Origin of the sequence: Flavobacterium polysaccharolyticum (genome assembly GCF_038739875.1) — a bacterium.
Classification (GTDB): domain Bacteria; phylum Bacteroidota; class Bacteroidia; order Flavobacteriales; family Flavobacteriaceae; genus Flavobacterium; species Flavobacterium polysaccharolyticum.
Genome location: NZ_JBCGDP010000015.1, coordinates 1 through 115,343, shown reverse-complemented (window position 1 = coordinate 115,343; position 115,343 = coordinate 1). Strand labels below are relative to the sequence as shown.

110 protein-coding genes, 1 tRNA gene and 1 pseudogene (1 of these 112 running past the window's edge) are annotated in these 115,343 nt (G+C 34.6%); 70 read left to right on the top strand and 42 right to left on the bottom strand.

Features of this window, described 5'->3' with window-relative positions:
- The 8 genes from WFZ86_RS14860 to WFZ86_RS14825 form a co-directional block, all read left to right on the top strand.
- Nucleotides 1-123 carry the 3' portion of a HesB/IscA family protein gene (locus tag WFZ86_RS14860; RefSeq protein WP_342692653.1) on the top strand. The gene continues 207 nt to the left of window position 1, outside the view, so only the last 123 of its 330 coding nucleotides appear in the window; its start codon lies beyond the left edge, outside the window; its stop codon occupies nt 121-123.
- Between the two features lie 10 nt (nt 124-133).
- Nucleotides 134-1,582, top strand: a complete 1,449-nt coding sequence (gene sufB / locus WFZ86_RS14855; RefSeq protein ID WP_342692652.1) for a Fe-S cluster assembly protein SufB — start codon at nt 134-136, stop codon at nt 1,580-1,582.
- 7 nt (nt 1,583-1,589) lie between these two features.
- Nucleotides 1,590-2,078, top strand: coding sequence for a flavodoxin family protein (locus WFZ86_RS14850; RefSeq protein ID WP_342692651.1), 489 nt, complete (start codon nt 1,590-1,592; stop codon nt 2,076-2,078).
- 36 nt (nt 2,079-2,114) lie between these two features.
- A complete protein-coding gene (sufC, locus tag WFZ86_RS14845) occupies nt 2,115-2,867 on the top strand; it encodes a Fe-S cluster assembly ATPase SufC (RefSeq protein WP_298300196.1) in 753 nt (250 codons plus the stop codon).
- A 77-nt stretch (nt 2,868-2,944) separates the two neighbouring features.
- The gene (sufD, locus tag WFZ86_RS14840; protein ID WP_342692650.1) at nt 2,945-4,258 is read left to right on the top strand and encodes a Fe-S cluster assembly protein SufD; all 1,314 of its coding nucleotides are present in this window, start codon (nt 2,945-2,947) and stop codon (nt 4,256-4,258) included.
- A 120-nt stretch (nt 4,259-4,378) separates the two neighbouring features.
- Nucleotides 4,379-4,978: a Uma2 family endonuclease gene (locus WFZ86_RS14835; RefSeq protein ID WP_342692649.1), complete on the top strand. Its 600-nt coding sequence runs from the start codon at nt 4,379-4,381 to the stop codon at nt 4,976-4,978.
- Between the two features lie 244 nt (nt 4,979-5,222).
- Nucleotides 5,223-5,978: a DUF5995 family protein gene (locus WFZ86_RS14830; RefSeq protein ID WP_342692648.1), complete on the top strand. Its 756-nt coding sequence runs from the start codon at nt 5,223-5,225 to the stop codon at nt 5,976-5,978.
- A gap of 237 nt (nt 5,979-6,215) precedes the next feature.
- Nucleotides 6,216-6,791, top strand: coding sequence for a chalcone isomerase family protein (locus tag WFZ86_RS14825; protein WP_342692647.1), 576 nt, complete (start codon nt 6,216-6,218; stop codon nt 6,789-6,791).
- A gap of 65 nt (nt 6,792-6,856) precedes the next feature.
- Here the strand turns inward: WFZ86_RS14825 and WFZ86_RS14820 are convergent, their stop codons facing one another.
- The gene (locus WFZ86_RS14820) at nt 6,857-8,203 is read right to left on the bottom strand and encodes a serine hydrolase domain-containing protein (protein WP_342692646.1); all 1,347 of its coding nucleotides are present in this window, start codon (nt 8,201-8,203) and stop codon (nt 6,857-6,859) included.
- Between the two features lie 198 nt (nt 8,204-8,401).
- Between WFZ86_RS14820 and WFZ86_RS14815 the strand changes: the two genes are divergently transcribed.
- The 6 genes from WFZ86_RS14815 (at nt 8,402) to WFZ86_RS14790 (ending at nt 12,784) form a co-directional block, all read left to right on the top strand.
- Entirely contained in the window at nt 8,402-9,616 is a 1,215-nt protein-coding gene (locus WFZ86_RS14815; protein WP_342692645.1) for an aminotransferase class V-fold PLP-dependent enzyme, read from the top strand.
- Between the two features lie 13 nt (nt 9,617-9,629).
- Nucleotides 9,630-10,055, top strand: coding sequence for a hypothetical protein (locus WFZ86_RS14810; RefSeq protein WP_342692644.1), 426 nt, complete (start codon nt 9,630-9,632; stop codon nt 10,053-10,055).
- A 2-nt stretch (nt 10,056-10,057) separates the two neighbouring features.
- The gene (locus tag WFZ86_RS14805; protein ID WP_342692643.1) at nt 10,058-10,477 is read left to right on the top strand and encodes a SufE family protein; all 420 of its coding nucleotides are present in this window, start codon (nt 10,058-10,060) and stop codon (nt 10,475-10,477) included.
- Between the two features lie 143 nt (nt 10,478-10,620).
- Nucleotides 10,621-10,944, top strand: coding sequence for an SUF system Fe-S cluster assembly protein (locus WFZ86_RS14800; protein WP_159688849.1), 324 nt, complete (start codon nt 10,621-10,623; stop codon nt 10,942-10,944).
- 150 nt (nt 10,945-11,094) lie between these two features.
- Nucleotides 11,095-11,604, top strand: coding sequence for a DUF2480 family protein (locus WFZ86_RS14795; RefSeq protein WP_342692642.1), 510 nt, complete (start codon nt 11,095-11,097; stop codon nt 11,602-11,604).
- A gap of 250 nt (nt 11,605-11,854) precedes the next feature.
- Complete coding sequence (locus WFZ86_RS14790; RefSeq protein ID WP_342692641.1) at nt 11,855-12,784, top strand: DUF3078 domain-containing protein; 930 nt, start codon at nt 11,855-11,857, stop codon at nt 12,782-12,784.
- A gap of 201 nt (nt 12,785-12,985) precedes the next feature.
- Here WFZ86_RS14790 and hflX read toward each other — a convergent pair whose 3' ends face one another.
- From hflX to WFZ86_RS14755, 7 genes are all read right to left on the bottom strand, one after another.
- Complete coding sequence (hflX, locus tag WFZ86_RS14785; protein ID WP_342692640.1) at nt 12,986-14,218, bottom strand: GTPase HflX; 1,233 nt, start codon at nt 14,216-14,218, stop codon at nt 12,986-12,988.
- 25 nt (nt 14,219-14,243) lie between these two features.
- On the bottom strand, nt 14,244-15,152 hold the full coding sequence (locus tag WFZ86_RS14780) for a hypothetical protein (protein WP_342692639.1): 909 nt from the start codon (nt 15,150-15,152) through the stop codon (nt 14,244-14,246).
- 359 nt (nt 15,153-15,511) lie between these two features.
- Nucleotides 15,512-16,867 (bottom strand): DUF5689 domain-containing protein, encoded by a 1,356-nt coding sequence (locus WFZ86_RS14775; protein ID WP_342692638.1) that lies wholly within the window; start codon nt 16,865-16,867, stop codon nt 15,512-15,514.
- 24 nt (nt 16,868-16,891) lie between these two features.
- Nucleotides 16,892-19,729 (bottom strand): TonB-dependent receptor, encoded by a 2,838-nt coding sequence (locus WFZ86_RS14770; protein WP_342692637.1) that lies wholly within the window; start codon nt 19,727-19,729, stop codon nt 16,892-16,894.
- Nucleotides 19,730-20,148: 419 nt separating this feature from the next.
- Nucleotides 20,149-21,360 (bottom strand): MFS transporter, encoded by a 1,212-nt coding sequence (locus WFZ86_RS14765; protein ID WP_342692636.1) that lies wholly within the window; start codon nt 21,358-21,360, stop codon nt 20,149-20,151.
- Between the two features lie 95 nt (nt 21,361-21,455).
- Nucleotides 21,456-22,496, bottom strand: a complete 1,041-nt coding sequence (locus WFZ86_RS14760; protein WP_342692635.1) for a Gfo/Idh/MocA family oxidoreductase — start codon at nt 22,494-22,496, stop codon at nt 21,456-21,458.
- A gap of 25 nt (nt 22,497-22,521) precedes the next feature.
- On the bottom strand, nt 22,522-23,592 hold the full coding sequence (locus WFZ86_RS14755) for an NADH:flavin oxidoreductase/NADH oxidase (protein WP_342692634.1): 1,071 nt from the start codon (nt 23,590-23,592) through the stop codon (nt 22,522-22,524).
- A 198-nt stretch (nt 23,593-23,790) separates the two neighbouring features.
- Between WFZ86_RS14755 and rseP the strand changes: the two genes are divergently transcribed.
- The 6 genes from rseP to WFZ86_RS14725 all read left to right on the top strand — a co-directional run bounded on the left by rseP (nt 23,791) and on the right by WFZ86_RS14725 (nt 28,861).
- Nucleotides 23,791-25,134, top strand: a complete 1,344-nt coding sequence (rseP, locus tag WFZ86_RS14750; protein ID WP_342692633.1) for an RIP metalloprotease RseP — start codon at nt 23,791-23,793, stop codon at nt 25,132-25,134.
- 133 nt (nt 25,135-25,267) lie between these two features.
- Nucleotides 25,268-25,341 (top strand) — tRNA-Asn (locus WFZ86_RS14745).
- Between the two features lie 534 nt (nt 25,342-25,875).
- Nucleotides 25,876-27,129: a DUF6161 domain-containing protein gene (locus WFZ86_RS14740; RefSeq protein WP_342692632.1), complete on the top strand. Its 1,254-nt coding sequence runs from the start codon at nt 25,876-25,878 to the stop codon at nt 27,127-27,129.
- 105 nt (nt 27,130-27,234) lie between these two features.
- Nucleotides 27,235-27,516, top strand: a complete 282-nt coding sequence (locus WFZ86_RS14735; RefSeq protein ID WP_342692631.1) for a hypothetical protein — start codon at nt 27,235-27,237, stop codon at nt 27,514-27,516.
- Nucleotides 27,517-27,607: 91 nt separating this feature from the next.
- On the top strand, nt 27,608-27,778 hold the full coding sequence (locus WFZ86_RS14730; RefSeq protein WP_342692630.1) for a hypothetical protein: 171 nt from the start codon (nt 27,608-27,610) through the stop codon (nt 27,776-27,778).
- A gap of 87 nt (nt 27,779-27,865) precedes the next feature.
- Nucleotides 27,866-28,861, top strand: coding sequence for a virulence RhuM family protein (locus tag WFZ86_RS14725; protein ID WP_342692629.1), 996 nt, complete (start codon nt 27,866-27,868; stop codon nt 28,859-28,861).
- A 325-nt stretch (nt 28,862-29,186) separates the two neighbouring features.
- On the opposite strand, the pseudogene WFZ86_RS14720 reads toward WFZ86_RS14725, so the two are convergent.
- A pseudogene (locus WFZ86_RS14720) lies at nt 29,187-29,851 on the bottom strand (helix-hairpin-helix domain-containing protein); the annotation flags it as partial.
- A gap of 138 nt (nt 29,852-29,989) precedes the next feature.
- Here WFZ86_RS14720 and WFZ86_RS14715 point away from each other — a divergent pair.
- The 3 genes from WFZ86_RS14715 to WFZ86_RS14705 all read left to right on the top strand — a co-directional run bounded on the left by WFZ86_RS14715 (nt 29,990) and on the right by WFZ86_RS14705 (nt 32,285).
- On the top strand, nt 29,990-30,256 hold the full coding sequence (locus WFZ86_RS14715; protein ID WP_078210777.1) for a DUF2089 family protein: 267 nt from the start codon (nt 29,990-29,992) through the stop codon (nt 30,254-30,256).
- A gap of 332 nt (nt 30,257-30,588) precedes the next feature.
- Nucleotides 30,589-30,834, top strand: a complete 246-nt coding sequence (locus tag WFZ86_RS14710; protein WP_342692628.1) for a hypothetical protein — start codon at nt 30,589-30,591, stop codon at nt 30,832-30,834.
- Between the two features lie 104 nt (nt 30,835-30,938).
- Complete coding sequence (locus tag WFZ86_RS14705; protein ID WP_342692627.1) at nt 30,939-32,285, top strand: alpha/beta hydrolase family protein; 1,347 nt, start codon at nt 30,939-30,941, stop codon at nt 32,283-32,285.
- A 70-nt stretch (nt 32,286-32,355) separates the two neighbouring features.
- Here the strand turns inward: WFZ86_RS14705 and WFZ86_RS14700 are convergent, their stop codons facing one another.
- On the bottom strand, nt 32,356-34,479 hold the full coding sequence (locus WFZ86_RS14700; protein WP_342692626.1) for a Tex family protein: 2,124 nt from the start codon (nt 34,477-34,479) through the stop codon (nt 32,356-32,358).
- Between the two features lie 35 nt (nt 34,480-34,514).
- Nucleotides 34,515-35,333 (bottom strand): BRO family protein, encoded by an 819-nt coding sequence (locus WFZ86_RS14695; protein ID WP_342692625.1) that lies wholly within the window; start codon nt 35,331-35,333, stop codon nt 34,515-34,517.
- A gap of 88 nt (nt 35,334-35,421) precedes the next feature.
- Here WFZ86_RS14695 and WFZ86_RS14690 point away from each other — a divergent pair, with 88 nt between their 5' ends.
- Entirely contained in the window at nt 35,422-35,700 is a 279-nt protein-coding gene (locus WFZ86_RS14690) for a DUF1294 domain-containing protein (RefSeq protein ID WP_342692624.1), read from the top strand.
- A 117-nt stretch (nt 35,701-35,817) separates the two neighbouring features.
- On the opposite strand, the gene trpS is transcribed toward WFZ86_RS14690, so the two are convergent.
- Nucleotides 35,818-36,798, bottom strand: a complete 981-nt coding sequence (gene trpS / locus WFZ86_RS14685; protein ID WP_342692623.1) for a tryptophan--tRNA ligase — start codon at nt 36,796-36,798, stop codon at nt 35,818-35,820.
- Between the two features lie 261 nt (nt 36,799-37,059).
- Between trpS and WFZ86_RS14680 the strand changes: the two genes are divergently transcribed.
- Nucleotides 37,060-39,714, top strand: coding sequence for an MGH1-like glycoside hydrolase domain-containing protein (locus WFZ86_RS14680; protein ID WP_342692622.1), 2,655 nt, complete (start codon nt 37,060-37,062; stop codon nt 39,712-39,714).
- Nucleotides 39,715-39,855: 141 nt separating this feature from the next.
- Here WFZ86_RS14680 and WFZ86_RS14675 read toward each other — a convergent pair whose 3' ends face one another.
- The 10 genes from WFZ86_RS14675 to WFZ86_RS14630 form a co-directional block, all read right to left on the bottom strand.
- Nucleotides 39,856-40,698: a site-2 protease family protein gene (locus tag WFZ86_RS14675; RefSeq protein ID WP_342692621.1), complete on the bottom strand. Its 843-nt coding sequence runs from the start codon at nt 40,696-40,698 to the stop codon at nt 39,856-39,858.
- A gap of 97 nt (nt 40,699-40,795) precedes the next feature.
- Nucleotides 40,796-41,191: a Dabb family protein gene (locus WFZ86_RS14670; protein ID WP_342692620.1), complete on the bottom strand. Its 396-nt coding sequence runs from the start codon at nt 41,189-41,191 to the stop codon at nt 40,796-40,798.
- Between the two features lie 75 nt (nt 41,192-41,266).
- Complete coding sequence (locus WFZ86_RS14665; RefSeq protein ID WP_342692619.1) at nt 41,267-42,289, bottom strand: hypothetical protein; 1,023 nt, start codon at nt 42,287-42,289, stop codon at nt 41,267-41,269.
- Nucleotides 42,267-43,895, bottom strand: coding sequence for an FAD-dependent oxidoreductase (locus WFZ86_RS14660; RefSeq protein WP_342692618.1), 1,629 nt, complete (start codon nt 43,893-43,895; stop codon nt 42,267-42,269). The genes WFZ86_RS14665 and WFZ86_RS14660 overlap by 23 nt, the downstream gene beginning before the upstream one ends.
- Nucleotides 43,870-45,390, bottom strand: a complete 1,521-nt coding sequence (locus WFZ86_RS14655) for a polyamine aminopropyltransferase (protein WP_342692617.1) — start codon at nt 45,388-45,390, stop codon at nt 43,870-43,872. The genes WFZ86_RS14660 and WFZ86_RS14655 overlap by 26 nt, the downstream gene beginning before the upstream one ends.
- Complete coding sequence (locus tag WFZ86_RS14650) at nt 45,383-45,598, bottom strand: DUF350 domain-containing protein (RefSeq protein ID WP_342692616.1); 216 nt, start codon at nt 45,596-45,598, stop codon at nt 45,383-45,385. The genes WFZ86_RS14655 and WFZ86_RS14650 overlap by 8 nt, the downstream gene beginning before the upstream one ends.
- 14 nt (nt 45,599-45,612) lie before the next feature.
- Nucleotides 45,613-45,792, bottom strand: a complete 180-nt coding sequence (locus WFZ86_RS14645) for a hypothetical protein (RefSeq protein WP_342692615.1) — start codon at nt 45,790-45,792, stop codon at nt 45,613-45,615.
- 16 nt (nt 45,793-45,808) lie between these two features.
- Nucleotides 45,809-47,005, bottom strand: coding sequence for a DUF4178 domain-containing protein (locus tag WFZ86_RS14640; protein WP_342692614.1), 1,197 nt, complete (start codon nt 47,003-47,005; stop codon nt 45,809-45,811).
- Nucleotides 47,006-47,008: 3 nt separating this feature from the next.
- Nucleotides 47,009-47,371: an S-adenosylmethionine decarboxylase family protein gene (locus tag WFZ86_RS14635; RefSeq protein ID WP_342692613.1), complete on the bottom strand. Its 363-nt coding sequence runs from the start codon at nt 47,369-47,371 to the stop codon at nt 47,009-47,011.
- Nucleotides 47,372-47,531: 160 nt separating this feature from the next.
- Nucleotides 47,532-48,926 carry a glycosyl hydrolase family 8 gene (locus WFZ86_RS14630; RefSeq protein WP_342692612.1) on the bottom strand — a complete coding sequence of 465 codons (1,395 nt, stop codon included), beginning with the start codon at nt 48,924-48,926 and terminating at the stop codon, nt 47,532-47,534.
- A gap of 234 nt (nt 48,927-49,160) precedes the next feature.
- On the opposite strand from WFZ86_RS14630, the gene WFZ86_RS14625 reads away from it, so the two are divergent.
- A complete protein-coding gene (locus WFZ86_RS14625) occupies nt 49,161-49,439 on the top strand; it encodes a hypothetical protein (RefSeq protein ID WP_342692611.1) in 279 nt (92 codons plus the stop codon).
- Nucleotides 49,440-49,533: 94 nt separating this feature from the next.
- On the opposite strand, the gene tatA is transcribed toward WFZ86_RS14625, so the two are convergent.
- A complete protein-coding gene (gene tatA, locus WFZ86_RS14620; protein WP_159688925.1) occupies nt 49,534-49,713 on the bottom strand; it encodes a twin-arginine translocase TatA/TatE family subunit in 180 nt (59 codons plus the stop codon).
- A 259-nt stretch (nt 49,714-49,972) separates the two neighbouring features.
- On the opposite strand from tatA, the gene WFZ86_RS14615 reads away from it, so the two are divergent.
- The 5 genes from WFZ86_RS14615 (at nt 49,973) to WFZ86_RS14595 (ending at nt 55,989) form a co-directional block, all read left to right on the top strand.
- Nucleotides 49,973-50,434 (top strand): peptidase, encoded by a 462-nt coding sequence (locus WFZ86_RS14615; protein ID WP_342692610.1) that lies wholly within the window; start codon nt 49,973-49,975, stop codon nt 50,432-50,434.
- A gap of 37 nt (nt 50,435-50,471) precedes the next feature.
- The gene (locus WFZ86_RS14610; RefSeq protein WP_342692609.1) at nt 50,472-51,971 is read left to right on the top strand and encodes a GH3 auxin-responsive promoter family protein; all 1,500 of its coding nucleotides are present in this window, start codon (nt 50,472-50,474) and stop codon (nt 51,969-51,971) included.
- Nucleotides 51,972-52,084: 113 nt separating this feature from the next.
- A complete protein-coding gene (locus WFZ86_RS14605) occupies nt 52,085-53,764 on the top strand; it encodes a DUF6909 family protein (RefSeq protein WP_342692608.1) in 1,680 nt (559 codons plus the stop codon).
- A gap of 8 nt (nt 53,765-53,772) precedes the next feature.
- Nucleotides 53,773-54,750: a hypothetical protein gene (locus WFZ86_RS14600; protein WP_342692607.1), complete on the top strand. Its 978-nt coding sequence runs from the start codon at nt 53,773-53,775 to the stop codon at nt 54,748-54,750.
- Between the two features lie 48 nt (nt 54,751-54,798).
- The gene (locus WFZ86_RS14595) at nt 54,799-55,989 is read left to right on the top strand and encodes a hypothetical protein (RefSeq protein WP_342692606.1); all 1,191 of its coding nucleotides are present in this window, start codon (nt 54,799-54,801) and stop codon (nt 55,987-55,989) included.
- Here WFZ86_RS14595 and WFZ86_RS20420 read toward each other — a convergent pair.
- The 4 genes from WFZ86_RS20420 to WFZ86_RS14580 form a co-directional block, all read right to left on the bottom strand.
- Complete coding sequence (locus tag WFZ86_RS20420; RefSeq protein WP_425402880.1) at nt 55,933-57,042, bottom strand: O-antigen ligase family protein; 1,110 nt, start codon at nt 57,040-57,042, stop codon at nt 55,933-55,935. The genes WFZ86_RS14595 and WFZ86_RS20420 overlap by 57 nt on opposite strands.
- A 98-nt stretch (nt 57,043-57,140) precedes the next feature.
- Nucleotides 57,141-58,043, bottom strand: a complete 903-nt coding sequence (locus WFZ86_RS14590) for a hypothetical protein (protein ID WP_342692605.1) — start codon at nt 58,041-58,043, stop codon at nt 57,141-57,143.
- The gene (locus tag WFZ86_RS14585) at nt 58,036-59,274 is read right to left on the bottom strand and encodes an oligosaccharide flippase family protein (protein ID WP_342692604.1); all 1,239 of its coding nucleotides are present in this window, start codon (nt 59,272-59,274) and stop codon (nt 58,036-58,038) included. The genes WFZ86_RS14590 and WFZ86_RS14585 overlap by 8 nt, the downstream gene beginning before the upstream one ends.
- A gap of 47 nt (nt 59,275-59,321) precedes the next feature.
- Nucleotides 59,322-59,570: a hypothetical protein gene (locus WFZ86_RS14580; RefSeq protein WP_342692603.1), complete on the bottom strand. Its 249-nt coding sequence runs from the start codon at nt 59,568-59,570 to the stop codon at nt 59,322-59,324.
- A 128-nt stretch (nt 59,571-59,698) separates the two neighbouring features.
- Between WFZ86_RS14580 and WFZ86_RS14575 the strand changes: the two genes are divergently transcribed.
- The 5 genes from WFZ86_RS14575 to WFZ86_RS14555 all read left to right on the top strand — a co-directional run bounded on the left by WFZ86_RS14575 (nt 59,699) and on the right by WFZ86_RS14555 (nt 65,183).
- Nucleotides 59,699-60,784: a glycosyltransferase family 4 protein gene (locus WFZ86_RS14575; protein ID WP_342692602.1), complete on the top strand. Its 1,086-nt coding sequence runs from the start codon at nt 59,699-59,701 to the stop codon at nt 60,782-60,784.
- 69 nt (nt 60,785-60,853) lie between these two features.
- Nucleotides 60,854-61,987: a glycosyltransferase gene (locus tag WFZ86_RS14570; RefSeq protein ID WP_342692601.1), complete on the top strand. Its 1,134-nt coding sequence runs from the start codon at nt 60,854-60,856 to the stop codon at nt 61,985-61,987.
- A 60-nt stretch (nt 61,988-62,047) separates the two neighbouring features.
- Complete coding sequence (locus WFZ86_RS14565) at nt 62,048-63,031, top strand: UDP-glucuronic acid decarboxylase family protein (protein WP_315170680.1); 984 nt, start codon at nt 62,048-62,050, stop codon at nt 63,029-63,031.
- Between the two features lie 24 nt (nt 63,032-63,055).
- Nucleotides 63,056-64,405 (top strand): exopolysaccharide biosynthesis polyprenyl glycosylphosphotransferase, encoded by a 1,350-nt coding sequence (locus WFZ86_RS14560; RefSeq protein ID WP_342692600.1) that lies wholly within the window; start codon nt 63,056-63,058, stop codon nt 64,403-64,405.
- 1 nt (nt 64,406) lies between these two features.
- The gene (locus WFZ86_RS14555) at nt 64,407-65,183 is read left to right on the top strand and encodes a glycosyltransferase family 2 protein (RefSeq protein WP_342692599.1); all 777 of its coding nucleotides are present in this window, start codon (nt 64,407-64,409) and stop codon (nt 65,181-65,183) included.
- 562 nt (nt 65,184-65,745) lie between these two features.
- Here WFZ86_RS14555 and WFZ86_RS14550 read toward each other — a convergent pair.
- The gene (locus WFZ86_RS14550; protein ID WP_342692598.1) at nt 65,746-67,059 is read right to left on the bottom strand and encodes a phenylacetate--CoA ligase family protein; all 1,314 of its coding nucleotides are present in this window, start codon (nt 67,057-67,059) and stop codon (nt 65,746-65,748) included.
- 153 nt (nt 67,060-67,212) lie between these two features.
- Here WFZ86_RS14550 and purD point away from each other — a divergent pair, with 153 nt between their 5' ends.
- Nucleotides 67,213-68,487: a phosphoribosylamine--glycine ligase gene (purD, locus tag WFZ86_RS14545; RefSeq protein ID WP_342692597.1), complete on the top strand. Its 1,275-nt coding sequence runs from the start codon at nt 67,213-67,215 to the stop codon at nt 68,485-68,487.
- An 81-nt stretch (nt 68,488-68,568) separates the two neighbouring features.
- Here purD and WFZ86_RS14540 read toward each other — a convergent pair whose 3' ends face one another.
- Nucleotides 68,569-68,799 carry a DUF6341 family protein gene (locus tag WFZ86_RS14540; protein ID WP_064715919.1) on the bottom strand — a complete coding sequence of 77 codons (231 nt, stop codon included), beginning with the start codon at nt 68,797-68,799 and terminating at the stop codon, nt 68,569-68,571.
- 148 nt (nt 68,800-68,947) lie between these two features.
- Between WFZ86_RS14540 and WFZ86_RS14535 the strand changes: the two genes are divergently transcribed.
- Nucleotides 68,948-69,877 carry a DUF6427 family protein gene (locus WFZ86_RS14535; protein WP_342692596.1) on the top strand — a complete coding sequence of 310 codons (930 nt, stop codon included), beginning with the start codon at nt 68,948-68,950 and terminating at the stop codon, nt 69,875-69,877.
- On the opposite strand, the gene upp is transcribed toward WFZ86_RS14535, so the two are convergent.
- Nucleotides 69,872-70,525: a uracil phosphoribosyltransferase gene (gene upp, locus WFZ86_RS14530; RefSeq protein WP_342692595.1), complete on the bottom strand. Its 654-nt coding sequence runs from the start codon at nt 70,523-70,525 to the stop codon at nt 69,872-69,874. The two genes, WFZ86_RS14535 and upp, sit on opposite strands and share 6 nt — an antisense overlap.
- Before the next feature lie 89 nt (nt 70,526-70,614).
- On the opposite strand from upp, the gene WFZ86_RS14525 reads away from it, so the two are divergent.
- The 4 genes from WFZ86_RS14525 to WFZ86_RS14510 all read left to right on the top strand — a co-directional run bounded on the left by WFZ86_RS14525 (nt 70,615) and on the right by WFZ86_RS14510 (nt 76,206).
- On the top strand, nt 70,615-71,220 hold the full coding sequence (locus WFZ86_RS14525) for a DUF4254 domain-containing protein (RefSeq protein WP_159688985.1): 606 nt from the start codon (nt 70,615-70,617) through the stop codon (nt 71,218-71,220).
- A gap of 132 nt (nt 71,221-71,352) precedes the next feature.
- Nucleotides 71,353-72,342 (top strand): glycosyltransferase family 9 protein, encoded by a 990-nt coding sequence (locus WFZ86_RS14520; protein ID WP_342692657.1) that lies wholly within the window; start codon nt 71,353-71,355, stop codon nt 72,340-72,342.
- A 235-nt stretch (nt 72,343-72,577) separates the two neighbouring features.
- Nucleotides 72,578-75,361, top strand: a complete 2,784-nt coding sequence (locus WFZ86_RS14515) for an outer membrane beta-barrel protein (protein ID WP_342692594.1) — start codon at nt 72,578-72,580, stop codon at nt 75,359-75,361.
- 83 nt (nt 75,362-75,444) lie between these two features.
- Nucleotides 75,445-76,206 carry a GLPGLI family protein gene (locus WFZ86_RS14510; protein ID WP_342692593.1) on the top strand — a complete coding sequence of 254 codons (762 nt, stop codon included), beginning with the start codon at nt 75,445-75,447 and terminating at the stop codon, nt 76,204-76,206.
- A gap of 55 nt (nt 76,207-76,261) precedes the next feature.
- Here the strand turns inward: WFZ86_RS14510 and WFZ86_RS14505 are convergent, their stop codons facing one another.
- The 3 genes from WFZ86_RS14505 to WFZ86_RS14495 form a co-directional block, all read right to left on the bottom strand.
- Complete coding sequence (locus WFZ86_RS14505) at nt 76,262-76,570, bottom strand: hypothetical protein (protein WP_315141226.1); 309 nt, start codon at nt 76,568-76,570, stop codon at nt 76,262-76,264.
- A gap of 67 nt (nt 76,571-76,637) precedes the next feature.
- A complete protein-coding gene (locus WFZ86_RS14500) occupies nt 76,638-76,985 on the bottom strand; it encodes a type II toxin-antitoxin system PemK/MazF family toxin (protein WP_342692592.1) in 348 nt (115 codons plus the stop codon).
- Between the two features lie 78 nt (nt 76,986-77,063).
- On the bottom strand, nt 77,064-77,204 hold the full coding sequence (locus tag WFZ86_RS14495) for a hypothetical protein (protein ID WP_342692591.1): 141 nt from the start codon (nt 77,202-77,204) through the stop codon (nt 77,064-77,066).
- 401 nt (nt 77,205-77,605) lie between these two features.
- Between WFZ86_RS14495 and WFZ86_RS14490 the strand changes: the two genes are divergently transcribed.
- Nucleotides 77,606-78,583 carry a hypothetical protein gene (locus WFZ86_RS14490; protein ID WP_342692590.1) on the top strand — a complete coding sequence of 326 codons (978 nt, stop codon included), beginning with the start codon at nt 77,606-77,608 and terminating at the stop codon, nt 78,581-78,583.
- 288 nt (nt 78,584-78,871) lie between these two features.
- Here WFZ86_RS14490 and WFZ86_RS14485 read toward each other — a convergent pair whose 3' ends face one another.
- Complete coding sequence (locus WFZ86_RS14485; protein WP_342692589.1) at nt 78,872-79,924, bottom strand: 2Fe-2S iron-sulfur cluster-binding protein; 1,053 nt, start codon at nt 79,922-79,924, stop codon at nt 78,872-78,874.
- A gap of 141 nt (nt 79,925-80,065) precedes the next feature.
- Here WFZ86_RS14485 and WFZ86_RS14480 point away from each other — a divergent pair, with 141 nt between their 5' ends.
- From WFZ86_RS14480 to atpG, 14 genes are all read left to right on the top strand, one after another.
- Complete coding sequence (locus WFZ86_RS14480; RefSeq protein WP_024980561.1) at nt 80,066-80,401, top strand: PadR family transcriptional regulator; 336 nt, start codon at nt 80,066-80,068, stop codon at nt 80,399-80,401.
- Between the two features lie 13 nt (nt 80,402-80,414).
- Nucleotides 80,415-81,122 (top strand): hypothetical protein, encoded by a 708-nt coding sequence (locus WFZ86_RS14475; protein WP_342692588.1) that lies wholly within the window; start codon nt 80,415-80,417, stop codon nt 81,120-81,122.
- A gap of 215 nt (nt 81,123-81,337) precedes the next feature.
- Nucleotides 81,338-82,795 carry a DUF5687 family protein gene (locus WFZ86_RS14470; protein ID WP_342692587.1) on the top strand — a complete coding sequence of 486 codons (1,458 nt, stop codon included), beginning with the start codon at nt 81,338-81,340 and terminating at the stop codon, nt 82,793-82,795.
- A 94-nt stretch (nt 82,796-82,889) separates the two neighbouring features.
- Complete coding sequence (locus tag WFZ86_RS14465; RefSeq protein ID WP_342692586.1) at nt 82,890-83,585, top strand: ABC transporter ATP-binding protein; 696 nt, start codon at nt 82,890-82,892, stop codon at nt 83,583-83,585.
- Nucleotides 83,586-83,653: 68 nt separating this feature from the next.
- Nucleotides 83,654-86,287 (top strand): type IX secretion system periplasmic lipoprotein PorW/SprE, encoded by a 2,634-nt coding sequence (gene porW / locus WFZ86_RS14460; protein ID WP_483788278.1) that lies wholly within the window; start codon nt 83,654-83,656, stop codon nt 86,285-86,287.
- A 3-nt stretch (nt 86,288-86,290) separates the two neighbouring features.
- Nucleotides 86,291-86,680, top strand: a complete 390-nt coding sequence (locus WFZ86_RS14455; RefSeq protein ID WP_342692584.1) for a bactofilin family protein — start codon at nt 86,291-86,293, stop codon at nt 86,678-86,680.
- Nucleotides 86,661-86,885 (top strand): AtpZ/AtpI family protein, encoded by a 225-nt coding sequence (locus tag WFZ86_RS14450; RefSeq protein ID WP_342692583.1) that lies wholly within the window; start codon nt 86,661-86,663, stop codon nt 86,883-86,885. The genes WFZ86_RS14455 and WFZ86_RS14450 overlap by 20 nt, the downstream gene beginning before the upstream one ends.
- 38 nt (nt 86,886-86,923) lie before the next feature.
- Entirely contained in the window at nt 86,924-87,283 is a 360-nt protein-coding gene (locus WFZ86_RS14445) for a hypothetical protein (protein ID WP_342692582.1), read from the top strand.
- A gap of 118 nt (nt 87,284-87,401) precedes the next feature.
- Nucleotides 87,402-88,559 carry a F0F1 ATP synthase subunit A gene (gene atpB, locus WFZ86_RS14440; RefSeq protein ID WP_342692581.1) on the top strand — a complete coding sequence of 386 codons (1,158 nt, stop codon included), beginning with the start codon at nt 87,402-87,404 and terminating at the stop codon, nt 88,557-88,559.
- Nucleotides 88,560-88,655: 96 nt separating this feature from the next.
- Nucleotides 88,656-88,844 (top strand): ATP synthase F0 subunit C, encoded by a 189-nt coding sequence (gene atpE, locus WFZ86_RS14435; protein WP_024980572.1) that lies wholly within the window; start codon nt 88,656-88,658, stop codon nt 88,842-88,844.
- Nucleotides 88,845-88,931: 87 nt separating this feature from the next.
- Nucleotides 88,932-89,432, top strand: coding sequence for a F0F1 ATP synthase subunit B (locus WFZ86_RS14430; RefSeq protein ID WP_159689028.1), 501 nt, complete (start codon nt 88,932-88,934; stop codon nt 89,430-89,432).
- Nucleotides 89,433-89,434: 2 nt separating this feature from the next.
- The gene (gene atpH / locus WFZ86_RS14425) at nt 89,435-89,968 is read left to right on the top strand and encodes an ATP synthase F1 subunit delta (RefSeq protein WP_342692580.1); all 534 of its coding nucleotides are present in this window, start codon (nt 89,435-89,437) and stop codon (nt 89,966-89,968) included.
- 38 nt (nt 89,969-90,006) lie between these two features.
- The gene (gene atpA / locus WFZ86_RS14420) at nt 90,007-91,584 is read left to right on the top strand and encodes a F0F1 ATP synthase subunit alpha (protein WP_159689034.1); all 1,578 of its coding nucleotides are present in this window, start codon (nt 90,007-90,009) and stop codon (nt 91,582-91,584) included.
- A 74-nt stretch (nt 91,585-91,658) separates the two neighbouring features.
- Nucleotides 91,659-92,519 (top strand): ATP synthase F1 subunit gamma, encoded by an 861-nt coding sequence (gene atpG / locus WFZ86_RS14415; RefSeq protein ID WP_342692579.1) that lies wholly within the window; start codon nt 91,659-91,661, stop codon nt 92,517-92,519.
- A 51-nt stretch (nt 92,520-92,570) separates the two neighbouring features.
- Here the strand turns inward: atpG and WFZ86_RS14410 are convergent, their stop codons facing one another.
- Nucleotides 92,571-92,765: a hypothetical protein gene (locus WFZ86_RS14410; RefSeq protein ID WP_342692578.1), complete on the bottom strand. Its 195-nt coding sequence runs from the start codon at nt 92,763-92,765 to the stop codon at nt 92,571-92,573.
- 310 nt (nt 92,766-93,075) lie between these two features.
- Here WFZ86_RS14410 and WFZ86_RS14405 point away from each other — a divergent pair, with 310 nt between their 5' ends.
- The 8 genes from WFZ86_RS14405 (at nt 93,076) to WFZ86_RS14370 (ending at nt 101,841) form a co-directional block, all read left to right on the top strand.
- On the top strand, nt 93,076-93,519 hold the full coding sequence (locus WFZ86_RS14405; RefSeq protein ID WP_342692577.1) for a GNAT family N-acetyltransferase: 444 nt from the start codon (nt 93,076-93,078) through the stop codon (nt 93,517-93,519).
- 276 nt (nt 93,520-93,795) lie between these two features.
- Complete coding sequence (locus WFZ86_RS14400) at nt 93,796-95,259, top strand: lipopolysaccharide biosynthesis protein (protein WP_342692576.1); 1,464 nt, start codon at nt 93,796-93,798, stop codon at nt 95,257-95,259.
- A gap of 116 nt (nt 95,260-95,375) precedes the next feature.
- On the top strand, nt 95,376-95,810 hold the full coding sequence (dut, locus tag WFZ86_RS14395) for a dUTP diphosphatase (protein ID WP_342692575.1): 435 nt from the start codon (nt 95,376-95,378) through the stop codon (nt 95,808-95,810).
- A 135-nt stretch (nt 95,811-95,945) separates the two neighbouring features.
- Nucleotides 95,946-96,962, top strand: coding sequence for a sugar nucleotidyltransferase (locus tag WFZ86_RS14390; protein ID WP_342692574.1), 1,017 nt, complete (start codon nt 95,946-95,948; stop codon nt 96,960-96,962).
- A gap of 14 nt (nt 96,963-96,976) precedes the next feature.
- Complete coding sequence (locus WFZ86_RS14385; RefSeq protein WP_342692573.1) at nt 96,977-98,326, top strand: tetratricopeptide repeat protein; 1,350 nt, start codon at nt 96,977-96,979, stop codon at nt 98,324-98,326.
- A complete protein-coding gene (gene lolB1 / locus WFZ86_RS14380) occupies nt 98,326-99,099 on the top strand; it encodes a lipoprotein insertase outer membrane protein LolB1 (RefSeq protein WP_342692572.1) in 774 nt (257 codons plus the stop codon). Before WFZ86_RS14385 ends, lolB1 begins: the two co-directional genes overlap by 1 nt.
- Nucleotides 99,100-99,122: 23 nt before the next feature.
- Nucleotides 99,123-100,346 (top strand): murein hydrolase activator EnvC family protein, encoded by a 1,224-nt coding sequence (locus WFZ86_RS14375; RefSeq protein WP_342692571.1) that lies wholly within the window; start codon nt 99,123-99,125, stop codon nt 100,344-100,346.
- 106 nt (nt 100,347-100,452) lie between these two features.
- Entirely contained in the window at nt 100,453-101,841 is a 1,389-nt protein-coding gene (locus WFZ86_RS14370) for a murein hydrolase activator EnvC family protein (RefSeq protein WP_342692570.1), read from the top strand.
- 10 nt (nt 101,842-101,851) lie between these two features.
- Here WFZ86_RS14370 and WFZ86_RS14365 read toward each other — a convergent pair whose 3' ends face one another.
- The 3 genes from WFZ86_RS14365 to WFZ86_RS14355 are packed head-to-tail and all read right to left on the bottom strand — an operon-like array spanning nt 101,852 to nt 105,228.
- Nucleotides 101,852-102,799, bottom strand: a complete 948-nt coding sequence (locus tag WFZ86_RS14365) for a transglutaminase family protein (protein ID WP_342692569.1) — start codon at nt 102,797-102,799, stop codon at nt 101,852-101,854.
- Nucleotides 102,800-102,804: 5 nt separating this feature from the next.
- Entirely contained in the window at nt 102,805-103,758 is a 954-nt protein-coding gene (locus tag WFZ86_RS14360) for an alpha-E domain-containing protein (protein ID WP_315170745.1), read from the bottom strand.
- 33 nt (nt 103,759-103,791) lie between these two features.
- Nucleotides 103,792-105,228 (bottom strand): circularly permuted type 2 ATP-grasp protein, encoded by a 1,437-nt coding sequence (locus tag WFZ86_RS14355; RefSeq protein ID WP_342692568.1) that lies wholly within the window; start codon nt 105,226-105,228, stop codon nt 103,792-103,794.
- Nucleotides 105,229-105,528: 300 nt separating this feature from the next.
- Here WFZ86_RS14355 and WFZ86_RS14350 point away from each other — a divergent pair, with 300 nt between their 5' ends.
- Nucleotides 105,529-106,278 carry a lysophospholipid acyltransferase family protein gene (locus WFZ86_RS14350; protein ID WP_342692567.1) on the top strand — a complete coding sequence of 250 codons (750 nt, stop codon included), beginning with the start codon at nt 105,529-105,531 and terminating at the stop codon, nt 106,276-106,278.
- A gap of 193 nt (nt 106,279-106,471) precedes the next feature.
- Here WFZ86_RS14350 and recA read toward each other — a convergent pair whose 3' ends face one another.
- The 4 genes from recA to WFZ86_RS14330 all read right to left on the bottom strand — a co-directional run bounded on the left by recA (nt 106,472) and on the right by WFZ86_RS14330 (nt 109,729).
- Nucleotides 106,472-107,479, bottom strand: coding sequence for a recombinase RecA (gene recA / locus WFZ86_RS14345; protein WP_342692656.1), 1,008 nt, complete (start codon nt 107,477-107,479; stop codon nt 106,472-106,474).
- A 177-nt stretch (nt 107,480-107,656) separates the two neighbouring features.
- Nucleotides 107,657-108,166: an acyl-CoA thioesterase gene (locus WFZ86_RS14340; RefSeq protein ID WP_342692566.1), complete on the bottom strand. Its 510-nt coding sequence runs from the start codon at nt 108,164-108,166 to the stop codon at nt 107,657-107,659.
- 25 nt (nt 108,167-108,191) lie between these two features.
- Nucleotides 108,192-108,575 (bottom strand): DoxX family membrane protein, encoded by a 384-nt coding sequence (locus WFZ86_RS14335; protein ID WP_342692565.1) that lies wholly within the window; start codon nt 108,573-108,575, stop codon nt 108,192-108,194.
- Nucleotides 108,576-108,580: 5 nt separating this feature from the next.
- Nucleotides 108,581-109,729 carry a DNA polymerase III subunit gene (locus WFZ86_RS14330; protein ID WP_342692564.1) on the bottom strand — a complete coding sequence of 383 codons (1,149 nt, stop codon included), beginning with the start codon at nt 109,727-109,729 and terminating at the stop codon, nt 108,581-108,583.
- Between the two features lie 350 nt (nt 109,730-110,079).
- On the opposite strand from WFZ86_RS14330, the gene WFZ86_RS14325 reads away from it, so the two are divergent.
- The 4 genes from WFZ86_RS14325 to WFZ86_RS14310 form a co-directional block, all read left to right on the top strand.
- Complete coding sequence (locus WFZ86_RS14325; protein ID WP_342692563.1) at nt 110,080-110,520, top strand: hypothetical protein; 441 nt, start codon at nt 110,080-110,082, stop codon at nt 110,518-110,520.
- A gap of 101 nt (nt 110,521-110,621) precedes the next feature.
- On the top strand, nt 110,622-111,914 hold the full coding sequence (locus WFZ86_RS14320; RefSeq protein WP_342692562.1) for a hypothetical protein: 1,293 nt from the start codon (nt 110,622-110,624) through the stop codon (nt 111,912-111,914).
- A gap of 93 nt (nt 111,915-112,007) precedes the next feature.
- On the top strand, nt 112,008-113,498 hold the full coding sequence (locus tag WFZ86_RS14315; protein ID WP_342692561.1) for a T9SS type B sorting domain-containing protein: 1,491 nt from the start codon (nt 112,008-112,010) through the stop codon (nt 113,496-113,498).
- Between the two features lies 1 nt (nt 113,499).
- Nucleotides 113,500-115,343, top strand: a 1,844-nt coding sequence (locus WFZ86_RS14310) for a PorP/SprF family type IX secretion system membrane protein (protein ID WP_342692560.1), incomplete at its 3' end; no start/stop codon positions are given.

Sequence of the window (115,343 nt, the reverse complement as noted above, 5' to 3'; positions counted from 1 at the left end):
TCATTCCTTTATTTAGCTGGAACAACCTTAGAGTTTTCAGGAGGATTAAACGGAAAAGGTTTTGTTTTTAATAATCCAAACGCACAAAGAACTTGTGGATGTGGAGAATCTTTTTCTCTATAAATAAAAAAATATGAGCAAATATACCGAGGACGATTTAAAAATCGAACTAGAAAATAAAGAATACGAATACGGATTTTACACCAATTTGGATTCTGAAACGTTTCCTATTGGATTAAATGAAGAAATTGTTAGAGCCATTTCTAAAAAGAAAGAAGAGCCTGAATGGATGACTGACTGGCGCATAGAAGCGTTTCGTGCTTGGCAAGAAATGATAGAACCTGAGTGGGCCAATGTGCATTATGAAAAACCAGATTTTCAAGCCATTTCTTATTATTCAGCACCAAAAGCAGTAGATCCAAACAAGACATTAGATGACGTTGATCCTGAGCTTTTAGAAATGTATAAAAAGCTAGGCATTTCTGTAGATGAACAGAAAATGATGAACAATGTGGCTATGGATATTGTAGTAGATTCAGTATCAGTAGCTACAACCTTTAAGAAAACGTTGGGCGAAAAAGGAATTATCTTTTGTTCCATTTCAGAAGCGATCAAAGAACACCCAGAACTAGTAAGACAATATTTAGGATCGGTGGTTCCACAAAAAGATAATTTTTATGCCGCTTTAAACTCGGCTGTTTTTTCTGATGGTTCTTTTTGTTATATTCCAAAAGGGGTAAAATGCCCTATGGAATTATCTACTTATTTCCGAATCAATCAAGCGGGAACGGGACAATTTGAACGTACATTAGTTATTGCGGATGAAGGAAGTTATGTCTCTTATCTTGAAGGATGTACGGCTCCAAGTCGTGATGAGAATCAATTGCACGCGGCAGTTGTAGAATTAATTGCTATGGATAGTGCAGAAATAAAATATTCTACCGTTCAAAACTGGTTCCCTGGAAATAAAGAAGGAAAAGGTGGGGTGTATAATTTTGTAACAAAAAGAGGATTGTGTGAAGCCAATGCCAAAATATCTTGGACACAAGTAGAAACCGGATCAGCTGTAACTTGGAAATATCCATCTTGTGTATTAAAAGGGGATAATTCAGTAGGAGAGTTTTACTCTATTGCAGTAACGAATAATTTTCAACAAGCCGATACAGGAACCAAGATGATACATTTGGGAAAAAACACCAAATCGACTATTATTTCCAAAGGAATTTCGGCAGGAAAATCACAAAACAGTTATAGAGGTTTAGTACAAATTAGCCCAAGAGCCGAAAATGCTCGTAATTTTTCGCAATGCGACTCGTTGTTGATGGGTAATAATTGTGGTGCTCATACTTTTCCTTATATCGAAAGTAAAAATCCATCGGCCAAAATAGAACACGAAGCTACTACTAGTAAAATTGGAGAAGATCAAGTGTTTTATTGTAACCAACGTGGTATTCCAACCGAAAAAGCTATTGCGCTAATAGTGAACGGTTTTAGCAAAGACGTGTTGAATAAATTACCAATGGAGTTTGCTGTGGAAGCCCAAAAATTATTAGAAATTTCGTTAGAAGGAAGTGTCGGATAATATCAAAATGGAGAATAAGAAAGTTATCATTGTAGGCTCTTCCAGAAGTAATGGAAATACATCAAAAATAAGTGATAAAATTTCTCTTCAAATAAATGCTGACGTTATTGATTTAAGAGACTATTCTATTACTTATTATGATTATCAAAGTCAAAATGTTACAGATGATTTTTTGCCTTTAATACGATCTATATTAGAAAAATATGATACTTTAATTTTTGCTACTCCGGTATATTGGTACAATATGAGTGGAATAATGAAAGTGTTTTTTGATCGATTTTCTGATGTAATTAGAATAGAAAAAGAAACTGGAAGAAAATTGCGAGGTAAAAAGATGTTTGTAATTTCAAATTCTGATGAAGATAAATTAGACTATGATTTTTATTTGCCCTTTCGATTATCGGCAGATTATTTAGGCATGACATATCTAGGAGAAAAACATTTTTCCTATCAAACAGTAAAAGATCAAGAACATATAAATATTATTTTGTCATAAAGAGAATTCAAAATTCTTCTAAAACTAAAAAAGCAAATGTTAAGTATAAAAAACCTTCACGCCTCAATAGGCGACAAAGAAATATTAAAAGGAATCAACCTTGAAGTAAAAGCTGGCGAAGTGCATGCGATTATGGGACCTAATGGTGCTGGAAAAAGTACACTTTCGGCTATTATTGCTGGAAATGAAAACTACGAAGTAACCCAAGGTGAAATTATCTTAGACAATGAAGATATTGCAGAACTAGGTCCAGAAGAAAGAGCGCATAAAGGGGTGTTTCTTTCTTTTCAGTACCCAGTTGAGATCCCAGGAGTTTCTGTAACCAATTTTATGCGTACGGCGATCAACGAAACTCGTAAAGCCAATGGTAAAGAAGAAATGCCAGCCAACGAAATGTTGAAAGTTATTCGCGAAAAATCAGAATTGTTAGAAATCGACCGTAAATTTTTATCCCGTTCTTTAAACGAAGGTTTTTCCGGTGGTGAGAAAAAACGCAACGAAATTTTTCAAATGGCGATGTTAGAGCCAAAATTGGCCATTCTAGATGAAACAGATTCTGGTTTGGATATTGATGCGCTTAGAATTGTAGCCAATGGCGTAAACAAGCTAAAAAGCGACAAAAACGCTATTGTCGTGATTACGCATTACCAACGTTTATTGGATTATATTGTTCCTGACTTTGTACACGTTTTATATAATGGAAAAATTGTAAAATCTGGCACCAAAGAATTGGCCTATGAGCTAGAAGAAAAAGGATACGACTGGATCAAACAAGAACAAGAAGCGTAAATATGTTTGTAGTTTATCGTTTATTGTTGCCTTAAAAAACAATAAACCTAAAACCATAAACCATAAACAGTAAAACTATGTTAAGAGAAAAATTAGTATCGTCCTTTATGGCTTTTGAAGAAAAGATTGATGTCCAAACGGATCTTCATGATATTCGTACTGCTGCAATAAAGAACTTTGAAAATAAAGGCTTTCCAACCAAAAAAGAAGAGGCGTGGAAGTATACATCCTTAAATGCTATTCTAAAAAATGATTTCAGCGTTTTTCCAAATACCGAAAATACGATTGAATATAGAGATGTAAAAAAATATTTCTTGCACGAAATAGATAGCTATAAAGTGGTTTTTATTGATGGTGTTTTTAGTTCAAATTTATCATCGACTACCCATGAAGGAATTGATGTTTGTTTGATGTCATCAGCGTTAAATAAGCCAAAGTATAAAATGGTTATTGATACCTATTTTAATCAAATTGCAAGTAAAGAAGAGTCATTGACTTCTTTAAATACGGCATTTGCTAATGAAGGTGCATATATCAATATTCCAAAAAGTAAAGTAGCAGATAAGCCTATCGAAATCATGTATTTTTCTACGGGTTCTGAAAAAGCTTTGTTGGTTCAGCCACGTAATTTGGTGATTGTAGGCGAGAATTCGCATGTGCAAATCATTGAAAGACATCAATGTTTGAATGATAATGCGGTATTGACCAATTCAGTTACTGAAATTTTTGCAGCAAAACGCGCTATTGTTGATTACTATAAAATTCAAAATGATGCTGCCGAAGCGAATTTAATTGATAATACCTACGTTTCTCAAAAACAAGAAAGTCATGTTTCTGTACAAACCTTTTCATTTGGAGGTAATTTGACTAGAAACAATTTGAACTTTTATCATTTTGGCGAACGTCTTACCAGTACGCTAAACGGAATTACTATAATAGGAGAGAAGCAACACGTTGATCACTATACTTTGGTCAACCATGCAACTCCAAATTGTGAAAGTTTTCAAGATTACAAAGGAATATTTTCAGATAGAGCCACAGGTGTTTTTAATGGGAAAGTTTTCGTAGAAAAAGAAGCTCAGAAAACCAATGCTTTCCAAAAGAGTAACAATATTTTGTTGAGTGATAAAGCCACCATCAATGCTAAACCACAGTTAGAAATTTTTGCTGATGATGTAAAATGTTCTCACGGTTGTACAGTTGGTCAATTAGACGAAACGGCTTTGTTTTATATGCAACAACGAGGAATTCCAAAGAAAGAAGCCAAAGCATTATTGATGTACGCTTTCTCAAATGCAGTAATCGAAAACATCAAAATTCCTGAACTTAAAAAACGAATTACCGCTATTATAGCTGATAAATTAGGCGTAAAACTAGGGTTTGATTTGTAGTTTTAAAAAAGTTTCTAATAAAATAAATAAAGGGCATGAAGTCTAATAAAGACTTTGTGCCCTTTGTGTATTTATCCACTATCAAAAATTAGTATCTTTGAGTGATTAATGGGCATTCTTATGGAAACAATTATTACAGATATCAACAGTTTAGATCTTTCCAAATCGTACACGTATGCGGATTATCTTACGTGGAATTTTAAGGAAAGATTAGAAATTTTGAAAGGAAAAATTTTCAAAATGAGTCCTGCTCCAAGTAGAAAGCATCAGGAAGTTTCATTTCAGTTATCTTTACTATTTGGAAATTTCTTTAAGGCAACACCTTGTAATGTGTATTACGCCCCTTTTGATGTACGTCTGAAAAACTTTAAACGAAGCACTTCTGATCAAGAAATTACAACGGTAGTTCAACCTGATATTTGTTTGATTTGCGATAAGGAAAAATTAGACGATAGAGGATGTCTTGGCGCGCCAGATTTGATTATAGAAATTCTTTCGCCTGGCAATTCCAAAAAAGAAATGGATATTAAGTTCGATTTATACGAAGAGAATGCCGTAAAGGAATATTGGATTGTGGAACCTTATCAAAAATCAATTTTAATTTATACCTTACAAAAAGATAAATATATTGGTCTTAAACCCATAGCCGAAGAAGGATTGGTGCATAGTCCACTGTTTCCAGAACTGAGTTTTAATGTGGCTGATATTTTTATTGATTGATTTAGTTACGGAATCTAAAAAACGAATTACAGCTATTATAACTAATAAATTGGGCTTAAAACTAAAACTAAATCATTCAGTTATTCTTTTAAAGAATCGCCTTTATATGTTTCGAAAAGACAAAGTTTAATTAAACTTTGTCTTTTTTTTCATTCTTGAACATAGGTTTTCATTTAAAAATTATTTTTTTGTAATATTATGAACTTAAACCATTCATAATAAATATTTTATAAAAAAGTAATCGATGATACCACAAGCAACTACAATAGACGAAGTGATACAATTGCTTCAAGAAATTATTCAACAATCCATAACACAAAAATCTACCAAAGGGTATTTTGCGGTACTTTATCTCAAAGTCACACAAAAAGTAAAAGAAGGAATTCAAAACGGAACTTTCGAAAACGGGCCGAGAATGGAAAAGCTTGATGTAATTTTTGCCAATCGCTATATCAAAGCATATTATGAATTCCAAGCAAAGGAATCTGCATCTAAATCTTGGGAAGTGGCTTTTGTTGAAGCAGATAATTATTGGATTATTGTATTGCAGCATTTATTACTCGGAATGAACGCACACATTAACCTTGATTTAGGAATTGCAGCAGCCCAAGTAAGCCCAAAAGACGAAATCCATAGTTTGCAAAATGATTTCAATACGATTAATACAATTTTATCATCTTTGGTGGCTGATGTTGAGAGAGATTTGACCGAAGTTTGGCCAATTTTAAAGTGGATTCTAGAAAAAACAAAATCCATTGACACTTTTCTTATCGATTTTAGTATGCAAAAAGCCCGTGAAGGCGCATGGAAATATGCTCTTGAATTAGCTCCTCTTGATGGAAAAAAGGCAGAGGAATCTATTACAATTAGAGATGAAAAAGTAGCTCAAAAAGCAAAATTGATAACCAATTTGGGTGGAATTCCTGTTTTTTTATTCAAAATCATGCGTTTGTTTGAAGTGGGTACAGTAGATCAAAAAATTAAAGATTTACAAAACTAATGGCAATAATTTTACGGTGGAAAGTAATTTTTATTAAAAATTTAATATTTTTAGCATAAGAATATTATTTTTATTCTTAATTTAAACCGTAATTTTTATCAATTACCTAAACTTAGTTTTAGACAGTAGTTTTATAGTATGTCAAAGTATAATTTCGTCATTGCAACTACTTTTTTGCAGATGCCAAAAACAAAACACGGAGTATTCCAAAATGTTTAACCAATAAATTTTACATCTATGAGAAAAATTATTTTATCCGTATTGTTTGTTGTTTTTCAATTTAGTTCACTTTTTGCTCAAAACACTTTCGTAGCCAATGGTGTAGTTATCCCTAGAACACTTGAATTTAAAGGGAAAGTGATGGAATTAAGTGGTTTTGGTGTTCGATCGAAAATGTGGGTAGATGTCTATGTTCAGGCACTTTATCAATCTTTTTACAGCGATAAACCTTTTGAAGTGATGCAAAGCAATACCGAAATGGCGATTCGTATACAAATTACTTCCGCTATGGTTTCATCAGGAAAGTTGACACGAAATTTTAACAGTGGATTTGAACGCTCTGCGGGAGACAATCTAGAAGCTTTACGTCCAAGAATAGAAAAATTTAAAAGCTATTTGTCTGATAAAATTGTAGAACATGATGTCTATAACTTGATTTATAATCCAGCAGACGCCTCAGTTTATGTGTATAAAAATGATGAATTAAAAGGAACCGTTCAAGGAATTGATTTCAAAATTGCATTGTTTGGAATTTGGCTATCCAACAATCCTGTAGACGAACAATTGAAAAAGGACTTACTCGGAATAAAATAACTTAAAAAATCACAAACCCGACAATTATAGAAAGTTGTCGGGTTTGTTGTTGAATAGGGTAGGTGTTACTTCTTAAAACTTCCAATCACTCCTTTTAGCAATTCATTTACATCATATTTTGCTTCGTCGCTTAATCCCATTCTAACAATAACCAAATCCAAAGACGGAATGATAAATACTTTTTGTCCTTGGTAGCCATTGCAAGAGTACATATCGCGTGGAGCGGTTGGGAAATGACCACCTGCATTTAGCCAAAAGTGCGCTCCATAACCTTCGTTTGAATTGTTTGTAGGGGTGCTTACATAATGCTCCCAACTGGCATCAAAGACTTGGTCGCCATTCCAATTGCCTTTATGCAAATACAATAATCCAAACTTGGCCCAATCTCTTGCTGTAGCCCATCCATAAGACGATCCAACATAATTTCCAACCATATCAGTTTCGATTAGCATAGAATGCATTCCAATTCTATCGATCAATTGAGTGTACCAAAAATCTAAATACTCTTGATGGGTTTTGAATTGCTTACGCAAGATATAAGACAATAAATTACTAGTTCCCGAGGAGTAATTCCAATGAGTATTGGGAGCAAAGGTGGCTGGTTTTTCGAGCTGTACGCGTCCCATATCTTCGGCTATGAACAACATTTTGGTAGCATCGCATATTTTATCATAGGCTTCTTCCCATTCCAATCCAGAATTCATATGCAACAAATCGTTGGTCGTGATTTTTTTTCGTTCATCCTTTTGCCATTCGGGAATTGGAGCGGGTTTGTTGATGTCGTATTTTCCTTGTTTTTGAAGTATCCCAAAAAACGTTGCAGTGATACTTTTAGTCATAGACCATCCCAAAATTTTACTGTTTTTGGTAAATCCAGTATCGTATTTTTCGGCAATAATATGGTCTTTATAAATTACTAAAACCGCTCTTGATCTTTTTTTCTTTTGTCCTTTTGGATCGAAGGCATTGTTTACTGCGGCAGTTAATTTTGAATAATTAATATTCTCAAAAACAGTGTCTTTGAGTTCCGCATTTCCATAGGGAAAGGGTAAATTGTTTTTTGTAAAGTTGCGTTTTGGTACCAAATAGGGTTTTGAAACATCGAAATCATCATTGATTAAGGTTGCACCTAAACCCTCTCGATAAATCGCTTTTCTGGTTTTTAATCCGTAAACAGATGAAGTGGCGGTTTTGGTGCTGTCATCGATTTCATTTTTGGCAAGGTCAATCAGGTCAATATCATTATCTCCTTTTTCGATCATCTCTTGTGAGCGATGGTCAATAAAATGTCCCGAAGCCATACTTTTTGACGAAAAGCCAGAGATTAAATCGAGTTTAGGATAGGTGGTATATCCAATATAGCCTAGAATAAGTAAAAGAAGGATTCCGATACTTTTTATTATATTTTTCATAAAATGTTATTTTTAAGCAATGTAGCAAAAAGTTGGAAACCTTGTGTTTGGTTTTATTTTTTTCTTTCCTTGCTCAAACTAAGAATGGATTTTCAATAAATGATGCCTATTTGGGTATCAAGTTTTATTAACAACTGTTTGCTGAAAATTAGCTACAGTTTCACTACTTTTGTATTTAGAAAAATTCTAAATTAAGTCATGTTAGACCTTCAAAAAATAAGAGCCGATTTTCCGATATTATCTCAAAAAGTCAACGGAAAACCTTTGGTTTATTTCGATAACGGAGCGACTTCGCAAAAGCCACAAGTAGTGATTGATGCGATTGCCAAATATTATCAAGAAATCAACGCCAACATTCATCGTGGCGTACATACCTTGAGCCAATTAGCGACAGATGCGTATGAACTTTCTAGAGGGAAAATTCAACACCATATCAATGCCAAGCATGCGCACGAAGTATTGTTTACCTCAGGGACAACTCACGGCGTGAATTTGGTAACGAATGGGTTTGCCTCTCTATTAAAATCAGGCGATGAGGTATTGGTGTCTGCTTTAGAGCATCATAGCAATATCGTGCCTTGGCAAATGCTTTGCGAACGTACAGGTGCAACGCTAAAAGTCATTCCGATGAATGAAAAAGGGGAGTTGATCTTGTCAGCCTTTGATCAATTACTATCTGAAAAAACCAAAATCGTTACGGTAAATCATATCTCTAATGCTTTAGGAACTATTAATCCCATTAAATATATCATTGATAAAGCGCACGAATTTGGAGCGGCTGTTTTTATCGATGGAGCCCAAGCCGTGCCTCATTTGAAACCCGATGTACAAGCCTTGGATTGTGATTTTTATGCTTTTTCGGGGCATAAAATGTGTGGGCCAACAGGTACAGGAATTTTGTATGGAAAAGAAGTTTGGTTGAACAAATTGCCACCCTATCAAGGTGGAGGTGAAATGATCAAAGAGGTAACTTTTGAAAAAACCACTTATGCCGATTTACCACATAAATTCGAAGCTGGAACGCCTAATATTGCTGGAGGAATTGTCCTTGGAACTGCGGTAGATTATATGAATGAAATAGGTTTTGAAAATATTCAGGCCCAAGAATTAGCACTTTTAGAATATGGAACCCAACGCTTGTCAGCCATAGAAGGCTTGCGTATTTTTGGTACTTCTGAAAATAAGACTTCGGTAATTTCATTTAATATTGATGGAATTCATCCGTATGATATTGGAACCATTATCGATAAATTAGGAATAGCCGTTCGAACGGGACACCATTGTGCCCAACCCATTATGAATTTCTTTGAAATTCCAGGAACGATTCGAGCGTCTTTTTCGTTTTATAATACCAAAGAAGAAATCGATAGCTTAGTAGAGGCTGTAAAAAAAGCCAAAATGATGCTGTCTTAAACACCCAAAAACGATGAAGTGGATTAGTCAATTGATTTTTATTTTTGTTATTATGAGTAGTTGTAAAAGTCAAAAAATCAATGATTTTAGTACTTCATCTATCACATATACTGCGCAATCTAGAGGAGTATATTTGAGTGTTTGGGTTGAAAATCAAAAAGTTTGGGTCATCAAAGGTAGGAATGAAAAGCCCTATGAAATTGTGGTGACAGCGCAAGAAATGAAGGAGCTAGAAAGTGTCTTTTCTGTATTGAATTTAGAAAAAGTACCATTATTGAAAGCCCCAACGGCAAAGCGATTATATGATGGAGCTGCCATTGCCAACTTAGCCATTTCAGCCGGTGGCAAGGCCTACATCTCCAAAAGTTTTGACCACGGATTTCCCCCAAAAGACATAGAAAAAATAGTAACCTTATTAGTTTCATATAGCGAAAAATAAGCATGAGTATCAAAGAAATACAAGACGAAATTGTAGATGAATTTTCAATGTTCGACGACTGGATGCAGCGTTACGAATACATTATTGAGTTAGGAAAAAATTTACCTTTAATAGAAGAAGCTGCCAAAACCGACGATAATTTAATCAAAGGATGCCAGTCGAAAGTTTGGTTACAAGGCCAGCAAAAAGAGGATAAAATTGTATTCACCGCTGATAGTGATGCGATTTTGACGAAAGGGATTATCGCCATTTTAATACGCGCTTTCTCGAACCAAAAACCTGCTGATATCTTGAATGCCGATATGGATTTTATTGATGAAATTGGACTCAAAGAACATTTATCACCAACAAGAGCTAATGGTTTGGTGTCGATGATTAAAAACATCAAAATGTATGCTTTGGCGTTTGATGCGAAAAAATAATTAAACATTTAAACACAGAAATAATAGACTTTTGACTTGTGTTTTTGAGTTTCAAATAATTTCTAAAATTTTACAATAAAGAAATCTTATATGGCCTTCAATGCCTCATATGGTTTAAAAAACACCAAAAATTATTAAAAAAAATGACAGAAGAAATAAACACCGCAGAGTTAGGAGAAGCTATCGTAAAGAAATTAAAAACGATTTATGACCCAGAGATTCCAGTAGACATTTATGAATTGGGATTGATTTATGATGTAATGGTCAATACCGATTATGAAGTAAAAATCTTGATGACTTTAACTTCACCAAATTGCCCTGTTGCAGAAAGTTTACCAAGAGAAGTAGAAGAGAAAATCAAATCGATTGAGCACGTAAAAGATGCCGATGTAGAAATCACCTTCGACCCACCTTGGAGCAAGGATTTAATGAGCGAAGAAGCCAAATTAGAATTGGGAATGCTTTAATTAAAAAGTGCTCAGTGTTCAGTCTTTAGTACCCGTCTTACTGACCACTATGGACTGACCACTGACTACTAATTAAAAATGACGTGTTCCGTTTTTAGTACCCAGTTTTACTGACCACTAAGGACTGACCACTGCTACTAATTTAAAAAGATGGACGAAATAATTAATAAAGTAGCGAATAGTTCGTTACAAGTTTTTGATTTAGAAGATTATTGGCCTGTTGGTACTCGTTCTCAAATAGATATATCACAGTGGCTAGTCGAAGGATTTTTACTCAAAGAAACTGAGTATAGACAAGCATTAAAGCAACACGATTGGACCCAATATCAAGGTCATTATGTGGCAGTATATTGTGGTACAGATGCTATTGTTCCTGCTTGGGCCTGCATATTGGCAGCTACTTATTTGATTCCTTACGCCAAGAAAGTAGTATTGGGAACCGTTCCTGAATTAAACACAGCCTTGTATCTAGAGGTCCTGAATACGATAGATTATTCAGACTATTTGGATAAGGCAGTAATACTCAAGGGTTGTTCCAAAAAGCCCGTTCCAGAGAGTGCTTACATAGCTGCCATTCAAAAACTACAACCTTTGGCCAAAAGCATTATGTATGGCGAGGCTTGTTCTGCAGTGCCTTTGTACAAAAAGCCAAAACCTTAATTTTTTCAGAAACCCCAGCAATGGGCATTTTCAGGATGCAAAGTCCCGCTATCCGCTTCACCCGAGCGATAGCGAACTGACGAAGTAATCTTTTGTGCTGAACCCCAGCACAAAAGGATTTTCGCTATTATCGGGGTTAGGGATTCACAATTTTCCTTTTTGGTATCATTTTGACTGTTCATAACAATTTATTTTTCAACTTTTTAATGGTTTTTACTACATTTGAGCAAGAATTTTAAAACCAAACGAAATGAGAGCCATTGTAATTACCCTGTTTCTACTTTATTCCGTTACTGAAGCACAGGCACAAAACACAGAGAAAGAGTTAATAAAAAATACCGAAGCAGCTGTTAAGAACATTAATGATACTTTACCTAATGGCTGGCGCAAAAAAGGAAATATTGCTTTTCTTTTCAGCCAATCCAACTTCAATAACTGGATTGCAGGTGGAGAAAATAATTTGTCTGGAAATTTAGGCATCAACTACGATTTCAACTACAAAAAAGACAAACTAACTTGGGACAACAAAATCATTGCTTCTTATGGTTTGCTACAAACCAAAAATGCCGATTTTGAGAAAAAAACCGATGACCGTTTCGAATTCAATTCTACCCTAGGACAACACGCTTTTGGGAATTGGTACTACTCTTTATTCCTGAATTTTAGGACTCAATTTACTCGTGGTTATATTTATGGAAAAGATGCCAATGGAGCAGAAATCAGAACGGAGAACACCAACTTTTTATCGCCTGGGTATCTTACTTTTGGTCCTGGTTTGTTCTGGAAAAAAGGAGACCATTTACGATTGAATTTTGCGCCTTTGACCTCTAAAATGACTTTTGTAGAAGATTTTTATACCTCCCAAACGGGTTATGTAGATGGAGCTTATTTTGGGGTTGATGCTAATAAAAGCTTGCGCTACGAATTGGGTTTTTATGCTTCGGCTTACTATAAGTTTAATTTGATGACGAATGTTTCTGCTGAAAACACCTTGAATCTTTATACCAATTATTTAGAAGATCCACAAAATGTTGATATCGATTATTCTTTGGCTATCGTGATGAAAATTAATAGAGTTTTATCTGCTAATTTGAATTTTCAAGCTATTTATGACGACAATGCTTTTCAGGGATTTCAAACCCGACAAGTTTTTGGTTTAGGCGTAAATTATGGGTTTTAGCAAGTAGCGATGTAGCTTAAAAAGTAATATGTTTCCTTTTAGCCCCGGGAGTAGCGGCATCCTTTTTGTCTCGTTTTTTTTTGAACGAGACAAAAAAGATATAGCGGATCACGGGACGATGTTAACAAGAAAGCCCAATGCTGGCCGCTTCTAATCATAAAAAAAGCCCTTTTGATGGTTTTCAAAAGGGCTTTTTTACGATTATTCTTTTTCTTCTTTCTCAATAGCATCCTTATAATCGGGATACAAGAATTTGTTGTAAGGGAAGCGCGTGATGTGAATTTGTCGCACGGCTTCGTAAACTCGTTCTCTAAATTCCTCGAAGTTTTCTTTGTGGGTGGCCGAGATGAACAAGGCATTTTCGTGACCCACGCGACTCATCCAAGTTTGTTTCCACTCGTCTAGCGTAAAGTGACGTGGTGTTTTTTCGGTCATTAAATCGTCTTCGTCTATCGTTAAATGTTGGTAAGCATCGATTTTGTTGAACACCATTAGCGTAGGTTTGTCATTGGCTTTGATATCTAACAAGGTTTGATTTACAGAGGCGATGTGGTCTTCAAAATCAGGGTGTGAGATATCCACAATGTGTAATAATAAATCGGCTTCGCGGACTTCGTCTAGCGTACTTTTGAACGAATCGACCAATTGTGTTGGTAATTTTCGGATGAATCCAACGGTGTCTGAAAGCAAGAAAGGCAAGTTCTTGATGACCACTTTTCGAACGGTAGTGTCTAGGGTGGCAAACAATTTGTTTTCTACAAAAACATCGCTTTTGCCCACCGCATTCATCAAGGTAGATTTACCAACATTGGTATATCCTACCAGCGCGACACGAACCATAGCGCCTCGATTGCTACGCTGAATCCCCATTTGTTTGTCGATGGTTTTGATTTTGTCTTTTAGCAATGAGATACGATCACGAACAATACGTCGGTCGGTTTCGATTTCGGTTTCCCCCGGACCACGCATCCCGATTCCTCCTTTTTGTCGTTCTAAGTGCGTCCATAAACCCGAAAGTCGAGGCAACAAATAGATGCATTGTGCCAATTCTACCTGCGTTCTTGCATAAGAAGTTTCGGCGCGTTGCGCAAAAATATCCAAGATTAAATTGGTACGGTCAAGGATTTTGCAGTCGATAATTTTGGAGATATTTTTTTGTTGCGAAGGCGTTAATTCGTCGTCAAAAATCAAGGTCGAAATGTCATTTTCTTTTACAAAAAGATGAATTTCGTCTATTTTACCTGTACCCAAAAACGTTTTGGGATTGGGTTTGTCCATTTTTTGCCAAAAGCGTTTTACCACTTGTCCACCAGCAGTAAAGGTCAAAAACTCTAATTCGTCAAGGTATTCACTCAGTTTCTCTTCACTTTGATTTTGAGTTACAATCCCGACGATAGCCGTTTTTTCGAAATTTATTTTTTCTTTTTCTAACATAGCATCAAATAAGTCGCAAATTTAATCATTTGCTTTGTACTTCTGATGCTGTTCCGTTAAAAACCGACGTTGGTTCGTAAGTGTAGGTTTTTACGGTTTTAATCATTCCGCTGTCTTCGATTAAAGAATAAGAAGCAGGATAATTTTGGGTATTGTATTTAAATGTTCCTGCTCGAACAATTGTGTTGGCAGTTGAGGTAAATTTTAATTCGTTGTTTGGACTTATAAACGTAAACTCAAATTCTTCTTCTTGGAACGAAACTAAAGGAACAATCACTTGGTAATTGGGACCAAAAATGTTTTTCACCATCAGCAAATTCGCCGATTCTTTGTCGTCATAACCAAAATACTTGATGGTTTTGTCGCCCAAAAGTCCCGTTTGTTTGGTTTGATTTTCTTTGTCGTAATAGAATTCGGTTTTGTGAATGATTTGTTTGTTTCGGTCACGAACAGAACGGCGAACTACTTTTCCGTTTTCGACTACAAAATCGACTTCTTCCACAAAAAGTTGCTGGGTGGTACTTTTTTTGGTGACTTGCTTAATTCGGGAGCCGTCATAGGTGTACGTTACGGTTTTGGTTACAAATTTACCGTCTTCGTCGTACTTTTTGGTAAACAAAATCAAGCGGTCTTCAGCGTCATAAGCGTAGCTAATTACTTCTTTCCAATTGCTTCCGTTGCGGTCTTTTACAGTGTGGTCGAGTAATCCTTTTTTGTTGTAAAAGAAACTTTGGGTCACATCCGAGGTTTTGATGGTGGTTAATTTTCCGTTGTCAAAAGCATAGGTTTTGTTGACCATTTCACCACTTTTTAGGTTTCTAAAATTGGTCTTGACTACGGCAATTTGTTTTAATTGCAATGATTTGTCTAAGGTTTGACTTTGTAAGCCATACGAAAAAGCCATCAGAGCGAAGGCCGCGAAATAGGTTTTCATTTTTGTTTAGTTTTGATTTGGGACGACCAAAATACAAAAATGATTTTTAGTAAACGCGATTTAGAAAATCATTTCTTTGTGAATATAATCAAGATAAAAATAACTGCGAAGCGGTGAAAAAAGAAGTTATTCACCGCATTTTTTGCGGCGGAAAAAAATCAATTGGCTCCAGCTTTAGCTGGAGTTATATGGATTAATTGTATTGGCTTTAGCCAAATAAACGCAGCTAATTTTGGCTAAAGCCTTTAAAGCTTTCAAATTTTACCCCTCCAACTAAAGTTGGAGGCAATTAATGTCAAAAAAAAAATATCTTAATAATTGCCAATTATTTGATTGCAAATCTAGTTAATTATAGATGTCTACTTATCCCCAAAAATTTGCACATCATCTACCATAAAAGCACCATCTAAAGCGGCATTTTTTCCTGAGCCTGTGTAGCGAAAGGCAATATTGACTTTGCCTTTGAACGCACTTAAATCTATGGCGCCCGAGCCGATGAATTGGTACCAAGGAGTGGCCTGTTTGGGCACTATGGCTTTTAATGGAGTCCAAGTGGCGGAAGTTATGTTTACGCCATCAAAATTCGTGGAAATAAAAACATCTAAGGTGTTCAGAGGCGAATCAACATCGATATGATGTTGGGCGGAGCGGAAGGTCAAGATTTCATTGGTATAGGTATCAAGGTCAATTTTAGGCGAAATTAACCAAGCTACATTCGAAACTACTTTGGTTCCCGAAATCGCAAACTCGGCGTACCCATTGCCATTGTAAACCGTGCCTTTCCACACTGGCGTTCCTTTTTGGGCTAAGTTCGCCCAGCCGGGTAAATTTAGATTGGTTTTATCGACTACTTTTTCAAAATCTTCTTTGAAGAAGGGTGTGATACTAGCGCCTGTAAGGTTTACATCTTTTTCAGAACGAGCGATGAGTTGGTAGTCGGCGCCAAATTTGGTCAAAATTCCTTTGACTTTTCCGCTGCCTTTTGGGACTGTTTTGGTGGCGAAATTGGCAAAACTAGAGGTTCTAAAAATAACCTGATTCCCTAGTTTATCCATCAAATTCCAATTGGTGCCGCCACCAATATCTTCGCTTTCTTCATAGTATTTTCGCCCAACAGCATCTGATGTAAATTGTACGTTTTGCAATTCGACTAATGTGTTCAAGTTGGCGTCATTCAATAATTCGGGAATGGTCGTAGCTTTGGTCAATTGCGATTCTTCGATAATGGTGCAGGAGGGCAACAGTACTTTTTTGTAATCGTTTTGTGAAAGTCTGCCCACGCCCCCTTCGTTATAGGAATTGACATAAATTGACCCAATTCTAAGTCCGCCGAAATTGATGTCGGTATATTGATTTTTGAGTTTAAGATAGACTTTATTCCCCAATCGAAAATCGATGTACAAATTAGTAGCATCGATAGGCACACTAAAACCAATGGCTGGCGAAGTAGGCGTGGCTAACGTTTGAAAGCTAATGCTTTTGAAAAAATTTCCGCCTTCGTCACTTGAAACCACATAGGCTTCGATGATATCTTCAAAAGGATATTGCGCTACAATTGCATTAGCATTGGCTTTCACCTGAGCCACGGTTTGGTTGACTTTTAAATCGGGTTGGGTGCATTCTAATTTTGGAATGTCAAAATCTTCTTGAGCACAATTCGTCAAGAAGAAGGAAAAGACAAAGAGGAAGGATAGAGAAGAAATATAACGTTTCATATTTTTATATTTTAATGAGGTTGATTATAAATTCAGATATAAGGAGACAAAATAATTCCGGCCATAGCCTTGGAAATATTTGTTACCAAAATTGGGAGTGCCGCTTGAGAGATCTTGGTTGCGTTGTCGAAAATTGGCGTTTCGGGCTTGTTCGTAACCACCTGTTTGGTAATGGGTGTCCAAAAGATTGGTAACACTCATAAACAATCCAAGAGTTTTCCCTTTGATTCTCCACGTTTTTCCACCTGTGAGATTGAGCAGAAGGACAGGGTCTAATTTTTCTTGGCGCAGTAATTCCTTGGCTCGTGCTTCGGTGGCTTCAGGAAAAGGAAAACCATTGGCTGGATTTCTGAAAAAAATAGTCGTTCTGGCAATGGGTGAAACAGAGATATAGGATTCGGTAACATAATTTACATTGGTACCTATCCACCAATAGTGGGGATCACGATATTCTAATCCTGCACTATAGGCTTGTTGAGGTAAACCTGCTTGATAGTAATTTTTGAGAATGGCTTTTCCAAAATCAAAAACAGGATTGGTATTGTCTACCGATGCTTGAGCATCATTCGTTATGGTAACGTTGGGGTTGCTGGCATAAGTGTAGCGTCCGTAAGCGGCTGCTAAAGTTGTTTTCAGTGTGGTACTAATGGGATATTCAACGCTTAATTCGGCGCCATAATTTTGTTTGTCAAGTTGGGTAAGCGTTTGTCCTACGAAGGCATCGGTATTGGTATAACCCGCTCCGTCATCGAAAATACCTTCGGCGTAGAAAAAAGAATTTTCGGTGGTGTTTTTTAGATAAGAATAATAGGCAGTTGCTCTTACTTTTATTATTGGTGTCCGATACAAATACGTAGCTTCAATACTGCTATGGGTTTCATTGGTAAGACCACTTACAAGGGAATTGTTCAAGCGGGCGTTGGGGAAAGTGTTTTGAATTGTTGGGGCTTTACTTAGGTGAGCAGCGTGAAATAAAACAGCTTGTTTTCCAGAAATCGAATAGGTCATTCCTGCTTTGAAACCAAAATTCTCGAAGTTGATTTTGTGGCTCTTGCCTAAAGAATTGTTCTCATAGAGTCCGTTTTTGTATAAACCTTCGCGCTGATAGTTGGTCATTGAAAATTCTTGTCCGAGGTATAAATGCACTTTTCGAAATCTGAATTGAAACTGTGTAAAGGCTTGGATTACTTGCGCTCTTATAAAATAGTTATAGCCATAGGTATCGCCTTCGACTACTTGTCGGTTGGGATGATTCAAATCGGATTGGGCTTGATTGCTGTTATAAAATGCATCGATATCTTCAAAATAGCTGCCACCCAAAAGGTCGATTACTTTTTGATAGTGTTGTGTTTTTGAGGTTTTGAAATTCGTGCCAGCCGTTAAGGCAACAGCTTCTGAAAGTTGAGAATTCAAAAGCGTATTCGCAGTAAGGACCGTTTCGTCGGCTCGGTCTTCATAGACGATGTATTTGCTTTTGGAAGGCTCGTATCCAATGATGGTTCCATTAGAATTTAAAATCGGTTTTTGATTGGCTTGGTAGAGTCCCGACCAATTGATTTGTGGATTTTCTAAGAAGGCCAATCGACTTTTTTCGGCATTCTCCTCATCGGGAATGAAAGCACCTGAAAATTGGCCATTGTCTTTTTCGTAAAGCGAAGTGTAATAGCTTGGCATTTTGCGATAATAGGTCGGGTCGGGATTGTTGGCATTTTGAAAATCGATATTACTATTACTGATGTTGCCCCATTGATAAAGCACTCCCGATTGTAGTTGTGTTTTGTCGTTGATTTTGAAATAATGGTTGAGCAGAAGTAGCGGTTCTTGTACGGTTTTGATTCTGGCGTTTCGTTGTTTGCCGTTTTGAAAACCCCAATAGGAATTGTATCGCGAACCCATTAGATTATAAACTTCGGCGGTGTTGGGAGCGGTTTTGGCTCTTGAGTTGGGAGTATAAATACCCGTAAAGTTGAGCGAATGTTTTTCGCCGAATTGTTTTTCGACGCTAATGAAAGCCGAGTTGCCGTCAAAATGGGTGCCTTCGAAATACGGATTTTCGCCGATTCGTTTCCCAGCCGAAACTACGAACGCCCAGCCTTTTTTGCTTACTCCAGAAGCATAGGTTGCCATCATTCGCCAGTTGTAGGTGGTATTGGTTCCGGCAAAAGAGAGTCGGGAACCCGAACGATAACTAGAAGCTCTGGTGATGATTTGCTGTGCGCCTAAAAGTCCGCCGAAACTGTAGTCGAAAGCGGCGGTGCCAATGACAATCTCTTGGTTGCGCAGTACATCGTTGATGCCACCCCAATCGCCCCATTGCGGACGACCATCGTATACTTTGTTTAATGTCAACCCATTTAAGAGTAAAGTGGCATTTTCGGCATCGAGTCCTCGAATTCTAAAACGGGTTTGTCCCCATTGAAAAGCGGCGGCTTGCTGAAACACATCTCGAGAGGCTTGTAATAACGGTGCAGTACTTTCTGAACCATTAAAATCATCATTCAATTGCTCTTCGGATAGGGCGATAGTGGCGCTTTGTATTTCGGCCATTGGGTCTGTGGAGAGTGGAATAGTCCCTAAATCGGTGATGGTTTTGGGCGCTACGGTAACGGCTAGTAATTGGTCTTTATAGCCTTGACTATGGAGTAATACATAATAGGCGTTGGGCGGTAACTGGTCGAAAAGCACGGTTCCAGAAGCGGAGGTAAGTTGTAAAAAGCTAGTGTTTTGAACACTAACTACCACTGAGGGCAGTGCTTTTTGGGATTGGGCTTCGATTACTTTGAGAGTAAAACCAGCCGTGTTTTGTGCGTAATTTTTTTGAATGAATAATAGGCAACCAAGAATAGATAACTTTTTCAGCATAGGCGTTTATAAAAAATAAAGTACTGTTACATTGGAGAACCCAACAAAATGGAATCCTCCAATACAACAGTTTGCGGAGTGCAACACTCCCATTAATTAATAAAACGTTTTTGGAAATTTGAGCACGAAACTCAAATGCGTTGCTTTATATAATGGTATTAAAAAGTGTGTTTTTTATAACTGATTGATAATCATAGATTACGTTTTATAAATGTAATAAAAAAACTATTAACTTGTACGATAACGATTGAATTTTTTTTTCCTTGTGTTGAAATACAAAAATTTCTCGTCTAGCCCTGATGGGAGCGGCATCCTTTTTTTCCTAGCTGGCCGTTTGAAAAACGGTGAGCTAGGGAAAAAAGATATAGCGTACAGCAGGACAACTCGTATGGAAAAGTAGGGTCGTGTGCTCCTTAATATTAGGCTTCGATTTTTATTTTGGATACCATAAAGGCGATTAAAAATCCGAAAATGCTAATAAAAGCGAATGAAAATTGCAAACCAAAAGCTTGAGCAATATGCCCAATAACGGGTGGTCCCATTAAAAAGCCGAGGAAACTTACGCTTGAGACTGCCGTGAGTGCTTCGCCTGTTGGGATAGTTGGGTGTTTTCCTGCGATGCTATACAAGGTTGGAATGATAGTCGAAACGCCTAGTCCAACAAACATAAAGGCGATGGTTGCGGGAATGATGTAGGGAAAAAATACGGCGGTGAATAAACCTGTAGAAATGACACATCCACTGATTTGCATTACTTTTTTGCGTCCCCATTTTTGGGTAAGACGGTCGCCGAAAAAACGGCCGCTAGCCATCATAATCATAAAGGAAGTGTAACCCAAAACCACTAAAGGACCCGGAACTTTGACTACGTCTTTGAAATAGACGCCGCTCCAATCGAACATTACTCCTTCGCTAGCCATACAACAAAAGCCAATAACGCCTAGCCAAATTAAGGTGGGGTCGGGCTTGAAAAAGGGTTTTTTCTTTTCGGTTTTTTGGGTTTCTTTGGCTCGAATGAGCAATTTGTAATTGAATGCTACCATTGCCAAAACGATGCAAGCGACAATAATAAAATGGGTGTAAGTCGTTAATTCTAAAGCTAATATTCCTAGGCCCACCAAGGCTCCTGTAAAACCTGCCAAACTCCACATTCCGTGAAAAGACAACATAATGTTGCGTTTAAAAAGGCCTTCGGTATAGACGCCTTGGGTGTTTACCGAAATATTGGTTAAGTTGGCGGTAAGTCCAAAGGCAAAAAGCCCTAGTGCCAATTGCCAAGCGTTTTGTGCCAAAGCTAAGTTGGTTAAACTGATGGCATAGAGTAAAATAGCTACTGGTAATACTCTGTGGCTTCCATAACGTGTGACCAATTTTCCTGAGAAAAACATCATAGTAAGTTGCCCCACAGGAAGCGCAAATAAGATGGTGCCCAAGGTACCTTCACTAAGTTGTAAAGCCGTTTTGATGGTTGGAATGCGACTTGCCCAAGTGGCAAAAGTAAGTCCCATTCCGAAATAAAACATAGCCACCGCCCAACGTATTCTGTTGAGGTAAGAGACTTTGGCTTCGGCGTAGGCTTTTTTGTATTTCCCTTTGGGTTTCAATCGGCCTAAGAAGTTGAGGTATATCAAAGGATTGGTTTTTAGAGTTTTAAGCGCCAAAATTACAAAAAAGAACGGCTTATTGTGTCATAATAACACATTTTAATGATTTACAACGATATTGTTTATAAGTTGATTCTTTGCTGTTGTTGATGGCTAGCGATGGCCGCTTCTATGATTTGCATCACTTGAACACCTTCTGTAGCGGAAACTGGGACTTTTTTTCCGTGGAGAATGGCTTGGTACACTCCTTCAAAAAAAGCATAGTAATTGCCTTGTTCTGTGGGGATGAATTCTTTGATTATCGTTCCGTTGCTTTCGGTGTGGAGTAATCCTTTTAGATGTTCGGGTTCGGTGCCCCAATCTGTGGTGTTGGGTTTTTTGCCTAATTTTAATTCGTCTTCTTGCACATCACCACGAGCTTTTAGAAACGAACCTTTTTTGCCGTGAAGGGTATACGATGGATGCGGTTCGCGCACAAAGAAACCAGCTTTGAGTCGGACTCTTAGGTCAGGATAAAATAGGGTAATATCAATCCAATCGTCTACTAAAGAGTGGGCTCTAGTAATTCGGATGTCTCCGTTAACGGCATCTGGAAAACCAAACAAGCATAAGGCTTGGTCGATGATGTGAGGCCCTAAATCTTTCAGAATTCCAGCACCAGCGTTTTGGGTTTCTTTGTGGACTTTTGGACTCAAATTAGGATTGTATCGGTCAAAGTGAATTTCGGCCTCTACGATATCGCCTAGGATTTTGTCCTGAAGTATTTTTTGGACCGTTTTGAAGTCGCTGTCCCATCTTCGGTTTTGAAAAACAGCCAATTGCAGTCCTTTTTCTTTGGCCAATGCATCTAGTTCTTGGGCTTCGGAAACGGTGGTGGTGAAAGCTTTTTCTACGATGGCGTGTTTTCCGGCGAGCAAGACTTGTTTGGCGTATTCAAAATGCGTTCCCACAGGCGTATTCACAATTACCAAATCGCAATCGTCTTGGAGTAAAGCTTCTAAAGTGGCGTAGCTTTTTACTTCAGGGAAATCGGATTGGATGAGTCTTTTGCTGCGTTCCCAAGCGCCCGTTATTTCAAAACCAGAATGTAAATCGAGAAAAGGAGCGTGAAATACTTTTCCAGACATTCCGTAGGAGAGTAGAGCTGTTTTAATTTTTTGCATAAAAATATTTTTGGAGTGGGACTTTTTATCTTGTTTTGGCTCTTTCATATTGTTTCGGCCAAGCTACGGTTTCCTTTAAGGCAGTAGCAAAATCTAACCCTAAATTAGGATTGCGAAGGGATTCTCTAGCAAAAAATACTAAGTCGGCTTGTGATTCAGACAGTATGTTTTCTGCTTGATGGGCTTCGGTAATCATTCCTACAGCGCCAGTTGGTATGCCGGTTTCCTTTTTAATTTTTTCGGCAAAAGGAACTTGATAGTTGGGACCAATGGTGATTTTTTGATGGGACACCAATCCGCCAGAGGAGACGTCTATCAAATCGACGCCTTTTTCTTTTAGAATTTGGGATAGTTGCACCGACTCTTCTACTGACCAACCGCCTTCAGCCCAATCGGTTGCTGATATTCTAACAAACAAAGGCAGGTTCGAAGGCCATTCGGCTTGCACCGCAGTTACGGTTTCTAGCGTTAATCGAATTCTGTTTTCAAAACTACCGCCATATTCATCGGTTCTTTGATTCGTTAGAGGCGACAAAAACTGATGCAATAAATAACCGTGAGCTGCGTGTATTTCCAGCACTTGGTAACCCGCTTCTACAGCACGTCGAGTCGCCGATTGAAAATCAGTTAGTACTTTTTGAATGCCTTGGTTGTCGAGAGCGATTGGAGCGGTTTCATTCTCGTGATACGCTATTGAGCTTGGGGCCACGGTGGTCCATCCGCCTTCGTTTTCACTTAATCTTTTGTTACCCAACCAAGGTGCCGAAACACTGGCTTTTCTCCCAGCGTGTGCCAGTTGAATGCCCGGAATTGCGTTTTGAGATTTTATGAATTGGTTGATGGACTGTAGTTTTTCGATATGTTCGTCTTTCCAAAGCCCTAAATCTTCTGGTGAAATGCGAGCTTCAGGAGAAACAGCCGTAGCTTCTTGAATCAGCAATCCAGCACCTCCAGCGGCACGACTGCCCAAATGCACCAAATGCCAATCATTGGCAAAACCATCTGTAGCAGAGTATTGACACATTGGAGAAATAACGATACGGTTTTTGAAAGTGATACTTTTTAGCGTAAGCGGAGAAAACAAAAGACTATTCATATATACTGTAACTTTTAGGATGGAACATCGACCTATGAAGGTTGTACGGTTTAAAAAGTAAAGTTAAAGCATCTCTTTAAAGGAGTGTTCTAAATTTTTGTATTTAACAAACATTTAAAGCCGTATGTAGTATATTGCGCTATCAAATTAAAATAGAAACGCTACTTTTGTGCGTTATTTAAGAACTAAAAGTAAACAATGGAAATCGTTATCAAGTTTGCTCAATTTTTATTGAGTTTGTCCTTATTAATCATTCTTCACGAATTGGGACATTTTATTCCTGCCAAATTATTCAAAACTAGAGTAGAGAAATTTTACTTGTTTTTTGACCTTAAATTTTCGTTACTCAAAAAGAAAATAGGCGAAACCGAATACGGTATTGGTTGGTTGCCACTTGGCGGTTATGTGAAAATCTCTGGTATGATTGACGAGAGTATGGACAAAGAACAAATGGCCTTGCCTCCACAACCTTGGGAATTCCGTTCGAAACCCGCTTGGCAACGTTTGATTATTATGTTGGGTGGCGTTACGGTAAACTTCATTTTAGCTTTCATTATTTATATAGGAATGGCTTTTGCTTATGGTGATGCTTTTGTGGCTATGGCCGATATGAAAGACGGGCTATTGATAGAAAATCCGGTGATGAACAAAATTGGTTTCCAAACGGGAGATAAAATCCTCAGTATTGATGGCGAAAAAATCGAAAAATACGACAACGAAATCAATATGAAATTGATAATGGGGAAACAAGTCCAAATCGAAAGAAATGGCGCTACTCAAACCATTCAAATGCCTGTTGATTTAGTGGACCAATTGTCAAAATTAGAAAAAGGGCCTTTAGTGAATATTCGTATGCCGTTTGCAGTTACCGCTATTCCTGAAGAATCCTTAAATAAACAATTACAGCCTAAAGATGTTATTGTTTCTATTAATGGACAACCTGCCAAATATTACGACCAAGTTAAGGCCATCCTAAATGCGAACAAAGGTAAAACCCTTCCAGCAGTTGTAATTCGCAACGAAAAAGAAGTTCCAGTACAAGTAATCGTGAACCAAGATGCCAAATTAGGCATAAATATGGGTAGTTTAGGATTGGAATCTTTAGAAAAATTAGGCTACTATAAAATCAGCAAACAAGAATACGGTTTCTTCGAATCGATTCCGGTGGGAATTGAAAGAGGGAAAGACCAATTGTTAGGCTACGGTAAACAATTGAAAATGATTTTCAATCCAGAAACCAAAGCGTACAAGCAAGTGGGTGGATTTGCGGCTATTTTTAATATTTTCCCTAGTTCTTGGAGCTGGGAGGTTTTCTGGAACATCACCGCTTTGTTATCGATTATGTTGGGGGTAATGAATTTATTGCCAATCCCAGCGTTGGATGGAGGACACGTAATGTTTTTGTTGTACGAAATCATTAGTGGCAAAAAACCAAGCGACAAATTCCTAGAGAATGCTCAAATGGTTGGTTTTGTTTTACTTATCTCATTGCTTTTATTTGCTAACGGAAACGACATTTACAAAGCGATTGTAGGCAGATAAAAAAAATCAAAAAAAATTTATTTTTTGTTTGCAAAACTTGAAATTAGGTGTATCTTTGCAACCGCTTAGACAAACAAACAATGTCAGTCAAAGCCACAGAAAACGTTCCTACTACGCATTATAATACACAGTTTCCTCCTTAGCTCAGTTGGTTAGAGCATCTGACTGTTAATCAGAGGGTCCTTGGTTCGAGCCCAAGAGGGGGAGCTTTATTAGAGAAAGTCTTTACAGCAATGTAAAGACTTTTTTTTTGCCTCAAACTTTGTAGACTTGGTTTCGTCCTAAAAAATTACCTTTTCGATTATTGTTTACTGATATAGATTACTTGTAAATCCTGGTTCGACTACTATTATTTTTGAAAAGATTGAATTGGAATGGGCTTTAGTCCATTAATTAAAATGAGTTTCATATTAGGCTTTAGCCAAAAATCTACAATAGTTTCGGCTAAAGCCTTTACACCTTTATAATTTTACCATCTCACTTTAGAGAGTTGCAATTGATTTTAGTGTAATCACTTAACAATCATTATTTTATTTATGTGACAGTAATCGAACTCAGCTTGTAAGATAATTTTGTTTTTCTTTAATTTATGAAGTTACTTCCCAACACATTTTTTGTAAGTTTGTGTGAATAGTCATTGAAATGGCTATTCACATAAGGAAATTGACCAAACAGCGTATGCTTTGTTTGGGTTGACGGAGAGGGAAATAGAAATTTTAGAGAATAGTTAATTAGTAGTTTATGACAGTAAGGGAACTAACAAAGAAGATTGCAAAAGCTGAATTTTCAGAAGACATAAATAAAATTAGTTTATCTATTCGATTACCTCATATAAATTATGACGTAGAACTTATCGGTTTATCTTCGGTATATGAGTATTTCCTTAACCAATATGGAGGATGGAAAAAACTAACCAATTTACCTATTGAGTTAAATGTTTCATTTAATTTCTTTAAAAATCACCTTGATTCAATACTTACATTGCCTAATCATTTTAATTCTGTTGAAAATTTTTCTGCAAATTGGAATTCAATAAACTCAACCATTATAAATTATCTAGCAAGTTACCAAAATCAAATTTTCCCATTTGAATCACCAGAACTTAAACTATTACTGGAATTATCAAATGAAAGCAAAGAACAATTTGAAGGCGCATTTAATTATATGACTTCAAGTTTTCAATTTAAAAACAGTAAAGATTATTTTAAAGGACAGTTAAAATCATATGAATTTGAAGAGTTAAATTCTACTTATAAAACAACAAGAGTAAATCTAGAAAAAAAGAGTTTGAATGATGTTAGGAATTATTTCAATAAAAAAATTAATGACAACCAAAAAACATTTTCAGATTATACTAATAATATTGTAAAAAACTACTCTGAATATTTAAATGAATTAGACAAACTACAAGAAGAGAAAAATCAAAAGTTTGAAGATTGGTTTGAAAATACTCAAAATGAAGAATGGAAAAAATGGTATGATGAAAAAATCGAAACTTTAGCTAGACTTGAAAAAACATATGAAACGAACCTAAAACTTCAAAAGCCTGCAAGATATTGGCAAATTAAGTCTGACAAGTATCATAGACAAGGTAATACAGCAAAAACTATATTAATTTGGGTGGTTATTGCGTCATCAATTTTCTTAAGTATTGTTTTATTTACTTCTCCAGATTGGATATTTCAAAAGGTTTTTAAAGGTAATGAAGTAAGTATAGTGCGGTGGTCAATTGTATTTATTACATTGATCTCTTTATTGGTTTATGCAATTAGAGCTTTAACAAAATATATGTTTAGTTCATATCATTTGGCAAGAGACGCAGAGGAAAGACATACACTTACATTCTTTTATTTGGCTTTATTAAAAGATACTGAGGTAAATGAAGAAGATAGAAAAATGATTTTGCAATCATTGTTTAGTAGAACCGATACAGGATTATTAAAAGAAGATTCTTCCCCAACATTGCCAGGAGGTATTTTGGAAAAATTTAATTAAAAAATTTATCGGTGGCTGATAAGACAAATGAAATAGAAAATTAAAAACTATTAGTAAAGAGGTTTTTGCTATTAAAAATATTTAAAATTTAAAGCAATTTATAATATGATTACAAGCTACACGAAAGAAGAATTTGTGTTATTAGATTTTGATACAAAATGCGTGATTATTGAGCATTTATTGACAGATGATTACTTTAGTGGACAGATGGAAATTGATTTTTATTTTATTGAACCAGAAAATGTAAATATTCTACCTCCCAAAACCGTTGCAATGGAAGAAAGAGAGAACATAGAATTTAATGCTTTGATAGAAAGATTGTCAAACAAATTGTTTGAAGATAAAACTTTAATCACTATCGATTTAGAGAATCTTTTTGAAGATTAAATAACCTTGATTTTTTTAAGGTGGAATTTAAATAATTCCCAGGAATATTATACCGCTTTTAAAAAAAGGGTCAAACATTTTGGATATTGAAATGCAAAAGAAAGGCTTGAAAATATTCATAAATACCAAAATAGGTTCGTTAGATGACCCAAAAGGTATCGCCAAAGATGTTTCCACAATTGGACATCGAGGCAACGGAGATTATCAAATCCAAATAGAAAATGACAAGGATTTGGAATATATTATGAGTTTAATAAAATAGGTAATTAACTAATTTTAGAAAAATAAATTGTTTACTATTTATCTAAAGTAGCATCATTCAAAGCAAAAATCCAAGTTTAAAACCATTATGGAAAGCAAAATTATATTTTACCAAAATCAAGATAGCAATGTGGTTATCAATGTCACTTATTTTGAGGATAATTTTTGGCTTACGCAACGATTGATAGCGCAACTTTTTGGGGTTGAAGTGCCTGCCATAAACAAGCACCTAAACAATATTTTTGAAGAAAACGAACTGGATAAGGAAGCAACTATTTCCAAAATGGAAATAGTTCAGCAGGAAGGTAATCGGCAGGTAAAAAGACAAGTGGAATTTTACAATCTTGATGCCATAATTGCCGTTGGGTATCGGGTCAATTCCAAACAAGCCACGCAATTCCGCATTTGGGCGACAAAAACGTTGAAAGAATACATCATAAAAGGTTTTGTACTCAATGATGAGATGCTGAAAAACGGAAAGCCTTTTGGGAAAGATTATTTTAACGAATTGCTGGAACGCATTCGTGAAATTCGAGCCAGCGAACGCCGTGTTTTTCAGAAGTTGGGTGATATTTTCGAACAATGCAGTGCCGATTACAGCAAGGACGCCGAGGAAACAAAGCTGTTTTACAAAATGGTTCAAAACAAACTGCACTTTGCCGTTACGGGAAATACTGCCGCAGAAATCGTCTATAACCGTGCCAACAGGAACAAGGATTTTATGGGATTATCGACTTGGAAAAATGCCCCGAACGGCAAAATCCTAAAAAGCGATGTCGCTATTGCCAAAAATTATTTGAATGAAAATGAAATTGGAGATTTGAACTTATTGGTCAGTGCCTTTTTGGATTTGGCCGAATTCCAAGCCCGTCGAAACCAATTGATGAATATGAAAGATTGGCTGGAGCGTACCAATAAATTTTTGGAAAGTAATAGTTTGGACGTGCTTCCTAATGCAGGCATCATTTCCCACGAGCAAGCCGTTGAAAAAGCACATCAGGAATACGACCATTTCCGCATTGAGCAAGATAAAAATTACCTGTCGGATTTGGATAGGGAATTGAAGAGAATCGGTAATAAATAAAAGGAAACACTTTTCCAATTGCGTCCGCAGTGCGTCCGCAATTCCATAAATCATAAATAGAATGGAACTAAAAAAAGAGATTGAAAAACTGAGCAAAGGAGAATAAGGTTGCAATGAAACTCAGCATTAGAATAGTGTCGTAATTAAGTTCTGTATTCACCATAGCTATTTACAACCAAAGCCCGACAAACTTTTTTTGTCGGGCTTTGGCTATTTATGCATTTTCCAATGGAAAGGCTTCAAGAAACTCCTTGGAATTTGCCCTTCGACTGTGCTCAGGATGACCTCTTGGAATTTGGAATTTATTTTTTTGAGATTTTCACTTTTAGATAACCGTCGTCAATTGAATACGTTTTCTATCTTCATCGACTTCGGTTACTTTTACTTCAACGTGTTGGTGGAGTTTGACCACTTCGTTGACATCGTTCACAAAACCCGCTTTGAGTTGGGAAATGTGTACCAAACCGCTTTCTTTGATTCCTATGTCGACAAAACAGCCAAAATTAGTAATATTGTTCACAATGCCTGGCAAGACCATTCCGGTTTTCAAATCTTTAATGGATTTGACATTCGGGTCGAATTCAAAGATTTTAGCCGATTTCCTGGGGTCCAATCCTGGTTTTTCGAGCTCTTTGAAGATGTCTTTGATACCCAAAATCCCAATTTCTGGCGTTACGTAGTTTTCGGGTTTGATGAGCGCAATTTTTTCTTTGTTGGCAATCAAATCATTCACAGAGATTTTCAAGGCTTTGGCCATTTTTTCTACTATGGCATAAGTTTCGGGATGCACCGCCGAATTGTTTAACGGATTTTTCCCTTCTTTTATTCTAATGAAAGCGGCTCCTTGTTGGAAAGCTTTTTCGCCCAAACGCGGTACTTTTTTGAGTTGTTTTGATCGTCAAATGGACCATTTTCAGTGCGATACGTCACTATATTTTCGGCCAGTTTTTCTCCAATACCACTCACATAACTCAACAAATGTTTGCTAGCCTTTTTGTACAATATTTTCAACCCAAATTATTAATTGAGTTCAGGTTATTAATGAGATAAAAAAATATTTTTTAAAAATAAGTTTTATATCATAAAATTTATTTTAACTTTGTTAAAAATATTTTTAACTTTATTAAAATGAAATTACCTATTGTTTGCCCAAGTTGCGAAAATGCGCTACGGGTTAGCCAAATGAAATGCGATCAATGTGAAACCGAAGTAAACGGAAACTATGATTTGCCACTTTACTTAAAATTGACCAGGGATGAACAAGATTTTGTTTTAGAATTTTTTTTATCCAGCGGCAGTATAAAAGAAATGGCAAAACAAGCTGGAAACTCCTATCCTACTATGCGCAATAAAATGGACGATTTGATCGAAAAAATTAAAAATTTAAAATCATAGTTATGAATTGGCAAAGTATTTTTAATCCTTTTTCTAGATATTCAGAGAAACAATTGTTCCTTGTTGGTTTCGTCTTTTTAATTGTAAATTGTTTTGTTTGTTTTTTTACTAAAACACAAATGGATAGTATTTTTCATTTTTCTGAAAATAAGAATCTAACTATTGAGTATACATTTATATTCGTTGGTATCAGTATACTATCTGCAATTGTATTTCTATTCTTATTTGCGCTAATACTTAATAAGAAAACCAGGTTTATCGACATTGTAAACACCGTATTAATTTCTCAAATGCTTAATTGTATTGTCCTACTTTGTATAAAATTTAGTGGAATGGATGCATTGGCTAAAAACTTAAAAACAAATTCAGGAATTGGGGGAACTGTTGATTTAATTCAATTTACTTTTTCTGTTTTAATAGTTCTTGGTATTTCGATGTACGGTTTTGTTTTAATTTATAATGGTTTTAAAACAGCTACAAATTTTAAGAAATGGCATCATATTATTTTATTCGTAGTTCTATTATTCATTTTTATATTGTTTCACCAGGTTTATATCCAAAATTTATTGGTGCTATAAACTAAAAAATCAAAATTCTTTTCCTTTCAAAATTTACTTTGACAAAAACCAAAATTTGTCAAGGTTAGAAAACTATTGTCTACTAATTTAATTAACTAATCATTATGAAAACTAAAATTTTAAGCATTTTACTATTTAGCATTCAGTTTATTTTTGCCCAAGAAATAACTGGTTCTTGGCAAGGTGAACTAGACGTTCAAGGAATGAAATTACCACTGGTTTTTCACATTAAAAAAGAGGGTGAAAAACTTATTTCAACTCTTGACAGTCCAAAACAAGGGGCCACAAATATTCCGGTTAGTACAACAAGCTATTCTGCTGATCAATTAACGCTTGAGCTTCCTGCATTAGGAATCTCCTACTCCGGAAAAGTAACAAATGAAAGTATTAACGGCACTTTTAAACAAGGTGGAATGGAATTACCATTAATACTTTCTAAAATTAAAGGTGATGAGCTTGCGCCAAAATTGAACAGACCACAAACTCCAAAAGCACCCTTTACATATAAAACAGAGGAAGTAACTTTTGTCAATCCTTCAGACAAAAATACTTTAGTTGGAACATTATCTGAACCTAACAATTTCAATAAAAAACAGCCTATTTTGATTATGATTACTGGTTCAGGAAAACAAAATCGTGATGAAGAAATTTTTGGTCATAAACCCTTTGCGGTAATCGCTGATAATTTTGCTAAAAAAGGTATTGCAACTCTCCGACTAGACGATCGCGGAGTTGGTGGTTCTTCAAAAGGTACACCTGATGAAACCTCTTTCAATTACGCTACTGATATCAATGCAGCAGTACTATTTTTAAAAGCAAAAGGTTTTGAAAATATTGGTTTAATTGGTCATAGCGAAGGTGGAATGATTGCTCCCATTGTAGCTAGTACAAACAAAGACGTTAAATTTTTAGTCTTGATGGCTGGGCCAGGTCAACCTATAAATGAACTTTTGGTACAACAAATTTACTTGGGTGGAAAACTAGCGGGAATGAGTGAAGAAGAGCTTCAAAAAAGCAATCAAATCAACCGTATTAAGTTTGATTTTATTAAAAATTACAAAGGCACCTCTTTTGATACCGACTTTGATAATTTTATTAAAACCTCAGGAGAAGCAGTAGCAGAAGCTGAAAAAAAACAAATGAAAAATGCCTGGTTCAGATATTTTGTTGCCTTTAATCCAGACGAATACGTTTCTAAGGTAAAGATTCCGGTTTTGGCAATCAACGGCAGTTTGGACTTTCAAGTACCTGCAAAAGAAAATTTGGAAGCTATAAAAAAATCATTGACAAAGGCTAAAAACAAAAATTTCGAAACCTACGAATTTCAAGGCATGAATCATCTTTTTCAGGAATGTACAACGGGTGCTATCAACGAATATGCCGAAATTGAGCAAACCATTTCACCAAAAGTGCTTGATAAAATGAGCTCTTGGATAATCGCTAGAAAATAAAAACCGTCTGCTTACAAATTTAGAAATCCCAAAATTCAATGAACAGTATGAATTTTGGGATTTTTCTATTTTACAAAATCATCGTCAACTGAATTCTCTTTCTTTCTTCATCAACTTCGGTTACTTTTACTTCAACGTGTTGGTGGAGTTTGACCACTTCGTTGACATCGCTTACGAAACCCGCTTTGAGTTGGGAAATGTGTACCAAACCGCTTTCTTTGATTCCGATGTCGACAAAACAGCCAAAATTGGTAATGTTGTTCACAATGCCTGGCAAAATCATTCCGGTTTTCAAATCTTTAATGGATTTGACATTTGGGTCGAATTCAAATATTTTAGCAGATTTTCTTGGGTCTAATCCTGGTTTTTCGAGCTCTTTGAGAATGTCTTTGATACCCAAAATCCCAATTTCGGGCGTTACGTAGTTTTCGGGTTTGATGAGCGCTATTTTTTCTTTATTGGCAATCAAATCATTCACAGAGATTTTCAAGGCTTTGGCCATTTTTTCTACTATGGCATAAGCTTCGGGATGCACCGCCGAATTGTCTAACGGATTTTTTCCTTCTTTTATTCTGATGAAAGCTGCGCCTTGTTGGAAGGCTTTATCTCCCAAACGCGGTACTTTTTTGAGTTGTTTTCGATCGTCGAATGGACCATTTTCAGAGCGATACGTCACTATATTTTCGGCTAGTTTTTCTCCAATACCACTCACATAACTCAACAAATGTTTGCTGGCGGTGTTGATGTTGATTCCCACCGAATTCACGCAACGAATTACCGTTGCATCCAATTCTTCTTTCAATTTACTTTGATCCACATCGTGTTGGTATTGTCCCACACCAATGGCTTTGGGGTCGATTTTGACCAATTCGGCCAAAGGATCTGACAAACGACGTCCGATAGAAACCGAACCACGAACGGTGACGTCGTAATTGGGGAATTCTTCACGAGCAATTTTGGAAGCGGAATACACCGAAGCCCCCGCTTCTGATACGACAAAAACTTGTACAGGCTTATCGAAAGCGATTTTCTTGATGAAAAATTCTGTTTCGCGTGAAGCGGTTCCATTTCCGATAGAAATTGCATCGATGTTATAGGCATTGACCATCGATTTGATTTTTTTCATCGCCATTGCCGTTTCATTTTGTGGCGCGTGCGGATAGATAGTTTCGTTGTAGAGCAAATCACCTTTTTCGTCCAAACAAACCACTTTACAACCCGAACGAAATCCTGGGTCGATGGCTAAAATTCGTTTTTCGCCCAAAGGTGGAGCCAATAATAATTGCCCTAAATTATTCGCAAAAACCTGAATGGAATTGGCATCGGCTTTGGCTTTGGCTTCTTGCAAGGTTTCGTTGGCAATGGCAGGTTGCAGCAATCTTTTATAAGAATCCTCAATAGCCAATTGTACGTGGGATGTGCTAGGACTTTGACCTTTCAACACCAATTCGTCGATTACATCATAGGCCTCGTCAATATCAGCTTCTACTTTGAACTTGATGAAACCTTCATTTTCGGCACGCAGCATCGCCAAGAGTCGGTGCGAAGGTGCTTTGGTCAACGGTTCAGACCAATCGAAATATTGCGAAAACTTTTGTGCATCAGGTTCGTCTTTTTTCGTTTTGACTACTTTGGTGGTGATGGTGGCTTTGCGTTCGTACAAACGGCGCAGTTGTTTACGAACATAAATATTTTCGTTAATCCATTCGGCAATAATTTCTCTGGCGCCTTGTAAAGCCGCTTCTTCATTGACAATGGCATCGTTCAAGTATTGTGTAGCCAAGAAATCGACATCGTCATTTTTCTGTGCCATTATAATTTTGGCCAAAGGTTCTAGTCCGTTTTCACGAGCGACATCGGCTTTGGTTCTTTTTTTCTTTTTGTAAGGCAAATACAAATCCTCCAACTCTTGTAGGTCAAAACTTTGTTGGATTTTTTTATCCAATTCGGGAGTCAAGGCGTTTTGCTCTTCGATGGATTTTACGATGGCTTCTTTTCGTTTCAAGATGGTCTCGTACTCTTTTTGGAGTTTAGCAATTTGTTCGATTTGTGTTTCATCCAGATTGCCTGTTTTGTCTTTTCGGTAACGCGAAATAAACGGAATGGTACAATCTTCTTGTAATAATTGAACCGTGTTTTGAATGTTTATGGATGCGGTAGCTACCTTTTGGGCGATGAATTGTAGGTTGGTCATTTTTTGAATTTTTCGGACGGCTAAAATAGCTAAATTTACTCTAGCTCTTTTTGACTTGGTGGTAGAAAATTTTCTCCTGTTACTACACTTTTTCCAGTTTTCTCTTCTAAAGCTAGTCGGGCGTTTTTGGCAATTGCTCCTCCTTTCTTACTGGCTTTTGCATTTTCTAAAAGTCCCTTGGCTTCTTCTGTTTCGGCAATTTGTCGGGTAGAAAGTTCTGCGAGAGCTGTAAAAATTAATTCAGCTTCCGTCATATGATCTTTTAAATTTTGAGTTTTCAGTCCTTTTATTTCTTTATGATTTTTAACAGATAATCCTGTCCATTCCTGATGAATGATATTGGTCAACATTGCAAATTCATCTTTCTTTTCCACACCCGATTCTTTCCAATAATCGGTTAATTTATTGCGAGTCTCTTGTCCAGTCATTCGTTGCTGAATCCATTTTTCGCTACGTCCCAATTTTTGCCAATTTTCACGAGCACGGTCTAAACTTTGGGCGGGATCTGCCAATTCTTGCATTCGTTCATAGCCCACTTTTGCTAACCATTGCTTGAACGGTTCTGCTTTTGGAGAAGGAATGGATTGAATTAAGCGCAATAAAGTTTCCGTATCGGCGGTATCTGTCAATCTATTTTTACCATCTTCGGCAAGCATTTTCAACTGTACGATTTTATCGTACGCTTCACTTCCTTCGTTATTTAGCTTCTTCTTTAAATCAGTCCAATATCGTTTAGGGATAGTACTATCTGTTAAAATCTGAATAACATCAATAACTGAGAAATACCAAATTTCTTTTTCAGCATCGTAATGGCTTCGTACTTTTTTGGCTTCGAATAATTTAATTGGGCTCATAATTAAGGGATTTTTAAACTTACATAAGAATTCTAAATATAAGAAAAACAACTTACTTCTTTTATCTTTGACTTCAATTTTTACCCAAATGAACTTCGTTTTTTACTTTCTTTTATTGATTAACGTATTGGCTTTTATTTTAATAGGCTACGACAAAATAGTAGCTCAAAAAAATAAAAGAAGAATACCCGAAACAACCCTTTTAACCTTCGTGTTCTTCGGAGGAACTCTAGGTAGTGGATTAGCAATGCTTTTGTTCAGACATAAAACAAGGAAAACCAGTTATCTTATAAAATTTTGGTTAATAGTGGTACTCCAAGTTTTGGCAACGATTGGCTGGTTTTATTCTAAAACAGTATCCCTTTAATTTTATTTCGCTACAAACATACATTCGAATAGGAATTTTTTCCCATTTCCAAAATGAAACAAAAAAGGAATACCCCAATTCGGAATATTCCTTTTCATAATTTATTCGTAGTAACCTTTACTGTAACGATTCGAAACCTAATTTTAAGCGTACGCGATCTAAAACCCCATTGGCGATGGTTGCTGCTTTTTCGGCACCTTGTTTCAATAAGGCGTCTACTTCTGTCAGGTTATTGATGTAATAATTGTAACGTTCTCTCTCGGTTTTGAATTTTTCTACAATGAGTTCAAACAAGGCTTGTTTGGCGTGACCATAACCATAATTTCCTCCTAAATAATTGTTTCTCATCCTGTCAATTTGGGCTTCGTTGGCCAATAATTTATAGATAGCAAAAGCGTTACAAGTATCAGGATTTTTTGGATCTTCCAATGGAGTACTATCGGTTTCGATGCTCATAATTTGTTTGCGTAACGTTTTGTCATCCAAGAAAATATTGATGACATTATTGGCTGATTTACTCATTTTTCCGCCATTGGTACCAGGAATCAACATATTGTCTTCTTGGATTTTGGCTTCGGGTAACACAAAGGTTTCTCCCATTTGGTGATTAAATCGAGAAGCCACATCACGAGTGATTTCAAGGTGTTGTAACTGGTCTTTTCCTACGGGCACAAATTCGGCATCATACAATAAAATATCGGCAGCCATCAACATCGGATACGAAAACAATCCAGCATTCACATCGTCTAAACGATCGGATTTGTCTTTGAAAGAATGTGCCAAAGTCAAACGTTGAAAGGGGAAAAAACAGCTTAAATACCAAGACAATTCAGCCGTTTGAGGTATATCGGATTGGCGATAAAAAATGACTTTATTGACGTCTAGTCCACACGCCAACCAAGCTGCTGCGGTACTATAAGTATTGTTTCTTAAGGTTTCGCCATTTTTGATTTGTGTAATCGAATGCAAATCGGCGATAAAAAGGAATGATTCATTTTTTGGATCATTCGATAATGCAATTGCGGGTATAATTGCGCCTAATAAATTACCCAAATGCGGAGTTCCTGTACTCTGTACTCCCGTTAATATTTTTGCCATTGTTGTAGTTTCTGAATCGCAAAGTTCGCAAAGTTTGCCCGCTTTCCTATCATTTTTGGGTAAAATTTTATGAGTAAAGTGTTCAAAAGGCTTTGTTCATTTCTCGGAAAACCTTTTCAAAAGACCAGAATTTAGAGATTTAGTATTTTACACTTCTAAAAAAAATCAATAGGGAAGAATTGTTTAGGGATTTTTATGGATTTTTTTCTCTTTTTTTAACCGTATTTCTATAAATTGCAAAAGACAAAAACAAATAGTGCTATGACCGAGATAGACGCAGAAAGAGCCCGATTACTCGAAAGAAAAGACAATAAAGGTTGGAAAAAATGGGGTCCCTATTTAACCGAAAGACAATGGGGAACTGTTAGAGAAGATTATTCTGCCAATGGAGATGCTTGGAATAGTATTACTCACGATATGGCGCGTTCCAAAGCCTATCGATGGGGAGAAGAAGGAATAGGAGGAATCTCAGATAACAAACAGCATATTTGTTTTGCTTTGGCTTTTTGGAATCACAATGATAAAATTCTTAAAGAGCGATTTTTTGGACTCACCGGAAACGAATCCAATCACGGAGAAGATGTCAAAGAAATTTATTATTACCAAGACGCGACACCAACACATTCTTACCAAAAAATGTTGTACAAGTATCCACAGACGGCATTTCCTTATGAAAAACTAGTCAAAGAATCTAAAAAACGCAATCGCCAGCAACCAGAATACGAACTTTTGGATACGGGCATTTTTGATAAAGACGCTTACTTTGATATTAGCATTGAATATGCCAAAGCCGATCAGCAGGATATTTTGATTCAAATTACTATCGAAAATCAATCGGATGTGGCGGCTCCTATTACAGTTTTACCTACTATTTGGTTCCGAAACACTTGGTGCTGGGGCTATGACAATTACAAACATAAACCCTCTTTGGTGGGCAACGGAAAATCAGTAATCGAAGTCAATCATCGTTTGGTAGGACATTATACTTTGTATGCAGAAAATGCAGATGAACTGCTTTTTTGTGAAAACGAAACCAATTTTCAACGCTTATACCATTCCGAAAATTTAGCAAAGTATACCAAAGACGGCATTAACGATTATATCATTAATAAGAAAAAAGATGCTGTAAATCCGAATAAAATAGGAACTAAAGCTGCTGCAAAATACGAACAACTTATTCCCGCTAAAGGAAAAAAAGTAATCCGATTGCGTTTTACCAATCAAACGCCAAGAGCTCCTTTTGAAGATTTTGACGCCATTTATGCCCAACGTTTGAAGGAAGCCGATTTGTTTTATGATAGTTTGCAAAAGAATATCAAAGGGGAGCATTTGAAATCAGTACAACGTCAAGCTTATGCTGGAATGTTGTGGACCAAACAATGGTATTACTACAATGTTTATGAGTGGATCAAAGGAGATCCTTCGATGCCTAAACCCGATGCGAATAGAAGCAAAGGAAGAAATAGTGCTTGGAAACATATGTACACTTCCAACATTTTGTCAATGCCTGATAAATGGGAATATCCTTGGTTTGCTGCTTGGGATTTGGCCTTTCATACTTTGCCTTTGGCACGATTGGATCCCGATTTTGCCAAACGACAATTATCGGTGATTTTGAGAGAATATTATATGCACCCTAACGGACAAATTCCTGCTTACGAATGGTCGTTCTCGGATGTGAATCCTCCCGTACACGCTTGGGCAACCTGGAAAGTGTATGCCATTGATAAAGAGATGAATGGTGGTAAAGGCGACCGTGTTTTCTTGGAACGCATTTTCCATAAGTTATTGCTCAACTTCACTTGGTGGGTAAACCTGAAAGACGAAGGAGGAAACAATATTTTTGGAGGTGGATTCCTTGGAATGGATAATATTGGTGTTTTTGACCGTTCGGCAGCTTTACCAACAGGTGGTCATTTAGAACAAGCCGACGGAACGGGTTGGATGGCAATGTATAGCCTGAATATGTTGCGAATTGCTTGTGAAATTGCGATTGAAAATCCGGTGTATCAAGATATGGCTTCTAAGTTTTTTGAGCACTTTTTACATATTGCTGGTGCTATGCAAGCCATTGGCGGAGACAAATTGAATCTTTGGGATGAGGACGATCAGTTCTATTATGATATGTTGCATAAAGAAAATGGCGAAGCCGAATTGCTCAAAGTGCGTTCGATGGTTGGATTGATTCCACTTTTTGCTGTTGAAGTTTTAACCCCAGAATTATTAGACCAATTGCCAGATTTCAAGCGTAGGGTGGAATGGGTTATTTCAAACCGACCAGATTTGGCTGCTTTGGTTTCAAGTTGGTACAATCCCGGAAAAGGAGAGAGCAAGTTATTGTCTATTCTTCGTGGGCATAGAATGAAGATGATTATGAAACGGATGTTCGATGAATCGGAATTTTTGTCTGATTTTGGTGTTCGTTCCTTGTCTAAATATCATAAAGAGCATCCTTATCGATTTACCTATGATGGTGGAACCGTTCAAGTAGATTATACACCTGCCGAAGCTACTGGAGATATGTTTGGCGGAAATTCCAATTGGCGCGGCCCAATTTGGTTCCCAATGAACTATTTGATTTTAGACTCACTCGAGAAATTCTGTAACTATTACGGAAACGATTACAAAGTAGAATTTCCAACGCATTCAGGAGTAATGATGAATATAAAAGATGCTGCTGATGAGGTAGCGAATCGTTTACTCTCACTTTTTGTCCCCAATAAAGAACAATTTATACCCATGTATGGGCCTTATGAAAAGTTTCAAAAAGACCCCAACTTCAATTCGAATCATTTGTTTTTTGAATATTTTGATGGCGATACCGGAAAAGGATTAGGCGCCAATCATCAAACAGGATGGACGGGACTTATTGCCGAAATCATTCATCATTTGAATAACGATTCGGAACAAATTTAAATGTAGAGTACTATTTCCCTTCGAGATAGTACTCTTTTTTTACCTTTTAAAATTGTGAGGCTCGGAATAAATGAACGCAGACTCCGAATCAGTCCTTTTCCTTGAATTTAAAATTGGATGATAGACACTTTGGTTTAAGCTCTAATCAATAGCTAGACTTTTCCATATGCTCTTTGGAATTAGAGTTTGATAACTCAGTAAGTTGTTTTTAAGTAAAGTGGCTTTTTCTGTGTTTTGATAGTCTTTGTAGTAGGCGTATTCAAAGAAGAAACCCCAAAATTGGACCACAGCTTCAGTATCGGTTTGAATTAATTGGAGTTTATTGATTTCCAAATTCTTGGCATTTTGGTCTAATAGCATTTGGAAAGATGCTTGTAAAAGGGCTAATTCTATTTCGCCAACTTTGCCTTTGTTCAACAAACGTTGCAATCTTTTTCTATCCGTAAAAAAAAGACCAGATTTTGAGGGAATGGTAGTAGCAAAAAAAAGTGCAATTGAAATGAGGCCAACTATACCATTGAAACCATTCCAAGCGGAATCAAAGTAATAAAAAAGAAAAAGGAAAACACCACCAAAAAGCAATGAAAACAATGGGCCAGCACCCAAAATTCTTGCAAATTGTATCTTTAAATTGCCCTCTAAGTTTATTGGTGAAGTGGCAGAAATACCACCAAAGTATTGCATTTCTTTGTTGAAAAATACTCTTACTCGCTGGTTTTCTCTTTTCAAACCAAAGAAAGCCACGACAAATAATTGTAATTGGTGTTTTTGTAAAAGTCCTGCTGTTAAATGTCCTAATTCGTGCAAAGCAATGGCAAAAAACGGACCCACTAAAAGTGAAACGAAAAAAGCAAAAGTCTCAAAATCACCTTTGGGATAGAATTTCATAAGGAGTTCTTTGGGAATGAAATGTAAAAAAGTAAACATTGCAATACCTCCAATTACGATCCCTAGTAACGATTCGATGATCATTTTTTTATTCATAACAGCACTGTTTTAGTTGTTGTTTGATTCGTTTTTTTTGTTAGTATTTATTTGAGTCAAACGTTACAACTAGGTTATGAAAAAGGGAGTTGGTATCTTACACATCAATAGCGTCATAAACCACAACTTTTTGCCAGAGATGCGAATACTTTTTGACAAAGTCTTGATGAATTGGGTGATCTTGATACGTTTTTTGCCCTTTTTCATCTTCAAAAAAAAGAAGTTCTGAGACATCCCAAGAGGTATCTACCACTTCGCGTTTTTCGGTCGAGGCCAAAAGTCCCACGTGAATTTGTTTCACCGTCGGAATAGCTGCTAAGGTTTTGAGTCCTTCAATTAGTTGTGCTTTGTCGGCGGTAGCATTGGGATTTTTTAGCCAAAAAAACACATGATGCAATAAAAACTTTGCTTGTTTTGGACTTGTGTTCATGGCCAATCCTACACTTGCCACACCGGCCAAAGCAGTTGATGCGATAAATCGTCTACGTTTCATTTCTTCTGATTTAAAAGTATATAGAACGTAAATATCGAAATAAATAAAAGTAAATATGAAAAAATAGTGCGATTTTTATGTGGTAGATTTGTTTTTCTTCCAAATGAAGCCATCCAAGAGATAATGAGTAAATTGTGGTACGGTTAGTAAGGGTACAATTAAGAAATACCAATTTGAAAAATCTTCTGTTGTACCTGACAATTGTTCCTTCCAAACTAAAATTTCCCAAAGATATTCTTCAGAAAAAGCAATCAAAAGCAAAACGAATAAGAAGAGTAAAAGTCCTTTAAAATGTTTGAAATAGTATAACGAATGCAATTCTTTGGATGGTTTTTTATCGATTTCATTGAGATAAATAAGTGCTATGTACGGAATGCCATGAGAAACGACATTAAGCAAAGTAAAAATCAAATCGTTATTAAAATAGACAATTCCGAAAAACCAAGACAAAATGGTTCCTAGCAGTATTGCATTTTTTGGTATATTAAAATGATGGTATTTTATAGCCAAATAACAAGTTCTAATTATATAAAGAAGGAGTACACAACCATAAATCCAGCTCAAAGCCATAATCAATAAAGGGTTTTCGAAATGCAAGAATTCGTTTTCAACAAACCAATTAAATTCCCTTGGAGACGATAAAAACCAATACAGCATAGGGTAAATTGTTGCGGTATAAATTATTACGTTATCAATCCAAGCCCATTTTTTAGATTCATTTCGTGCATATAAACGCATAAAGCCATATTGTTGTCTGATGAAATGAAAAACAGCTATATATGCCATTACAGACCAAAAGACTTTACTTCCAAAAGAGAATAAAACGATTCCAATTAAAAAGCATACAATAGGCAAACCGATTAGTAATTTTTTCTTTTTTTGAAATTCGCTTGCAACAAAATAGGTTTTAAATAAAGTAGCATAAACGTGTGCGACATCGATAAAAACAATTAGAAAGAGCCAAGTGTAAAAGGAATACTTAGTTTCTATTTGTTGCAGCTGTTTTTGAAATAGAAATACAACACTAACCACCAAAAAGGAAGGCGATAAGATAAATATACTATCTGTTTTGGCTTTATGAATCCAAGGTTGTTGCATCGAGCATTGTATTTACTGCGTTAATTCCTTGATGAAAGGCTTCTTCAAAAATAGAGATACCCGATACATCACTATGAGCAAAAAACAGCGTATTGTCGATAGGTTTTATAGCTTCTTTTTTGGTATCACTAAAAATAAAATTAGGAACAGGACTAATCATTCCGTGACCTAATAAATGAACTTCGATACTTTCAGTTAAATATTCAATAGTGGGATGGGCTATTTTTAAATCATCAAAAACCATTTGTTTCCAATATTCTTTGGTCTTTTTATACACTTCTCGGCGTGTTTTTTTCAAATCGGCACTAGAGAAACTGTAATAATAAGTGATTACTTTTTTATCCTGTAGTTGTTGAAGGGATTGATGTTGGTCGTAGACATATCCCAAACCTTTTGAACCATAAATTACATTATCCCAACACAAAGGAAACCTTCCGTTATCGTTTATATCAGACAAAACTAAAGTAGCCAATAGCCAAGGAGTGTAATGAAAATGTGAAGCCAAATCTTTTCGGTCTTTCAACAGGTATTGATTTACAAACTGAGGTGTTGCAAGTATAATTTTTTTCGCGGTTATTGCAATGGTTGTTTTGGTTTCATTATCAAAAACTTTGGCAACTGCTTTATGAATATCATTTTCAATTTCGAAAACCAAGTGGTTTTTTAGTGATTTTCCTTTTACATATTTTTTCAGGTGATTGGCTAATCTTGAGTTTCCTTCAGGCCAAGTAAGCACCGAATCTTGATGATCTTCGGAAGCATTTTGTTTTCTTGCGGCAAAATAATGAATACCTGCATAAGCAGAAACGTAGGAGATTCCTAAACCAAAATCATCTTTGCAACAATAATCAATATAATCAAAAAGAGGTTTTGCTGTAAAATTTTGGTTCTCAAACCATTGTTGCATAGTCAAAGTATCCAATGCTTTTACTGCTTTATTTTTGGATGATTCAGCAAGAGGTATTGTGAACCAATATTTTCCTTCTTCATCTTTTTGGCGTCTAAAACCATCCATTACTTTGAAAAAGCGAACGAATTCTTGATCTTCAGCGGCAGCATTTCCTTCCTTTGGCACGACTCCTTCTTGCCAATTATTTCTATAGAACAAACGTTCTTCGGGAGCCAAAGTCAGCTGAGTTTCATCGAATTTTGGAAACCCTTTGGAGTCATAACCTACGATGATTTTTTCTTCTTCTAAAAATTGCAATAAGGCTTTGTCCTCTAAATTCGGTAAAGGCAAATAATGGGCTCCCAATGGATATTTAGAATACTGGTTCTCGCCATTGGATGAATTGCCACCTAAATGATCTTCTAATTCGATCATTAAAAAATCAGTAATTCCTTTTTTAGTGAGTTGTCTGGCCGCACTCAATCCAGAGATTCCGCCACCAATAATTAGATATGGAACGGTAATTTCTTTTGATGGTTTAGGAAAATTTTTTGCTCTAAGACGATGCCCCAAAATATGATTGGTTCCTGATAATCGAATCAAAAGAGTAACCACTTTTTCTTTACACGCCTCCAATAAAGGAATAGCGAGTAACGAAGTAGTTATTATTTTTAGAAAGTTTCTTCTTGAGTTATTGTAATTTTCCCCATTCTTCATCGAAATAGCGTACTAAAATTTGGTTATCTAATCGATTGATTTCTATGTCTTTTGAAATCATATCTTGAGAAAAATAATTGAATTTATCAAATTGATAATTATAAAAACGCAAAGCATCCACTTTTCGGTTTACTGTATTAAATGTAGTACCAAAACCATTAATTGCGATGGTAAAACCCCATTCACCAAACGACGGAACATACGCGTGATAAGCATCAATTTGCGGAAAAACTTGCATTACCGTTTTATTAATACACCAAAAGGATTTGGGTGCAAAATAAGGCGATGTGGTTTGAATAACGACCACAGCATCTTGGTTTAAAAGGTTTTGAATCGTAGCATAAAAATTAAGTGAATACAATTTCCCTAGACTATAATTGGATGGATCTGGAAAATCAATAATCACGACATCAAATTTTTCTCGACAATTTTTTGCCCAAATGTAAGCGTCTTTATTAAAAACAGTCACTTTAGGATTGTTGAGCGAATTAGCATTAAAACCGCTTAAGATGGTATTGGTTTTAAACATTTTCGTCATTCCTTCATCCAAATCCACAAGAGTTACTTTTTGCACCTCTTTGTATTTCAAAATTTCTCTAACGGCAAGTCCATCACCACCGCCTAAAACCAAAACATTCGACACGCTTTTTGCCATTGATAATGCGGGATGCACCAGCGCTTCGTGATAGCGGTATTCATCGGTCGAGCTAAACTGTAAGTTATTGTTGAGGTACAGGCGATAATCACTTTTGTTGTGCGTTAAAACAATTCTTTGGTAAGGAGTAGTATTGGTATAAACAATGTTTTCACCATAGAGTTTTCCTTCTGAATAGGACAAAATTTTATCAGAGAATATAAAAACAGCTAGTAAAATTAAAAAGGAAAGTATGGCTTTACTTCGAACCAAATGTACTTTTTTCAACTCATTTTTGAGTAAGTAACATAGGGCAATTGCAATAGATACATTGATCATTCCGAAGAATAAGGAAGTACCCATAATGCCTAGTTTTGGCACTAAAACCAAGGGGAATAATATGGAAGCCAATAAAGCTCCAATGTAATCAAAAGTAAAAACGTTTGAGACTAAATCTTTAAATTCGACTTTGTCCTTCAGAATATTCATCAACAGTGGAATTTCTAATCCTACCAAACAACCTGTTACAAAAACAAGGAAGTAAAGTATAAACTGAAAGGAATTAATACTTTCAAAAAGCAGGAACAAAATCACGGAGCTCAATCCTCCAATTAATCCAACCAAAATTTCAATTTCAACAAAAGTATTGAGCAGATTTTTGGTCAAAAATTTTGAAAAGTAGGAGCCAATTCCCATCGAAAAAAGATAAACTCCAATGATAAACGAGAATTGTTTTACCGAATCGCCCAATAAATAACTGGCCAAAGTACCCGCGACGAGTTCGTAAACTAGTCCACAAGTAGCAATGGTGAATACGGCAAAAAGTAATAAATATTCAAATTTTAAAATCTTTTTACCCATGAATTGCGGCACTAATGATCATTGAAATTCCAATGATGAAGGCTCCAAAAACAATTGCCAAAGCCACATTATTATTTTTTGAAATTTGAGCCCAAGTATTTTCGGGAGTCAATTTTTCGATAATAAAATAGGTAATCAATAAAATTGCAATCCCTATAAGCGAAAAGACAATAGATGCTAAAATAGGTCTCATAGTTAAAATTTCCATAGTATTTTGTTTAGTTATTTGTGATAAAAATGATTTACTGAGCGATTGCCTTGTGCCGGGCGATAGTTCTCCGTGGTTTCGCAATCGCAAATGCTATTGCCTTGCCAATTGTAATACACAAAAAGCGCATAAAATAAACTTCCTACGAGCAGTGCAATGAAGTTGGATTGCACAAATTCTTTTACTTTTTCCATATTGTATTTAAAATGATTATTCCCATCTTTTTTCTTCAAATGACTTTTCTAAATAATAAATAGCAACGACAAATACGGTCATAAAAATATAAATCATCCAGACATTTCTTGTAGAGGGACTTGACCAACTCGCTTGAATTTGAACCGTTTGATTTTGAGCGTCTTCAGTTGCTTTCATCGGGGTAATGACCAAATGGTATTTACCAGCAGCTACTCCACAAATATTAAATTCTTCAGAAGTATCACCTTCTGTCCAATTTTCACCATCGGTATAGCCATGATAGTATTCTATATCCTTGTTAGCATAAACTTCGTCGCCATTTTTTTCATTGATCAATGCTACTTGTACATTAGCCCAAGAATTATCTACATTAGAATGCAATTGAATAGTCAATGGAGCCGAACTTCCTTTGAGTTCAAAAGAAGGGGTAATAAAATCTTTTTTAGCATATTCATCAAATGCAATGGAGGTATCGAGAACCTTTTGTTCGACACGATCTTTGTTAAGGAACCAATGAGTAATCAAAATTAAAAAAGCAATACCACAAAAAATAAGAGCTGTATTTCTAACATTTATAAGAAAGGGTTGTACTTGACCAATGCCTCTTTTTGATGGTAAAGAAGTAGTAGCGAAAGCTTTTTTTATCGCTCTATTGGAAATATGTTTTCCTAAGAAAGTTGTTTGTTGATGGCCTACTTTTTCAAAACTAAGTAAGAAGGGCGGATGAATATATTCTATAAGCTCAACATTTTTATAAACATCAAAATCGAAAAAGCCTTTTGAGGCGACTAGCTTTGGATAATAATAATCGTAACGATCATAAGTGATTTCGTCATGTTCTACTGTTAAAGGATGATTGCCAACTTTTCTATCATAAGTAATCTCGTTTAAAAGAATCCAATGGCCATCAGATTCAGAGAGGTATAAAAAACTTCCATTTTTTGATTGTAAAATGTATTCTCTCCACTCAAAGTCTTGGTGTGATTTGATTACTAATCCTGTTACTTGATAGTCAACATTATCAAATACGGCAGTTTTGCCAATCTCAAATGTTTTCTCAAAGGAGCAGGGTTGAGACTTAATATAGAGCGAAAGACCTGCACCTTCTTTGTTTTTATAAACATAGTTACAAGCAGGGCAAGCAAAAACTTCAACTTCAAAATTTACCTCAAGAGTTGTAGTTGTATTACAATTAAAACAAGGGACAGTCATGTATTATCTATTAATTTCGAATTCCTTTAGAATTTTTGCTTCAAAGTAGCTGATATATTCTTGTGTAATGTCTTTTACTATTTGTGTGTTGTCTTGCAAATAGTTACATAAATATACATCCAAAGTCAATTGATTGAATTCAGGCCATGTATGAATACAAATATGAGATTCTTTTAAACAAATGGCTATGGTGAAACTATTGTTTTCAAAAATATGTTCACTAATCCCCACTTTTTCTAGTTGATATTTTGCAATTAAATTTTTAGAAAAATTGATGAAATTTTCACTCGAGGTCAATTTAGTAAGATCTTGTACTTCGAGTGTTACAAGTTTGTGTAAACCAGGAGAATAGTCGTTTGTAGTCATTAACTAGGCATTGTTGGGGCTAAACTATAGTATATTTTTTACGAATATAATATTTTTTAATAATAAACAAACATTTTTAAAACATGCTCCTTTACGTATTTAAAAATAAAAAAACACCCAAATGAGTAAACTACACTTGGGTGTTTGGAAGGGGAGGAACTTATTTTTTAATTACTTTTTTGACAGTACTTTTAGTATTGGAAGTAATTTTTATTAAGTAAACTCCAGAGGGCTCGTTGACTAATTGTATTTCGGTATTTTCGTTAGTTGTTTTGAGTTCAGAGATGATCTTTCCATCGGGAGCGATTACTGTAATAGTAGATTTCTCCGGAGTTATCAGGGTAAATTTGTCTGAACTAGGATTTGGATACACGGTTATTTTTGAATTTTCTAAATCGAAATCACCTGTGGCCAAAGTAGTATTTTGTGGTAAATAGAAATTACCCGTAAGCAAAAACAAATACAAGGTTTTGAGGGTTTGATTAAAGTAACTATTGGGTTCATTTAGTGATTTCAAATCGGTGTAGGAAGTATCCAAATGGGATTGGTTTTCGCCTCCCATTGCAGCACAAGCAAAAGCGCCTACAAAAGTTGCATTATGCCATTGTCCACTTAAGCTACCGTTTTGATTATAGCCGTCTTTTATATTACTGGAGCCACCCAAATTAACCCTAACAAAGTCAGATGATTTTTTCACATAAGATTTTGCTTCAGCATTTCCATTCCAAACATAATCAACCGCTATGCGCCAAGGAGTTCTAGCGGCATCATAACTGTATGTTTTTCCTTCTTTGTTGTAGCCACTAGCTTGGGGTGAATAGGCACCAGAGGCTTGACACCAGTCTGAAACTAACCCACCAACGGCATTATTTTGAGTTAGATTGTTGTTGATAATTGTATAACATTTTGAAGCCACTGAATTCCAAAAAGAACTATCATTAGTATAATTTCCGAAAGCTCTAAAATAAGCAGGTGCAAAATAAGATGGATTGGTAATTTGGCTACCACCAAACTGGTCTCCTGGTTTAAGCACAAAAGTATTGGCTTCGATTTCGTGAGTTTTAATGGCTGTAATTAAAGCTTTTGCTTCGTTTTTGTAGTTTATAGTTCCTATACTCGCCCACTGATAATCAGCTACAATTAGAGCAAAAGCAACATCAAGTTCAGCATCTGTTGCACCATTGGCTCCATTTACTCCGGAACATCCGTTGATTTTCCAGTTCATGACTCCGTTAGTATTGACATTATCTTTATAGTACAACCAAAGACCATCAAACAATGTTTTATCCGCTGCATACACGCTTAGTAGCATTCCGTAGCCAATACCTTCTGAGACCGTTTCGGAAGGATTGTCAAATTTGATGCGATACCTTCCATTGTTGCAAGCAGTGACAAAATTGGTTTTCCAAATGTTGTAATTGTCTAAGGCATCTTGGCTGTTTTTGGCAGATGCCATTAGTCCGTTGGGGTAAATCTTGTTAGCCGGAAAGGCTTGAGTTTGGCAATAGCTTTTTAGGCTAAAAAAAACAACTGCCAGAAGTAGTAGGTTTTTCATAGTTATTAGGTTTAGTAGAATAGGAAATTGCCATTGAAATACAAGAGCAGTTTCAAATTCAAAGATTTAGGGATGATAAAAGTAAGAATTATAATAATTGAAAAAGCCAAAATAGAAAGAATTTTACCTTCTATTTTTGTTTATAGTTTTTGATTTGATTTTTTTAGCTTCAAATCAATTTTCAAACAAGTTTTGTAATGATATTATTTGTAGCGATTGTACCAGTAGCTTATTTTGCACAAAAAAGATAAGTATGACTTTACAGCTAGTCAGCCCAAAGAAAAAATAAGAGTTACTTTTAAGAGAATAATCAATTCGTCTTCTTATCATTTGATGGCTCCAAACTCATATGGTGCTGCCATGCAGATAGGTGATACGCATGACAATAATTTTTCTGGTAACATTGCTAAAAGTGGGATTTACAGCATTAGAGTTTCTCAAATGAAGAGCGCCACTAGAAAAGGAACGAATGTGTCTTTTATGCTGACAATGAGCGATATTAGCCCAAAATAATTGACGGAGAGATCATAAAAAAGACAAATAAAAAACGAAACCCCTTACTACCATTAGTAAAGGGTTTCGTTTTTATATTTTAATTTTTAAAAGTTTATTCTTTTGTTTCTTCTTCTTTTTTAGAATTAGCCGGCTGATCGTCTTTTGCTGCGTTTTTAAATTCTTTAATTCCGCTGCCTAAACCTTTCATTAATTCTGGAATTTTTTTACCTCCAAAAAGTAATAAAACAACTGCTAGTATAACTAGGATTTCTGTAACTCCAAATCTTCCCATGATTGTATTTTTTATTGCCGAAGCAAATTTGTACTAATTAATGCTGCAAATGTATATAGAATTCCTTAATCTGTTTTGATTTTGAAAGAATTATTTATTCCGATTATCGTTAAATATATGATAAATTTAGTTTTATTACCTCATATTTACAGCAAAGGTACTTAAAGCAAACAAGCTTTAATCGTTATATTTGCCCAAATAAAAAGGAATTATGTTTAAAAATCGTTTGTTACCGAATCAACTTAAGAAAGTCGTATTCATGAAAAAACGGTTGATTCTAATCAATGAAGAAACCTTTGAAGAGTTGTTTTCATTCAAATTAAGTCTTTTGAATATATTTGTTGTGGGTACTTTGGGTGCTATTTTTTTAATTACCACCACCACATTATTAATCGCTTTTACTCCGTTACGAGAGTACATTCCAGGGTATTCCTCTTCTCAGCTTAAAAAAGAAGCTATGATTTTGGCGCTAAAAACCGATTCGTTAACCCAAGCATTAGAGAAAAACGATGCCTATCTCAAAGCCATCCAAAAAGTACTTACGGGTAAATTAGAACATGCCACTTTTAATAAAGATTCTATTTTGGTACAAACTCAAACAACAATTCCTCCTGAATCACTCAAGGCATCGGAAGAAGAATTAAGTTTAAGAAAAGAAGTCGCCGAAGAAGAAAAGAAAATCACTACAGAGGTTGTATCCCGTAAAAAGAAAAAACAATAAATTTCAAGAAACATTTCGTTTTAAATCAAATAAGTAAATGTCATTAAAAGTAATTGCAGCAAAAATATTTGCTAGAAAAATAGTCCGAAAGACACAAGAATGGGCACAGCATCCCGTAGCCACACAAGAAGCTGTTTTTAAAAAATTGATAAAAGAAGCCAAAAACACTCAATTTGGGAAGGACCATCATTTTGAGCAAATACAATCGTATGCCGATTTTGTTCAAAATGTTCCTATCAGAGATTACGAAGGATTAAAACTTTATATAGAAAAAGTAGTTAATGGAGAGGAGAATGTCTTGTGGAAAGGTAAACCACTTTACTTTGCAAAAACTTCAGGAACCACTTCGGGTGCAAAGTACATTCCGTTAACCAAAGAGTCGATGCCTACACATATTCATGCCTCTCGAAATGCCATTTTGCATTACATTCATGAAACTAGTAATGCTGATTTTGTAGATGGAAAAATGATTTTCTTGCAAGGAAGTCCAATTTTAACCGAGAAAAACGGCATCAAATTAGGAAGATTATCAGGCATAGCTGCTCATTATGTTCCAGGGTATTTGCAAAAAAACAGAATGCCTTCTTGGGAAACCAATTGCATCGAAGATTGGGAAACCAAAGTGAATGCTATTGTGGAAGAGACCATAAAAGAAGACATGCGCGTGATTTCTGGAATTCCGTCTTGGGTACAAATGTATTTCGAAAAATTACAACAAAAGGCTCAAAAGCCAGTTGGAGAATTGTTCCAAAACTTCAATTTATTCATTTATGGAGGCGTTAATTTTGAACCGTATCGCGCTAAATTCGAGAATTTAATCGGTAGAAAAGTTGATAGTATCGAACTTTTTCCTGCCTCCGAAGGTTTTTTTGCCTACCAAGATTCTCAAAAAGAGAAAGGAATGTTGTTGCTGTTGAATTCAGGAATTTTTTATGAGTTCATCAAAAGTGATGAATTTTTTACCGAGAATCCAAAGCGTTACACCATAGGCGAAGTCGAATTAGGCGTAAATTATGTACTGATTATTTCAACCAATGCGGGACTTTGGGGCTACAATATTGGTGATACAGTACAGTTTACTTCATTAAAACCCTATCGCGTTATTGTTTCGGGTAGAATCAAACATTACATTTCTGCTTTTGGGGAACACGTGATTGGCAAAGAAGTAGAAAGTGCTTTGCAAGAAGCGATTCAAGGAACCAATATTCGCATCAATGAATTTACGGTGGCGCCACAGATCACCCCAAAAGAAGGATTACCTTATCACGAGTGGTTTATTGAATTCGATTCTGATACTTCGGGAGAACCAGATAACTTAGAAGCTTTTGCAGAAGCTATTGACCAAGCCATGCGCAAGCAAAATATCTATTACGACGATTTGATTGTGGGTAATGTATTACGAAAGGTAGTTATCACCAAAGTTGTCAAAAACGGTTTCCAAGACTACATGAAATCCATCGGGAAATTGGGGGGACAAAATAAAATTCCGAGATTGAGTAATGATCGAAAAATAGCCGATGTATTACCTAAAGTTTAATAAAGAAAATTGATTTGTACTCAGTTTACCGTATGATACAGTTTCATAATTTTACAATAATTTGCCAAAAAAAACTTTTGCTTACCTTTGAAAAGTGATAAAAAATAAACAAGATGAATACAACCAAACATATATCAAGATCTAGAGCGCAAGAATCGTCTGCTGCAATAGAAAAAATGTACATAACCATTCGCCATTTATTCAACCGTGGGTTTTATAAACCAATGGGGGTTTCGGGTGATACCTTACGGGAAGCTTTATTGGCTTTGCGTCCCGAAATTTATGGCTCTATTGCCGATGAAAAAGTAGAATTGAATGGATTATTATATGTTATCGAACGACTTCCGGTGGGGATCGAGGAGTGTCGTTTTATAAATTTAACATCCGAAGAAGGGTATGCAAAATCGCATTTTCAGGCCATTGTTCCGCCAAAGAGAAGAAGAAATTGCTACCGAATTGACGAAGAGCAAATGAATGTTGAAATCACTCGTGGGCGTTCCGATATTTATGATATTTTGACGCATTTGACCTTTATATTTATTGAATCGAATAAAATCAAAAACCGCGTTTTACTTGATGATGCTGGCGAAGTGTCCAGAGATTGGTTAAAACTAGAAGCAGCTGTAAACCAAACTAAGAAGCTTACGCAAATTGAAAAAGAAAAAGCCATTTCGCATGCGTCTAATGTTTTAGGAAGAACCTTTGAAGAAGTCTTAGATATTTATGATGATTTTGGTTCCGAAAATGCGCCTGATCGTTTTCTGCATGTCATTTTTTGGATGGGAAAATTAGCCATCGAAGAAGTAGTTGACAACAATAAAAGAACCATTACTTTTAGTCCTATTTTGAGAGAACGTTTGGGTCATCACATTCATGGGGAAGTTTGGGCGAATAATATCAAAGAGGTTTTAAAAGCCAACAATTTATTGGACCGACCTATTCATGTTATTAGTGCCAACATGCACAGTGTAATGAATTCTATTTTTGCCACATCACTCCTCAAAGCGAAGTTTAAGGACAAATCGGATTTTGTGATTTATGAAGAATTGAGCAAATCAGGAGGAAAAGAATTGCGCAAGCAAGTTGAAACCGTAGCCGGAAAAAACGGAATGCTATTTTTACCCGATACTTCAGGAACTAATATTGATGTACAATTGTTTGATACCGCCAAAATTGATTGGTCCAAAACCGCTTTTCCAAAGGCAAAATTAGGTGACAAAGCACCTGTTTTGATTGTTATGGATTATGCTTTTGGCGAACAAGCCTATGAAACTATCGATGAATTATTAAAACCCTACAAAAAAGAAACCTTACTTAATGTACAGTCGGTTTCTATTATGGGAAAAGCCGGAATTCTCGAAGGAGGCAAAGGAGATATTATGATTCCAAATGCGCATATCAACGAAGGAACAGCCGATAATTATTTCTTTGAAAATGAATTGACTGCCGAAATGTTCGAAGGCAATGACATTGCAGTGTTTGCAGGACCTATGGTAACCGTTTTGGGAACATCGCTTCAAAATAGAGATTTGTTGAAGTTTTTCCACGAATCTACTTGGGGCGTGATAGGTCTGGAAATGGAAGGATCTTATTACCAAAAAGCCATACAATCGGCCTCTAAAATCAGAAAAAGTGTACCAAAAGACATCAAAGTGCGTTATGCTTACTACGCTTCTGATAATCCGCTAGAAACAGGAAGTACATTGGCTTCAGGAGGTTTAGGAACTACTGGAGTAAAACCAACGTATTTGATAACGATTAAAATTTTAGAACAAATTTTGAATACTCTTTAAATAAAAAAATGAACACACAATCACCAAACAATCAAGAAGAACAAGAAATTGATTTAGTACAAATTTCAAAAAAGATAAGCGCTTTTTTTGAAGGGATTAGCGTATCTATTTTTAGGGGAATTCAGTTTATTGTTAATAACCTTAAAATTATTTTGTTATTAGTTGTTATTGGATTTGGTGTGGGTTTATTTTTAGATAAGACACAAAAACAGTTTAACAATGAAATAATAGTAAAGCCAAATTTTGAAAGTGTGGATTATTTGTATTCAAAAATTGATTTGATTCAATCAAAAATACAAACTAACGATACTGCATTTTTTAAGGCTATTGGAATAGCAAATAGTCCAAGAATTAATAAAATTACGATTGAGCCTATTATTGATGTTTTTAAGTTCGTTAACAATAATGAACAAAATTTAGAAGTATTAAAGTTAATAACTGCTAATAGCGATTTAAAATCTATTGTTAATGAAAAAACAACGGTAAAAAATTATCCGTTTTATAGTATTGTTTTTACAACGAATGGGATTTTAAAGGATGAAAAAACAGCTAATGCATTATTGAATTATATCAATACCAGTTCATACTATTCTAGAATTCAAAAAATACAATTAACTAACATTGCACAAAGAATCAAAGAAAACAATCAATTAGTTGCTCAAATTGATGCCGTTTTGAACAAATTTTCAAATACTCAAACGGGTTATCAAAAAAGTGATAAACTAGTATATTATAATGAAAATACACAACTGAATGATATTATAAAAACCAAGGATGGACTATTAAGAGAAAATGCAAATCTTAAATTAGAACTAATTACTTCTGATAAGATTGTAAAAGAGAATTCTGTAGTAATTAATGTTTTGAAAAAAGAAGCCATTGAAGGTAAACTTAAATTTATTTTGCCAATATTGTTTGTTGCTTTATTTGTATTTTTTGTTTTAGCAAAATCCTTTTATAAAAAACAGAAAGCGTTACTGTCTTAATACTATTTGTGTTTTAATGTTTTAAACAAATATTCATTCCTTCATTTAATGAACACAATTTTAAGATTCAAATTAAACAATACAAACCTAAGAGAAATTCTTTTTTTGATAGGTATTTTTTTGTTGGTAATTATCCCTAAGGGAGGTTTTAAAATTGCTGGAATACCTTTGACATGGAGTTATTTGTATTTGGGATTATTGTTTTTTTTAGCAATCTTCATTATTTTAAACAAGTATAGATTTCATATAAATAGCAAGCACTATATGTGTTATTTAGCTACGTTGCCTTTTGTTTTTTATTTCAGCATCCATCTATTAATCTTTGGCTATGAAGGCACATTTGGAAATTTAATTGCTCTTTATGTTAGTTTCGTCTTTTTACCTTTTCTTTTTTTTATAGTTCTCGGTTCTTTTTTGGCCAAAATAGACAGTAATTATATTGAAAAGCTTTTATCCAAAGCAGTATTCCTAATTTCTGTTTATGGACTTTTGTTATTTGTTTATAAACAAGTTACTGGAAGTTTTCTTGAAATCCCATATTTTACAGTTAATGCTTCTGATTTAGGAGAGTTGGCACGCTCAAAATTTAATCAGCGTGGATCGGTTAGTAAATTAATTTCTACATACAATAATGGGAATATATTTGGGGTTTGTACTTTAATGCTTTTTCCTGTTTTTTATAAAAACACAACTTCAAAAATCAAAATTTTTCTTGTAATCCTAGCCCTGATCTTAACGCTCTCACGTACCGTTTGGATTGGACTACTTTTTTATTTTTTGATTATTTATAGAAATGAATTATTAAAGTTGACTAAAGTTTATCTAGCAGGAGGATTATTATTGTTTTTTATTGGATCAATTATTATGACTCGATATTTTCAATATGGATCATTAGAAGGCTTTATTCTTGACTCAAATTTTGGAGGTAGGATTTTGCAAATAAGAGAAGTTAATGGTATTAGTTTATTTGGTAGTAAAGTATATGATGCCATAGAAGAAATTGTTTACTTGTCTATTTTTAAACAATTTGGAATAGTTGGCTTAGTGTTGTTTTGTATTTCTTTTTTTGCTCCCGCTTATTTGTTTCTTCAAACTAAAAACAATACTTATGTTTATTTTTTGGGAATTATTACGTATTTATTTGTTTGTTTAAGTGATGGTTGTATGTTATTAATACCCACTTTAGCCTTCTTTTATTTCATTTGCACTATGACTTTTATTAGGCAAGACCGAGCCTAAGAATATAATGTCACAAAAGAGATAAATATAAATTCCATATTGACGGACTAAAACATTCTCAGTTAGAAAAGAAAATGCAAACAAAAGAGTAATTGAAAAGAAAAGATAGTTTTTGGTTTGATATGCATTTCGAAGTTTTATGATAAGTGTCGCAACAAATGTCATAAAAAGTATAAAACCTCCTTTTAGAAAAAAATCTAAATACTGATTGTGTGAATTTAGTTTGTTTTTTGATAACTCGTCAAAACCATATTGTTCATAGCAAGTATTGAGTTTTGATTGTATTAAGCTGTTATCTATTCCTATGAAATTCGATTCAGCAATAGTTTGTAAGGAACAATAGCAAATAGTATATCTAGAAGAATTCTTGATTGAGTTTTCATAAAGGTATACTATGTCATTTTTAAAGCGTTGCGATAAAAAAAGTACCATTATAAAAAGTGAAAAAGTAATTAAGATTGTTCTTTTTTGAGGAATTTGTTTTGTTTTTATATAATAAGCAATGAAGCTTATTAGTGGCAAAGAATAAAGAATTATTCTCGTGTTAATGATGATTAAACTAACCAAATAAATAGCCAAAATGAAAAGTAATACATATTTTGAAATACTTTGTTTTTTTGAAGTATGTAATAAAAAATCGAGAATAAAAAGAAATGCAATGCCAATCCATAGACTTATATAGGTACCGTGAATTTCAATTGTGTTTTCTAAATTAAATCGAACAAAGTACCAATTAAAATGATGATTGGGGATGTCTTTTATATAGAAGAAAATGATATAAATGCTAATAAAACTGATACATATTGCATAAGTTAAAATTATATTTTGTTTTAGTTTTAAAAAAAAAGGAGAGTTGTATAAATCGGCACTAAAAATCGGCACTATAAATAGTAAAAAACTATTAGCTATGATTTGGATACTTTTTGTATGAAAATAAAAAAGGTTTATAGCCAACAAAATAAAAAAAGACACGAAGAATGGAAGCCATTTTACTGTACAAAGACTTTTATTAAAATCGAATCGCAAAAGCAAAAACAAACAGGAAACTGACATAATGAGGGATTGAATAGCTTCGAATTGATATAAAAGTGAGGCAAATCCAAGGAGAAATAGTAAGTAAACCGTTATTTTATTTATTTTTTCTTTAATACTCATAGGATTACTTTCTTGTAAAGAATTTTAATTTTTTCTTGAATTGAGCTTGGTAATTTTTCTCTCATAAAATGAATCAAATATTTCTTATATCTTAATTTCAAAAGTTGAAAATTCGAGATTTCTAATTCGAGATTATCCATTTCATTTTCTGAAATAAAACCCAACGATTTCCATTTTCCAGGGTCATTCTCATGAAGGTTAACAAATTCAGTATAATTATTAAGGTTTATACTCTTCCATAACTCAAAAAAAGCAATATTGTCTGAATCGTCTCTGTGCGACCAGTTTGTTATTTTGGTATATATTTCATCTTCATCTCTAGCCCAAGATTGATGTAGCAAAATAAATTTAGTTATAATTTTTTTTGAGTGCCTAGTGGCTCTCATATATTTATATTTAGGATAATTTGTAGCAATTTCAATGGCATCTAGTGAGCCTTTTACATACAAAAAACCGCCTTCAACTTTTTTGAATAAGGTAATCCATTGTACATGAATTTCTACCGGATTAGATTTTGGATTTTTTAAAAACTGTTTGTTTTCCTTTAAAAAGGAAACAAATTTGTGGAAATGGTTAAAATATTCATCACTATCAATCTGAATATGCCAGCCTCCATCACCCATAGCTTTGGCTAATAAGTTTCTTTCACGGGTATCATTTTCTGCTGGGGTATTCTCGGGGATATAAAATGTGTCTTCATAAATAACTATTTTATTTGAAGTGTCAAATTCTTTTATCCATTCAAAAAAGGCAGGGTCAATAAACAAAGAATTTCCACTCCAAGTTTGTCGATTTTTATCTATGGCAAGAACTATTAGATCACTGGAGTCATATACTAATGGAATTGATTTATATAAATATTTAAAATCATAAGAAACTAGGAATCCTACTTTAATCATTTTTGCTAAAGAAATTTAATTTTTTGTCGAGTTGTACTTTATAGTTAAGGAACAATGTAATAAATAATTCTGTTATGATAAGTGCCGCAATCATTCCTTCTACTTTAAATAAATAAGACAAAAGAAAGGAGAGCGAAATATTAATGACTAAACCTATAAAGTATCCTGAAAAGTAGATGTTTTTCTTGTCATTAAGTATCAATGCTATGTATGCTGGTTGATTTAAAGCAGCAATTAATGGAATTGGTGAAAGTAATATTAGATAACGACTTGATTCATAAACAAAAACATTGCTTAAAATAGATATAATTTGTTCAGAAAAAGCAATCAACAATAATGTTACTAAAGAAAAAAGTACAAAGTAGGTTTTAAAAATTACTCGTAAATATCGATTTAATTCGGATATAGATCTAACGCCTATTTTACATATTTTTGGAAAAAGACCTTGAAATAATACTCCAATACCATGTTTTCCCAGCATAATTATTTTTTCAGCGATACTATAAATCCCAACAGTTTTTGAATTAACAAACATTCCTAGAATTAGAGTTCCTGAGTTTAAAATTGAGCAAATAGTAAGGTTTGTCAAAAACATTTTGAAGCCAATTTGCAATTCAGAGTAAATGTCTTTGAATGATGTCTTAGAGTAAATAAAGTCTTCTTTAATCAATAAATATAAAAAAGAGACTAAAAAAATGAGACAATCAAAAATGCCAAGTACGAAAAATAAAATTTGAAAAGAATCCTTGCTTTTTACGAACAAAAGAATCACTATCAAACAGCTAATTTTAAAAATTGAATTGATAATAAAATAGATATTAATTTTATTCAAACCAATAAAAATCCAATGTGTATTTTGTGTTCGAGAGAAAAGCATCACAAACAATGAAGTAAAGAATAGTGAATTAGTACTTATTTCACTGTAAAAATGAACAAGTCCAAAAAGCAATAAAAAGGAAGGGATTGATAATATAATTTTTGAGTTTACAACAGTAGAAATATAATAATTTATCGCAAGTCTATCTGACTGTAGTTTATTAATTTTTACTGGCCCAAGTGAACTCCATGAATAATCGTTAATAACAGATATATAGTTAATTAATGATAAAGAAATAGCAATTAGGCCATAGTTTGTTATCCCGAATACATTTATATAGTAGGGAATTAATATTACAGGAAATAAAAAATTTATAAAATTAATACCAAAACTTAAAAGTATATTTTTAATCACAATTTTGTAAAATAAAGGCTCCTAAAATTTGGAGCCATGTTTTGTTTTTATAGCGATTTTTCAACAGCATCTTCTGGATTTCCCTGCGGCACCCAAACTCCAGATTTATCATTTCTCATAGTAACCGATCCAGTTTCAGTATCTAGAACAAATAAACAAACTTCACCAGTATCAGTTCTTTGAATAACAGTCATCTGATATCTCCCCTTTAGATTTTTTGCTTCTGTCTCTTTTTTAGGCTCTTGACAAGATACAATTAAGAATAAAACACTAAGTAGTAAAGCTATTTTTTTCATATACATTTAATTTTTTTCAAATTTAATTTTTTTATTAAGACTCTTGTCATTTTTCTGCTTTTATCTGTCATTTTTTTAGTTATAAAAAGGTACTTTTGAAAAAGATGATATCTGTAAAATATGAGTAAATGAAACTGGTAATTGATGTTCGTATGATAAATGCTTCTGGCATTGGTCGCTATTTAAAAAATGTATTGCCAGGAATTGTTTCAGAATTTTCTCAAGTTGTAGTACTTGGTAATAAGGATGAAATCGTACAATTTGAATGGGCGTCAAAAGTTGAAATTGTAAATTTTAATGCCAAAATATATTCTGTTAAAGAGCAAATTTTATACCCGTTTTTAATCCCAAGATGCGATGTTTTTTGGTCTCCTCATTTTAATTTTCCATTTTTACCCTTTAGAGCAAAAAAAAGAGTAGTAACAATACATGATGTTTTTCATTTATCTGGGAAATTCCCTATTTCATTGATTATTAAAAAGTATGCTTATTTATTGTATAAGAATGCAGTATGGAAAGCAGATTTAATTTTTACTGTTTCTGAATTTTCAAAAGCAGAAATTATTAAACACACCTTAGCTAATCCAAATAAAATTAAAGTTACACACTGCGGTGTTGATTTATCTTTTTTTAGAGTCAAAAATATTGAAGAAAATTTGCAACTACCCAGAGAATACATTTTATACGTTGGAAATGTAAAACCACACAAAAATCTAATAACGCTTTTAAAAGCTTATTCTATTTTACCTCAAAAATTTAAATCCAAATGTAAGCTTGTAATTGTGGGTAAAAAAGAAGGTTTTATGACACAAGATGATCAACTAGAGTATTATATAAAGAAAAATGATCTAGAAAAAAATGTTGTTTTTACAGGTCATATCAATGATATTTCCTTACCGCAATATTACCAAAATTGTTCTTTATTTGTTTTTCCTTCTTTATATGAAGGTTTTGGATTACCCATTTTAGAGGCATTAGCAGCAAAAACGACTGTACTTGCTTCAAATTGTGCAAGTTTACCTGAGATAGGAGGTGAGGCTGTATATTATTTTGATCCAACAAATCATATTGAATTAGCGCAAAAAATAAAACGTTATGTAAATAGTACTAATACCAATCCAGAAATGAGTAAAAAGAGCGAGATCCAATTAAAAAAATTCACTTGGGAAAAAACAATAGAAAATCACTTAGAAGGATTTGTCTCAATTAAATAGATTTCAAATATTTTTTTCAGTAAAAAAAACGCGTATTACTTTGCACGAAAAATTCTCCAATAAATTTTCATGAAAAAAGCATTAATTAACGATTGGTATTATGTAAATGGTGGGGCAGAAAAAGTTATTCATTCCTTGAACCAAATATGGGATGATTTTGATCATTTTGCATTAATCGATTTTTTGAACGAAAACGACAGGACTTTCATTTTAAATGGAAAGAATGCAAAAACATCGTTTATTCAAAAGCTACCAACAATTAAGTCCAATCACCGTAAGTTTTTGCAACTTTTCCCAGTAGCAATAAAACAGTTTAATTTGAAAGAGTATGAGTTAATAGTGAGCTCATCTTCTTCTATCGCAAAAGGAGTTCGAACCACTAAAAATCAGCTTCATATATGTTATTGTCACTCTCCAATGCGTTATGCTTGGGATTTACAAGAACAATATTTAGACGATGCTGGATTGAAAGGACTAAAAAGAGTGTATGCAAAATTTGTTCTAAATAAAATTAAAAAATGGGACATTGCCAATTCCCAGAACGTAAGTTTTTTTATTGCCAATTCTAAATGTATAGCGCAACGTATAAAAGCAATTTATAATAGAGAGTCAACAGTTATTTATCCACCAGTGGATGTTGAATTTTTTAGCTTAGAAACTCAAAAAGAAGCGTATTATTTTACCGCCTCACGAATGGTTTCCTATAAAAAAATACAATTAATTGTAGAGACGTTTAATGAATTACCACACTTAAAATTAATTGTGGCTGGTGATGGTCCAGAGTTTAAAAAAATACAAAAAATAGCCAAAAGTAATATTCAACTTATTGGATTTGTGGACGCCATTCTTTTAAAAAAGTACATGCAAAAAGCCAAAGGATTTGTTTTCGCAGCAGAAGAAGACTTTGGAATTATTCCTGTAGAAGCACAAGCTTGTGGAACTCCTGTTATTGCTTTTGGTAAAGGTGGCGCTCTAGAAACAGTACTTGAAAATATAAGTGGTGTTTTTTTTAAAGCGCAAAACATAAAAAGTCTGACCAAGGCTTTACTGCATTTTGAAACGCTTCAATTTAATCCAAATGCAATTAGAACACATGCATTACAGTTCTCTAAAGAAAGATTTGAAAGGCAAATAAAATTCTTTGTTGAAGAAAAATACAATGAGCATTATAATCAAAAAGCAATAGAGCTTCTTAAAAAATAGTAGCAACTGAGATAATACAAGTAGCATTCTTCCTATATTTGTTCAAAAGAAGATACATCTATGAAAAGAATACTTATCACTGGAGCTGCAGGATTTTTGGGATCGCATTTGTGTGATCGTTTTATTAATGAAGGATATCACGTAATTGGGATGGACAACTTGATTACTGGAGATTTAAAGAATATCGAGCATTTATTTAAATTAGAACATTTTGAGTTTTACCATCATGATATTACCAAGTTTGTGCATATTCCCGGAAAGTTAGATTATATTTTGCATTTTGCTTCACCAGCAAGTCCCATTGATTATTTAAAAATCCCGATTCAAACCTTAAAAGTTGGGTCATTAGGAACACATAATTTATTGGGTTTGGCGAGAGTTAAAAAAGCCCGAATTCTTATCGCATCCACTTCAGAAGTATACGGAGATCCTTTAGTTCATCCGCAAACGGAGGAGTATTATGGGAATGTCAATACCATTGGTCCTCGTGGTGTGTATGATGAGGCGAAACGTTTTCAGGAGTCGATTACGATGGCTTATCACACGTTTCACGGAGTAGAAACTAGAATTGTTAGAATATTTAACACCTATGGACCAAGAATGCGTCTCAATGATGGTCGTGTAATTCCAGCATTTATTGGACAAGCCATTCGTGGCGAAGACTTGACTATTTTTGGCGATGGGATGCAAACGCGTTCGTTTTGTTATGTAGACGATCAAGTGGAAGGTATTTTTAGATTGTTGCATTCGGATTATGTATATCCTGTAAATATTGGAAACCCAGACGAAATTACGATTAAAGATTTTGCCGAAGAAATCATCAAATTAACGGGCACTTCTCAAAAAGTGGTGTATCATCCATTGCCAATCAACGATCCTTTGCAGCGTCAACCAGATACTACCAAAGCCAAAGAATTATTGGGTTGGGAGGCCAAAGTGAATCGTGCTGAAGGAATGAAAATTACCTATGATTATTTCAAATCGCTATCCAAAGAAGAGTTGTCAAAAGAAGAACATAAGGATTTTTCGAAGTATATTTTTTAACCCCAAAGCTCATTTTCATCATCAGTGAAGACCAAAACCGGTAGATATTCAGGATACATTCGGCCCTTTTCCTATGTTTTGGATAGTGCAATCATTTTAGTAGCGGCTATTCATTGTACCGATTTACCTTTGTTTTCGTATAATCCTATTGCTTTGATTATGGCTTGGTTGGTTATTGCATCGACCTTAGGATTTTATGAAGTCTATCGCTACACCAAAGTTATTGCTATATTGAATTGCGCTTTCAAACAATGGATGCTATTTTCATTGTTTTCGTTAGCCGTAATTTTTATCAATAACCCAAGCGCTAGTTTTCAAAAGACGCTCTTTTTTAGTTCGATTGTTATAGCGGTTGTATTGTTTTTTAAATTAGCGATTTACTTTTTTCTGCAAAAAGTCAGAGTGCTTTTTGGAGGTAATTTTAGAAAAGTAGTCCTTTTGGGTAGTCCAAAAAACATAGCGCCTTTGCAGCATTTTTTTACAGAAAATCCAGATTATGGCTATGTGTTAGAAAAAGTATTCGATTTAGAGCATCATCGCAAAGATCATATTAAAGAAAGTTGTGAGTATGTTTTAGCTCATAAAATTGACGAGATGTACTGCGCGATGGACGACCTGAGTCAGAGACAAATCTCGGACTTGGTTGATTTTGCAGACAATAACTTAAAGACCTTGAAGTTTATTCCCAACGAAAAACAAATCCTTTCTCGAAACTTTACCTTCGATTATTACGATTACATTCCAGTAATTTCGTTGCGAACTATTGTTTTGGATAGTGCATTGAATAAAGGAATTAAAAGAGTTTTTGATTTATTGTTTTCTTTAATGGTTATCCTTGGAATTCTCTCTTGGCTTACCCCAATTTTGGCAATTATCATCAAATTAGAATCCAAAGGGCCTTTGTTTTTTGTGCAAAAAAGAAACGGACTGAATTACCACGAATTTGATTGTTACAAATTCCGTTCTATGAATTTGAATCCAGAAGCACATATTGAGCAAGTTTCCAAAAACGATCCTAGAATTACGCGGGTAGGACGATTTTTGCGAAAAACCAGTATCGACGAGTTGCCGCAATTCATTAATGTTTTTTTGGGACAAATGTCGGTCGTGGGACCAAGGCCACATATGGTGAGCCATACCGAAATGTATGCGCAACGCGTCAATAAGTTTATGGTGCGCCATTTTGTAAAACCTGGCATTACAGGGTTGGCACAAACCAAAGGTTATCGTGGCGAAGTAGAAAAAGAAATAGATATCATCAACCGAGTGAAATATGATATTTTCTATATGGAAAACTGGTCGATTTTGTTAGACATCAAAATCATTTTTTTGACGATTTTCAACACGGTCAAAGGAGAAGATAAAGCGTATTAATATGGAAAAACTAGTTTCTATAATCATTCCAACCTACAATTCAGCCGATTTTATTGCTGATACGCTTGCTTCGGTACAACAACAAACGTATCCGAATTGGGAAGTAATTTTGGTAGACGATGGCTCAACGGATACAACGGTTACTATAGCTCAAAATATAGCTCAAACTGACCACCGCATTCGGATTTTCAAAAATCTAACCAACTCTGGAACAGGTGTTACACGCAACAATGCCCTCCATCATTGCCAAGGCAACTACATTGCTTTTTTGGACGCCGATGATTTATGGAAATCCAATAAGTTGGAACGGCAGCTTCAATTTATGCAAGAACAACAACAGCCGTTTACTTTTTCTTTTTACGAATGCATAGACGAAGCGGGAAATCCATTGAATAGATTAGTCGAAGCTCCCAAAAATCTATCCTATCGTCAATTGTTTTTTTGTAACTATGTGGGCAACTTGACAGGCATTTACGACGCAGATTTTTTCGAAAAAATCGCCATTTCTTCCATACGAAAGCGTCAAGATTGGATGCTTTGGCTCACCATTCTAAAGAAATTGAAAAGCGCCAAACCCATCCCCGAAAGTTTGGCCTATTACCGCATTCGCAACAATTCGCTTTCGGCTTCCAAGGTCGCCTTATTGCAACACAACTTTGCCGTTTATCGCCAATTTCATCGGTATAATTTTGTGGTGTCTTTGTTCATTATGATCGGCTTCTTGTTCACACAGTTACTCATAAAACCTAGGTATATCAAAAATGTAGTTACTGTTTAGGAGCAGAAACAATGGGTTTTATCAGCTAGCATCGTCCCGTGATCCGCTATATCTTTGTTTTTTTAAAGAAAAAAAACAAAGGATGCCGCTCCTCCCGGGGCTAAAAGGAGAGATTTAGCCTATTTGTTAGCAACTTTTATTAGAAGTAAATTCTTCAGAAAGTAGTATTTCGTTTTCCAAAAATTATGATTTTGGTTGCTTTAAGGTCACAAATTGTGACTTTACGGTTTTGATGTCACAAATTGTGACTTCAAGTTTGAATTTGAAGGTCGCAAATTGCGACCTTCAAACCTTTTGACTCCAATCCGTTTCTTTTATTCTCATTCGAGAGAGCCATCGGCTCGGGGTATATTGTAGCAACGGATTTTAATCCGTTGGATGTAAATGTAAAAATCCCAATAAATCCCGTAGGGATGATCCATTTATATCCATAAAATAATATGTGCCGACCCTATGGGTCTTTGTTGTATGATTCTATTTGTGGACGGGTTAAAACCCATCCCTACAAAATGTATCGAGCCTTTGGCTCTTTATTGACACAAAATTAATTTCCGTCCTTTAGTTATTTTAGCATTGAAACAAACTGCTTCAATTTCCCACGATGACTTCGTTCAAGCTTTTCTTTTCGAATGAAAGTAAAAATCAACCCACTTTCTAAATACAAGGCAATAGCACTTTCGATTTTTTGAATTTGTGCTGCGGTTAATTCGGTTTGGCTTACATATTCAATTTCAAACGTATCGATTTGCATTTGTTTGATGATAAATTCTTTGACATTGCCGTCGTCTTCTATGATGCTTTTGGTCACATAATAGAAAGTCAGCCCCGGTGATTTTTTACCACTAGGCAGTTGCGCGACATCATTGGTTCGACCAATTAGTTGTTTGAGAATAGGCTTTTTTGCTGTGCTTTTTTCATCCAAAATACCAATGTCACCCAATTCATAACGAATAAAAGGATGCGCTTTATTGAAGAGAGAAGTAATGACAATTCGTCCAGGAGTACCATTTGGAACCGCTTGATTGTTCTCGTCCAAAATTTCTACAAATAAAGTTTCAGCGTTGACTTGCCATGCTCCGTCTTGATTTTCAAAGGCAATCAAATCCAACTCAGAGGCGCCGTATTCATTAACTACTGGGATTCCAAATTGTTTTTCTAATAAGGTTTTGTCTTCTGGGAAAAGCATTTCTGAAGTGACCATACACACCTTCAGCGTTGGACAAATCGTTTTGAGCACCTTGTTTTTTCGCTGCAAAAATTTGGCAAACAAAACAATCGAAGAAGTATAGCCATTGATATAATCGAATTTTTTGGTCTCGAATTGTTTCAAAAAACCATCTAAAATCCTATCCGACAAATCAAAAATAGGAAAGCGATATCGATGACTCAAAAAGTCTTTCAATCGTTCTTTTCTATAGCCCAAAAAATCCATCGGAATGCCGTAAAATCGGGCTTGATAGGAGCTGTTAAAATCGATACCGTGCCAACCAAATCGTGCAATATTAGATGCCCAAGTTAGCGCATGGGCGTATTTGTCTTTGGCAAAAAGGAAAGGAGTTCCACTTGACCCGGAGGTTTTATTGAGATAAACATTTTTGGTTGTATAACCTTTCGACAAACGTTCCGCCAATGGTTTTTGAAGATGTTGTTTATTCAAAACAGGCAAATCGTTCCAGTTTTCAATGCTTGTTTTCCCCACCAATGTTTTATAAAAAGCATTGTTCTCTAAATGATACGCCACAATTTCGTTCTTTTTTTGGGCAACAAAGGCCTCGTGTTCGGCATCGGATAAGGTAAAAATGGTATCCAATTCCAATTCTGCTTCACGAATCGGAAAACCATTTAGGCGAAGGGTTAAATTAAAAAGACGAAACATTGCATAAAATTTTATCAAAAATAAACTATCTAAGTGGGCATCGGTAGATATACACGAACTTTTTACAATTAAATTATTTTTTACGTTCAAAAGCAATTATTTTTGCACCACTTCTTCAATAGGAGAAAAATCAACACAATAAAGAACTACAACATGAATATTTTACTATTAGGTTCAGGCGGAAGAGAACATGCTTTTGCTTGGAAAATGACTCAAAGTCCACTTTGTGATACGCTATTTGTAGCTCCTGGAAATGCAGGAACCGCTACTATAGCAACCAATTTAGATTTTAGTGCTACAGATTTTGAAGCCATCAAAGCCGTGGTGATAAAAGAAAACATAGAAATGGTAGTCGTAGGGCCAGAAGACCCATTAGTAAAAGGCGTGTATGATTTCTTTTTGAATGATGCCGATTTAAAACATATCCCTGTTATTGGTCCTTCAAAATTGGGAGCGCAACTTGAGGGAAGTAAGGAATTTGCTAAAGAATTCATGATGAAGCACCAAGTGCCTACTGCGGCTTACGATAGTTTTACAGCCGAAACAGTAGAAAAAGGGTGTGAATTTTTAGCGACACTACAACCGCCTTACGTTTTAAAAGCAGACGGATTAGCTGCTGGAAAAGGTGTTTTGATTATTCAAGATTTAGCCGAAGCACAAACCGAATTACGCAACATGTTGGTAGGTCAAAAGTTTGGTGCGGCGAGTTCAAAAGTCGTTATAGAGGAATTTTTAGACGGAATTGAATTGAGTTGTTTTGTACTAACCGATGGTAAAAGCTACAAAATTTTGCCTACAGCCAAAGATTACAAACGAATTGGCGAAGGAGACACTGGATTGAATACTGGCGGAATGGGAGCGGTTTCTCCTGTGCCTTATGTAGATGCTGTTTTGATGGAAAAAATCGAAACGCGAATTGTACAACCTACTATTGCTGGTTTACAAAAAGATGGTATTCCGTACAAAGGTTTTGTGTTTATTGGTTTGATTAACGTGAACAACGAACCTATTGTGATTGAATATAACGTTCGTATGGGTGATCCAGAAACAGAAGTAGTTGTGCCTCGTTTGAAGTCAGATTTAGTGGAGTTATTTTTGGCAGTAGCCAATGAAAAACTAGACGAATTCAATCTAGAAGTTGATGAAAGAAGCGCCACTACCGTAATGATAGTTTCAGGAGGATATCCAGAAGATTTCGAGAAAGGAAAAGCGATTTCAGGATTAGAAAACGTAGAAAACTCTATTGTTTTTCATGCGGGTACTAAATTAGACAACGGAGCTGTTGTTACTAATGGTGGACGAGTAATGGCTATTACTTCTTATGGTTCAAACTTTCAAGAAGCATTACAGCAATCTTACGATAATGTATCTAAAATTCAATTCGAAAAAATGAACTACCGAAAAGACATCGGATTCGACTTGGTTTAATAGTTACCATAGAAAAGCCCAGTAGTAAAACAAATGTAACACTACTGGGCTTTTTTTATTTTAATTAAAATAGAAAATAAACTATTTTAAGAAAGAATGTGCAGTCGTGTCTTGGTTTTCAGTTCCTGCTTCGTCAAAAATTTGTAATTGTTTGATCCAATATACAATCGCAGCTGCGCAAATAATCATAAAAACCCAGTTGATGAAATTGGCACCAAACCAAGAAATAAGTTCAAATTCACGTAATAAATCTAGTGGTTTGAATAAAATGTCTACAAATAAAAATTGAATTGCTTCGAAAAATGCTTTCATATATTTATATAAATTAAGGATGTGTGTTGAGTTTTTTTAGAGTAGCGAAAGAGTAAAAGCAATCAAAAAATGAAGAATCTTTAGCACTTGCGCAATTCCTTTTTAAACAAGTATTATATTTACAGTCACAAAAGTATAAAATATCCTTATGATTACAAGTGTTTTTAAAAAATCTACACCATTAAATTATTCGTTAGTAGTAATTTTGATGTTGTTTTTCTTTTTATTGTATCAATTTCAAGATTTGGCATGGTTCAAATCTGTGCTGTTGATAACACAAAAGGTGTTTATTTTTCTGCTTTTGGTAGGAACACTTTTTATTTCCAATTTTGTTTGCAAAAAAAACGGACTCAGCAAAGACAGTACGTACACTGTTTTCTTTTTCTTTTTATTCTTGCTTTTCTTTCCTTCTTTGTTTGACAATTTGAAGATTATTGTAACAAATTTATTCTTGCTTTTAGCCTTGCGACGATTACTGTCTTTACAATCCTTAAAAGCTTCCAAAGAGAAAATTTTTGATGCGGCTTTATGGATTTTGGTTGCTTCAATTTTGCAACCTTGGTGTATTTTGTTTATTGCATTGGTATTTATATCGGTGCTTTTTCATGTATCTAGCGATTATAGAAATTGGTTTTTACCCTTCATAGCACTATTGGTAGCAGCGATTGGTTTTTTAGTATTTCTGACTTTTGAAACCACAACCTTACAAGAGTTTTGGTTAGATAAGTTGTATGTTGACTTATCTTTAGACTATTTTACGAATAGTTATCAAAATTGGGCATTTGCAATCTTTATGACGGCGTCTCTTTTCTTGCTAATTGTTATGCTATTGTCTTATTCTAACAAACCTCAATTATTGCATAGTTCTTATAAAAAAATGATTGCTTTTTTTGTAATTGCGATAGCTGTTTTTTTTATTTCTCCGGATAAAAATAATGATCTATTGCTTTTTGCTTTTGCACCTTTGGCCATAATGGGAACCAACGCCTTAGAGGTTTTTCAACAGCAGGTAAAACAAGAATTAATTTTGGGTGTTTTGATTGTATGCAGTTTGTTTACTTTTTTTACACAACTATAATTTAGTGCCGTAAGCCAAATCGCCAGCATCTCCTAGTCCAGGAACGATATAACTTTTTTCGTTTAATTTATCGTCGATCGACCCAATCCATAAATGACAAGTGCTGGGCAAATGTTCTTTTAAGTAAGCGATTCCTTCAGGTGCAGCGATAACTACCGCAATGTGGAGCGCCGTAGGTGTTTTTTCCTCTACTAATTTTTTATAAACAGCAACGATAGATTGTCCAGTGGCTAGCATTGGATCAACAAGAAGTACGTTTTTGCCCTCGATATCGGCTACGGCTTGGTATTCGACCAAAATATCAAAGTAATCATCATTATTTGGATGATGGCGATAAGCAGAAATAAAACCATTTTCGGCAGCATCAAAGTAGTTCAAAAAACCGTGATGTAAGGTTAACCCAGCTCGAAGTATGGAGCAAATAACTAAAGGGTCTTTGATTTTTGTAGTGCCTTTTGTCCCTAAAGGTGTTGAAATGGTAACGTCTTCATATGCCACTACTTTGCTTAATTCATAGGCCATAATTTCGCCAATACGTTCAATATTTCTTCGAAAACGAAGGCTGTCATTTTGAATGGAGACATCGCGGATTTGTGCTAAAAAATGATTTAAAACACTATTTGATTCCGATAAATTATGGATTTGCATGATAAACGAATTTGAAATTTAATTTTTGTAAAATTTTGAATACTATAAAAGTATAAAAAGTATCTTTGTCTTTTAAAAATTTAAAAGATATGTTTTCAAAATTAGCGTATTCCGTATTTGAGCAAAGCATCAAAGATTATCATCAATTTGATAGCGTTGATCAACCGATAAATAATCCTTACCCGAAAGAAAAGTTCGAGCATTTATTATACTTGAAAAATTGGATAGACACTGTACAATGGCATTATGAAGACATCATCCGTGATCCGAATATTGATCCTGTTGCAGCTTTGACTTTGAAAAGAAAAATCGATGCATCGAATCAAGAACGTACCGATATGGTAGAATACATCGATAGTTATTTTCTTCAAAAATACAGTGGTGTAGCGGTAAAAGATTCAGCTAAAATCAATTCTGAAAGTCCGGCTTGGGCATTTGACCGTTTATCAATTTTGGCTTTGAAAATTTATCATATGAACGAAGAAGCAACTCGTGTTGAAGCTTCTCAAGAACACAGAGACAATTGTCAAACCAAGTTAAATATCCTTTTAGAACAAAGAACCGATTTGTCTACAGCCATCGACGATTTGTTGCAAGATATTGAAAACGGTGACAAGTTTATGAAGGTGTACAAACAAATGAAAATGTACAACGACGATGAATTGAACCCAGTTTTATATCAGAATAAAAAATAAAAATATATTAATTCTTCATTAAAGGAAGTAAGAGCGTTAAGTACCACTTAAAATTCTTATTTCCTTTTTTTTATAAAAGTTACTTCATTGTCTAGTACTATACAACATATCGCGATTATCCGACTTTCGGCCATGGGAGACGTGGCGATGACCGTACCCGTTATTCGTTCTTTTGCTCAGCAGTATCCCAAAGTAAAAATTACAATGGTCTCTCGGCCTTTTTTTCAACCTTTCTTTGAAGGCATTCCAAATCTTACTTTTTTTGCTTTTGACGAAAAAGTAAAACACAAAGGATTTTTGGGACTAGTACGCCTTTTTCGCGAATTGCATTCCTTGAAGATTGATGCTTTTGTGGATTTACACAATGTGCTTCGTTCTCAGGTTGTGCGAACCCTTTTTAGGTTATCTGGTAAGCAAGTGGTAGCCGTAGATAAAGGCAGAGCTGGCAAAAAAGCCCTAACACGTCCTGAAAATAAGGTTTTCAAACCTTTGACAACGATGTTTGAAAGACATCGCCAAGTTTTTGAAGCACTGGGTTTTACTTTAGATTTATCCAATCCTATCTTTCCTGAAAAAGCGGTTTTGTCCGATGAAATTTTGAAAAGCATTGGGAATCCGAATCAAAAATTAATTGGAATTGCTCCTTTTGCACAATATGAATCGAAAGTTTATCCTTTGGACTTAATGCAGGAAGTCATTTCAAAATTAGCAGTTAATCAAGACCAAACTATTTTGCTTTTTGGTGGAGGGAAAAAAGAAACGGAGCTATTGGATGCCTTCGCCAAGCCATTTGGTAATGTAATCAATGTAGCAGGAAAAATCAAGTTTACACAAGAACTACAATTGATTAGTAACCTTGACGTGATGTTGTCTATGGATTCAGGCAATGCACATATAGCTGCGATGTTGGGCGTAAAAGTCATTACGCTTTGGGGAGCAACCCATCCTTACGCTGGTTTTTCGCCTTTTAATCAACCCATAGAAAATGCCTTGGTGGCTGATAGAAATTTGTTTCCAAAGTTACCCACTTCGGTGTATGGCAATAAAAAAGTAGAAGGCTATGAAGACGCTATGCGAACGATTGCCGTTGATTCTATTTTAAAAGCTTTGAAATTGTTATAAGTCAGTAAATTAAGTTGCATTCTTAGTTAAACCTAATATTTCCTTAGTGTTTTTATTGAAAGAATAATTTTATCAATTTTTTAACTAATAGCTTTTAATTAATTCGTATTAAAAATACTACTTTGGCTCCCTGTGAGTTTGCTCTTACAAGTAAGAGTAAAATCTAAGAGAATAGAGTATTTTTTGAGATGCTTTGTTATCGTGAAATTTTAATACAATTAAACAGAAACTATTTATGCAAAGAATTACAGGATTAATTACAATTTTGTTTTTATGTTCATTTCCAGTCTTTTCTCAACAAGCACATCTCTCGGGTACTCTAACCGATGGAAATGAAAAAGCACCCGTTTACAATTCAGTTGTTGCTTTATTAACTCCCGTAGATTCTATTTTATATAAGTTTACCCGTTCCGATAAAAAGGGAAATTTTAATTTTAAAAATGTAAAAGCAGGAAACTATATCCTGATGACTTCACATTATCAATATGCCGATTATATAGATCCTATAATTATTAAGGAAAACGAAAATAAATTGGAAACAATTGCTTTGAAAAGCAAGATAGAACTGCTCCGCGAAGTGGTTATCAAAACAGGTTCGATTAAAATCAAAGGGGATACTACCAGTTACAGAGCAAGTGATTTTATTGTAAGTGAAAACGCAAACGTAGAAGAACTTTTAAAAAAGTTACCTGGAATACAAGTAGATAAAAATGGAACCATAAAAGCTATGGGTGAGACGGTGCAAAAAGTTTTGGTAGATGGTGAAGAATTTTTTGGAGATGACCCAGGTATGGCGGTAAAAAACTTACGAGCCGATGCAGTAAAAGAAGTACAAGTTTTTGATAAGAAAAGTGATCAAGCCGAATTTACAGGAATAGATGACGGTAATACTAAAAAAACAATTAATTTAAAATTAAAAGAGGACAAGAAGAAAGGATATTTTGGTAAAATAGACGGTGCCAACGAACCATTTACAGATGCTGATTCCCGATACAATACCAATCTAATGTTTAGTAGTTTTAAAGGCAAAAGAAAACTATCTGCATTTTTATTAAACGGAAATACTGGTCAAGATGGACTGGGTTGGGAGGATAGTGAGAAATTTGGATCTCGCGATGATAGTTTCAGTATGAATATGGATGATGATGGAAATGTAAATTATGAATGGGTAGGCGATAATAACGATGGTGAACCATACGTAGATACTCAAAATGGATTTATCAAGAACACCAATGCAGGATTACAATACTCTAATAAGTGGAATGAAAAACAAAATTTGAATGTATCTCCAAAATTCAATAAGCAAATTTATACTAATAATAATAGTAGACTTTCTCAATCACAAGTTGGAGATACGCAATTGAATGTAGATGAGACGACAGTAACAAATGTAAATCGAAGTAATTTTAAACTCAAAGCTATTTATGATGTAAAATTAGATTCAGTAAACTCCTTGAAAATTACAGCGAACTCAAATTTTTATGATACAGAAAGTGATGAATTTACAAACGGAACTACAACAGGAAATGGTGGAATATTAAAAAATAAACAACAGCGAGATTTTACCACAAATTCAGATAAGGCAGTTTTGTTTGCTAGTATTTTGTTTAAACATAAATTTGCTAAACCGCGTCGTACTTTTACTGTAAATAGTAGTTGGAATATGATGAATACCAATTCGAATAATTTTTTAAAGTCCTCAAACGAGAGTTACGTGAATGGTGTTTTTGACACAAAAAATGAAGTAGATCAAAATAAAATAGGAGATAAAACAACTAAAAACTTTTCAGCTAGTTTTAGTTATTCTGAACCTATTGCTAAACAATTTTCACTTCAGTTTGCTTATCAAATTGCTTTTGATAAAGGTAAAAACAACTATTTCACTTATGATTATTCAGCAAATACAGGACTGTACGATCAATTGGTGGCTTCATTGTCAAATGAATTTGACCAAGCAATAATTACGCACAGACCCAATTTAAAATTGAGTTACAATGCCAAAAAAATCAATTATAGTATAGGTAGTGGTTTTGGTTTTACTTCTTTTGATTTGTTGGATAAAACTATGAATAAAGAATACAAACGTAGCTATACTAACTTTTTTCCATCGGCAAGTTTTTCCTATAAGTATAAAAGCAATAGCAACTTAAGGGTTAATTATTATGGGTCAACCATTCAGCCTACTCTAGATCAATTACAACCATTAAGAAATAATCAAGATTTTTTTAATCAAACGTTAGGGAATCCAGATTTAAAACAATCTTTTAATAATAGAATAGAAATTTTTCAGAGTAGTTACGATATGTTGACGGAAACTCAATTCTATCAAGGAATTTATTTTAACACAACCACTAATGCCATTATCTATAGTAGTATAATAGATCCAGAATCAGCTAAAACTATTTCTAGGCCTATTAATACTAATGGAAATTTCTCAGGAAATTTTTATTTAGGATACGGATTAAAAATCAAGAAACTAGATATAAGAGCTGACTTCAGTCCATTTTTTGGTTACATTAAATCAGCACTTAGTATTAATACTATAATGGGTAGTTCTGAGAATTTAAACACAGGACTTTCGGTTTATTTAAGTAAGTCCAAACAAAAGAAATATGATATAAACTTAAGTAATAGGTTTACATATAATCGCAACAGTACTACTCAAAACAATGAAATCAAATCGTTTAACACCAATACTTTGAGCTTAGATATGGGTATTTATTTTGCAGAAAAATGGAAACTATCTACAGATTATAGTTTAAATACAAGACAAAAAACGGTTGATTTTCAAGACAATCTAACCAACCAATTGTGGAATGCTAGATTACAACGTACTTTTAAAAACGACGAATTTACGGCCTATTTTATGGTACGCGATATTTTGAATCAAAACATAGGCATACAAAGAAATATTTCTGGAAACACCATTAGTCAGGAACAAAACGATAGGCTAAAAAGATATGCTATGATAGGTTTTACCTGGAATTTTAAAAATAAAGGAGAAACAGAAAAAAAATAGATTAAAGGCTAATTAGGTTATAATAAACAGAAATTTTAATAAAAATTCTATCATCTGTAATCTTAACTCACAACTTAAAAACAATGAAAACAATACTTTTTTTTATAACGGCACTCTTTTTTACAATAACATCAACTGCTCAGCAATTTGTAGATAAAGCTGTAATTGAATACGAAGTAAATACCAATCTAAAAAAGACGATGAGCAATGATAGCTGGGATGAGATGATGAAGGACAATCTTTCGGACCTTAAAATTTCTTATTTCAACTACACTTTTGCCGATAATAAAAGCGTATTTAAATTTGATAGATGGAGTCCAAAAACAAGAATTCCAAAATACCTTAAAGATTCAGATGAAGAAAACAGCTGGTATTTTGATTTTAATTTAGGAATATTCAATATGCAAAAGCAAATTATAGGTACTAATTTTGTTGTAACTGATAGTATCCCAAAAATAGAATGGAAGATTACCAATGAAAACAGAGAAATTGCGGGGTATAATTGCAGAAAAGCGGTTGGTAAAATATTTGATGACGTCTATGTATTTGCTTTTTACACTGATGAAATTACGATTCCTGGTGGTCCAGTTTCAATAAGTGGTTTGCCAGGTATGATTTTGGGGCTTACTATTCCAAGGTTATATACTTCTTATGTAGCTACTAAAGTAGATGTTTCAGTTAAAGATACTACCATTATAAAGCCTATTGTAGCCAAAAAAACATATGACATAAAGGGTTTAAAATCGTTGATGGAAGAAAAAACAAAAGATTGGTTTACCTATGGTGAGGATAAAGAAGAAAACAAAAGACAAAAAAATATGTTCTTGTGGAATGCTTTTTTATAGTAATCAATGAAAAAATCCAAATTCCAAGAGTATAGTTATTGGAATTTGGATTTCATCATAAATAAATCTTCTCGTCTCGACAGCGTTCTAGGATATAGCTTTTCAAATTCGAAATAGTGGCTTGATAATTCGGAGCTTCGTAACCAAAACGCTCGTGTTCCATTTGTTCTTTTTCGATTGCGTTGCAACCTTTGAGCACTTCTTTAAGCATATCGAGCATCGCCAATTCCTTGTTTTTAGCTTGTTGAAATTTGAATTCCACAATTTCATCTTGCAAGGCCTCGCAATAGTCCATAAGCTCTTCAACTTCTGGCTCGTCCAAAAGATAGTCTTTGTTTTTAAAAATTTCTCGTATGGATTTCATACTATGAAGATTTTAAGTTTTTTGTTATTAATCACAGAGGATTTTAGGAAAATTTGACAATGCTGTATTATTCTAAGTCAATAATTATGGCTATATTTTCTTTAATTTTAGATATCAAATTTGTTGGTAATACCCCCACTTTTTTTACCAATCTTTTATTATCAATAGCTCTTATTTGATCTATCATTACATCGCAATTCTCTTTTAAATTTGCCATTCCTTTCTTTAAATGAACTCTTAAAATATCGGAATCTTCCTGGATATTTGTTGTGAGAGGACAAATAACTGTAGAAATATGTGAAATGTTGTTCAACAAATTGGTCTGAACAATTAAAACGGGTCTTGTTTTTCCAGCTTCTGTTCCTATTTGAGGGTTAAAGTCAGCAATCCAAATTTCATATTGATTAATCTGCATAGTCTATTTTTTCGAATTGCTTCAATACATTTAGCGAATCATTTTTTACTAAGGCGGATTCTGTTTTTAGTTTTTTTTCTAAAAGTTGTCTTTTTTGAATCTTGTTGTAATGTTCAATAGTGTCGTTGATGTATCTATTTCTTGTATACTAATCTTAGAAAGTATTTTTTCAGTTTCTCCGAAGATGGAATCGTCAATTTTTAAGGATACTGTTTTCATCAGCTTTAAATTTATAACACAAAAGTATATCTTTTTTGTATATACTAATGAACGCTGACTACTATTTTGAAGGTTGGAATACAATCTCCTAATAGGAATTGACTTTGTTAATTTTTTTTGTTGGAAGCTTACTTCAAAAGCAAATACTCAGGAGACCTTCACTGCTTTTTGGATGAATATTTCGGATAGGGGAGGTTAAAATTTTGTGCAATTAGGATTTTGTCAAATTGCATCTTAAAAAAAACACTTACTTAATTTATATCTTGAATTTTAATCATATAGGACTAAAACAGATGTATTACTATTTATAGCAAATCTAAAAAGTAAAATATTTGTTTTTCATACAATTTGGTTTGTTAATTTTTTTAACTTTGAATTCAAATTAACCTAAAACAAAATGTATGAAAAGAATCGTATTGTATTTATTTCTTTTAACTTCTGTAGTTTCAAAAGCTCAGATTAATACTAATTTCTATGGAGATCCTGATGAGCTCAAACAATTAAAAACAAGATCTTTAATTGTTGAAGTTTTGGAAGAAGACCCAGATGTTTTAAAGAAATTAAGTAAGCCAAAAAAAGCAGAAGAATTAGAAGACTATAAAAAATTTATTGCTGATTTTAATAGAGATTTTAAAGTTTATGCTCAAAAATATTGGATTTATACTGATAAAATGGAATTTAAAACCGCTACTGAAATTGAAGCTTTACAAAAAGCTAAGAATAAATCGTATGCAGTTTTAAGACTAGTTCAATTAAATGATAAAGGTTATTGGGGAATTAAAACAAATCAAAATGTTCCTGCAATTGCATTTACTAGAATTGAAAGCAATATTGTTAAAACAGATTCTAAGATTTATCTACCGTCAAGACATTTAAATAATGATAAATCTTTATCAGAAGCTGACTATAAATACGCTTTATCAATTTTACAGGCGAATGTGGATTGGATTATTGCTAATAACAAAGTTTTAAATTTTGACAAATATGCTGAAAAAATGGCTAAAGAAAATGTATCAAAATTAAAAGGGAAAACATTGTTGGTTGAGGATAATATGTTGGCGAAGGGTAGAACAAAAGAAGCAGCAATAAAAAATTACGGTGGAGATTTAAAGTTTGTTCCTGAATCTGAATTAAACGATGCGCTTGTTAACAAATCGAAAAATTGTGCTGTTTTATATACAGCCCCTTACGGAATTGTTAAGTCAAATATGATGGTTGTACAGCTTTCTACAATAGTATATTTTAAAATAATTGTAGACTGTGAAACAAATGAGATACTTTGGCTGTACATGCCAGGAGGAATGAATTGGGGAGCAAATGTTTCAAATCAATTGACAGAAGGAGAATTTAAAGTTATGGCGGATTTAAAAATTATATAACACAAAAGTTCTTGATTTAGTTGTCATGGTCGGGAGATTTTTCTTCCGACTTTTTTGTTTTCAATTTATCCTTCGAAGCCCTCTTTACGGAACTCAAGTAGTCCTTGCTAAATGCCAAGAGGAAGACACAAGTAGGCAATATCCAGAAAGCTTATAGTATCAATGATATCAAGAATAGTGAATGGGATTGTAGCAGTGATGAAACTTTTGTAAACCAAAAAACTTCCCTTTTCAGAGAAGTTTTCGTTTATTATGTAATTATTGGTATTTCTATTTTGGAATTTTACCTTACACATCATCAAAATCCACACGAAGTGTTGAAGAAGTTGGATAGGCTTGACAACTTAGAATTAAACCTTCGGCAATTTCATCATCAGAAAGAATAGAATTTTTCTTCATTTCGGCAGTACCTTCGGTGATACGACATAAACAGCTGCTGCAAATTCCGCCTTGGCAAGAATAAGGCGCATCGATACCTTGTTTAAGAGTCGCTTCGAGTAGGGTTTGTTTGGCCGACATCTCGAAAGTAGTTTCTTCGTCGTCTACCAATACGGTAATAGTAGTATGACCATCTACAGCTGCAGAAATGGTTTTTTCTTGCGTAGAAGAAGTAAACAATTCAAATTTAATGGCGGATTCTTTTACATTTTTCTCTTTTAAGATGGTAGAAACGGTAGTAATCATTTCTTCTGGACCGCACAAAAAGTACTTGTCGAAATTCAACGCGGCGTGTTTTTGCGTAAGCACAGCATTCACAACCGATTTGTCAATTCGTCCAAAAAAGCCTTCTCCAGCGTGTACTTTACTGTAAACATAATGTACAAAAAGACGTCCTACATATTGCAATTGCAAGTCGTGTAATTCTTGATGAAAGATGGTTTCTTCAGGAGTTTTATTACCATAAACCAAGACAAAGGAACTTTTTGGTTCGCTTTTTAATACCGATTTTAAGATAGAAATTACAGGCGTGATTCCACTACCTGCTACAAAAGCTGCATAGTTTCTTTGACGCTCAGCATCAGGAGTGAAGGTGAATTTCCCTTCAGGTTGTCCTACTTCGAGTACATCTCCCGCTTTTAATCGGCTAGTGGCAAATTGAGAAAACAGTCCATTTTTTACCGCTTTTACAGCAATGCGCAATTCCCCACTTTCAGGAGCAGAACAAATAGAATAAGCTCTTCGAATCTCTTGATTGTCTAGGGTTAAACGCAAGTTAAGGTATTGTCCTGCGGTAAAAGTATAATTGGAGGTAAGTTCTTCTGGGACATTAAAAAGTATGGAAACGGCGTCTTTGGTTTCGCGTTTTACTTCTTTGATAAGGAGTTTTAAAAAGGAAGGCATAATTTGATTTTTTTTACAAAGATAACAAAGACCATAACTTTGATTGCGCAACCGATTGAATTTTTTATACCTAATTTTGTTATGTATAAGAATCTTATGTATATTTGAAATTCAAAAACAGATTTTCTAATTCTTCAAAATATGAAAAACTCACAGTTATACAAAGGCAGTCTCAACACCATTATTATGAAGTTGTTGGAAGAAAATGGCAAAATGTATGGATACGAAATTACCCAGAAAGTAAAGGCGTTGACGCAAGGAGAATTGACCATTACCGAAGGCGCTTTGTATCCAGCGTTGCACAAATTGGAAGCCGAAGGATTGCTTGATGTAGAGATAGAACGAGTAGACAACCGCTTGAGAAAGTATTATAAACTCACCGAAAAAGGAACAACAGAAACTGTTAATCGATTAGCGGAGTTGGAGGATTTTATCCGAAATATGCAAAGTTTAGTGAATCCAAAATTAGAATTTTAATTTGTTATTAATAATGAAATTAACCACCGAGCAAATCGACCAATTGTATAGGTTCACACGCCAACATTATGTAGAATGGTATGATCTCCAAACGGAATTAGTAGATCATTTGGCGAATGCTATTGAGGAGCAATGGCAAGAAAATCCAACGCTTTCGTTTGATCAAGCCTTACAAAACGAATTCAAAAAATTTGGTGTTTTTGGCTTTATGGACGTGGTAGAAGGCAAACAACGATTTTTACAAAAGAAATACAATCAGATTGTGTGGTCCATCGTGAAGACTTTTTTTACGCTACCCAAAATTATGGGAACGATTGGCGCTACGGGTTTACTGTTTTTGTTACTAAAAGCAAGTCAATACAATGGCAATTGGGTGTTGCTTTTCTATGGGTTATTGGTGCTTTTTGCTTTTTATGGAATGATTTCAAATCGGTTGAAACGCAAAAAACAAATTCAGAATCAAGAAAAACGCTGGTTGTTTGAAGATATTTTACACCAACATGGGAGTTTTGCTGGCGCGATAGTTTTGCCACTAAATATTTTTTTACAACTCTTTAATCGAGCTGAACATTACTTGGATAATACATATCTTTTAGGTTTCACCAGTTTCTCATTGGTGCTGATTACTATTTTGATGTATGTTATCTTTTTTGAAATTCCTTCACAGTCTAAAAAACACCTTTTACAAATCTATCCAGAATATTCTTTGGCTAATTTTTGAAGGATATTACCATGAATGTTTAAAAAAAGAGTCAACATTTTCACCATTAAGAAATGAAGAAAAATTAAGTTTTCTTAGACTTTATGAACCTTAATAACTTAATGGTTCAAAAAACAAATAAATTTTAATTTATAAAAAGTTACATTATCGATTATAAAACCTTGTAACGTTTTATATTTTTTGTTTACTTACTCTTCAACTAAACCCAAATAACTATGTTTTTACGTTTTATTTACCTTGAGTGGAAAGCCTTTTTGCGTTCAGCTTCCTTTGGAACGAGCTTGGCGATGAGAATTTTAATGGGCTTTTTGATTGCTTATTTTACCTTATTGTTTTTAGCGTTAGGAATTGGCAGTTTTTACGGTCTTAAGAAAATGAATTTAGACCCATTAGTAACCATCAATAAATTTTTGGTCTACTATTTTCTATTTGATTTGGCCTTTAGATTAATGCTTCAAAAAATCCCTGTACTCAACATTCGTCCTTTATTGGTGTTACCGATTAAGAGACCTACGATTGTGCATTTTTCTCTAGGAAAGACAGCCTTATCTTTTTTCAATATTTTGCACGCTTTTCTTTTCATTCCTTTAAGTATCGTATTGATCTATGAAGGGTATGATATCGCATCGGTAGTGTTTTGGCATTTGGGTATTTTTGCCTTGGTGTACATCAATAATTTTTTGAATATTATATTGAGTAATAGAGATCAATTATTTGGAATTTTCCTTGCTATTGTTGCAGTGCTTGTTGGATTACAATATTACGGTTATTTTGATGTAACGGTATACAGTGCTCCATTTTTTGAAGCTTTATTTCATTCGCCAGGGGTGTTTGGTATTCCGCTGGTAATCTTAGGATTGTTGTATTACTACACCTTTGTTTATTTCAAAAACGAATTGTATCTCGATGCTGGTTTGGCCGTAAAAGGTGAAATCGCCAAGACAGAAGATTTGACTTGGTTGAATCAGTTTGGTACTTTAGGGACATTCTTAAAGAATGACATTAAATTGATCAAAAGAAACAAACGTTCAAAAACAACGGTTCTTATGAGTGTGCTGTTTTTGTTTTATGGATTGATTTTCTTTGGCAACCCAACACAGCCACAAGTGATGTACATTTTTGCAGGAATTTTTGTTTCGGGTGGATTTTTATTCACATTTGGTCAATTTGTACCGAGTTGGGATAGTTCGTATTACCAGTTAATGATGACGCAGAACATTCCGTATCGTGGCTATTTGAATTCCAAATGGTGGTTAATTGTAATTGCTACTTTTGCTTCTACGATTTTGGCTAGTTTTTATCTTTATTTCGGCTGGCAAGTATATTTAACCATTGTGGCTGGTGCGATTTATAATATTGGTATAAATTCTTATTTGGTGCTCTTAGGAGGAGCTTTTACCAAAACGCCAATCGATTTAACACAAAGTCAAGGCGCCTTTGGTGACAAAAAAGCATTTAATGTCAATACAATGTTACTCACAATTCCAAAATTGGTTTTGCCTTTGCTTTTGTATGGCTTGGGGAAATATTTTGGCGGACAAGAATTAGGTTTGGGCCTTGTTGCTCTTGCGGGAGTGATTGGTTTTGCAATGAGAAACTGGGTGTTCCTTCAAATAGAAAAAATTTACAAAAGAGAAAAATACAAAACCATTGCAGCTTACAAGCAAAAGTAAGCCCTTTCGAATACGTTCATAAATTTTAGATATTACTAACAACTTAAACCCAGCTTTCCCCAGCTGTTCCCCCTTTGGGGGCTAGGGGGCATATATGATACAAGTACAACACCTTTCAAAATCATACAACGGAACTACCGTTTTAAAAATAGACCAATTAGAAATTCCAAAAGGAGAAAGTTTTGGATTGGTCGGAAATAATGGCGCTGGAAAAACTACTTTTTTCAGTTTACTACTAGATTTAATTCACCCAACCACTGGTGCCGTTATTAACAATGGCGTTCAAGTGAATACTAGCGAAGGCTGGAAACCTTTTACGGGTTCCTTTTTAGACGAAAGCTTTTTGATTGGGTATTTAACCCCTGAGGAATACTTTTATTTCATTGGAGATTTACGCGGACAAAACAAAGCCGATGTGGATGCCTTGTTGGCAAAACACGAAGAGTTTTTTAATGGCGAAATCCTAAAAAACAAAAAATACCTGAGAGACCTTTCTAAAGGAAACCAAAAGAAAGTTGGGATTATCGCAACTTTAATAGGCAATCCAGAAGTCGTTGTTTTAGACGAACCTTTTGCCAACTTAGACCCAACAACCGTAAACCGATTGAAAAAAATCATCAAAGAATTGGCTCAAAATCCAGACGTAACTGTTTTAGTTTCTAGTCACGATTTGTTGCATACTGTTGAAGTTTGTAACCGAATTGTTGCTTTGAATAAAGGAGAAGTAGTCAAAGATATTCAAACATCAACAGAGACTTTGGCCGAGTTAGAAGCGTTTTTTGCGGTTTAAATTCGAATATTTCAAAAAGAAACGTATTTTTACCAGTCATTATACTAAAATGATGTTTTTCAAGTTAAATGATAAAACGTTTCCTATTGAAGACTACCGGTTGTAAGCCTTTTTATCCCCTATTTTTATTCATTTTCTTGATAGCTTGTTCTACCAAGAAGAATACTTTTTTGACAAGAAATTCGCACGCTTTGAGTACGCGTTACAATATTTTATATAATGGTCAAATAGGTTTAGATAAAGGTGTAAATGGGCTTACATCGGGTAATAAGGATAATTTTTGGGAGTTGTTACCCATAGAAAGGATGCAATTTTCTGAAAGTGCAACTCTTGAGGAGAAACCTAAAAATACCGATTTTGATTTGGCCGAAACAAAAGCCACTAAAGCCATTCAAAAACATTCTATGAATATTGGTGGGCGTGAGGTCAATTACCAAATGGACGAAGCCTATCTTTTGCTCGGGAAAGCGCGTTATTACGACCAACGTTTTGTTCCAGCCTTAGATGCCTTCAATTATATATTGTACAAATATCCCGAAAGCGATAAAATATACGAAGCTAAAGTTTGGCGTGAAAAAACCAATATGCGCTTGGGCAACGATGCTTTAGTGGTAAAAAACATCAATAAATTACTTAAAGACGAGGACTTCAAAAATCAACCTTTTGCAGATGCCAATGCACTTTTGGCTGAGGCTTTTTTGAATTTAGAACAAAAAGACAGCGCGGTAGCAAAACTCAAAATTGCGGTAGATTATACTAAAATCAATGAAGAAAGAGCTCGTTATCGCTTTATCTTGGGACAATTGTATCAAGAATTAGGAAAAAGAGACAGTGCGCTTTTTTGCTACGATGCGGTAATAGCTATGAATCGCAGTGCTAAGAGAGAGTACATTATTCAGTCGTATGCTCGAAAAGCACAATTGTTTGATTATGAAACGGGTGATCCCAATGCTTTTGTTGCTATCTATAACGAACTAATGGACGATCGCGAAAACCGTTCTTTTTTAGATGTTATCTACCACAATATGGGGTTGTTTTATGACCATTACAACAAACCAGATTCCGCTACTATTTTCTATAAAATTTCGTTGAAAGCCCAACCCAAAGATCCTTATTTAGCGGCATCCAATTATAGAAATATTGGCAATATTTATTTCAAGGCGATTGATTATCCTTTGGCGGCAAAGTACTATGATAGTACTTTAGTAAAGCTTAATCCCAAAACAAGGGAGTTTTATAAAATTCAAAAAAAACGTAAAGATTTAGACGAAGCCATTCGATTAGAAACTAGCACCAAAAGAAACGATAGTATTTTAAAAGTAGTGGCCTTGTCTTCATCGGAAAGAAATGCCTACTTTGAAAAACATATCGTTGCCATTAAAAAGCAAGATTCTATAAGGCTAGCTAAAGAAGAAATACAAAAGCAAAAATTAGCGAATATTGAACGTAATTTGTCAGCTTCTTCCTCTGATCCTGCTGCTGTAGCCACAGGGCCAGGTTTGCCAAACAAAAATGCATTTTTGCCACCTAGCGATAATCAACAAACAGAAGCAAACAACACTTTTTATTTTTATAACCCAAAAACGGTAGCTTTTGGAAAGTTAGAGTTCAAAAAAATGTTTGGAAATCGTGCCTTAGTCGAAAACTGGTTGTTTTCTAATGTTAAAAAAGGAGCCAATGAACCAACAGAAGAAGTCGCGGTTGATGAAAATTTGATTGCTCAGAAAAGTGTTGAAGAACCGCGTTACACTTTGGCTTATTATTTAAATCAATTACCTACTCAATCTTCGGCAATTGACAGCATCACCAAAGAAAGAAATACAGGATATTACCAATTGGGTGTTGTTTACAAAGAAAAATTCAAAGAGTACGACTTAGCAAGTAATAAGTTGGAACAATTACTAAGTTTTCTGCCTGACGTAAAATTGATTCCTCCCACTCAGTACAATTTGTATAAAATATACGAAATCACGAATAAAGCCAAAGCAGCATCCGTTAAGAATGCGATTACGGCTCAATTCCCTGATTCTAGATACGCTAAAATCATCAATGATCCAACTTTTGATGGAGCTAAGGACAAAGATTCTCCAGAGAATAAATATAAGGAATGCTATGAATGGTTCAAGGATGAAAAATTTTCTGCGGTAATTGCGCGTTGCAACACGATGATTAATCAGCTAACTGGCGAAGAAATTGTATCCAAGTTTGAGTTGCTTAAAGCGAATGCGTTGGCTAAAACAAAAGGATTGCCAGCTTACAAAGAAGCGATGCAATATGTAGCCGATACCTATGCCAATACCGAAGAAGGAAAAAAAGCAGAAGAGATTATCACCACGCAAATTCCTATTTTAGAACGAATGGCTTTTAGTACGTTAGACACTAAAAAATGGAAGATTATTTTTAGAATTCCCATAGAGGATTATAAACAGGAACGAGCCATCGAAAAACAAGTTTTGGATTTTATGGCTAAAGAAAATTTAGAAAATCTATATTATACTTGTGATAATTATACCGATAGTGAACGCATTTTATGTATACACGGATTTCGATCAGCATTATACGCTAATGATGTATCGGTGATTTTTAATAAAAAAGGTTCGCCTTCAGAGGTGCAGAAGGCGATTCCTATAAGTGATGAAAATTACAAGATTGTCCAAATGAAAAAGAATTTAGACGCCTATTTAGCCCCAAAAACGCCCTAAACTATGTTCGATAAAAAAAACAAACCACCTTACACCGATTTATTAGGTAAAACTAATAGAATTGTAGAAGCGACTCAAATTAAAGGAGATATTTTTTCTCCAGCCGATTTTAGATTAGACGGAGAATTGATAGGAAATTTTAGTTCGAATGGGAAATTAGTGATTGGCCCTTCTGGAAAAGTAATTGGTAATATTGTTTGCAAGAATGCTGATATCGAAGGATTTTTTAATGGAAAAATAACGGTACACGAGTTGCTTAACATCAAAGCAACAGCTTCCGTAGAAGGCGAAGTGTATATCGGAAAGTTAGCCATTGAACCCGGCGCTCATTTTACAGCCACTTGTGTGATGCAAACCATAGAAAAAAAAACCGATGGAACCCAATCCAAATAAAAGAAAACCTAATAAGTGGTTAGCCTTAATCAATATCCCTATTCAAATGGGAGTATTGATTTTTTTATTTGCTTATTTAGGCCATTGGTTAGATGAGAATCATCCGAGTCCAAAAGTGTACTACGTTAAAATTTTAGTTATTGTTGGTGTTTTTTTGGCAATGTACAATGTGTACCGACAAGTAAATGAAATCAATAAAAATTAATAATGAATACCTCCTTTTTTAAAAAAATCATTCCCCTTTTGTTAGCCATACTAATTGCCTATGGAGTACACGAAGGGCTGTTTTTTGTATCAAAAATTAACACCCAAAATTTTATATATTCTTTACCAGAACTTTATGCTTGCTTTACTTTATTTACATTACTAGTGGTTTTTGTTTTGCTATTCGTTAAGAGAAAAAGTCTAGATAATGTAGGCATGAGTTTTCTGCTGGTAACCAGTGTAAAAATGGTTTTTTGTTACCTCTTGTTACGTCCTATATTAAAAGTAGCAACTCTTCAAAATTCTGCTGAAAAAATAAACTTTTTTGCACTTTTTATTCTCTTTTTGCTAATTGAGACACTTTTCACTATTCGCTTAGTAAACGAAAAGCAAAAATAGGGGGTTGAAAAAGCCAAATCCGCAAAAAAATTATTTTTTATATTCTTTTGGATATTAATAAAAAATGTACCTTTGCACCAAATTTCAGAAACGTAATAAATTAAGATAATTAACTGTTATGGTGATTTCAAACAAACCACTTCGATTTTTAGTAGCAATTTTAGTAGCCTGCCTGCCTTTATTTAGTACTGCAAACCCCGTTGTTGATAGTACAAAAGTTGAGGTTGAAGCACATGAAGGAGCAGTTGCTCATGAAGGGAAACAAGAAGGTGCGCATGCTGAGCCACAAGATGTAAAATCAGAAATCAAAGAATTCATTAATCACCACTTATTAGATTCACATTCTTTTAATTTTAATGCCAATAAAGAAACAGGAGAACATTACGGTTTTTCATTACCAATTATTCTTTGGGATAATGGTTTGCAAGTATTCTCTTCAGCTGAATTTCACCACGGTCCTGTAGCTGATGTTGCAGAGCACAACGGAAACTTCTACAAATTACACCACGAAAAAATTTATAAAACCGATGCTAAAGGTACACTTACTGAAGAGCACGGTCATCCAACAAATGTTCGTCCATTAGATTTTTCAATTACCAAAAGTGTATTTGGTATTATGCTTGTTGCTATTGTAATGTTGTTATTGTTCTCAAGTTTAGCGAAATCATATGCTAAAAATGGAGGAATTGCAAAAGGAGCAGGACGTTTCTTTGAACCTCTAGTAATCTATGTAAGAGATGAGATTGCTATCCCTAATATTGGAGAGAAAGGGTACAAAAAATACATGAGTTATTTATTGACTATATTTTTCTTTATATTGTTTTTAAATATTCTTGGGTTAACACCATTTGGATTCAATGTAACAGGTAATATTGCGATTACTTTTTCATTAGCTATCTTAACCTATTTAATTACAACTTTTACAGCTAACAAAAATTATTGGGGACACATTTTCTGGATGCCAGGAGTGCCAACACCAATGAAATTTATTTTAGCTCCTATCGAATTGTTAGGAACGATTATCAAACCATTTTCATTAATGATACGTTTGTACGCTAATATGGTTGCGGGTCACGTAGTATTGATGAGTATCATTGGGTTGATGTTTATTTTCAAAAGCTGGATTGGAAGTACTTTGTCTTTTGGACTGGCATTTGCACTTTCTATTCTAGAAATATTAGTAGCTTTCCTTCAAGCGTATATCTTCACTATGTTGTCTGCCCTTTATTTTGGAGCTGGTAACGAAGAACACCACCACGAAGAAGCACACCATTAAAAGTTAGAAATTAGAATTGAGAAGTTAGAAATTTTCTAACCTCGAATTTCTAACCTCTAACCTCAAATTGAATGTTTAATTTTTAATATATATATTATGCAAATTCCAGAAATTGTTGGATCAGGATTAATTGTTATCGGAGCAGGTTTAGGTATTGGTAGAATTGGTGGTTCAGCAATGGACGCTATTGCTCGTCAACCAGAAGCTTCAGGTAAAATCCAAACAGCTATGCTTATTGCTGCTGCACTAATTGAAGGTATTGGTTTCGCGGCTTTATTCGCTTAATTAAAAACTGAAAAACAATAGTTACAACGGTTGGTTGTGACTATTGTTTTAAAATTAAAACATTAAAATTATATAATAGAGATAAAAATGGATAAGTTAATAAATGATTTTTCGTTTGGTTTGTTTATTTGGCAAATAGTAATATTTGTTGGATTGATTCTTTTGTTGAAAAAATTTGCATGGAAACCAATTCTTGATGCGGTAAACGAAAGAGAAGAAGGAATCAAAAATGCATTAGAATCTGCTGAAAATGCAAAGAAAGAAATGCAAGATTTACAAGCAGACAACCAACGTATTTTACAAGAAGCGAGATTAGAGCGTGACAGTATGCTTAAAGAAGCTCGTGAAATGAAAGAAAAAATCGTTGCTGATGCCAAAAATGAAGCACAAGCTCAAGGTCAAAAAATGATCGAGCAAGCGAAAGCGGCAATCGAAAGTGAAAAAAATGCTGCTATGAATGAGTTGAAATTACAAGTTTCTACTTTGTCATTGAGTATTGCAGAAAAAGTATTAAAAGACGAATTATCTAACAAAGAAGCTCAAACTAAATTAGTTGAGAAAATGTTAGGAGACGTTAAATTGAACTAATCATGGCAGGTACAAGAGCAGCAATTCGATATTCGAAAGCAATTCTAGACATTGCCAATGCAAAGCAAGTAGCTGAAGCAGTAAACAATGATATGAAGTTGATAGGCAATACTATTGCTTCTAATTTAGAATTAAGCACTTTCATTCAAAATCCAACTTTGAAAGTTGAGGTTAAAGAACAAGCCCTTTTAGAAGTTTTTGCTTCTGCAAATGGTGTAACTAAAGGCTTATTTCATCTATTATTCGAAAACAAAAGATTCGAAATTTTAGAAGGTATTGCTTTAGAATACACTAAATTATTTGATATCATGAATGGTGTTGAAGTAGCACAAGTTACTACTGCTATTCCTATGGATGCAGCTTTAGAAGCTAAAGTGTTGGCTAAAATTGCCACCCTTTCTGATAAAAAAATTCAAATTGAAAATACAATAGACCCTTCTATTATTGGAGGTTTTGTTTTAAGAATAGGTGACAAGCAATACAATGCTTCTGTTGCTAACAAATTGCAAGTTTTAAAAAGAGAATTAAGTAACTAGTTTTATCACACATTTAAGTGTTTAAATTATAAAGTAAGATGGCGGAAATCAAACCTGCTGAAATTTCAGCAATATTAAAGAAGCAAGTTGAAAGTTTTGAATCTGGTGCTACACTAGAAGAAGTAGGAACAGTACTTAATGTTGGAGATGGTATTGCTCGTGTTTACGGGCTATCTAATGTTCAATATGGTGAGTTAGTTGAATTTGAAAATGGGTTAGAAGCAATCGTTTTAAACCTAGAAGAAGACAACGTAGGGGTGGTGCTTTTAGGACCATCAACTGGAATCAAAGAAGGTTCTACTGCCAAAAGAACACAACGTATTGCTTCTCTTAAAACAGGAGAAGGAATGGTAGGACGTGTAGTAAACACTTTAGGTCAGCCAATTGATGGTAAAGGACCAATTACAGGTGAATTATACGAAATGCCATTAGAAAGAAAAGCTCCTGGAGTTATCTTCCGTCAGCCAGTAACTGAACCATTACAAACAGGTGTAAAAGCAGTTGATGCTATGATCCCAGTAGGACGTGGACAACGTGAGTTGGTTATTGGTGACCGTCAAACTGGTAAATCAACAGTTTGTATCGATACTATCTTAAATCAAAAAGAATTTTACGATGCAGGTCAACCTGTATTTTGTATCTATGTTGCTATTGGTCAAAAAGCTTCTACTGTTGCTGGAATTGCAAAAATGTTAGAAGAAAAAGGAGCAATGGCTTATACAGTGATCGTTGCAGCTAATGCTTCTGATCCAGCTCCAATGCAAGTATATGCTCCTTTCGCAGGTGCTGCAATTGGTGAATATTTTAGAGATTCTGGTCGTCCAGCGTTAATCGTTTATGATGACTTATCTAAACAAGCGGTTGCTTACCGTGAGGTATCTCTTTTGTTAAGAAGACCTCCAGGACGTGAGGCTTACCCAGGTGACGTTTTCTACTTACACTCTCGTTTGTTAGAAAGAGCTTGTAAAGTAATTGCTGATGACTCTATTGCTAAAAACATGAATGATTTACCAGATTCTTTAAAAGGAATCGTTAAAGGTGGTGGTTCATTAACAGCTTTACCAATTATCGAAACTCAAGCAGGTGACGTATCAGCTTATATCCCAACGAACGTAATTTCGATTACAGATGGTCAAATTTTCTTAGATGGAGATTTGTTCAACTCTGGGGTTCGTCCAGCGATTAACGTAGGTATCTCTGTATCTCGTGTGGGTGGTAACGCTCAAATTAAATCAATGAAAAAAGTAGCGGGTACTTTGAAATTAGACCAAGCACAATTCCGTGAATTGGAAGCGTTTGCTAAATTCGGTTCTGATTTGGATGCTGTTACTTTGAACGTAATTGAAAAAGGAAAAAGAAACGTTGAAATCTTGAAACAAGGTTTGAACGATCCTTATACTGTTGAAGACCAAGTAGCAATTATTTATGCTGGTTCTAAAAATTTATTGCGTAATGTTCCTGTAAATAAAGTGAAAGAATTCGAAAAAGATTTCATCGAGTACATGAACAATAAAAATAGAGCTACTCTTGATGCTCTTAAAGCTGGTAAATTTACAGACGAAATTACTGATGTAATTGAAGCAGCAGCAAAAGAAATTTCAGCAAAATATAATTAAAAAGTATTAAGTATTGAGTATCAAGAATTAAGATGTCTTGATACTCAATACTTAAATCTTAATACTCAAAAAAAATGGCTAATTTAAAGGAAATCCGTAATAGAATTGTTTCCATTTCATCTACGATGCAAATTACATCGGCAATGAAAATGGTTTCTGCTGCAAAGTTGAAAAAAGCACAAGATGCCATCACTGCGATGCGTCCTTATGCCGAAAAACAAACGGAATTACTACAAAACCTTTCTGCTACCTTAGACGGTGACGTAGGAGGTGAGTATACTACACAAAGAGAAATCAAAAAAGTATTATTAGTAGCTATTACTTCTAATCGTGGTTTGTGTGGTGCATTTAATTCAAATGTAATTAAGGAAGTCAAAGTACGTGCAGACTATTACTCAGGAAAACAAGTAGATGTTTTTGCTATTGGTAAAAAAGGAAATGATGTTTTGAGCAAAAGTTTTGCTGTAGTGGGTAACGAGAGTAAAGTTTTTGATGCCTTGAGTTTTGAAAACGTGGCTATAATTGCTGATAATTTAACGCAACAATTTATTGCTGGTAATTATGATAGAATCGAATTGGTATATAATCAATTTAAAAATGCTGCGACTCAAATCGTTCAAACCGAACAGTTTTTGCCATTAGCACCTATCCAAGCAGATAAAGCGGTTACTCCTGGAGATTACATTTTTGAACCTTCAAAAGAAGAAATCGTGTTGACTTTGATCCCTAAATCATTGAAAACACAATTATACAAAGGAATTAGAGATTCATTTGCTTCAGAACATGGTGCTCGTATGACTGCTATGCATAAAGCAACAGATAATGCAACGGAATTACGTGACCAATTGAAGTTAACGTATAACAAAGCCCGTCAAGCTGCTATTACTAGCGAAATCTTAGAGATTGTTGGTGGAGCAGAAGCTTTGAACGCTTAATCCGTTCTATACATAAAAACAAAAGAGCCAACATCTGTTGGCTCTTTTGTTTTAGTACTTCTTACGATTCCATCTTAGTTCTTGTTGTTTTTGCTTTGGTTTTTCATTTGTAGTAACCAGCCTTTTTATAGCTAAAATAGAATCCATTTTTTTCTGGTCATAAATGACTAACCAAGAATAAGATTTTGTTTTTTTAGTTTCCCATAGAGATGTCTCTATTTCTTCTTCTATGATGGGTAAGGCCATCTTTCCTTTTTTTTGAGAATAGGATATAGTTGTAAATGCGCAAAAGAGTAGTACAAAGAGTAGTTTTTTATACATGGTTAATTTTGGGTTAGTTTGTCTGTACTATAACTAAAATTGTGCCAATGGCCTTTTTTTAGTTAAAAATCGTAAGAATTAGATTTAAAATAGCTTTGATGTTATTCTAATAGCTTGCAAACATATTTTAGAATGAACTAGTTTAATTTTTTTATTAGATTTTCCAAAAATTCACCTTCCCACATCTTTCTATCTCATCCCTTTTTTCTCTAATTTTACACTTTTAAAATTACCTATGGAAATTCAACTTAGAGAATTGAGCACTAAAGAAGAGATGCTAGTTCGTATTGATATGATGCGTCACTTGTACCCCACATTTACCATTGAAAAATACGACACTTATCTTACTGAAATGATTCCGCATAACTATAAGCAACTTGGTGTTTTTGAAGGCGAGGTTTGTTTAGGGATTACTGGTTTTTGGCAAGGGTATAAATTATGGTCTGGAAAATATATTGAAATCGATAATTTTGTGGTGCATCCCGATCATCGAGCCAAAGGTATTGGAAAAATGATGACCGATTATATAGATGCTAAAGCTAAAGCTACGAATTGCACTATGATCGTTTTAGATGCATTTACAGGAAACTTCAATGCCCATCGTTTTTATTACAACCAAGGGTATGTGCCCAAAGGCTTTCATTTTTTGAAAATCATCAACGAAGACGGGCTTTCATAAAACTTTAAACCATATAAGGTCATCTAAGAGAGGTTTTAATAAAAGTGAATTTTTGCGTAACCCTTTGTGTACTTAGCGGTTAAATTTAACACCAAATCAAACGGCTACTATTCTTATATGACCTTATATGGTTCAAATTACAGTTGCTATCCCAAAAAGACTTCAATGGCTTCAATGTTTAAATAAAACCGTAATCCATATGGTTAATTTTTTTTATTAAGTCAACCTTGAATTCGCTATTTTTGTTTTCTTAAGTCAAATCAAAACCAAACTACTTTGGGATTATATAAAAGTTTATTCAAACAAACTGCGATATACGGACTAGCAACCGTTTTGCCACGTATGCTCAGTTTTTTATTGGTGCGCTTGTACACCGGAATTTTACCAACAGCAGAGTATGGCGAAGTTTCTATCGTTCTCTCTTGGATGGTTTTTTTCAACGTAATTTTATCCTACGGTATGGAAACCGCTTTTTTCCGTTTCTACAGTGCCGAAACCGATAAAGAAAACGTCATTGCTACCAGTACCATTTCTATTTTTTGGTCTTCCATTTTGTTTTTGTTTGGTGCCTTAATTTTTAGAAACACCTTAGCCTCATGGGCTCATGTAGATGTTCAGTACATTACTTTTACCATTTGGATTTTGGTTTTAGATGCCTTGGTGATTATCCCTTTTTCAAAATTAAGGGCTAACAAACGCCCTATGATGTATGCTATTATCAAAATAGGGAATGTAGTCATAAACTTGGCACTCAACCTTTATTTTTTATTGGTTTTACCTAAAATTTATGCAGATAGTCCCGATTCTTTTCTAGGGAATATGTATATCGATAATTTCGAAATTGGCTACATTTTCGTTTCCAATTTGTTAGCGAGTTTGCTCACTTTTGTGGTACTTTCACCTAATTATGTATCCTTAAAACGCAATTTTGATGCGGTACTTTGGAAAAAAATGATGCGCTACGGTTTGCCTATCTTAATTGCAGGGATTGCTTTTGCGGTAAACGAACATTTCGATAAAATTTTATTAGGCTATTGGTTGCCGGACAACATTGCCAAATCCGAAGTAGGGGCTTATTCGGCCTGTTATAAATTAGGGCTTTTTATGGTACTTTTTGCCACAGCCTTCAGATTGGGTATTGAACCGTTTTTCTTTAGTCACTCTAGTAATGAAAACGCCCCACAAACTTATGCGATGATTACCAAATATTTTGTCATTTTTGGTTCTTTGATTCTTTTGGGTGTCATTGTTTTTGCTGATATTTTAAAACTGTTATTACTAGACAATGAATCGTATTGGGAAGCGATGAAAGTGGTTCCTCTAATTATTTTGGCCAACTTCTTTTTGGGAATTTACAACAACCTTTCGGTTTGGTATAAATTAACGGACAAAACGATTATTGGAGCGTATATTTCGATAGTTGGTGCACTTTTGACCTTACTTCTAAACTATATTTTGATTCCAACATTTAGCTATTACGGCTCTGCTATTGCTACGATTTCGGCTTATGGAAGTATGATGTTGATTTCTTATATTTTAGGCAAAAAACACTATCCTATTCCTTATGATATGGAAAAAATTGGTGCTTATTTGGGCATTTCAATTTTGTTTTCGGTGATTTCTTTTTACGGATTTAGAGAGAATTATTTCGTAGGAATCCCGTTGTTACTAGCGTTTCTTTATTTCATTTATCACAATGAGAAAACCACAATTTTAAATATTATTAAACGAAAAAAATAAGAAGGAGCTATTTCCTGCTGTACGCTATATCTGTGGTCCTGAACCCCAGGACCACAGGATGCCGCTTCCATCAGGGCTAGGGCCAAGTAGTAATCAAGACTTTTAGATTTAAAAAAATGACTATCAACATCATCAATACATCCGCACACGAATTACCTCATTACGAAACCATCGCTTCGGCGGGAATGGATTTGCGTGCGAATATAACCGAACCCATTACCTTGCTACCATTAGAAAGAGCTATCGTGAAAACAGGTTTGTTTATTGAATTACCTATTGGTTACGAAGCACAAGTAAGACCTCGTAGTGGCTTGGCGGCCAAAAACGGAATCACCGTTCTCAATGCGCCAGGAACAATTGATGCCGATTATAGAGGGGAAATTGGTGTGATTTTAGTAAATTTATCCAATGAGACATTTGTAATCCAAAATGGAGAACGCATCGCTCAATTAGTAATCGCCAAACACGAACGCGCCGAGTGGGTCGTAGTCAACGAATTATCTGAGACATCTAGAGGCGCTGGAGGATTTGGTAGTACGGGAGTAAAATAGTAAACAGTGTTCAGCTTTTAGTGTTCAGTTCGCAGTCTTCAAAGAAAGTGTTTGAACAAGAGCTGGTAAATAATAATCAGAAGAGTATTTTGTTTTGTCTTAATACTTAATTCTAAAATCTTAATACAAAATATAATGAAAATAATAGTACCAATGGCGGGACGTGGTTCTCGTTTAAGACCACATTCTTTAACCGTTCCAAAACCATTAATTCCTGTTGCAGGTAAACCAATCGTACATAGATTAGTAGAAGATATTGCCAAAATATTAAAACAACCGATAGAAGAGATTGCTTTTATTTTAGGAGACGAAGCCTTTTTTGGAGACGATGTCGTTTCGAGTTTACAAGAATTGGCTCAAGGATTAGGTGCCAAAGCTTCTATCTACCGTCAGGATTTACCGTTGGGAACTGGTCATGCTATTATGTGTGCCAAAGAATCTTTATCAGGACCTGCAGTTATTGCCTATGCTGATACTTTAATTCGTGCCGATTTTGAGTTAGATCCAGAAGCCGATGCTGTAATTTGGGTAAAACAAGTGGATGAGCCAGAAGCCTATGGTGTAGTAAAACTTAATGCTCAAAATGAAATCGTTGAGTTGGTAGAAAAACCAAAAGAATTTGTGAGTGACTTAGCTGTTATCGGGATTTACTATTTCAAACAAGTGGAAGTTTTAAAACAACAATTGCAAAACGTTTTGGACAACAACATCCAAAATGGAGGTGAATATCAAATCAACGATGGTATCAAAGGAATGATGGTCAAAGGCAAAGTTTTCAAAACCGGAAGTGTAGACGAATGGATGGATTGCGGAAACAAAAATGTAACGGTTGAAACGAATGGTCGTATGCTTGGATTCTTGCAGCAAGATGGTGTTAATTTGATTGATCCATCAGCAAAATTAGAGAATGCTACTATTATTCCTCCTTGTTTTATTGGGGAGAATGTTGTTTTGTCGAACGTAACTATCGGACCTAATGTATCTTTAGGAAAAGCTTGCCACGTTTTTGATTCAACCATCAAAAACAGTTTGATTCAAACGCACGCTCATATCAAAAACGCAGCTTTAGATAATGCGATGATTGGAAATCACGTTACCTATGATGGGAATTTTACAAGTATAAGTATTGGAGATTATTCGGTTTTAGAATAAAAAAATAAAGTAAAATGAATCGTCGAATTGTAGCATTCTTGTTTATGGGATTCTTTGGAATTCCAACTTTCGTTCAGGCACAAGCTGAACCAGAAGAGATTGCTATGGCTACCAACGAATTTCAAGATTCTTTTTATGAAGCATTAAAGCAAAAGGGAATTGAGAATTATGATAAAGCTATTGTATCTCTTGAAAAATGCTTGAAGTCGCAACCCGATGATGCCGCTGTCCATTATGAGTTGGGCAAAAACTATTTAGCGTTAAAAAATTATGAAAGCGCTTATGCTTCTTTTGATAAAGCAACCAGCATCGACCCTAAAAATAAATGGTTTTGGGTTGGAATGTACGATGTGACATATGCCACTAAATCGTATACTCAAGGTATTTTGGTGCTCCAAAAGTTAATTCCGTTAGACCCTAATTTTAAAGAAGATTTGGTGACTTTGTATATGGCAACGAACCAATACGACAAAGCTTTGGAACTAATCAACCAATTGAATGAAACGGTTGGAAAATCGGATCAGAGAGAAGCCTATAAAATCCGAATTTTATCGCAAGGAAAATATCAAAATACCGAAATAGACCATCTGATTGGACAAATTGAAAAATTTCCAAAAGAGGAATCCAATTATGTCGATTTGATTTATCGCTACTCGAAAAATAATGAAGTTGAGAAAATGCTCGAAGTAGCTAAAAAGTTAGAACGAGAAATCCCATCTTCGGAGTGGGCGCAAGTAAGTTTATTTAAATTTCATATCGAGAAAAATGACGGACCGAAAGCGATTCAATCGATGAATGTAGTGTTGGCTAGTAAAAAAATCGATACTAAAATTAAGCATCGAGTACTGAATGAGTTTTTACTTTTCGCTGGAAAAAATCCACAATACGATGCCGATTTAGAAAAAGCAATTTCAATGTTGGAGGCCGACCCAACGGTTCCTGTTGCCAAAGAAGTGGGTAATTTTTACTACAACAAAAAACAATGGGAAAAAGCGGCAAAATATTATGAAAAGGCATTAGCCACAGATCCTAATTTGCCACTAGAAACACCTATCTTGTTGTTACAGTCTTACACCGAAATGAAACAATTTGAGGTATTGTCCAAAAAGGCACAATCCTTGTTAGAGCGTTATCCATCGCAACCTCATTTTTATTATTATGCTGGTTTGGGATACAACCAATTACAACAATTTAAAAAAGCAAAAGATGTGTTAGAAACTGGAATAGATTATGTGATTGAGAATCCAGTTTTAGAAACTAATTTTTATATTCAATTAGGCGAAACATTCAATGGTCTTGGAGATATGGCTAAAAAAGATTTCTTTTTTTCCAAAGCCAATCAATTAGTAAAAGAAAAGAAATAATGAAGAAATACGGATTACTTTTTGTTCTCATAACACTGATGTCTTGTAAATCTAAGTCGGGTATGGTGATGACTGCACCAAAAGAAAACAAGAATACTACTAGTACTGTCATCGAAAAATTATACCAAAACAAAAATGATTTTTCGACTTTGTACATCAAATCTAGTGCGAATTACGCTGATGAAAAGATGTCACAAAATGTTACGGCAGAAATTAAGATAAAAAAAGATGAACAAATATTAGTAAGTGTTCGTTTTTTGGGAATTACTATGGCCAAAGCGTTAATTACTCCAGAAGGAGTAAGCTATTACGAAAAAATTAATGGGAGTTATTTTGAAGGCGATTTTAAAGGTTTGAGCCAGTGGCTTGGAACCGATTTAGATTATTCAAAAATTCAAAATTTGTTGGTAGGACAAGCCATAGATGATTTAACGAAAGGTAAATATAAAGAAACCCTTGAGCCAGATCAAAAGTATAAACTAGAAGATTTGTCTAAAGAAAACACCCAAAAATTCTTTTTTATTGATGCCTTAAAATTCGTCCTTCAAAAGCAAGAAATTGCCCAAGCCAAAGAGGGGAGAAGTATAGAAGTTGCTTATGGTAATTTTGAGCAACATACAAATGTAGCTTTACCTTCTAATGTTCAAATAGTAGCGCTACAACCTAAAGGGAAAACCGAAATTAAACTCAATTATAACAGCATAACAGTAAACGAAGCACTTTCTTTTCCATATAGTGTCCCAAGTGGGTATAAAAGAATTTTAATTAAGTAAATTTGAATTAAAACATTTTTGATATGCCAAAATTTCTCCTAAGTATACTTTTCTTGTGTTTGACTTCATTGGTTTGGGGGCAGGAATCGCAGCAAGAAAAGTTAGAACAACGCAAAGCACAGATTCTTCAAGAAATTAGAGAAAATGAAAGTCAATTGCAGTCGGTTAAGAAAAAAGAAAAATCGGCAGTAACGGTCGTAATGTTGCAAGCCAACAAAATCAAATTGCAAGAAAAGTTAATCAAGACCACTGAAAAGCAAGCCAAGGTTTTAGGAAATGATATGTACATTAACCAAGTTAAAATCAATAAACTTAAAAAAGAATTAGAAATACTCAAAGAAGATTATGCTCGAATGATTGTCAAATCCTATAAAAGCAGATCCGAAGAGAGTAGAGCAATGTTTTTGTTGTCTTCAGAAAATTTCTTGCAAGCCTACAAGCGAGCGCAATATATGAAGCAATATTCGAGTTTCCGCAAAATGCAAGGAGAAGAAATTAAATCCAAATCACTCGAATTACAAGACTATAACGGCCGTTTAGCTATTCAGAAAAAGGAAAAGCAAAAGATTATTGCCGAAAGAGAAAAAGAGCGCTTAGCATTAGAAAAACAAAAGAAAGAACAATTACGTTTGGTCAATGCTATCAAGAAAGATAAAAACAAAATTATGGCTGCGATTCGTAAAAAACAATCCGAAACCAAAGCCATAGACCGTCAGATTGATCGATTGATTAGAGAAGCAATTGCCGAGGCTAACAGAAAAGCGGCTAAGGACGGAACAGCGACAGGTGGCTCGTCCTCAAGAATAGCATTAACAGCTGAGGCTAAAATTTTAGCCGATAACTTTAGAGCGAATAAAGGCAAGTTACCTTGGCCAGTAGAAAAAGGGTTTGTCTCTTTAGGGTTTGGTAAACAGCCCCATCCTGTCTATCCAACTCTTGTAATCAACAACAGCGGTATAGAGATTACTACAGATGGAGGAGCTTATGCACGATCTGTGTTTGCCGGGGAAGTGACGAATATTATGGTGCTTTCTCCTGTAAACAAAGCGGTAATGATTCAGCATGGAGATTGTTTTACGGTTTACCAAAACTTGAGTTCTGTATCGGTTTCTAAAGGTGATAAAGTGGGGATTAAACAAAATTTAGGAAAGATTAGAACCAATAGCGAAGGGAAAACAGTACTTAAATTTACAATCTCTCAAAATGCTACCTATAATAATCCTGCGAGTTGGTTGTACAATATGTAATCATTTTTTAAGTTATACTTAAAGCACTATTTTCTCATAAGATTAGATAGTGCTTTTTTTAATTCTACTTTAGAAATAACTATTTTTGCAAAAAAAATAAAGCTACATGCCTAAGTCTCTTTTTAGTTTAGTATTACTTGGTTTTACCACTTTTGTATTTGCTCAAAAATCCCAACAAGAAAATCTAGAACTCCGAAAAGCTAAGATTCAAAAAGAGATTATTGATAACGAAAAGAAGTTACTGACCGTAAAAAAGAAAGAAAAGACGGCCGTCGATGTAATGGATTTGCAAACGAAAAAGATAAAACTAAAAGAGACTTTAATTCAAACTACTGAAAAGCAAACACAGTTATTGAGCAATGACATGCAAGCCAACGAGTTGAAAATTGACCGCTTGGACAATGAATTGAATTTGCTAAAAGTAGATTATGCTGAAATGATTCTCAAATCCTACAAGAGTCGTTCAGAAGAGAGTAAGGCGATGTTTATACTGTCGTCTTCTAGTTTTTTGCAAGCCTATAAAAGACTTCAATACATGAAGCAATATGCGAGTTATCGCAAAACACAAGGCAAAGAAATTGAACTCAAATCAAAAGAATTAATGAGCTATTATGAACAGTTGAAAGCTCAAAAAATTCAGAAAGAACGCCTTATTGCCGAAAATGAAAAAGATAAAAAGTCCTTAGAGGTAGCTAAAAACGAACAACAAAAGATTGTGCTTTTGCTTCAAAAAGATAAAAGTAAAATTGTAGCAGACATTAAAAAGAAACAACAACAAGCTCGTGCTATTGATAGAGAAATTGATCGATTGATTCGCAAAGCCATAGCCGAAGCCAATAGAAAAGCTGCTTTAGCAAGAGCCGCAAAAGAAAAAGCGCTCAAAGATAAGTTGGCCAAAGAGAAGGCTTCTGCTGATAGATTGGCTAAGGAAAAAGCATTGGCAGAAAAAGCTAAAAGTGGCAGTAAGAAAGATGCTAAAGCGAAAGAAATTGTGGTTTCTGTTAAAGACAATCCATCCAAAGCTGTAGCCATTGCACCTGTTTCATCTACAGTAATGGAATTGACCTCAGAAAGTAAATTGGTTTCGGATAATTTTAAAGCTAACAAAGGTAGATTGCCTTGGCCAGTTGATAAAGGAACCGTTTTTTTAGGTTTTGGCACACAAGCTCACCCGGTTTACAAAACCCTAACCATCCAAAATAGTGGATTGTCTATTGCGACTTATAATGGCGCTCACGCAAGAGCGGTTTTTGCAGGAGAAGTATTTTCGGTTATTGCTATTTCAAATAACAAAGCGGTTATGATTCAGCATGGAGATTATTTTACAGTGTACCAAAACTTGAGTACAATAAATGTAAGTAAGGGAGATAAAGTAACTATAAAGCAAAGTTTGGGAACTATTCGTACCAATTCTGACGGCAAGACCATTTTGAAATTCACTTTATGCCAGAACGTACATTATGTCAATCCAAAACCTTGGCTGTCTCCAAAGTAATCGACAAATTTTATTGCTGTTGCTGTTGTAACAAATCAATGTAGTTCAATTGTTCTTGTACTTCAGAGGATACTTCCTGTAGTTGAACATCGTTGATTTCTTCGAATTGGCGACCATCTTCATAACCAATAGATACGCATACAGATAGCGTTTGTCTGGCTAATCCTTTGAAAGTTCCTTTGACTGGAGTACAGTCATAAAAATTTCTTCCTACCGAAAGTTTAACGTGATTGTCCATAGTCCAGATGTTATTGGTAGGGTCTAAACCTAACCATCCTTGTGTAGGTGTGAAAAATTCGACCCAAGCATGAGTGGCACCTTCTCCTCTGAGACCGCTTTCGTTGGGGCAAATATAACCGCTAACGTATCGTGCCGGAATTCCCGCTGTGCGCAGCAATTGTAGTAACAAATGTGCAAAATCTTGACAGACTCCTTTTTTGATATTAACGATTTCGTCTACTGTAGTTTCGATATTAGTGATGCCTTTTGTATAGGTAAAATGTTCAAAAATATATTGATTGCATCGTTGAGCAATTGTTATTACAGATTTTTCCTCTGTGAGAATAGGTTGTAGTATCGCTTTAATAGCCTTTTGATTTTCTATTACTTCGGGATAGCTTAAACGTAAAAGTGTAATACTACCTTTTTTGAATGAAGCTAAATCCTCAATAGTTGTGGGGTCTATTTTTGGTATTTTGAGCGAATGATTTACTCTGACTAACATTCTTGATTCTATAATCATTTCAGTATGCGCCTCGAGTGTATTGAAGTTGCCTACATGATTCCCATAATAATCTTTGGATATTTTTATTTCTGGATTTTGTGTAATCAAAAGTTGATGTTCTAATACGTCTTGGTTTTCAAAATTGTGCGGAAACAAACGAATTTCATTAATGCTTTCCTTGATTGGCCAATTGTATTGGTATTTGGTGATATGAACTATTTTAAATATTGCCATTGGGTCTAGGTATAGGAAAAGAATAATTTTGAGAAGTCTGTCGAGAATTGATTGAGTTGAACTCTAGTTGTATGAAGTACTTCTTCTAATTGTTGATTGTTAAGGTGATGATAGTCGGTGTATTCTATATGACTTTTAAGTCGTCCAAATTGATTATGTAGCGATCTGGCTTCGCTTAGGGTGTTGTCTTTGAATAAATTGTCTAGATATACGCCAATTAAGTCTAATGTGTAGATTACAGAATGGGCAAAATCGCGATTGAATATTACTTGTTGCACTACTTTTCGATTGTGAGGAATGTTACTGTAACTTTTTAAATACAGTTCATATCCAGACAAAGAGAGGAGCAATCTCCTCCAGTACATTAAATCTTCATTACTTTCTAAGTCGTAATTTATTGGTGAAAAATACGCTTGTGTCATTGATATCGTTTGTAAGCAACGTTCGATATGTTTTCCAATACTCGAAAAGCACCAACCCAAACCTCTTGGCATCGTTACTTGCAAAATGCCATTGTATAGCAGTAAATCTTTGTTGAGTTTTGTCACAATATTCAAAGCATCGGACGTTTCCAATTTTTTTGGTAATTCAGGCGAATTCATATAATGATACATTGAATTGATGTGCTCCCAGAGTTCTTTCGTTATTTTATCTTGTGAACCTCTGGCATTTTCTCTAGTTTTAATAACTAAATTTTTCACAGAATTAAGATTGGAATTGTCACAGATAATATATTTCAAAACAAAATTGGTGTCATTTTGAACGGCTAAGATTTGTTCATTAGACAGATCAGTATAGTATTCCAAAAGAGGTCTGTAACCTTGACAATCTTCACTTTCTTTATCAAAAGACAGAATATAACAAGTATTAAGTGTGAGCAACATTCCATCTGTTCTTTCCATATAGCGGTTGAGCCAAAACATCGAATCCGCTACTCTGCTGAGCATATTTACTTTCATATACAATTTTTTAGTTGGCCTTTGTGTTTTTCTTTACTTTATAATCCAAGTGTCTTTACTTCCACCACCTTGTGAAGAGTTTACCACCAAAGATCCTTCGGTTAGGGCTACCCGTGTTAAACCACCTGGAACAATCTGAATTCCTTTTGGTCCACATAAGGCAAATGGTCTTAAATCAACGTGTCGTAGTTTTAATTCACCATCAATAAAACAAGGGACAGTGCTTAATTGGATAATAGGTTGGGCGATGAAATTTCTTGGATTTGCAGTAATGGCTATTTTGGCATCGTCTAATTCTTGCTGACTAGCTTTGTTTCCCATGATCATTCCATACCCTCCACTTTGATTCGTTTCTTTGATTACCATATTTTCCATATCGGAAAAAACCATTTCTCTTTCTTCTAAATTTTCCATTTGATATGTAGGAACATTTTTCAGAATTGGCTCTTCGTTGAGGTAGTACTGAATCATTTCTGGTACATAAGCGTATACAGCCTTGTCGTCTGCAACACCGTTACCAACCGCATTAACTAGGGCGACATTACCTTCTCTATAAGCACTTATTAATCCAGGTACTCCCAATGTGCTGTCTGGTTTAAAGGCCAAAGGATCTAAGTAATCATCATCTAATCGTCTATAAATCACGTCGATTTGTTGTAGACCAGATGTGGTTTTCATATAAACCTTATTGTTGTTTACTACCAAGTCTCGTCCTTCTACTAGTGGAATGCCCATTTGTCTTGCCAAGAATGTGTGTTCGTAGTAAGCAGAATTATATACGCCAGGTGTTAGAAGTACTACTGTTGGATTAGAAATGTTCCTTGGCGATAAGGAGACTAGTATATTGTGAAAAATCATAGGGTAATTACCTACCATACTCACTTTATTTGAAGTGAGCATGTCTGGAAAAATACGTTTGGTGATTTCTCTATTTTCTAACATGTAGCTCACGCCACTCGGACATCTCAGATTGTCTTCTAGTACATAGAATTCTCCCTTTTTGCCTCTTATTAAATCTATTCCAGCTATATGTACGTGGATATTGTGGGGTACTTTTATACCATGTACTTCTTGAATGTAATGTGGACATGATGCAATTAAGGAAGCCGGAATTATGTCATCTTTTATGATATTTTGTTCCCCATAAATGTCTTCTAAAAAATAGTTTAATGCCTTTAATCTTTGTTTAATCCCATTTTCTACTTCATCCCATTCTTGTTTGGTTATAATTCTGGGAATAATATCAAAAGGGAAAATCCTTTCTATTCCTTGGTTATCATCTGTGTATACCGTAAAAGTTATACCTTGATTCATAAATAAATCAGAGGCTTGTTTTTGTTTGTCGTTTAATGTTTGTTGATTCAGACTTTGTAATGCTTCTAAAACTTGTCTATAGGAGTCTCTAACGCCATGTTGTGAAAACATCTCATCCCATGCGTTTTGACTTAATTTTGGGGTCAAATTTACCATGATTTTAAGTAGTATAAATTCATTAAAAAATATAATTTAACTAATTATATTTATCATTTTTGCTAAAATATTAATTATTTAACAAACATAAGTCATTTAAAGTTCTTTAATCTGTATTTTTGTCAGATTCTATTTTTGCTTAATTTTTTTTGATGATTTGAATAAAATTTGAACTCTTTTTTGTAAAATGTAAGTTTTTGAATTTGATCTTTTCTTTCCTTTTTTTGTTTTATTCCCTACTATTCAATTTCATTAAAATAGTTTCGTGCTAATTAGGAAGTATTCCTTACTTTTGAAACCATGAGAATTTTGAAAGTATTTTTTTGGATTATTTGGAGGATTTGGTTTTACATTCTAATGGCCATTCCTATTTTGATTATGTTTCCATTTTTGTTTATCTCGATTCTAACAGAAAGTGGATATCCTTATTTTTTTAAGATGGCTCGTATTTGGGCAAAGGTTATTTTGTTCGGAATGGGTTTTAGTTACAAAGTATATCAAGAATCTATTTTAGAGACGAGAACGAGTTATATGATCGTGGCTAATCATACATCTATGGTTGATATCATGTTGATGTTGGCGATTATAAAAAATCCGTTTGTTTTTGTTGGAAAACAGGAATTATCTAAAATTCCTTTATTTGGATTTTTCTACAAAAGAACTTGTATACTTGTAGATAGAGGTTCAGCTAAAAGTAGAAGGGATGTTTTTGATGCGGCTCAACAAAGAATTAAAAGAGGATTGAGTGTTTGTATTTTTCCTGAAGGTGGTGTTCCAGATGATGAATCTATCGTATTAGACGTGTTTAAAGATGGTGCTTTTAGACTGGCCATTGAACATCAAATACCCATTTTGCCCATAACTTTCCCTGATAATAAAAAGCGTTTTTCTTATACTTTTTTTAGCGGAAGTCCTGGCTTGATGCGAGCATACATACATTCTATCGTTCAAACAAGTGGTTTGGCAAGTGAAGCTAGAAAAGAAATAAAAGAGAATGTTCGTTCGATTATACTCGACAAATTGTCAGATTTTGAAAGAAAAGCAATATAAAATTAAGTTTTTTCTTATTTTTATACTTCTTTATTTTTAAATATTTCGATACCTATTCTGTTTTTTTTAAAATATGCGATTCTCAGCGATTTTAAAAATAAGTTTTTTCTTTATTTTGTAAAAGAATATTACAAAAAAGCTATCTATTCATATAAAAAAGGTGAATAGATAGCTTTATGATTTTTTGAATGGATTATTCGTTAGCCAATTCTTTGATATGTGCTTTTATTTTTACTTCTAATTCATCGGCTAATTCTGGATTATCTTTAATTAGAGTTTTTACTGCATCACGACCTTGGCCTAATTTGGTTTCTCCGTAACTAAACCATGATCCTGCTTTTTTGATGATTTCGAATTCTACTGCAAGATCTAGGATTTCACCAGTTTTAGAAATACCTTCTCCATACATAATGTCAAACTCAGCTACTTTAAATGGTGGTGCTACTTTATTTTTTACAATTTTGACTTTGGTACGGTTTCCTAAAACATTTTCTCCGTCTTTAATTTGAGTAGAACGACGAATGTCTAAACGTACTGAAGCATAAAATTTCAAAGCATTACCACCTGTTGTTGTTTCAGGATTACCAAACATCACTCCTATTTTTTCTCTCAATTGATTGATAAAGAACACGGTGCAATGTGTTTTGCTAATGGTTCCAGTTAATTTTCTTAACGCTTGTGACATCAAACGGGCATGTAGACCCATTTTCGAATCTCCCATTTCGCCTTCAATCTCGCTTTTAGGAGTTAAGGCAGCAACAGAGTCAATTACCACAATATCGATGGCTCCAGAGCGGATTAAATTTTCGGCAATTTCTAAGGCTTGTTCTCCATTATCGGGTTGAGAAATAATTAAATTTTCAATGTCAACGCCTAATTTTTCCGCATAATTTCTGTCAAAGGCATGCTCAGCGTCTATAAATGCGGCAATCCCACCGGCTTTTTGTGCTTCGGCTATTGCGTGTAAAGTTAGTGTGGTTTTACCGGAAGACTCGGGGCCAAAAATTTCGATGATTCTCCCTTTTGGATACCCGTTAACACCCAAAGCTAAGTCTACACCTAATGAGCCAGAAGAAATAGTTTCTACTTCCTCAATGGCTTTATCGCCCATTTTCATGACTGTTCCTTTTCCGTAGGTTTTATCTAATTTGTCAAGCGTTAATTGTAACGCTTTTAATTTGGCTTCTTTATCTGAACTCATCTTTTCTTTCATCTGATTTTTATGGGTTTATAACTAATTATTGGCGTATAGGTTATTAATATTTAACGTAATAACGAGCAGTTTTTTTATTTAAGTTGTGGTAAAAATACATTATTTTTTTATGGTAATGAAGCTGTCTTTTAGTATTCTAATCAAAAATAATAATTGTGCTATTTGTTAATTGAATAATGCTTTTAATTCTGTAGCATCATGAGGATTCATTTTTCCAGCGAGCACCAAACTTAATTGTTTTCTTCGTAAAGCTGCATCAAATCGTTGCTTCTCTAATTCAGTTTCTGGAATGATAGGGGCTACTTCTACAGGTCTTCCAGTATCGTCTACGGCTACAAAAGTGTAAATACCTTCGTTTGCTTTATTACGTTGTCCTGATTCGCGATCTTCAATCCAAACATCAATATAAATTTCCATTGAACTTTTGAATGATCGAGAGATTTTGGCTTCAACAGTAACTACGCTTCCAATAGGTACTGCTCTATTGAATGCGACATGATTTACAGAAGCCGTTACCACTATTCTTCTTGAGTGTCGACGTGCTGCAATACTTGCGGCACGATCCATACGGGCCAAAAGTTCTCCGCCAAAAAGGTTGTTCAGGGGATTGGTTTCGCTAGGCAAAACTAAATCGGTCAAAATGGTTAACGACTCTGAAGGATGTTTTGGAATCATATTGGTAAAATATATTAAAATTAGATTAGTTGAGCCAATAAACGGCTATTACTGCTGGTACAAAATAAATTACAATGGTTCTTGCGCCATCATAATCTTTGGCCAAACGTTGACCAAAAAGAAGCATTAATAAAGTAATACACGAAAATAATGCGCCATAGTATCCGTAAAGTTTTCCGTTGGTCAAATACAATTCGATACTTCCAGCAATACATAAAATACCAGAGACTAATTCAAGTACTAATACATGTGCTAACGCTAATGGCACCTGATTTTTTAATTGTGTTTTGGCAAAGTGTTCCTTTAGCCAGCTCACATTTTCTTTCCAATAAAATATTTTGTCATATCCAGACTGTATAAATGTAATCGACAAAAATACTAGTAATAGTAGTGAGGCGGTGTTGTGCATAATTGTTACTTTTTATGTATGAGTCGTGTTAATTGAATTGATAAATCGGTTAATATAATTTTTGCATTTCCATTTCTTTCTATATGATACAACGCTTCTGAAAGTTGATAAAAAATATCATTGATGTTGTTTCCATGAATGAAAGGTGCAAAATTTTCCATTTTAAATTTATCTACTTTGGGAGTCAAATAAACTAATGGTTGGGCTTGATAATTAAGTAATAGAGCTTGTCGAAACATTTCGATACAGAATTCTAAGAATTTTTTTTGCTTTTCTCTTCCCAATTGGGCAATTTGCTCACTCCATTGAATCAAGTCTTGAATAGCTGATGCATTACCTTTAGCTTTAAACGCGGCTCTTACCCAAATCACAAACCATTCTTCAAAAATCAAATCATCGGCATCCTGGTGTAACAAGTGTAGCGCTTTATTATAATTTCCTTGGGCTTGATGTGCTAGATTTTGTGCCAAATTAGGGTCTAATTTATGCAAGTCGATTAAGGATTGAGTGATTTCCTGTTCAGGAATACCATTAAAATGTATTGCCTGACATCGAGAGCGTATGGTCGAAATGATGGCTTCTTCATTTTCAGTTATTAATAAGAAAACTGTTTTTTCAGGGGGTTCTTCAAGAAGCTTTAATAATTTGTTTGCGGCCGCGGTATTCAATTTATCGGCCATCCATACAATCATTATTTTATAGCCTCCTTCATAAGATTTTAGTGCTAATGATTTTAGCATTTCTTGCGCGTCATCTACTCTAATTTCGCCTTGTTTGTTTTGGACACCCAAAAAGGAATACCAATCCATTAAGCTGCCATAAGGATTTTGTAGTACAAATGAACGCCAATCCGAAATGAAATCGATACTTTTGGGTTTGCTCTTTACTTCTTCTGTGCTAACCGTTGGGTATATAAAATGAAGGTCAGGATGTGCTAAATTTTGGAACTTTATATTGCAACTTTCATTTCCATGTTCATTCTCACCAGCTGAATTACTACATAATATGTATTGCCCATAAGCTATTGCGATAGCTAGTGTGCCACAACCTTCTGGGCCTACAAACAACTGAGCATGAGGTATTCTTCCGGATTCGGCACTTCTAGTAAGGTGATTTTTAATGTGTTGTTGGCCTAGAATAGATGAAAATTGCATAAAGCAAAGATAAAACAAATTGATTGAGACGAAAATTTTATAGATTAAACTTTCAGTTGAATAGCCTGTAGCCTTTTACTTTTTATTATTTGTAAATAATTACTGTTTATTAACAATTTTAAATTGTTAAAATTTAATTTTTTTTTACTTTCTTACTTGTTAAATTGAGATTGTTATAACACGTATAAATACCTATTAAACAAGAGATTAATTTGTTTTTATATCGACGAAGTGCATTTTTTGGGAAAAGATGTACTATTTTTTATTCATAAAACCATTGTAAAAAGTTGTGAGTTAAGTTAATTTGTTTATTTTTGTTATTAACATTTTAATTAACAAAAAAGAAAAGCATGAAAGGGAAAATTATTTTTTTTGGGTTAGTATTATTTTTAATGGTTGGATTTGCTTCGGCTCAAACCAAAGTGCCTCAAAGTATTATTAGTAGAACAGCTTTAGTGAAAAAATATCACTCAAAGCCAGAATTGGAGCAACTTCAAAAAGGACCATTACTGGAATTGTATATCGAGAGAATTAAAGTATTAGTTAAAACGTTGCCTTACATTGCATTAGTGAGTAAGCCAGGAGTTACATTAACAGATTTAGGTATTCCTGAAGACGCTAATAATACTAAAGCTTTACAAGTACAGTCAGACAGTATGAATTCTTTTTTAGATGTAACTGTTGATTTTCAAAGAAAGATGGTACCTTATGCTGATAAAGGAAATTTAATTTCTGCTATATTGTTTTATGAAGAGACTTTGAAATCTTTGAATTCTTTAGGTGAGAACTAGACTATTTTTTATATTTTCATTATAGTTTCCAATATTTTTCAATTTTTGTAGCTCTTTAGAGTGAATAAAATAACCCCACCCCACCCCTAAATCTTAACCTTATGAAAAAAAGTATTCAATTTTTAGCTTTATTGCTACTGTTTTTTTGTAGTGCTAATGCACAACAAGAAAAAGGCATCATAGGTTCTACTAATTGGTTGAGCAATTGGACAGAGTTTAAACCTGCAAAAGTAGATTATGGAGAGCCAAATCAAATCTTGGCTGGAAATATTTCTACGAATACCAAGTTGTTAAAAAAGAATGTTTACCTATTGCAGGGACAAGTTTATGTTGATAATAATGCTGTTCTGACTATTGAACCTGGTACAGTTATTATTGGTGATTTTGATTCTGGTGCAGCATTAGTTATTACTAAAGGAGCTTCTATTATTGCTGATGGTTTGGAAACCGATCCAATCGTATTTACTTCTAATCGTAGTGTAAAAAAAGCTGGCGACTGGGGAGGAATTATAATTTTGAGTGATGCTCCAATTAACAAATTTGGTGGAGTAGCTTCTGTAAATTATGATTTAGATAATGCTATTACTGTTTATGGTGGTAACAATCCTGCGGCCTCTTCAGGTGTTTTGAGATACGTGCGTATTGAATACGCAGGGAAGAAGGTAAAGGGAAGTGGTAATTTTAATGGATTATTTTTGGGAGGAGTAGGGAACAAAACTACTTTTGATAATGTAATGGTAAGTTTTTGTGCAGGTGATTCTTTCGAAATTTATGGTGGTGATGTAGTAATGAATAAAATGATTTCATTAAAAGCAAATGGAATTGATTACAAATTCAATTATGGTGCACAATGTAAAATAGATAATTCATTAGCTATTCGTTCATCGTATATTTCAAGTAATACTTCAGCTTCAAGATGTTTTGATTTGGCTTCTTATGAACAAAAAAGTGAAGTTGATTTCAATAAAAAACAAACTAATGTCGTAGCTACGAATCTTACATTTGTTAATGATAGTGGAGATTTAGCTGCCGATATGCAAAGTGGTTTGATTAAGGATGCAGTACGTGTAGCTGAAAATACATTTTTGGAATTAAAGAAAAGTGTAATATCAGGATTTAACCCTGCAGTAGTTTTGGATTCGAAAATGGAGGTTACTGCTCCGAATCTCAAAAAAATTAAATTAGAACAACTTTATATCAATTTTTGTAAAGGAAATATCTTTACCGAATTTAATCCAGAAAATGAGGAGTTAGAGAATTGGTATGGAAATAGTGCTTTTTTTAATGTATACGATAAAAAGAATAATGCAGAAGCATTTATTGATTTTTCCAATGAAAAAAGACCTGATTTCAGATTAAGAATTTCAAAAATTACAGCTTCAAATAACAATTAGATTGTTTTTAAAAAATAAAAACTTTGATTGCTCCCCAACAATCTAAGTTTTTATTTTTTTATTTAAAACCTTGTAAAAACCCCCGATTTAAGCATGAAAAGGTATAATAAGGTCTTTTTTTTGGCGCAATTTTTTTTTTATTTTTCAATTGGTTTATCTCCTTTTGTAAATAAGCTTCAAGCACAAATCGCAATAGGAAAACCTACTTTTCCATTTACTCAGATTTGCGCTAATCCATCATTTAATGCTTTCGATGTAAATTTTAGTTTCACTCCAACTAGTGGAATTACTGCTTCGAATCAATTTATTGTGGAGATGTCTGATGGTAATGGGAGTTTTGCTTCACCCACGGTATTACATACTTCTGTCGCGGGGTCTATAACAACTTCGCCTGCTAAAATTACTTTTGCTGTTCCAGTTACTACTAGTGGAGAAGGCTATAGATTACGTATTCGAAGTACTTCACCTGCGGCAACCAGTCAGCTTTCAAATCCATTTCCTGCCTATTATAAACCACAAGATAGTCAATTTAGCATTAATAATAGTATCTCTAATGTGGTATTTTGTTCTGGGGGATCTTATGTACTTTCGATTGATAATCCAGGAACTGGAACCAATGATTCTCCTTTAAAATATCCAGGACTTACTTTTAATTGGTTTAGAGACAACGGACCAACAGTTTTGCCAACTAAAGTAGCATCAGCTACTGGAGCCACCTATAGCGTGACTTCTCCTGGAGTATATTATGCAGAAACCAATTATGGTACGTGTACTTCTGACTCCTATTCTAATCGTGTTACCGTAGTTTCAGCTAGTTCTGGTGCTACAGCTATTATTACCTCTAGTTTGGGTAATCCTTTTTGTATTAGTCAAGGACCAACTACTTTGTCTGTTACCAACGGTAATACCTATCAATGGTATAAAGATAATGTAGCTATTGCTAATGCTACGAATCAGACATATTCGGTAACCACACCAGGACAATATAGTGTAAAGGTAGGTTTTGGTACTTGTGATGCCAGTGCTAGTATTAATTTGCAAGAAGTAACATTTAACGCTAGTTTGAATGTAGCGAATACTAATGCGATTGTCCCTGGTGAAAGTTTAGCGGTAGCCGTTACTACTGATGCTACTAATCCAATTTATAAGTGGTATTTAAATGACGTTCAAATACCCAATGTAACTTCTAACACTTATAGTGCTACTGTTAAAGGAACATACAAAGTGACCATCACGGAACCAGGGAGTTGTACTGTTTCCAAAGACCTGACTTTTAATGTAACCTATACAACTGATCCGAATCCATTTCCGGATGTTCCAGAAATACCTAATGTGATTAGTCCAAATGGAGATTTTATCAATGATACTTGGGTGCTTCCTTTAACTTATGTTAGTGGTACCAATACTGAAGTTTTAATTATAAGTGCTTTTGGCGAGGTCGTGTTACAAACCAATGACTATCAAAACGATTGGCCAAGTATAACCAGCCCTATCGATTTTAAAAATGTGAATCCCATTTATTATTATATTATCACTACACCAGATAAAAAGGTAAAAAAAGGATCAATAACTGTGATAAAATAATATGAAGAAAATTTTACTATTCATTGCTTTTTTTTATGGTATGCACCACGAACTCTATGCTCAAGCTGTCCCTGCTGAGGATGGAGTTGTTTCGTTTTCACTACCTATTCGTAGTTCTTTAAAATACAATCGTTTTGTAATGAACCCTACATTTAGTTTTGTTCGTGAGCAAAATACTGTAGCCACAATTTTTAGTAAAAGACAATGGGTTCAATTCGATAATGCCCCTACCACTTATTTTGCCAGTTACTCAGGACGTTTTTTAGAAAATCAGGGGGTTGGTTTAGGTGTTTTTAAGCAAAATTATGGTGTACTTGCCACCTTTGGTGCGGTAGCCAATTTTACGCATAACGTCATTTTAGAACAGGATAGTAACCTTACTTTTGGCTTAAATTTAGGAGCTTATAAAAGTGGTTTGGATGCCGGAAAAGCCATCACTAACGGTGTTGCGGATCCTTCATTAAACAATATTCCTTCCAATTTTTTACTTACGGTTAGTCCGGGTGTTAACTACGGAACTACTTTTTTTGATTTTGGTCTAGCATTAAATAATATTGTAAGTTATAATTTCAGTACTTCAAATATGCTTCAGGATGACCCAGAAAAAGCCGTTCAAGCACATATTATGTACACGGGTTATTTAGATACTTATGGCTTTTTTGATAAAAGTAAATTTTCTACCCTAGTGCGTTCTGAGTTCAAAAAAGACAAAACAGTTTTATCTGGATTAGCTATGTTCTCTATTCCTATGGGTATTTGGGCACAAGCTGGGTATAATACTTTATATGGTGTATCTGGTGGAATTGGTATGAATATTACTTCAAGTATTTCTATCGAATATAATTTTGAAAAAGCTATGGGAGGTTTCGATAATTTTGGAGCATCTCATGATATTGTTTTGGCATATAAGTTCAAGAATAAGACGTATTATTATGGTGATGATGAGGAAGAAGGCGCTTTAATTAAACCAAGTGAAGCACCGTCTAAATCAACAACTACACAGCCGAAACAAAGTACTTTATTATCTCCTGTGGATAAAGCAAATTTAGAAGCAGCTAGGAAGGAAGCTCAAGCTGCTAGAGAACAAATGCGTTTGGCTAAATTAAAAGAAATAGCTGATGCTAAAGCGAAAGCAGAGGCTGATGCCAAAGCTAAACTAACTGCGGATGCTAAAGCCAAAGCAGATGCTGAAGCTCAACAAAAAACGGCTCTTGAAACTGAGCGATTGAATAAAGAAAGATTAGCAGCTGAAGCGAAAGCAAAAGCAGATGCAGAAGCAAAAGTTAAAGCAGCTGTACCAACAGCTGCAGAAAAAGCAGCTGCAGAAAAAGCACGTCTGGCTAAGTTGGCTGCGGATGCTAAAGTTAAAGCAGATGCAGAAGCTCAGGAAAAAGCTGCAGAAGTTGAGCGTCAACGTCAAGCTAAATTGGCTGCAGAAGCGAAAGCTAAAGCAGACGCCGAAGCACAACAAAAAGCAGCTTTAGAAAAAGTACGTTTAGCAAAATTAGCAGCAGACGCTAAGGCAAAAGCAGATGCCGAAGCAGCACAAAAAACAACAGATCAAGCGAAAGCTAAAGCCGATGCAGAAGCAGAACGTGTACGTCAAGAGAAATTAGCAGCGGATGCTAAAGCAAAAGCAGATGCTGAAGCATCACAAAAAGCATCACAAAAAGCAGCAGCTGAAGCGAAAGCTAAAGCGGATGCAGAAGCAGAACGTGTACGTCAAGAGAAATTAGCAGCGGATGCTAAAGCAAAAGCAGATGCTGAAGCATCACAAAAAGCAGCAGCTGAAGCGAAAGCTAAAGCCGATGCAGAAGCAGAACGTTTACGTCAAGAGAAATTAGC

Excerpts from the sequence above, each read along its gene's own strand:
- sufB (WP_342692652.1), top strand. The coding sequence starts at position 134 with ATGAGCAAATATACCGAGGACGATTTAAAAATCGAACTAGAAAATAAA.
- WFZ86_RS14850 (WP_342692651.1), top strand. The coding sequence starts at position 1,590 with ATGGAGAATAAGAAAGTTATCATTGTAGGCTCTTCCAGAAGTAATGGA.
- sufC (WP_298300196.1), top strand. The coding sequence starts at position 2,115 with ATGTTAAGTATAAAAAACCTTCACGCCTCAATAGGCGACAAAGAAATA.
- sufD (WP_342692650.1), top strand. The coding sequence starts at position 2,945 with ATGTTAAGAGAAAAATTAGTATCGTCCTTTATGGCTTTTGAAGAAAAG.
- WFZ86_RS14835 (WP_342692649.1), top strand. The coding sequence starts at position 4,379 with ATGGAAACAATTATTACAGATATCAACAGTTTAGATCTTTCCAAATCG.
- WFZ86_RS14830 (WP_342692648.1), top strand. The coding sequence starts at position 5,223 with ATGATACCACAAGCAACTACAATAGACGAAGTGATACAATTGCTTCAA.
- WFZ86_RS14825 (WP_342692647.1), top strand. The coding sequence starts at position 6,216 with ATGAGAAAAATTATTTTATCCGTATTGTTTGTTGTTTTTCAATTTAGT.
- WFZ86_RS14820 (WP_342692646.1), bottom strand. The coding sequence starts at position 8,203 with ATGAAAAATATAATAAAAAGTATCGGAATCCTTCTTTTACTTATTCTA.
- WFZ86_RS14815 (WP_342692645.1), top strand. The coding sequence starts at position 8,402 with ATGTTAGACCTTCAAAAAATAAGAGCCGATTTTCCGATATTATCTCAA.
- WFZ86_RS14810 (WP_342692644.1), top strand. The coding sequence starts at position 9,630 with ATGAAGTGGATTAGTCAATTGATTTTTATTTTTGTTATTATGAGTAGT.
- WFZ86_RS14805 (WP_342692643.1), top strand. The coding sequence starts at position 10,058 with ATGAGTATCAAAGAAATACAAGACGAAATTGTAGATGAATTTTCAATG.
- WFZ86_RS14800 (WP_159688849.1), top strand. The coding sequence starts at position 10,621 with ATGACAGAAGAAATAAACACCGCAGAGTTAGGAGAAGCTATCGTAAAG.
- WFZ86_RS14795 (WP_342692642.1), top strand. The coding sequence starts at position 11,095 with ATGGACGAAATAATTAATAAAGTAGCGAATAGTTCGTTACAAGTTTTT.
- WFZ86_RS14790 (WP_342692641.1), top strand. The coding sequence starts at position 11,855 with ATGAGAGCCATTGTAATTACCCTGTTTCTACTTTATTCCGTTACTGAA.
- hflX (WP_342692640.1), bottom strand. The coding sequence starts at position 14,218 with ATGTTAGAAAAAGAAAAAATAAATTTCGAAAAAACGGCTATCGTCGGG.
- WFZ86_RS14780 (WP_342692639.1), bottom strand. The coding sequence starts at position 15,152 with ATGAAAACCTATTTCGCGGCCTTCGCTCTGATGGCTTTTTCGTATGGC.
- WFZ86_RS14775 (WP_342692638.1), bottom strand. The coding sequence starts at position 16,867 with ATGAAACGTTATATTTCTTCTCTATCCTTCCTCTTTGTCTTTTCCTTC.
- WFZ86_RS14770 (WP_342692637.1), bottom strand. The coding sequence starts at position 19,729 with ATGCTGAAAAAGTTATCTATTCTTGGTTGCCTATTATTCATTCAAAAA.
- WFZ86_RS14760 (WP_342692635.1), bottom strand. The coding sequence starts at position 22,496 with ATGCAAAAAATTAAAACAGCTCTACTCTCCTACGGAATGTCTGGAAAA.
- WFZ86_RS14755 (WP_342692634.1), bottom strand. The coding sequence starts at position 23,592 with ATGAATAGTCTTTTGTTTTCTCCGCTTACGCTAAAAAGTATCACTTTC.
- rseP (WP_342692633.1), top strand. The coding sequence starts at position 23,791 with ATGGAAATCGTTATCAAGTTTGCTCAATTTTTATTGAGTTTGTCCTTA.
- WFZ86_RS14740 (WP_342692632.1), top strand. The coding sequence starts at position 25,876 with ATGACAGTAAGGGAACTAACAAAGAAGATTGCAAAAGCTGAATTTTCA.
- WFZ86_RS14735 (WP_342692631.1), top strand. The coding sequence starts at position 27,235 with ATGATTACAAGCTACACGAAAGAAGAATTTGTGTTATTAGATTTTGAT.
- WFZ86_RS14730 (WP_342692630.1), top strand. The coding sequence starts at position 27,608 with ATGCAAAAGAAAGGCTTGAAAATATTCATAAATACCAAAATAGGTTCG.
- WFZ86_RS14725 (WP_342692629.1), top strand. The coding sequence starts at position 27,866 with ATGGAAAGCAAAATTATATTTTACCAAAATCAAGATAGCAATGTGGTT.
- WFZ86_RS14715 (WP_078210777.1), top strand. The coding sequence starts at position 29,990 with ATGAAATTACCTATTGTTTGCCCAAGTTGCGAAAATGCGCTACGGGTT.
- WFZ86_RS14710 (WP_342692628.1), top strand. The coding sequence starts at position 30,589 with ATGGATGCATTGGCTAAAAACTTAAAAACAAATTCAGGAATTGGGGGA.
- WFZ86_RS14705 (WP_342692627.1), top strand. The coding sequence starts at position 30,939 with ATGAAAACTAAAATTTTAAGCATTTTACTATTTAGCATTCAGTTTATT.
- WFZ86_RS14700 (WP_342692626.1), bottom strand. The coding sequence starts at position 34,479 with ATGACCAACCTACAATTCATCGCCCAAAAGGTAGCTACCGCATCCATA.
- WFZ86_RS14695 (WP_342692625.1), bottom strand. The coding sequence starts at position 35,333 with ATGAGCCCAATTAAATTATTCGAAGCCAAAAAAGTACGAAGCCATTAC.
- WFZ86_RS14690 (WP_342692624.1), top strand. The coding sequence starts at position 35,422 with ATGAACTTCGTTTTTTACTTTCTTTTATTGATTAACGTATTGGCTTTT.
- trpS (WP_342692623.1), bottom strand. The coding sequence starts at position 36,798 with ATGGCAAAAATATTAACGGGAGTACAGAGTACAGGAACTCCGCATTTG.
- WFZ86_RS14680 (WP_342692622.1), top strand. The coding sequence starts at position 37,060 with ATGACCGAGATAGACGCAGAAAGAGCCCGATTACTCGAAAGAAAAGAC.
- WFZ86_RS14675 (WP_342692621.1), bottom strand. The coding sequence starts at position 40,698 with ATGAATAAAAAAATGATCATCGAATCGTTACTAGGGATCGTAATTGGA.
- WFZ86_RS14670 (WP_342692620.1), bottom strand. The coding sequence starts at position 41,191 with ATGAAACGTAGACGATTTATCGCATCAACTGCTTTGGCCGGTGTGGCA.
- WFZ86_RS14665 (WP_342692619.1), bottom strand. The coding sequence starts at position 42,289 with ATGCAACAACCTTGGATTCATAAAGCCAAAACAGATAGTATATTTATC.
- WFZ86_RS14660 (WP_342692618.1), bottom strand. The coding sequence starts at position 43,895 with ATGAAGAATGGGGAAAATTACAATAACTCAAGAAGAAACTTTCTAAAA.
- WFZ86_RS14655 (WP_342692617.1), bottom strand. The coding sequence starts at position 45,390 with ATGGGTAAAAAGATTTTAAAATTTGAATATTTATTACTTTTTGCCGTA.
- WFZ86_RS14650 (WP_342692616.1), bottom strand. The coding sequence starts at position 45,598 with ATGGAAATTTTAACTATGAGACCTATTTTAGCATCTATTGTCTTTTCG.
- WFZ86_RS14645 (WP_342692615.1), bottom strand. The coding sequence starts at position 45,792 with ATGGAAAAAGTAAAAGAATTTGTGCAATCCAACTTCATTGCACTGCTC.
- WFZ86_RS14640 (WP_342692614.1), bottom strand. The coding sequence starts at position 47,005 with ATGACTGTCCCTTGTTTTAATTGTAATACAACTACAACTCTTGAGGTA.
- WFZ86_RS14635 (WP_342692613.1), bottom strand. The coding sequence starts at position 47,371 with ATGACTACAAACGACTATTCTCCTGGTTTACACAAACTTGTAACACTC.
- WFZ86_RS14630 (WP_342692612.1), bottom strand. The coding sequence starts at position 48,926 with ATGAAAAACCTACTACTTCTGGCAGTTGTTTTTTTTAGCCTAAAAAGC.
- tatA (WP_159688925.1), bottom strand. The coding sequence starts at position 49,713 with ATGGGAAGATTTGGAGTTACAGAAATCCTAGTTATACTAGCAGTTGTT.
- WFZ86_RS14615 (WP_342692610.1), top strand. The coding sequence starts at position 49,973 with ATGAAAAAACGGTTGATTCTAATCAATGAAGAAACCTTTGAAGAGTTG.
- WFZ86_RS14610 (WP_342692609.1), top strand. The coding sequence starts at position 50,472 with ATGTCATTAAAAGTAATTGCAGCAAAAATATTTGCTAGAAAAATAGTC.
- WFZ86_RS14605 (WP_342692608.1), top strand. The coding sequence starts at position 52,085 with ATGAATACAACCAAACATATATCAAGATCTAGAGCGCAAGAATCGTCT.
- WFZ86_RS14600 (WP_342692607.1), top strand. The coding sequence starts at position 53,773 with ATGAACACACAATCACCAAACAATCAAGAAGAACAAGAAATTGATTTA.
- WFZ86_RS14595 (WP_342692606.1), top strand. The coding sequence starts at position 54,799 with ATGAACACAATTTTAAGATTCAAATTAAACAATACAAACCTAAGAGAA.
- WFZ86_RS20420 (WP_425402880.1), bottom strand. The coding sequence starts at position 57,042 with ATGTCAGTTTCCTGTTTGTTTTTGCTTTTGCGATTCGATTTTAATAAA.
- WFZ86_RS14590 (WP_342692605.1), bottom strand. The coding sequence starts at position 58,043 with ATGATTAAAGTAGGATTCCTAGTTTCTTATGATTTTAAATATTTATAT.
- WFZ86_RS14580 (WP_342692603.1), bottom strand. The coding sequence starts at position 59,570 with ATGAAAAAAATAGCTTTACTACTTAGTGTTTTATTCTTAATTGTATCT.
- WFZ86_RS14575 (WP_342692602.1), top strand. The coding sequence starts at position 59,699 with ATGAAACTGGTAATTGATGTTCGTATGATAAATGCTTCTGGCATTGGT.
- WFZ86_RS14570 (WP_342692601.1), top strand. The coding sequence starts at position 60,854 with ATGAAAAAAGCATTAATTAACGATTGGTATTATGTAAATGGTGGGGCA.
- WFZ86_RS14565 (WP_315170680.1), top strand. The coding sequence starts at position 62,048 with ATGAAAAGAATACTTATCACTGGAGCTGCAGGATTTTTGGGATCGCAT.
- WFZ86_RS14555 (WP_342692599.1), top strand. The coding sequence starts at position 64,407 with ATGGAAAAACTAGTTTCTATAATCATTCCAACCTACAATTCAGCCGAT.
- WFZ86_RS14550 (WP_342692598.1), bottom strand. The coding sequence starts at position 67,059 with ATGTTTCGTCTTTTTAATTTAACCCTTCGCCTAAATGGTTTTCCGATT.
- purD (WP_342692597.1), top strand. The coding sequence starts at position 67,213 with ATGAATATTTTACTATTAGGTTCAGGCGGAAGAGAACATGCTTTTGCT.
- WFZ86_RS14540 (WP_064715919.1), bottom strand. The coding sequence starts at position 68,799 with ATGAAAGCATTTTTCGAAGCAATTCAATTTTTATTTGTAGACATTTTA.
- WFZ86_RS14535 (WP_342692596.1), top strand. The coding sequence starts at position 68,948 with ATGATTACAAGTGTTTTTAAAAAATCTACACCATTAAATTATTCGTTA.
- upp (WP_342692595.1), bottom strand. The coding sequence starts at position 70,525 with ATGCAAATCCATAATTTATCGGAATCAAATAGTGTTTTAAATCATTTT.
- WFZ86_RS14525 (WP_159688985.1), top strand. The coding sequence starts at position 70,615 with ATGTTTTCAAAATTAGCGTATTCCGTATTTGAGCAAAGCATCAAAGAT.
- WFZ86_RS14520 (WP_342692657.1), top strand. The coding sequence starts at position 71,353 with ATGGGAGACGTGGCGATGACCGTACCCGTTATTCGTTCTTTTGCTCAG.
- WFZ86_RS14515 (WP_342692594.1), top strand. The coding sequence starts at position 72,578 with ATGCAAAGAATTACAGGATTAATTACAATTTTGTTTTTATGTTCATTT.
- WFZ86_RS14510 (WP_342692593.1), top strand. The coding sequence starts at position 75,445 with ATGAAAACAATACTTTTTTTTATAACGGCACTCTTTTTTACAATAACA.
- WFZ86_RS14505 (WP_315141226.1), bottom strand. The coding sequence starts at position 76,570 with ATGAAATCCATACGAGAAATTTTTAAAAACAAAGACTATCTTTTGGAC.
- WFZ86_RS14500 (WP_342692592.1), bottom strand. The coding sequence starts at position 76,985 with ATGCAGATTAATCAATATGAAATTTGGATTGCTGACTTTAACCCTCAA.
- WFZ86_RS14495 (WP_342692591.1), bottom strand. The coding sequence starts at position 77,204 with ATGAAAACAGTATCCTTAAAAATTGACGATTCCATCTTCGGAGAAACT.
- WFZ86_RS14490 (WP_342692590.1), top strand. The coding sequence starts at position 77,606 with ATGAAAAGAATCGTATTGTATTTATTTCTTTTAACTTCTGTAGTTTCA.
- WFZ86_RS14485 (WP_342692589.1), bottom strand. The coding sequence starts at position 79,924 with ATGCCTTCCTTTTTAAAACTCCTTATCAAAGAAGTAAAACGCGAAACC.
- WFZ86_RS14480 (WP_024980561.1), top strand. The coding sequence starts at position 80,066 with ATGAAAAACTCACAGTTATACAAAGGCAGTCTCAACACCATTATTATG.
- WFZ86_RS14475 (WP_342692588.1), top strand. The coding sequence starts at position 80,415 with ATGAAATTAACCACCGAGCAAATCGACCAATTGTATAGGTTCACACGC.
- WFZ86_RS14470 (WP_342692587.1), top strand. The coding sequence starts at position 81,338 with ATGTTTTTACGTTTTATTTACCTTGAGTGGAAAGCCTTTTTGCGTTCA.
- WFZ86_RS14465 (WP_342692586.1), top strand. The coding sequence starts at position 82,890 with ATGATACAAGTACAACACCTTTCAAAATCATACAACGGAACTACCGTT.
- porW (WP_483788278.1), top strand. The coding sequence starts at position 83,654 with ATGATAAAACGTTTCCTATTGAAGACTACCGGTTGTAAGCCTTTTTAT.
- WFZ86_RS14455 (WP_342692584.1), top strand. The coding sequence starts at position 86,291 with ATGTTCGATAAAAAAAACAAACCACCTTACACCGATTTATTAGGTAAA.
- WFZ86_RS14450 (WP_342692583.1), top strand. The coding sequence starts at position 86,661 with ATGGAACCCAATCCAAATAAAAGAAAACCTAATAAGTGGTTAGCCTTA.
- atpB (WP_342692581.1), top strand. The coding sequence starts at position 87,402 with ATGGTGATTTCAAACAAACCACTTCGATTTTTAGTAGCAATTTTAGTA.
- atpE (WP_024980572.1), top strand. The coding sequence starts at position 88,656 with ATGCAAATTCCAGAAATTGTTGGATCAGGATTAATTGTTATCGGAGCA.
- WFZ86_RS14430 (WP_159689028.1), top strand. The coding sequence starts at position 88,932 with ATGGATAAGTTAATAAATGATTTTTCGTTTGGTTTGTTTATTTGGCAA.
- atpH (WP_342692580.1), top strand. The coding sequence starts at position 89,435 with ATGGCAGGTACAAGAGCAGCAATTCGATATTCGAAAGCAATTCTAGAC.
- atpA (WP_159689034.1), top strand. The coding sequence starts at position 90,007 with ATGGCGGAAATCAAACCTGCTGAAATTTCAGCAATATTAAAGAAGCAA.
- atpG (WP_342692579.1), top strand. The coding sequence starts at position 91,659 with ATGGCTAATTTAAAGGAAATCCGTAATAGAATTGTTTCCATTTCATCT.
- WFZ86_RS14410 (WP_342692578.1), bottom strand. The coding sequence starts at position 92,765 with ATGGCCTTACCCATCATAGAAGAAGAAATAGAGACATCTCTATGGGAA.
- WFZ86_RS14405 (WP_342692577.1), top strand. The coding sequence starts at position 93,076 with ATGGAAATTCAACTTAGAGAATTGAGCACTAAAGAAGAGATGCTAGTT.
- dut (WP_342692575.1), top strand. The coding sequence starts at position 95,376 with ATGACTATCAACATCATCAATACATCCGCACACGAATTACCTCATTAC.
- WFZ86_RS14390 (WP_342692574.1), top strand. The coding sequence starts at position 95,946 with ATGAAAATAATAGTACCAATGGCGGGACGTGGTTCTCGTTTAAGACCA.
- WFZ86_RS14385 (WP_342692573.1), top strand. The coding sequence starts at position 96,977 with ATGAATCGTCGAATTGTAGCATTCTTGTTTATGGGATTCTTTGGAATT.
- lolB1 (WP_342692572.1), top strand. The coding sequence starts at position 98,326 with ATGAAGAAATACGGATTACTTTTTGTTCTCATAACACTGATGTCTTGT.
- WFZ86_RS14375 (WP_342692571.1), top strand. The coding sequence starts at position 99,123 with ATGCCAAAATTTCTCCTAAGTATACTTTTCTTGTGTTTGACTTCATTG.
- WFZ86_RS14370 (WP_342692570.1), top strand. The coding sequence starts at position 100,453 with ATGCCTAAGTCTCTTTTTAGTTTAGTATTACTTGGTTTTACCACTTTT.
- WFZ86_RS14365 (WP_342692569.1), bottom strand. The coding sequence starts at position 102,799 with ATGGCAATATTTAAAATAGTTCATATCACCAAATACCAATACAATTGG.
- WFZ86_RS14360 (WP_315170745.1), bottom strand. The coding sequence starts at position 103,758 with ATGAAAGTAAATATGCTCAGCAGAGTAGCGGATTCGATGTTTTGGCTC.
- WFZ86_RS14355 (WP_342692568.1), bottom strand. The coding sequence starts at position 105,228 with ATGGTAAATTTGACCCCAAAATTAAGTCAAAACGCATGGGATGAGATG.
- WFZ86_RS14350 (WP_342692567.1), top strand. The coding sequence starts at position 105,529 with ATGAGAATTTTGAAAGTATTTTTTTGGATTATTTGGAGGATTTGGTTT.
- recA (WP_342692656.1), bottom strand. The coding sequence starts at position 107,479 with ATGAGTTCAGATAAAGAAGCCAAATTAAAAGCGTTACAATTAACGCTT.
- WFZ86_RS14340 (WP_342692566.1), bottom strand. The coding sequence starts at position 108,166 with ATGATTCCAAAACATCCTTCAGAGTCGTTAACCATTTTGACCGATTTA.
- WFZ86_RS14335 (WP_342692565.1), bottom strand. The coding sequence starts at position 108,575 with ATGCACAACACCGCCTCACTACTATTACTAGTATTTTTGTCGATTACA.
- WFZ86_RS14330 (WP_342692564.1), bottom strand. The coding sequence starts at position 109,729 with ATGCAATTTTCATCTATTCTAGGCCAACAACACATTAAAAATCACCTT.
- WFZ86_RS14325 (WP_342692563.1), top strand. The coding sequence starts at position 110,080 with ATGAAAGGGAAAATTATTTTTTTTGGGTTAGTATTATTTTTAATGGTT.
- WFZ86_RS14320 (WP_342692562.1), top strand. The coding sequence starts at position 110,622 with ATGAAAAAAAGTATTCAATTTTTAGCTTTATTGCTACTGTTTTTTTGT.
- WFZ86_RS14315 (WP_342692561.1), top strand. The coding sequence starts at position 112,008 with ATGAAAAGGTATAATAAGGTCTTTTTTTTGGCGCAATTTTTTTTTTAT.